Source organism: Archangium minus, from assembly GCF_044360475.1.
Classification (GTDB): Bacteria; Myxococcota; Myxococcia; order Myxococcales; family Myxococcaceae; genus Archangium; species Archangium minus.
Genome location: NZ_CP043494.1, coordinates 3,100,511 through 3,215,853, shown reverse-complemented (window position 1 = coordinate 3,215,853; position 115,343 = coordinate 3,100,511). Strand labels below are relative to the sequence as shown.

The window sequence follows — 115,343 nt, the reverse complement described above, 5'->3', positions numbered from 1 at the left end:
CAGGTAGCCTACGAACGTGAACGATCGGAAAACACGGCGGATCGCCCCCGCAGTCGAGGTCATCCGGCGCCCGGCCGCCACTCCCGGCACCGTTGCGCCGACCCCGACGCCCACGACCCCTGTCACCCCGCGGCCTACGCCGCGGCCTACGCCGACACCCTCGGCGTCCTCGCCCGGCCCCACGGTCAGCGTGACGCCAAGGCCCACGCCGACTCCCTCGGCGCCGGTGACGCCGTCAGCGCCGGTGACGCCGTCGGCGCCGGTGACACCGGCCTCCGTGGCCCCCACGCCCCCGCGACCTAGCCCCTCCCCCGCGGCCCCGCGGCCTATCCCCTCCCCCACCTCGCCACGTCCCGCCCCCTCGGCGGGCCGCGCGCCTGGAGCGGGACCGATGGGCTCGCGTCCCGGCGGTGGATTCGGACGCCCCAGGGCGCCTCGGCCTCCTCCCACGCCCGAGCAGATCCTCGCGCTCGCCACCAAGGAGCACGTGCCGGCGCGCATCGCCAAGGGCGAGCTCGAGGGCAAGATGAAGTGCCGCATCTGGCGCAAGCTGCACGCCGAGGAGGCCAAGCGCTTCGACCAGGTGTACGAACTGATGGGCCAGAACCCGGGCCTGTCGCTCCCCGATGCCTTCGGCGTGCTGCAGAGCGGCCTGACCGTGGCCGAGTTCCTCGCGCGCAAGGAGCGCACCCAGCGCAAGGCCGCCGTGAAGCAGGCCCGCGGCGAGGTGGACGACACCTCGGTGGGCAACTTCATCAATGGGCTGCTGGAGTCGAAGACGGAGCTGGCCATCGTGCTGGGCGAGCGCACCGTGCTCGATACGCTCGCGAGCGTGGAGCCCATCTCCTTCGTGCTCGGCCGCAGCGGCCGGCTGGAGAAGCTCCAGGTCGTCATGCTCACCCGCCGCTCGGATTGGGAGCAGCTCACGCCCCAGCTCGAGCGCGATCAGAAGCTGGCCCAGAAGCCCGCCAATGTCGCGCGTCAGCCGGACAAGCGCCCGTACTCGGACCCACGCCCCTTCCTCGCCCACCAGGGCGAGCGCGTGCGGCTGACGCTGCGCAACGGCATTCAGCTCACCATGCGGCTGCGCGTGGTGGGACGCTTCGACCTCATCGTGGGTGAGGACGGACACGAGGTGTTCGTCCCGCTCCACGCCCTGGTGCGCTTCTCGGCCGAGAACGCCCAGGATGCGGAGATGCCCGGCGACGAGGCCGAGGAAAACGACTAGCCCCCGAGGACCGCCGATGCCCTTCTTCTCCAAAATCATCAAGCCGCTGCTGGCCCTCACCCTGGCGGCCGCGGTGCTGAGCACCGGGCAGGGCTGCTCCAAGGACTCGAAGCCGGCGGAGCCCTCCGCTGCGGCCACCGCCCAACCGGCGAAGCCGGGTGAGCCGCGCACCATCGCGCTCTCCGTCACCGAGAAGGGCTACGAGCCGAGCCCCATCACCCTCAAGCAGGGCGAGCCCGTGAAGCTGGTGCTGACCCGCACCACGGACCACACCTGCGCGACGGAGATCGTCCTCGACGAGTACAACATCAACACCCCGCTGCCCCTCAATCAGCCGGTGGAGGTGACCTTCACCCCCAACAAGACGGGCAAGCTCGTCTACGGCTGCGCCATGGGGAAGATGATCAGCGGCGTGTTCATGGTGGAGTGATTCCACTCCATCCGCCGTCCCGAGGGGGCCGACTCCATCCGTGCGATGGGGTGGCCCCCTTCTCGTATCAACGACTCCACTCCCGAGCGTAGGGTGACGTCTGGACGGGGGACGGAGCCGGACACCAGAGTGACGCCCCCAGCTTCGCGGCCCGGTGACGCGCGAGGTGGAAGGCCGGCCAACCTCCCGGCATCGGCTCCTGGGCGTAGGCGCAGAGCGAGCGGCGGGCCCGCATCGCGAAGGTGCCCTCGAGCTGCTCGCTCTCGGGCCGCTGCGCCAGGTACGCGGCCAGCTCCGGCGCGGCGTCTTCCGAGAGGGCCAGCGTCATGTACTCCGCGTCGAGGACGACGCTCTCCGAGGAGCGCTCGAGGTTGCCGCGCGCGATGAAGGCATCGGGGTTGAGCACGTTCAGCATGGAGAGAAAACCGAGCGCCCCCGCGAAGGCGCCGATGGCGAAGCGCTCCGGACGCCACCACAGCGTCACCACGCGCCACGCGAGGACCCCCGCCAGCGCCACCATGAAGACGTGCGTGTACACGCGCAGCTCCGTGTAGCCGTAGACGGATTCGTAGAGCGCCATGCGCTTCATCGCCGAAGCGAGGATGACCAGCACCAGGCCCACCATCACCGTGCATGCCGCTCGGAAGGCGGTGAGCTGCCCCTGCCCCCGCAGCCGCGTCCAGCGCGCCAACGCCAGACTGAGCCCCAACGTCATCATCGACACCGTGAGCAGCTCGAAGAAGCCGCGCCGGGCGTACTCGGCATAGGTGAGCCCCGCGGGCAGGTGCGCCTCGCCGAACAGGAAGGCGAGCTGGATGGCGGCGAAGCCCAGGAAGAGCAGATCCACAAGGCCCACCAGCGTGAGGCTCTCGGTGAACCCCAGACGGGGCTCGGCCGGGGCTACCTCCGCCTCACCCGCTTCCTTGCCATGGCGCCGCCGCCGCTGTGCATGGGCGAGCAGGCCGAGCACCCCGAAGGCGCTGCCTCCAATGAATACCCCCCGCCCCACCGCCTCCATGAACGTCATGCCCAGGTTCAAGGACAGCACCCGCTCCATGGCGGTGGCGAAGACCGCGTCCGCCGAGACGAGCAGCCCGGTGAAGATGAACAGCACGGGCAGGGCGAGCAGTGCTCCACGCAGCACCGGCATCAGCTTCGGCGCCTGCGCGCGGGCCGAGGACAGGTCTACCTCCGCTCGCACGACGCCCAGCGGGAGAAACACGGTCTGGAAGAAGGTTCCGATTGCGGTGAGCGGATAGCTCCACAGCCCGAGCCGCTCCACACGGCCCGTCGCCCAGAAGTGCGCCACCAGCAGCAGCAGGAAGCCCGAGGCGAGCACGTTCAGCATCGTGAGAAACGGGCTCGCGCGCACGAACACCATCCCGGAGAAGAACAGCAGCGGCACGAGCAGCCACGCGTTGGGGCGGGCCCGCTGCCAACCCTCGCGGCCTCCCACTGCGAGCAGGGCCGACAGGAGGAGCACGACGAACAACGGAAAGGAGAGGCCGAGCGCGGGCCCATCGAAGAGCACCTCGGCGCAAACGCCCAAGCCGAGCGCCGCGAGCAGCGTCGCGCGCGGCCTGCGGAGGCGGGGAACGACGGGTGCGGAGGGAGCATCGACATCCGGGGTTTGAAAGCCAGTGGCGGCGGTCGTCATACGGGACTCCGAGAGCGTGGGCTCGCTCGAGGCTGTGCAAGGTTGCGCCCATCCCAGGTGACGGTGAGGCCCTCCACGCCGAACGGTCGGTTCGCGGCCCCCAGCGGTCGCAACCCGGCTCGACGCTCGGACTCCCCTCCCGCTCTGTCCACCCGCCCGTGGCCGCGCCGCCACGGCTGCGGCTGGTGAACCACACCCCCTCCCCCCGTGAAGTCCACGAGCCACCAGGAGGACTGTTTCCTCGCAGCAGGACCCCGGACGGTCGGTTTCTCGGCATGACGCCCGAAGACGGCTAGGCTGATCCCTCTTCTCCATGGGCAGCGCGGCGGAGCTCTTCACCCGACACGTATTCCTCGACCTCGAGACGACGGGGCTGGACCCGCGCGTCGACGAGGTCATCGAGCTCGGCGCCCTCTTCGTCGAGAACGGTCAGGTGGTGGACCGCTACGTCCACTTCTTCGCGGCCTCGCGCCCCCTGCCCCTCACCATCCGCCGGCTCACGGGCATCGACGACTCCATGCTCGCCGGTCAGCCCCGGCTGGCGCAGAAGGTGCCCGAGCTGCGCCAGAAGCTCGCCGGCTGGACGGTGGTGGCCCACAACGCCTCCTTCGAGAAGGGCTTCCTCCCGGACCTTCTGGGCCCCATCCGGGCCCCCGTGCTCGACTCGTGCGAGCTGATGCACTACCTGCATCCGGAGCTGCCCAGCCACTCGCTCGAGTTCCTGCTGCGCTGGGCCGGCAAGGGCCCCCGCTCACGCCACCGCGCCATGACGGACTGCGAGGCCACCCACGCCGTGCTGCTGCACGCGTTCGAGGGCTGCCTCCGCGAGGGCCGCGCCGATGACCTCGCCGACCTCCTGGAGACGCTCGACCCGCGCGCTGCGCTGCGGCTGGCGCAGATTGAGGCCGGTGAGTCCGGGCTGGAGCTGGAAGGAGACCTCGACCCGGACGCGGCCCCCGTCGTCACGCTGCTCACCGGGTTGTGGAACCTGTGCCGAGCCCGCTCCGCCCCGCTCAAGCTGGAGGCCACGGGATTCCTGCCCGGACGCCCCGAGCGCCAGCGGACCGATGGCTCGAAACCGCCTTCCGAACAGCCCGACGAGAGCACCCCGGTGCTGCCCGTGCGCTCCGAGGAGGTGACGGCACTGCTCGGCCCCGGAGGCGCCCTGGAGCGCGCGCAGGAGGGTTTCGCGGCCCGCCCCGCCCAGCTCGAGATGGCCCAGGCCGTGGCTCGCACCCTGTCCGACGGAGGGCAGCTCGCGGTGGAGGCCGGCACGGGCACCGGCAAGTCGCTCGCGTACCTGGCCCCCGCCGCCCTCTTCGCCGCGCGCAATGGGCGCAAGGTGGGCGTGGCCCCGCATACCAAGACACTGCAGGACCAGCTCATCGAGAAGGACCTGCCGCGCCTGCACCGCGCCACCGGCGGGGCTTTCTCCTACGCGCTCCTCAAGGGCCAGACGAACTACCTCTGCCGCCGCCGCGCACTGGACATCACCCGCGTGGAGCCCGGCATGCGCCACACCGCGCGCGCCCCCCGCGCCTACCTGCGCGCCCTGATGCGCCGCGGTCCGGATGGGGACCTCGACCGGCTGAGCCACTGGTTCCGCGAGCGCTTCCCCGTGCTGCTCGCGCTCGCCCCAGCCGTGCGCTCGGAGGCCGCCACCACGCTCGGCGAACGCTGCCCGTACTTCCACCGCTGCTACTACCACTCGGCGGTGGCCCAGGCGCGCGACGCGGACGTGCTCGTCATCAACCAGTCGCTCGCCTTCGCCTGGCCCGCGCGCTACCCCAAGCTGGAGCACCTCGTCCTCGACGAGGCACACGAGGTGGAGGACGTCGCCACCACCGCGCTCTCCTCGGAGCTGTCAGACCTGGCCTTCAGCCGGCTCACCGAGCGGCTCCACGGGCGCGACGGGCGACGCGGCCTCTTCGCCGAGCTGCGGCGGGCCCTGTTCGCCTCGCGGCGTGCCGAGGCCCGCGTGCTGATGAGCGAGATCGACAGCGCCCTGCTTTCGGTGGGCTCGGCCGCGCGCGGCCTGGGCGAGCGCGTGATGGCCCTGTGCGAGCCGGCCGCGTCAAGTGCCTCCGAGGACGCGGATGAGTCCGCCTACGCGCCGGAGTTACGCATCACCCCCGAGGTCCGGGCCGCTGCCACCTGGGAGCCCGTGCGCGAGGGACTCCTGGAGGTGCGCGAGTGCCTCCAATCCCTGCACAAGCTGCTCACGGTGGGGCTGGCGGAGATCCTCCCAGACCTGGCGGTGAAGATGCCGCCGCTGGAGCGCGAGCTGGCCGGGGGCGTGTCGGAGGTGTTGGAGCTGACCACGCTGGCCTCGGAGCTGTCCGATGAGCCCGCAGAGGGCCGGTGCTACGCGGCCACGGCGGTGCCACGCAAGCAGCGCTGGAGCCTGAGCGCCCAGCCGGTGAATGTGGCGGCCTACGTGTCGCGGGACTTCGCGCAGCACAAGCGCTCGCTGGTGCTGGCCTCGGCCACGCTAAGCACGGGCTCCGAACGGACACCGTACGTGCTCGGGCGATTGGGGTTGGATGGACGCAACGAGGGGATTCCCGCGCCCCGGCTGCTGCGCGCGCCGACGCCCTTCGACTTGCGCAAGCAGGCGCTCGTGGTGCTGGTGATGGATGCGCCGCGCGCGCACGAGGAGGCCTTCATCGACTGGGCCTCGACGCGCGTGTCTGGACTGGCGCAGGTGATGGGTGGGCGCGTGCTGGGCCTGTTCGCCTCCACTCGGCGCATGGAGCGCGTGGCGGACCAGGTGAAGGCGAAGCTGGAGCCGCAGGGCATCGAGGTGATGCGGCAATCGCGCGGGCATGGGCGCTCGCTGGCGGCGCGACAGGAGAAGGACACCGGAACGGTGCTCCTGGGGACGAAGAGCTTCTGGCAGGGCGTGGACATCCCCGGCCGGGGCGTGGGGTGCGTCTTCATCGACAAGCTGCCGCTGGAGCCCGCTAGCCGCCCGCTGGTGGCCGCTCGTGAGGAGCCACTCGCCCGCGGAGGCAACACGCACCTGGGCTTTCTGTATTACCGGCTGCCTCGAGCGCTGCTGCAGCTGCGCCAGGGTGTGGGCCGGCTCATCCGCTCGCACGGGGACCGGGGCGTGGTCGTCATCGCGGACCCCGGTCACCCCAGCTACCGGCAGCTCATCCTGGACGCGCTCACCGGCTACCGCGTGGAGCTGCTCCCCTGGTCCGAGGCCCGCGTGCGCCTCTACTCCGCCATCGAGGAGATGGGGCTCATCCGTAGGGCTTGAGTCAGGTGGAGCCCGGCTTCGTGTCGGATGGAGGCCCGAGTTCCAGCGGAACCCACACGAGTTCCTCGGTGGGCGTCAGGTGCTCTTGCCGAGCAGTCTTCTCCTGGGCCATGGCCGGGATGTCTAGCGCAGTCTCATGGCCTCACGTGTCCCACTCGAACGTGTCCGCGGCCTCCTCGATGATGCGAGGTGCGAGTACCTTGAGCAGCTCCTCGGGCTTCGCTCCCGAGGCCTGCACTTCCACGTCCCCCAGCAGCAGCTGGTCCGGGTAGCTGACGCACACCATCCGCACCAACAGGCCTCCCGATTCCGTGTCGAGAATCTCCGCCTGCACTTTGAAGCCGTGGATGCCGTGCTTGCGCAGCACCCCCTGCGCCGCGGCCTTCTTCTCCTTCGTCGGCGCCAGCAGCGCTCCCACCTGCGTCAGCTTGCGCCGCATCCGCGCTTCCGTGAACTTCACCACCTCCGGCCGCAGCTGCCCCGTCTTGTCCTTCACCCCACCGAAGGACACGTAGAGCCGGGGCGTCTGATCCTTGAGCTCCTGCAGCACCTGAATGGAGGTCTTGATGGCCGCCTGCGCCGCCGCGTCCGTCTCACGCTTGCGTGCCTTCAGGCACTCCAGCCCCGCCAGCTCCTTCAACTTCCCCAGCGCCTGGGCCGAGGCCGCACGGACCTGCTCGCTCGGATCCTTCAATCCCTCGCACAGGGGCTTGAGCGCCTCTGGATCATCCGAGGCACCCAGGCCCTGCGCAGCCTGTGAGCGCATTCGGGGCTCCTGCCCCTGACCAAGCTGTTTGCTCAGGGAGGCGGTCCGGGAGTCCACCTGGGCCAGGACAACCCCTGGCAAGGTCAGCAGCAACAGGGAAAGGAGCGAGAGCGGGCACCGCATGTGGAGATCGCATCCTAGAACCAGGACAGCGAGGAACGCAGCGCACCGTGGGTGTGCGCTATTTCCACCCGAAAGCATCCGCGGCGTTCTCGATAACGCGAGGCGCCAGCGCCACAAGCAGATCCCAGGGCTCCGCGTTCGAGGCTTCCACATCCACGGCCCCCAGGAGCTGTTTGCCCGGGTAGCGCACGCCCATCACCGACAGCTTCAGCGCCCCCTCCGAGGCTCCAGGGCGGATCTCCGCCACCAGCCGGCAACCCTGAATCTTCTGCTTGCCCAGAACCGCCTTCGCCGCCGCTTCGCCCTCCTTCTCCGGCGCGAGCCACGCCCCCGACTGCACCAGCTTGCGCCGCATCCGGGCCTCGGTCGCCTTCACCATCTCCGGCGACAGCGTCCCCGTCATGTCCTTCACCCCCGCGAACATCACGTACACGCGCGGGGGGCGTGCCTTCAGCTCGCGCAGGGAGCGCAGCGCGGACTCCAGCGCCGTCCGGACCTCCGCCTCCGGCTCGTCCTTCCGAGCCTCCAGGCATTCCAGCCCCCCCACCTCTCCCAGCTTCTCCAACCCCCCCGCCGCCGCGGCCCGGACATCCGCGCTCGGGTCCTGGAGCCCAGCACACAAGGGCTCGAGGGCCTCGGGGTCATCCAACTCCCCCAGGGCGCGTGCCGCCTGGACACGGTGGAGGGGCTCAGCCCCCTCCTTCAACCGCCTGCTGAGCGAGGCCGTTTCAGGGTCGGTTTGTGCCAGGACTGTCTCCGGGCAGACGAGCAGGAGGAGGGTGACAAGGTGGGATGGGAAGCGCATGTCAGTAGTCGGATCCTAGCTCGGTCCATAAGAAACGCAGCGCACCCACCACTTGTGGCATATACCCTCACCATGTCCTCTGTCCTGTCCGCCTCCCAGATTCGCGAGGCGTTCCTCAAGTTCTTCGAAGAGCGCGGTCACCGCCGCGTCGCGTCGTCCTCTCTCGTCCCGCAGAACGACCCCACCCTGCTCTTCACCAACGCAGGCATGGTTCAGTTCAAGGACGTCTTCACCGGCCGTGAGAAGCGCGACTACTCGCGCGCCACCACGTCGCAGAAGTGCGTGCGCGCCGGCGGGAAGCACAACGACCTCGACAACGTGGGCTACACCGCTCGGCACCACACGTTCTTCGAGATGCTCGGCAACTTCTCCTTCGGCGACTACTTCAAGGCCGACGCCATCGCGTACGGCTGGGAGTTCGTGACGAAGACACTCGGCCTGTCCAAGGAGCGGCTCGCCGTCACCGTGTTCAACGGCGAGGGTGGCGTCCCCTGGGACGAGGAGGCCTTCGAGCTGTGGGCCAAGCAGGGCGTGCCGCGCGAGCGCATCTACAAGCTCGGCCTCAAGGACAACTTCTGGGCCATGGGCGACACCGGCCCGTGCGGCCCCTGCTCCGAAATCCACTTCCACCAGGGTGACGACATCCCCTGTGCCGAGGTTGCCGCGGGCCGCCCGTGTCAGGGCGTGGCGTGCGACTGTGACCGGTGGCTGGAGATCTGGAACCTCGTGTTCATGCAGTTCGAGCGCAAGGAGAAGGACGCGCCGCTGATTCCGCTGCCCAAGCCGTCCATCGACACGGGCGCGGGCCTCGAGCGCATCGCGTCCGTCGTCCAGGGCAAGCGCTCCAACTACGACACGGACCTCTTCCAGAGCATCATCTCGCGCGTGAGCGAGCTGGTGGGCAAGCCCTACACCCAGGAGGGCGGGGCATCCATGCGCGTGGTGGCGGACCACAGCCGCGCGGCCGCGTTCCTCATCGCCGACGGCGTGCAGCCCTCCAACGAGGGCCGTGGCTACGTCCTGCGCCGCATCATGCGCCGCGCCATCCGTCACGGCTCGCTGCTGGGGCTCGAGGACCTGTTCTTCTTCAAGGTCGTGGACCGCGTCATCGAGCTCATGAGCGACGCCTACCCCGAGCTGCGCGACAGCCGCACCTTCATCCTCGAGGTCTGCAAGCACGAGGAGGAGAGCTTCCGCCGCACGCTCAACCGCGGCATGAAGCTCATCGACGAGGAAGTGGCCCGGATGAAGCAGGCCGGGGAGAAGGTCCTCTCGGGCGAGAAGGTCTGGGAGCTGCACGGCACCTACGGCTTCCCGTGGGATCTCACGGAGATCATCCTCAAGGAGCGTGGCTTCGAGGCCGACATCCCGGGCTACGAGCGGCTCAAGAAGGAGGAGGCCGAAAAGGGCCCGGACGGTCCCATCGGCCCGGACAAGACCATCGCCACGGTGCACCTCAAGCTGCTCGAGCGCCTGGGCCCCACCGAGTTCCTCGGCTACGAGGGCGTGGGCCACGAGGGCGAGGGCTCCGTGCGCGCCATCCTCAACAAGAAGGGCGTCGAGCTGACCGAGGCCACCGCGGGTGACGAGGTGGAGCTGGTGCTGGACCGCACGCCCTTCTACGGCGAGTCCGGCGGTCAGATCGGCGACACCGGCCGCATCGTGGGCCACGGCGGCAAGGCGAAGGCCGAGGTCCAGGACGCGACGCGCCCGGTGTCGGGCCTCATCGTCCACCACGTGAAGGTGACCGAGGGCACCTTCAAGGTCGGTGACATGGTGCAGGCGGGCGTGGACGGCGAGCGGCGCTCGTCCATCCGTGCCAACCATTCGGCCACACACCTGCTGCACAGGGCGCTCAAGATGGTGCTCGGCGAGCACGTCAAGCAGGCCGGCTCCGTGGTGGCGCCCGACTACCTGCGCTTCGACTTCTCGCACTTCTCGCCCCTCTCTCCCGAGCAGGTGGAGCAGGTGGAGGATCTGGTCAACGGCTGGGTGCGCGAGAACACCGAGGCCCAGACGCGCGTGATGAACCTGGAGGACGCGAAGAAGTCCGGCGCCGTCGCCATGTTCGGCGAGAAGTACGGCGAGACGGTGCGCGTCGTCACCGTGCACCCCCAGTCCACCGAGCTGTGCGGCGGCACCCACGTGCGGCGCAGCGGTGACATCGGGCTCTTCAAGATCGTCTCCGAGAGCGGCGTGGCCTCGGGCGTGCGGCGCATCACCGCCGTCACCGGCATCGGCGCCATCCAGTACATGCGCGAGACCGAGCGCGAGCTGAAGAAGGCCGCCGAGCTGCTGAAGACCTCGCCCAAGGATCTGGTCAAGCGCGTGGAAGCCACGCAGCGGCGCGTGAAGGAGCTGGAGAAGAAGATCGAGGAGGTGGCCGTTAAGGCCCAGGCCGGCACCAGCAAGGACCTGCTCGAACAGGCGCGCGAGATCAACGGCATGAAGGTGCTCGCCACGCGGATGGACCCGGCGGACCCGAACGTGTACCGCGGGCTGGCGGATCAGCTGCGTGACCGCCTCAAGTCCGGCGTGGTGCTCATCGGCGGCGAGAAGGACGGCAAGGTCGTCCTCCTGGTCGCGGCCACCAAGGACGTGGTGGCGCGCGGCATCCACGCGGGCAACCTGCTGAAGGAGCTGGCCAAGGAGGTCAACGGCCGCGGCGGTGGCAAGCCGGACCTGGCCCAGGGCGGTGGCGAGGATCCCTCGCGCATCCCCGCCGCCTTCGACAAGCTCTACGAGCTGGTGAAGGGAACGAGCCTCTCATGAGCCTCGACGCCCGTGACTTCGCGGCGCTCCTCTGCTCTGCGGCCCTCCTCGGGGGCTGCAAGAAGGAGGAGCCTGCGCCCACCGAGGACCGCACCCTGGCGAAGCTCCGCCAGGAGGTGGACCGCGTGAACCAGGGAGGTGCGCCCGCCGCCCCTCCCGACGCTCCCGCGGACCCCAACGCGCGACTGGCGGGCCTCGCCGCGGGCCACGAGGCGGAGCAGGCCAGGACGTACACCCTGGCCTCCAAGGAGAGCGTGAAGGTGAACACGCTCTCGCTGAAGCCCACCCATCTGGAGGCCCTGCACTCCCTGAGCGGCAAGGGCAAGGTGTCGCTCACCACCACGGACCTCTTCGTCCGCGTGGAGCTCGAGGCCGAGAACGTCGGCCCTCAGCCCGTGGACCTCTCGCTCTCCGCGGCCCGACTGGTGGACGCGGAGGGCAAGGAGTACCCCATCGCCCGAGATGCACAGACCGTCGGCGGCACGCGCACGCTGGACCACACCTGGCAGCGGGAACAGCGCGAGTCGCTCGTCCTCCTTTTCGAGGCGCCCGCGGAGGCCCTAGCCCCCGGACTGGCGCTCCTGATTCCCACGCCCGGCGGCGCGGACGCTCGCATCCCGCTGCAATGAGGCCCTCCTGGAGGCGTGACGGACGGTGACGGTCGAGCCCAAGCTGCTCCCGCTGCGCATCCGCCTCCCGTACGCGACGGAGGAGGATTTCGTCGAGAAGTACGGCTCCAACGTCGCGCGTGGGGGCCTCTTCATCGCCACGCGTTCGCCCAAACCCGAGGGCACGGGGCTCGCCTTCGAGCTGGTGCTGGCCGATGGCTCGCGGCTGCTGCGCGGCGAGGGGATTGTCGTGAAGGCCCAGACCGAGGGCCCTCGTGCTGGGATGACCGTGCGCTTCGTGCGGCTCGATGCGCATAGCAAGTCGCTCATCGACCGCATCCTGGCGCGCCGGAACGCGGGCACCGATGTCACGTCAGCGGCTCCCAGCGCGCCCCCGCCCGCCGCGGCTGAGCAGGTCCTCGAGCAGCTCCCAGAAGCTCGCCCAGAAGCACCCGCCGAGGTCCCGGAGCCTCGGGTGAGTCAGCCCACCGGTGCTCCACGCGCGGATGCGCCCGGACAGGTGCAGGCTCCGCGCCCGGAGGGCTCGGGACGGAGCGGACGGCCTGTCATCTCCGCGGAGGCACTTCGCAAACAGGCCGCGGCATCGCCACCGCGCCCAGCCGCTCCGAAGCCGGCCGCCTCCAGCACGCCAGTCGTTCCCACCGCGCCCGTGCCGAATCCCGAGAGCGCGCCGAAGCCCGCGGCTCCGGCTCCGGCTCCAACTCGAGCGCAGGCGACAGCGAAACAGGTGCCTCCGGCTGCCCCCAAGCCGGCCCCTGTTGCGCCCGCGCCAAAACCGGCCGCGCCTCCGCGAGCCGCGGCACCGAAGCCCGCCGCAGCGGCCGCGCAGCAGAACCCGCCTACGCCCCAGCCTCCCGAGGTCCCAGCACCCGCCAGTGAGCCGGCTCCCGTGGCCGCGAAACCGGCACGGACCATCACCCCCATCTGGGGCGTTCCCACCTACGTGCTCGACCCCGCGAGCACGTCCACCGCGACGGAGCCCGCCGCCTCCGCGACCCCCGAGGGAGCAGCCTCGACGGTCCCCGCGCGCTCCGCGACCCAGGACTTCATCGCCAGCGCCATCCTGGATCACCTCACCCCCGAGGATCTGGAGCCCTCCGCGCTCCCCACCCCGGAGCCTGAGCCGCCCGCTCCCGTGGCTCCAGCACCGGCGCCCCCCGCTCCGGAGCAGCCGCCCGTCTCCGTGCGTCCAGAGCCTCCCGCGTCCGAGACTCCGGCCTCTCCTGTCGTCGTCCCCGCGGCCCCCGCGGAGCCCCCCACCGCTCCGGCCGCTCGCGAGGTGCCGCCCGTCCCCGAGGAGCCCCGCCGACCCGTCTCGCCCGAGCTCAAGGGCCGTCGGCGCGCCATCCTCGATGTGCCCGTCTCCACGCCCGTCACGGCCGCGCCTCCCGAGGTGGTGCTCGGCATCGACCTCGGCACTTCCCAGGCGCGCGTCGCCGTCCACCACCAGGGCACGCTCCAGCTCCTCTCTGTCGGAGAGTCCCAGTCTCTTCCCTCGCTCCTCGCCGTGGACGCGACGGGCCAGCTCCTCGTGGGCGCAGCCGCCAGGGCCGAGGCCGAGCGCTCTCCGCGCCATGCCATCCACGGACTCCGCCGGTTCCTCGGACTGCGCGCCCGCTCACCCCTGGTGCGCGCGCTCGGCGGTCCCCTTCCCTTCCCCATCACCGCGGGCCCCCACGGCGACGCCAGCATCGCGCTCCACGGCCGCGGCCTCCTCCTCCCCGAGCTCGCCGCCCAGTTGCTGCGCGAGCTCAAGTCCGCCGCCAGCACCTTCCTCGGCCACGAGGCCACGCGGGCCGTCCTCTGTGTCCCCGCCCACTTCGACGATCGCCAGCGCGCCGCCATGCGCGAGGCGGGCACGCTCGCCGGGCTCGACGTCCTGCGCATCCTCAACGCCCCCTCGGCCGCGGCGCTCGCCTTCGGCCATGGGCGGGTGCTCGCCCGTAAGCGCCTGCTCGTGGTGGAGCTCGGTGGCGGCGGCCTCGACGTGTCCGTCGTCCAGCTCACCGGTGACGACCTCGAGGTCATCTCCACGGGAGGAGATCCCACCGTGGGCGGCATGGACTTCGACGCGCGCATCGCCGAGGCACTCGCCAGCGAGCTCCAGTCCCAGGGCCTCCCCCGTCCCGAGCACCCCTCCGACTGGGTTCCTCTGCTGACCGCTGCCGAGGCCGCCAAGGTGGCCCTCAGCGAGCGTGAGGAGGTCTCCTTCCCGCTTCCTGGCGCACCGGCTCCGTTCTCGCTCAACCGCGAGCGCCTGGAGGCCCTCACCGCGGACCTCGTGCAGCGCATCACCCTCGTTGTCCGCCACGTGCTCGAGTCCAGCGCGCTCACGCCGCAGGGGCTCGACGAGGTGCTGCTGCTCGGAGGACAGGGCCGCTCGCCGCTGGTGCGTCGCCGGTTGGAAGAGAGCCTGGGCGTGCCCGTGCGCGCGGATGTGGAGGCCCCACACTCCGCGGCACTGGGTGCGGCGCTGCTGGGCCAGGGCATCCTCGACGCCGCAGCGGGCAAGCCCGGCGCCACCGTCTCCGAGGTGCTCTCCGTCCCCATCGGCGTGGCCGAGCGCGGGGGCACGTTGCGCCGCGTCCTTGAGCGCAACACCCGGCTGCCCGCGGAGAAGACGCTCGTCCTCCCCGTCACGCCCGGGCCGCTCACGCTCGCCCTCTTCCAGGGGCCCTCGCCGGTGGCCGCGGAGAACGAGTACCTCGGCACGCTCTCCTTCACGGTCGAGCGTCCCGGTGAGGCCGAGGTGCACTTCAGCCTCTCGCAGGATGGGACGCTCTCGCTCGCGGCCACCCTGCCCGGCGTGAAGCGCCACGCCGTGACGCTCGCCACGGACATGCCCGAGGATGCGGAGCTGGAGGCCGTCATCGCCCGCTCCCCCTTGGAGGGCGAGCCCGAGTCGCGTCCCGGCGGTCTCCTCTCCGGTCTGCGCAAGCTCTTCGGGCGCCGCTAGCCCCGCCCTCCGAGGGGGCCAGAGAGCCAGCCGAGCGTCTCCCCTCTTCCCAGGAGCGTGCACAACCGCCCGAGCCCGGAGCGGCCCCCGTCCTTCTCATTCCAGACGAATGCCCAGATTTCGACCAGACGACATACCCCAGAGTGAGGGGAGGACGAGATGAAGGTTCGTTCGTGGATGGGTGGTATCGCGCTGGTGGCCTTCTGCACCGCGGGTTCGGCGTTCGCTGCCATCGACGCTACGCGGGTCGGCAACGAGCTCAACTTCAACCAGGAGCAGACGCGGGTAGGCCTCGACGTGCGTCTGGGCATGGGCGGGCTCACCGGTGACGCCGGATCGCGTACGGCGCCGGGCCCGCTGCTCGGCATCACAGCGGGTGCGCAGCCCTGGCGCAACCTCGGCTTCGAGGCGGGTGTCGAAAGCCAGCGCCTCCCCATCAATGACGAAGCCATCCAGGAGGGAGAGGCGCTGTACCGCCACAACCTGGGCGTGCTGGCCAAGGCAGGCCCGCTCGTCATGCAGGAGAGGCTGCGCCCCTACGTGGGAGCAGGCGTCGGCGTGAGCTACGTCAACGTCACCGACGGCGCGGAGGACCGCTACAGTAACGACTTCATCCAGGAGGTACCGATCGCGGCCGGCGTGGACTACCGGTTCACCCCGAGCGTCTTCGCTGGAGCGCGCGCCTCGTACCGGTTCCTCCTGGGAACGGAGTTCGAGGACGCGGTTGACCTGGACGGCGAGACCAGCGGCAACCTGCTCAACTTCGCCCTGACGGTGGGCGGCCGCTTCTAGTCCTTCCGAAACCACCGACGCTCATGAAGCCGAGCCCCGTCGCACCGTCCCTGGCGCGGCGGGGCTCCCTGATGTCCGACCGCCGCCCTCCAGCCCTAGGAGCTCGCCATCGCTTCCGAGATCGCCATCATCCTCCTGCTCGTGCTCGCCAATGGCGTTCTCGCCGGAGCGGAGCTCGCCATCATCTCCGTGCGCAAGACGCGGGTGCGCGAGCTGGTGGAGTCTGGCCGTCGGGGCGCGCGAGCCGTCTCCGCGCTCCGGGATAATCCGGAACGCTTCCTGGCCACGGTGCAGATTGGCATCACGGTGGTGAGCGCCACGGCGGGAGCGTTTGGCGGCGCCTCCCTGGCCCAACCCCTCGCGACCGTCCTCCAGGGGCTCGGGGTGGGAGCGGAGATCGCCTCGCGACTGGCCCTGGCGCTGGTCATCGGAGTCATCTCCTACCTGTCGCTGGTGCTGGGCGAGCTGGTGCCCAAGTCGCTCGCACTTCGGTATTCGGAGGGGTACGCGCTGCTCATCGGCCGCCCCCTCCGGTTCCTGTCCCGGCTGACGCGGCCGGTGGTCTGGCTGCTCACCGCCAGCTCCAACCTGGTGCTGCACTTCTTCAAGGACCGGACCTCCTTCACCGAGTCCCGCATGAGCTCGGAAGAGGTCCAGCAGACGGTGGAGGATGCCTCTCGGAGTGGTGCGGTCCATCCGCGCTCCGGAGACATCGCCTCGCGCGCGCTCGATCTGGCGAGCCTGAGCGTCGCGGACGTGATGGTGCCGCGGCCCAAGGTGGTGGGGCTGCGCAGGCACGCGCCCCTGGAGGAGTTGAAGCAGGTGCTCCAGGAGCGGGGCCACTCCCGTCTCCCCGTCTACGAGGGCACCCTGGACCGGGTGGTGGGGTACGTCGTCGGCACGGACCTGTTGAGCATCGCGCTGGAGCAGGGCACGTTGGACCTGGAGGACGCCCTGCGCCCGGCCTACTTCATCCCCGAGACCACGCGAGCCCTGGACGCGCTCCAGCAGATGCAGGTGCGGCGCACCCCCATGGCCCTCGTGGTGGATGAGCGAGGTGGACTCGCCGGACTCGTCACCCTGGAGGATCTGCTCGAGGAGCTGGTGGGGGAGATCTTCAGCGAGAGCGACGTCCCACCCGACTGCCTGCACCGGGAGCCGGACGGCGCCATCCTCGCGGATGCCACCCTGTCCGTGCGCGAGGTGAACCGGGCACTCGAGCTGGCGCTCCCAGAAGGCGAGGCCTGGGCCACGATCGGAGGGCTCTGTCTGGCGTTGGCAGGGGTCATCCCCGCGCCGGGGACTCGGCTCACCACGGACGACGGGACGGAGCTGGAGGTGGTGGACGCCTCGGCCCGCCGGGTGAAGCAGATTCGCATCCGACCGCCGCCCCGACCCGCCGCGGAGGTCGAGCCCGAGCCTCAACATCCCTCCGTGTAGGATCCGTGGATGTCCCCTCTCCCTCTGGGAGAGGGCTAGGGTGAGGGTATCGGATAAACCCGGGTTGAACACCTTGTCCACACGGTGGGCCACGGGCTGAAGAACGGGCTCGGCTACCCTCACCCCAACCCTCTCCCGAGGGGAGAGGGAGTTAGGCCGCCAGTGCACCCGCCTTCGGAGTCTGCTCGGCGGTGTGTGCCGGCAGGACGACCCGGAAGGTGGTGCCTCGACCCACCACGCTCTCGACGGTGAGCTCGCCCCCATGCGCGACGATGATGCGCTGGCACACCGACAGCCCCAGCCCGCTGCCCACGCCCGCAGGTTTGGTGGTGAAGAACGGACGGAAGATGCGCTCCAAGTTCTCCGCTGGAATGCCACAGCCCGTGTCACTCACCTCCACAGTGACGCGGGCATCCGCACCCGTTCGAGCCAGCAGCTTGATTTCATTGCGCTCCACCTGGCCCGGCGCAATGGCGTGCGCCGCGTTGATGAGCAGGTTGAGAAACACCTGGCACAGACGCGCCGCGTTGCCCCGCACCGGTGGCAGTCCGTCCGACTCCATGACGAGCCGCGCCCGGTAGCGGATCTCATGCGTCGCCATCTTCGAGGCGCTGCGCAGCACCGCTCCCAGGTCCACCGGACCGCTCGCCGAGTCATCCGCGTGGGAGAGCAGCTTCAAGTCCTGCGCGAGCAGCCGTACCCGCTCGGCCCCCTCATGCGCCTCGGCGAGCGCCGCCAGCAGCTCCGCACGCTCCTCGGATGAAGGCGCTCCCTCGAGCCGGCCCAGCTCCTCCCGCGCGAAGCCAAGGTTGCTGAGGATGAACGCAAGCGGGTTGTTGATCTCATGCCCCACGCCCGCCGCGAGCTGGCCCATGGTCACCAGCCGGTCGGCGAAGAGGAGCTGCGCATTGGCCTCCTCCAGTTGGGTGGTGCGCTGGCGCACGGTCTCCTCCAACAGGGCGTTGTAGCGGCGCATCTCTCGCTCCGAGGCCTCTGCCTCCGCTTTGGCCAGCCGCTCCTTCTCCCGCACGGTGTCGCGCAGCTCCGCGGCCATCCTGTTGAAGGCCCTGGCCAGCGTGCTGTACTCGTCCTCGCCCGGCACCAGCAGCTCCGTGGTGAAGTCACCCCGCCCGATGCGCTCGGCCCCTTGTGTCAGCGCCCGCGAGGAGCGCCGCAGGGGGATGATCAACGTGGCCGCGATCAAGAACACGAGCACCAGCGCCACGAGCGGAACAACCACTCCGAGCACCTGGCTGGCACGGAGGGTCAGGAGCCGCCAGCGCTTGTGCTCTGACTGACGGGTGCTGTTCACCTTCCAGGCCTTATCGAGCAGGGGCAGCACCTCCCTCTCGAAAGCATCGAGCGACTCGTGCAGGAGCCGATCCTCTCCGCCCACCGGGAGCTCGCGCAGGCGCGCCGCCATGCGCCGCATCCACCCCAGGTGCGCTCGGTTCAACTCGTCAAGCCGAGCAAGCTCCCCCGGCAGCGCCTCGGGTGCCGCCTGCTGCCGCACCAGCTCGCGGAGGTGCTCGAAGTCCGCCTCGGTGCGCCGCAGCTGTTCGTCGAGCGCCTTCCCGGTGTCCTGCCGCTTCTCACGTGCATCGAGCAGGGCATGGGGCACCTTCATGGAGTCCGCGAGCAGCCCGCCGTAGAGGGCGTTCTGCTCGTGCATGGAGAACATCAACTGCGTGCTCCACAGCCCCCGCGACGCCATGGAGAACAGCACGCCCCCGAGCACCGCGACGAGCCCCACCGCCACCGCCGCGAACAGCAGGATCTTTCCGCGCACCGTCATCGTGATGGCCTCTCGGAAGCAGCTCCGGGAACCCGAAACCCGAACGGCCCATACCCCAGATGGCCGCTCAAGTCATGACGGAATTATTTAGCGCGGCGGTAATCGTTTAAAAACCGTCAAAGCGTGAAATGCCGGAGAAGGGCCTCGGGACGGGGATCTCGCTCCCAGACGTCCAGCACCGCCTGAGCGGGCGAGCGGCCCGAGGCAGCCACGTCGGCGAGCGGCTCGAGCAGGGGCGCATCAGCGGCATCCAACCGCTCCAGGCCACGCCGGGCGATGGCCACCATCTCCCCGGCCAGCCGGTGCAGCTCGTGGTTGCCGAGCCGCCCAGCCAGACCCTGACGGCGCGCGGTGTCGTGGAAGGCCAGGTGCTCCTCGTAGGACAGCTTCGGCAGCAGCCGCTCGCCCTCCTCCATCGCGCTGCGGTCGTACAGCAGCCCGCGCCACAGCGCCGCGAGCGCGCCCGTCATCGGCGCCGACACGCAGTCCGCACCACGCACCTCGACGACCTTCTTCAGCCGCACCTCGGGGAAGAGCGTGGAGAGGTGGTCCGTCCAGTCGCTCATATCGGCGGGGCTGCCCTCGAAGCCCTGCTGAATGAACTGGCGGAAGGTCATCTTCGGGCGGAGGTACTCGCCGCGCCGACGCAGGAAGAGGATGGGCGCGTCCAGGGCCCACTCCACATAAGCGCGGTAGGAGAAGGAGCCGTCAAAGAAGGAGCGCAGGTAGCCACAGCGCGTGGGGTCCACCTCGTCCCATACCCGGCTGCGGAAGGAGAGGTAGCCGGAGGGCTTGCCGTCCACCAGTGGGCTGTTCGCGTAGAGAGCGACCAGCAGCGGGGCCAGGCGCGCCACCAGCACCGTCTTGCGCACACAGTCGGCCTCATTCTCCCAGTCGAGCGACACCTGCCCGGTGGAGGTCATCAACATCATGTTGTGCGCCAGCCGGCCGCGCTCGGGGAGGCTCTGGCGCATGGCGACGTAGCGCGTCTTGGGCATCCACGACATGGCCTGCGGCGTGCCGAAGGGCCGGTAGCCCAGGGCGACCAGCCGTAAACCGAGCGCTCCGGCGGCAGCCTTCACCTCATCCAGGTGGGCCAGGTTCTCGGCGTGGGCCTCGCGCGCGGTGCGCCAGGGGGAGCCGGACAGCTCGAACTGGCCGCCGGGCTCCAGGGAGATGGTGAGCATCCCCTTCTGCAGGGCGATGACGGGAGAGGTCGGCGTCTCCCGGAAGGGGGTGTAGCCGGCCGGAGCCAGCCGCTCGAGCAGCGTGCCAATCCCCGAGGGTCCCTCGTAGGCCACCTGGCTCGCGCCCTGAATCGGGTAGATGAATTTCTCGTGTTCAAGCCCCAGCAGATGTTTGGAACGAGGCTTCTCCGCGGACCGGAAACCGGCCAGGAGCATATCAATGGAGGTGATCGGCTCGGAGGCTGAGCGCTGGAGATCGAGAGACATGGCGGCCCTATATAACGATCGTTGACCGTGCCGCCGTCATTTGCGCATCGTCTCGGGAATGACCCACCCCTCGCCGGTGCCCACCTTCTCTGCCCGGCCCGGTCCGGCGGATTTCTTCCAAGGGCTTGGCCTGCTTGGCCGGGCCTGGAGCCTCATCTTCCGGACGCCGCGGCTGCTGCGCCTCTCCTCCCTGTGTGCGGCCGTTACACTGGTGGCACTCGGAGGCCTCTTCGCCCTGCTCTGGGTGTACACGCCCGGCGTGCTGGGGTGGATGTGGACCCGCCCCGAGGCCTGGTACGGCCAGGCCGTCTGGTACGTGCTCCTGGTGCTGATGTTCCTCGTCCTGTTGGTGGTGGGAGCCAACGTGGTGCTGCCCCTGGTGCTGGCGCCCCTGCAGGATCCCCTGTCCGAGCTCACCGAGGAGCAGTGCGGCGGCTACACCTCTCCCCCCTTCCGGCTCGGCGCCTTCGCCCGAGGCCTGGTCACCAGCGTGGCGCACACCCTGGCGCGCGTCTTCTTCCTCCTGCTGGGACTGGCCGTGCTCTTCCCCCTCAACCTGATCCCCGTCGTGGGAAACACGGCCTGGACGGTGTTGGGCAGTGGATGGACGATGGTCTGGCTGGCGGGAGAACACCTGGCCGCTCCCATGACGCGCCACCTGTACCCTTTCGCGGAGGTGCGCCGGGTGATGCGCCAGCGCTGGCTGCTCTGCCTGGGCTTTGGGGCGGGCGTCTACGTCCTGCTCTGGGTGCCCCTCCTCAACAGCTTCTTCCTTCCGGTCGCTGTGGTCGGCGGCACGCTCCTCTACCGAGGGCTGCTCGCCGTGGGGAACGTGCCCCCACCCCCGGCCGGGAAATAATCCACCCGCCCGGTTGTCTCGCTCGGTGGCCTCGGGCGCGGGAACGCAGCGCGCGTCCGTGGCGTTCTCCAACGTTGCGCTGAGGCGTCCGCTTGAAGCACCAGGGGTCCGTGATTAGGCTTGCCCGGTCGCTCTTGGCCCCGTTCCTCATCGGCAACTGCTGGATTTCGCAGGGCTTTTCACGCATCACCCCCGGGGCCCAAGGGCTCCAACCTGGATGAACCATGCCGCGACTCTTTCGCCGGATCACCGCCGTCGCCGTTCTCCTTGGCGCCTGGGCCCTCGTGGGCAACGACCGGGCACCCTTGCCCCTGACACTGGGCGCGGCGGAGGCCGGCCAGACAAACGCCACTGACTCCAACCGCATCGCCGGCGAGAAGGGCGGCCCGACGCACGACCTCTCTTCCCTGCGCGTCTTCACGAAGGTCATCCTCTACGTGAAGGACAACTACGTCGACCCCAAGCGCGTGAAGCCCAAGGAGATGATGATCTCCGCGCTGGAGTACGTGGAGAAGAGCGTCCCGGACGTGCTCGTGGACGGCAACGCCGAGTCGGGCAAGCTCAACGTCAACGTCAACGGCAAGACGCGCGAGTTCGACATCAGCCACGTCGACTCGCTCTGGAAGATGTCCTTCACGCTCAAGGACGTCTTCGACTTCGTGAACAAGAACATGCGTCCCATGGACGACACCCGCGACATCGAGTACGCGGCCGTCAACGGGATGCTCTCCACGTTGGATCCGCACTCGGTGCTGCTGCGCCCCGAGGTGTACCGGGAGATGAAGCTGTCCACCAAGGGTGAGTTCGGTGGCCTGGGCTTCGTCATCCAGATGCGCGAGGGCAACCTCACCGTCGTGAAGGTGCTGCCCAAGACGCCGGCGGCGCGCGCGGGCATCCAGAAGGACGATCAGATCAAGAAGATTGGCGAGGAGTCCACGGTCAACATGGACCTCAACGAGGCCGTGTCGAAGCTGCGCGGCCCGGTGGACAGCCGCATCAGCATCACCGTGGAGCGCAAGGGCTGGGACAAGCCGCACCCCATGACGCTCAGCCGCGCGATGATCTCCATCGAGAGCGTGCAGTCCAAGCTGCTCGCCGGCAACGTGGGCTACGTCCGGCTGAAGAACTTCCAGGGCAACACCACGAGGGACTTGCAGGCGGCGCTGGCGGACATGCGCCGGCAGACCGAGTCCAAGGGTGGGCTCAAGGGCGTGGTGCTCGACATGCGCGGCAACCCGGGCGGTCTGCTGGAGCAGGCCATCCAGGTGTCGGACACGTTCGTCTCCAACGGCACCATCGTCTCGACGGTGGGCCTGTCGGACAAGCTGCGCGAGGAGAAGCGGGCCCGTGCGGACGAGGGTGAGGACACCTTCCCCATCGCCGTGCTGGTGAACGCGGGCAGCGCCTCGGCGTCGGAGATCGTCGCCGGCGCGCTCAAGAACCTCAACCGCGCGGTCATCATCGGCCGCCAGACGTTCGGCAAGGGCAGCGTGCAGGTGCTCTATGACTTCCCGGACGACAGCGCGCTGAAGCTGACCATCGCCAAGTACCTCACCCCGGGCGACGTCTCCATCCAGGAGGTCGGCATCGTCCCGGACATCGAGCTGATTCCCTCGGCCGTCACCGACGAGCGCGTGCTCGTGTTCGCCCCGCGCAAGACGATTGGCGAGGCGGACCTGGATCAGCACTTCGGCAACCCGAACTCGGACTCGGTGGCCAAGAAGCGCGAGGACGTACTCGGCCGCGAGAAGCCGCTGGAGACGCTGAAGTACCTGAAGATTGACGAGAAGCAGCAGCAGGCCCTCACCAAGAAGCAGGAGGAGGCCGACAAGAACCCCGGGGTCGCCACGAAGGAGGATCCCAAGTCGACCACCAACAAGCACCTCTTGGACGTGGACTCCATCGGCTCGGGCGAGGAGCTGGATGATCAGCTCGACGCGGAGAGCCAGGACGAGGTGAAGGAGGACTTCGAGGTGCTGTTCGCCCGCGACTACGTCCTCCAGGTGCCCTTCACGGACCGCCGGCAGATGCTGCAGAAGGGCAAGGACTTCGTGGAGAAGAAGCGCCGTGACGAGGAGCAGCGCATCAACTCCGCCATCAGCGCGCTCAACGTGGACTGGAGCCCGGGCCCCACGCCCAAGGACGTGAAGCTCGCGGCCACCTTCAGCCCCACCGCCGACCAGCGCATCCCCGCGGGTGAGACGTTCGAGCTGGTGCTCACCGCGGAGAACAAGGGCACCGAGCCGCTCAAGCGCGTGCGCGCCTGGACGGAGAGCGACAACTACTACCTGGACCGCCGCGAGTTCCTCATCGGCAGCCTGGCCCCGGGTGAGAAGAAGACGTGGAAGGTGAAGGTGCGCCTGCCCAAGGATCTCACCTCGCGCCGCGACGACGTGACGGTGAAGTTCCTGGACGACAACGGCGTGCTGCCCACCACCCTGGTGAGCGAGCTGAACTTCACGGAGCTGCCGCGCCCCGCCTTCGCCTTCAACTGGCAGGTGCTCGACGACTGCGAGACGTGCAACCGCGACGGCGTCGCCCAGCGCGGCGAGGACGTCACCGTAGTGCTGGACGTGACGAACACGGGTAAGGGCAAGGCGCTCGACACGTCCGCGCAGATCAAGAATGGGGGCGACGCGAACATCTTCATCGAGAAGGGCCGCTTCAAACTGGGCGAGATCGCCCCGGGCGAGACGAAGACGGCGCGCTTCCAGCTCGAGGTGAAGAAGGGCCTCAAGGACAACACCTTCCCGCTCAAGCTGACCATCTTCGACGAGCCGCTCGAGGAGTTCGCCATGGAGAAGCTGATGCTGCCCGTGTCGGACACCCCGGTGGCGAAGTTCGAACCGAAGAAGGGCCTGGTGAAGGTGGCGGAGAAGGCGGAGCTGTTGACCGCCCCGCAGCAGGACGCCCCGGTGCTCGGGAAGCTGCCGCGCTCGGTGGTGCTCAACACCGATGCGGTCGCCAAGGGCTTCTACCGGGTGGAGCTGGACAGGGACCGGTTCGCCTTCGTGCGCGCCCAGGACGCCCGCGACACGCGCGGCAAGCCCTCCGTCTCGGTCCTCCAGGGGGTGACGTACGTGGCCCGCCGCTCGCCGCCGGAGATCCGGCTCGACGTGGACGCCAGCCAGGGTGGCCTGGTGGCCAATGGTGAGAAGTACACGCTCTCCGGCGAGGTGGATGACGCCCAGGGTCTGCTGGACATGTACGTCCTGGTGAACGACCAGAAGGTCTACTTCCAGGGCGCCAACACCCACGGTAAGAGCGAGCCGCACAAGCTGAAGTTCACCACCGAGTTCACCCTGAAGGAGGGCAACAACGCCGTCCTGGTGGTGGCGCGCGAGAGCACCGACTTCGCCAGCCGTCGCACCCTGGTCATCCGCCGCCGTCCGGCCGAGATGGCCCAGAAGCTGGCGGCGCCGGCCACGACCACCAAGCCGGCCAAGTCGGCGACGCCGTAACAACGAAGTAGCGCGACTGATCGGCTGCCATCCGGGCGGCTTTCGTCGGGGCAACAGGCCCCCTCGGAAGCCGCCCGTTTTATTGACGCTCTCCTCAGACGCACGCTAGCGTCGCTCCGTTTTGGCGCCGTCGCCGGACGTGTGCCTGGGAGGCGGTACTGAGGATGCGGACGTTCAGCCGTTGGATGGCCCTCGCGGTGCTGGTGTGCGGTCCTGCCGCGTACGCGGATCGCAACGACTTCGAAATCACGAAGCTCGGGAACCCCAGTGCGTTCAGGAACTCGACGCAGACCGAGTTCTCGACCAACTTCCAGGAGGAGGCCAACGGGAACTTCCGAGCCTTCGCGCGCACCTTCGCCGCGGTGATGACCTCGGCGAACCTGATGCCCCCGGAGACACTGGGACACGCGGGCTTCGCTCTCAACGCGGAGCTGAGCGTCATCAGCCTGCCCTCCAGCGTGGTCCTGCCCACGGAGCGCGAGCAGACGGGCTCGCTGCTGCTGCCCTCGGTGCACGTGCGCAAGGGCCTGCCCTTCTCACTCGAGCTCGGGGCTCGCGTGGGGTGGATTGACCGCAGCAGCATGTTCGCCACCACGGGCGAGCTGAAGTGGGCCGCCAACGAGGGCTTCACCTGGCTGCCGGACATCGGCGTGCGCCTCCATGTGACGCGCCTGATGGGCAACAGGGACTTCGACCTGACTGCGACCGGCCTGGACCTGGGCGTGGGCAAGCAGTTCCCGCTCGGCGGCATGGTGACGCTCACCCCCTACGGAGGCATCGACTTCACGGGCGTGATGGCGAGCTCGGACACGCTCGACTTCGATCAGGGTCGCCAGCTGAGCGACACGCTCGTTGAGGGCAACCCCTACGCGGGCTTGGACAACACCGGCGTGTACGAGCAGGTGAAGATGGGGCAGAACATCAACACGCGCTTCTACGGCGGCGTGCGCTTCATCGGCGGCGCGCTGCAGCTGGGCGCCGAGTTCTCCCTCAGCAGCCAGGGCAGCATCCCGGTGACGACCACCACCCGGAATCAGGTGGGCAACACGTTGACGGTCACGACTGAAACGAGGGACCGGGCCCTGCCCGCGGTGGTCGCCTTCAGCACCACGCTGGGCCTGGACTTCTAGTCCGTGGATGTCCCCTCTCCCTCTGGGAGAGGGCTAGGGTGAGGGTAACCGAGCCTGTTCTTCAACCCGTGGCCCGCAGTGGGGACAGGGGGTTCAACCCGGGTTCACCCGATACCCTCACCCCGTCCCTCTCCCGAAGGGAGAGGGGAAATGGCCGCGGTTGTGTGAAGGGGCTCAGGCCGCCCTGCCCCGTAGGGCCTCGCGAATAACGCGGGGCTTGTTGGTGATGAGGTAGGAGACGCCCATCTCCTCCATCGCCCGAGCCCTCTCCGGATCATCCACCGTCCACACCGCCACGCGCAGGCCCTGGCGCAACCACTGCCTCATCCGCGCGGGAGTACACTGCTCGTGGTACGGGTGCACCGAGTGGGACGAAACGAGCGGCGTCACCACGTACGCCTGCGGGCCCCAGCGCTTATCCGGATCGATGAGAAAGCCGCGGCGCAGCGAGGGCGCGGCGGCGGCCGTCCGGAAGAGACACAGCGGGTTGAAGCTGGAAATCACCACCCGCTCGGCCAGCCCTCGGCGGGTGACGAGCTCCGCCACCTTCTGGGACAGGCCTCCGTCATCAGCCTGGTCGCACTTGAGCTCGATGTTGATGAGGAAGTGCGCGGGCAGCGCGTCCAGCACCTCCTCCAGCAGGGGGATGCGGGCGGGCGCGAAGCCGAGCCGGCTGCCCACATCCGCCTGCTTCAGCTTCCACCAAGATGTGGTGCGCACCTCCCAGGGCAGGCCGGCGAGCCGCTCCAGCTTCTCGTCATGACACACCACCACCTCGCCGGAACCACACACCATGGCGTCCAGCTCCACGCCATCGGCCCCCTGGGCCACGGCCTCCTGGAAGGCGGCGAGGGTGTTCTCGGGGGCATCGGCGCTGGCGCCTCGGTGAGCGAGCAGGAGCATGCCTCCCACTGTGCAACAGCCCGGCCCCGAGGGCGAGCGTCCCGGAACCTACCGTCCGGGCGTGACAGGCGGCTTGCCTCCCCCCGGGCATTGCTGCACTGTGCGCGGCATGCTGGGACTGCGTACCGGGGAGATCCTGTTCATCGCCTTCATCCTGGTGGTGGTGTTCTCCGCCGCCCGGATGGGCCAACTCGGCAACGCCGTGGGCAAGTTCGTCTACTCGTTCAAGAAGGCCTCCAAGGGTGAGGACCTGGTGGACGCGAAGACCCTGCCCCGCGCCAGGCGTGGCCAGGACGTCTCCGACGCCGAGTACACGGACTCCGGCCCCAAGCGCGGCTAACGCGACTCCCCGGCCAGCAGGCGCGCGGCCTGATCACGCAGCGAGGGGTGCACGGACGCATCCGCGGCCAGCTCTGCCAGGTCGCTCGCGTTGAGCAGAGGAACGATCTTCACCCCCACCTCGGGCGGCAGGTACGGGTTGAACACGAGCGCGCGGCGCACCGCGTGGCGTGAAGACCAGCGCGAGGACTTCCAGATCTCCACCAGCGGCTCCGGCCGAGCGGGACGGCGCGCCGCCATGCGCACGACCAGGGGCTCGGTGAGCCGGGGGTTGAGGAGCGCGTTGCGCACCACCGCGGGGTTACTCACCGTCACCAGCCGCGCGAGCATGTCCGGGTCTCTGGTGAGCCGCGCCTGCTGCTTGAGGTGTCCCAGGGACTGGGTGAGGAGCCGGGCATCCGCCTTGGCTGCGGCGCCCTCGTCGAACTCCTTCTGGGCCGGCGCCGTCTCGAAGAGGTCCGCCACGGACTCCAGCGACTGCACCTCGGCCATGCGACGCATCGAATCCGCGTAGGGGATGCTCGCGGCCTCCTGGCCCAGCGCCGCCACGAAGGCGGAGAGGACGCAGGTGGCCGGCTCCCAGGACTCCCGAGCCAGGAAGATGACCTGGTGCAGGAGCTCGTTGGCGTCGAGCGGATCCCTCCGGGCGAGCTCGCGCGCGGCGGCCTTGCGGACAATCTCCGCGCTACCGCTCAGGGCATGGAGCCGTCGGACGACGGTCTTGGCCTCCTCACGGCTTGGCATTGCCGGCGCGTCCCTCCTGGGCTCCCTCCCTCGCGGCGACGGTGGTCCGCGGCTCGAGCGTCACTTCGAGCCGGAAGTCGGCCAGGTCCGAGGGGTACTCGTAGAACAGGACGACGAAGGGAGCCCGAGTGCCGGGAGCCACCTCCTTGGAGGCGTCATCCAGGCGGGCCCGCATCGCGTCAGCGTCGCTGGCGCTCTGGAGCGAGTAGAGCTCCTCCGGCGTGGGCACAGCCCCCGCGATTCCCTCCGCGGACATCACCTTCTGATCTCCGTCGAACAGCGAGACGCCCACCTTCACGCGAATGGGGGCAGTGCCACGGTTCTCCACCTCGCCTCGGACGAAGAAGACAGCGCGTCCGCCACGGGTCTCGTAGAGACCGTTGGAGAGATCCTTCGCCACCAGGGGCCGCGTGGGCGACACCATCTCCCGCACCTGCGCGGGAGACAGGGCGGACAGCTCCACCCGCCCATCATTGAGCCAGGCACTGCCCACGGCCAGCAGGACGACCAGCAGCACCGCTCCCACCACGAGCTGGGCGGCCACAGCGGCCAGCCGCTGCACCAGACTCGGACCCGCGGGCGGCGGCGCCTTGGGTGCTTCCAGCTTCGGCGCGGGCGGCGGCGCGGCGATCACCGGCGGCGAGGGCGCCGGCATCATCCCCGGGATATCCGGGAGGATCTCCGTGCTCTGAGCACCCGCCCCCGGGAAGTCAGGGAACGGATTGCGCTCCGTGGGCGCGTTCGCCTTGGCGGTAGGAGTCGCCGCGACGGTCTGCGTGGCACCCCAGTCTGGAATGCCCGACGGCATGGACTGCTGTGGCGCACCCCAGTCCGGGATGCCAGACGGGGCGGACTGCTGCGGCGCACCCCAGTCTGGAATGGCCGACGCGGGCGCGGGGCTCGCAGCGGGCGCCGGAGCAGGGGGCTTCGCAGGAGGAGCCTTCGCAGGAGCCGGAGGCAGCGCGGCCACCGGGTCGAACGCGGCGAACGGGTTGTTGTCCTCGAATCCCCCCATCCCACCGGGGCTCGCGGCCGGAGTGGAGACCGGAGCGGGGGCGGGACTCTTCGCGGGAGCCGGAGGCAGTGCCGCCACCGGGTCAAACGAGACGAACGGGTTGTTGCCCTCGAGCCCCTCCATCTCCTCGAAGACCGGAGCCGGAGTCGGAGCCGGAGCGGGCGCGGCGCCTCGGGGCGGCAACGTAGGCGTGGCCTGGAGCGTCGGCGCATTTTCCGGAGGCAGCGAGAACGGATCATTCTCCTCGAACGCCATCGGCGCACCGCGCGGCTGAACGGGAGCAGCGCCTCGGGGCGGCAACGTGGGCGTGGACTGGAGCGTCGGCGCGTCTTCCGGAGGCAGCGAGAACGGATCGTTCTCCTCGAACGCCATCGGCGCACTGACCTGGGGCGCGGGCGCGGGCGCGGGGCTCCTCGCTGGAACCTGCACGGGCGCGGGCGCAGCGCTCTGGGCCGGCTTTGGAGCCGGCGGGGCGCTGCGGGCAGGCACGGACACCGGAACCGGCTTGGGCGCCGGGGCCGGCGGCAACGTGGGCATCGAGCCAGCAAGCGTCGCCTCGCTGTCATCCGAGCCGAACGGGTTGTTCTCGTCGAAGGAGAAGGGCGCGCTGCTCACGGGAGCGGGCGCGGGGCTCTTCGCCGGAACTGGCAGGGGCACGGGCGGGCTCTTCGCCGGAACCTGGAGGGGCGCGGCGCCCTGGGCCGGCTTCGGAGCCAGCGGATGGCTGCGGGCGGGCACTTGCACCGGGGCCGACGGCTGCACTGGACCGACGGCGACCGCCCCTGCGGGCTTGTTGGGGATGGGGGCCTTGGCGGCCAGCTTGAGGGCCTCGGCGGGCGTAGGCGTGCTCTCGCCGATGAACTCCATCAAGGGGTCCAGGTCGATTGTCGCCGGAGTCTTCGGCGGCTCCGTGGAGGAGACCCGGGGAACGCCCGCCGGAAGACCCCCACGCGCAGCGGCGACCCCGGGCGCCGGAGCCTTCCCGGCCGGGGCAGCCCCAGGCCCGGAGGTCCGGGGCACCTCGAGGGGCGTGCCCGAACGAGGGGTGGCCGGGGCGGGCGTGGCGGACGCGACGTCCTCACGCACAACCCGGAAGGTATGCTGACACTTGGTACAGCGGACCTTGACCCCCTTGTCCGTCACCTTCTCGTCGGGGATCTTGAACCGCGTCTGACACCGCTCACACTTGACGATCATTCAGGGCTCGGCCGGTCCGAGAGTATAGGCGCAGAGGGGCACCACCGCGAGCATGCCTCTACTCGGCTTGCCCGCTCCCACCCCCTCTGCTACAGGCTTTCGTCCCGCACCGTGTGCGCAAGCGTCCGGGCGCAGGGGGAGAACCAGACATGAGCGAGCCAGAGCAGGCAGGCGTACCGAGCAAGGAGCCGAAGGTCATCAAGCGGTACACCAACCGCAAGCTCTACGACACCGTCGAGAGCCGATATGTGACCCTCGATGAGATCGCCGCGATGATCAAAGAGGGCGTGGAGGTCCAGATCGTCGACAATCGGACGAAAGAGGATCTGACCTCGGTCACGCTCGCGCAGATCATCTTCGAAGAGGAGAAGAAGCGGAACCGGATGCCCCTCACGGTGCTCCGGGAGATCATCCGCCATCCGGGCGAGTCGCTGACGGACTTCATCCAGAAGGCGGTCACCCCCCGGGTGGCCTCCATCCGGGAAGAGGCCGAGTCACGGCTGGACAAGCTGCTGCGCCGAGAGGACAAGCAGGAGGGCGAGCCCACGCCTGCCGAGCAGCCGGCCGAGCAACAGCCGCCTGAAGAAGCCACCAACGCGGCCGCGGGCCCAGGTGGTGCGGCGGAGCTGCTCAAGGCCAGCCAGCGCGCGCTGGAGGACTGGCAGCGGAAGATTGACGAGCGGGTGAAGCACGTCGTGGAGAACCTGGCGGGCAACCTGCCGGCGCTCGGCCGCGACATGGCGGTGCTGACGCAGCGCCTGGCCGAGCTCGAGAAGAAGCTGGACGAGCTGGAGAAGAAGAGCCCGCAGAATCCGCAGTAGCGCGAGCCCTCCCCTGCCCTCCCTCTCCCCCTGGGAGAGGGCTGGGGTGAGGGTAGCGCGTGCCTCGGAGTGCGCCTACGCCACGCGAGTCGCCTTCTTGCCACGCTTCGCACCCTTCGAGGGCGCGCCGTCGTAGATCTCCTCGGCGATGGCGCCAAGCATCTGCGCCCCCGTGCTCTTCGGGGCGTACTCCCAGATGGTCTTCCCGTGGCTCTGGGCCTCGTCCACCTTGACGTTGTAGCCCAGGGGTGTGGAGGCGAGGGCGTCGGGGAAGTAGGACTTGAGCCGCTCGAGGATGGCGGTGGCCAGCGCGGTGCGCCGGTAGAGCGTGGGCACCACCTTGGTGATGCGCAGCTCGGCACGGCCCTCGGTCTCGGCGACCTGACGAACAGTGTCGGCCACCTCCGCGCAACCATCGAGCGCGAAGTACGTGAGGGCCACGGGCACGACCACCTCGGTGGCGGCCACGAGGATGTTGCGCGTGGTGATGCCCAGGGAGGGAGGGGCATCAAAGACGATGACGTCGAAGCCCGCGGCCTCGGCGGACGCGAGCCGCTCGGCGAGCCGGTGCGCCCGCCGTTCGTCATTCGCCACCACCAGGGGGAAGTCCGCCATCTCCTTGTAGGCAGGCAGGACGGACAAGCCCTCGATGGCCGAGGGCTGCACCACGTCTTCGAGGCGCACGGCCGGTTCGGTGAGCAGGTGGAAGACGTTGCGCGGCAGGGTGCGCACGTCCAGCCCGAGCGACTTGCCCGCATGCCCCTGCGTATCCAAGTCCACCAGGAGCACCTTCAACCCGCGATCTCTCGCGAGCCACGCGGCGGTGTTGACCGCCAGCGTCGTCTTGCAGGTGCCACCCTTCTCATTGATGAAGGCGATGCGCCGCATACACTCCCCTCTACTTCTTCTTGGCCGCCACCAGCGCGTCCACCTTGGACTCCACCGAGGACAGCAGCCGCTCCAGGTCATCCACCTTGTTGCGCAGCTGCTCCAGGTCCGCGGTGGACGGCAGGTTCATGGCGGAGAGCGCCGTGCGCAGCGCGGTGTCCAGGGTCCCCTTCGCGGCCAGCGAGCGCGCCACCAGGTTCTGCACCATCGCCACGAACTTCTCGTTGGACATCAGCTGCTGCGTCAGCTTGCCGACCCGCTCCTCACCGGTCTCGACGAGCTTCTTCACCATCGGGTTGTTCATGATCATGGCAGCGTCCATTCACTCCGCGTGGGGGTTTGGGGGTAAGGAGGATCCGCGGAAAATCCTGGAACAACGTGCGAACTCTGGAAGGACGCGACGCGGCGTGTCAAGTCGTGGCGGCCAGTGAACACTCCGCGTTGACAGGGGGGAGGGGCATCCCTACGGTTCGCGCCTCTCAATGGCCGGCCTGCTCGACAAGAGGTTGTGGATCGTCTCCGGCAAGGGCGGCGTGGGGAAGAGCACCATCGCCGCGGCCTTGGCGTTGCGCTCGGCGCGCGCTGGCAGACGCACTCTGGTGTGTGAGGTGAACACCCAGGAGCGCATCAGCCGCCTACTCGGGCATGAGCCCGTAGGCCCCGAGGTGACGAAACTGGAAGACAATTTGTGGGCGGTGGACGTGCGCCCCCAGGAAGCCATGCGCGAGTACGCGCTCATGGTCCTGCGCTTCGAGACCCTCTACAAGACGGTCTTCGAGAACAAGGTGGTGCGTTACTTCCTGCGCTTCATCCCCTCGCTGCAGGAGCTGGTGCTGCTGGGGAAGATCCTCTACCACGCGCAGGAGAAGCGGCCGGACGGCCAGCCGTTGTGGGACACGATTGTGATGGACGCACCGGCCACGGGCCACGCCATCACCTTCCTGCGGGTGCCGCAGGTGCTGCTGCAGACGGTGCCGCCCGGGCCTATGTCTCGCGAGGCCATGAAGATGCGAGACATCCTGGAGGACCCGGCGGTAACGGCGGCGGTGCTGGTGTCGCTGCCGGAGGAGATGCCGGTGAACGAGACGCTGGAGCTGCACGCAGCGCTGAGAGACCAGGTGCGGGTCCGCACGCACGCGGCGGTGCTCAACGCGGCCTTCCCCGAGCGCTTCACCGAGGATGATTTGGAGGCGCTGGTGGATCAGCCGGAGCTGCTGCGGGTGGCGCGAGCGCACCATGACCGGGCGGCGCAGACGGTGCTGGCGGAGATGAAGCTGGAGCGCAACCTGCACACGGCGGTGCACCAGGTGCCGCGCATCTTCACGAACAACTTCGACCGCACAGCCATTGAGCAGGTGATGGGCCACCTGGAGCCGCTGGTGACAGGGAAGGCGGGAGCATGAACGCGCTCTCCGAGGCCCTGACGAAGAAGCGCGTCCTGGTGTGTGTCGGCTCAGGAGGCGTGGGCAAGACGACCATCTCGGCGACGCTGGCACTGCGCGCGGCGGTGGACGGGCGCAGCAGCCTGGTGTGCACCATCGACCCGGCCAAGCGGCTGGCCAACTCGCTGGGCCTGCACGCGCTGGGCAACGTGGAGGCCGAGGTCCCCGCCTCCGCCCTGGAGCCGCTGGGCGTGAAGCCCCGCGCCCGCCTCCACGCGATGATGCTGGACATGAAGCAGACGTGGGACGACCTCATCGTCAAGCACGCCCCACCGGACAAGCGCGAGAAGATCCTCGCCAACCGCTTCTACCAGTCGCTCTCCAGCGCCCTGGCCGGCAGCCAGGAGTACGTCGCCATGGAGAAGCTGTGGGAGCTGCGCACCAAGCGCGACTACGAGCTCATCGTGCTCGACACGCCGCCCACGGCGCACGCGCTGGACTTCCTCGAGGCGCCCAACCGGGTGCTGGACTTCCTCGACAACGAGGCGGCGAAGAAGCTGCTCACGCCGGCGCTGGCGGCGGGGAAGATCGGCCTGTCGCTCTTCAGCCTGGGCAGCAGCTACGCGGCGAAGGCCATCTCCAAGTTCACCGGCACGGAGACGCTGCAGGAGCTGGCCGGCTTCATGTTGGCCATCGCCCCGATGAACGAGAGCTTCCGGGAGCGAGCGCGCGGCGTGCGCGAGCTGCTGGCGGCGAAGCAAACGGGCTTCGTGCTGGTAACGAGCCCCGGGCGCGAGCGCCTGGACGAGGTGATGCACTTCCACCGGCTGCTGAAGCAGAACGAGATGGAAGTGGTGGCGGTGGTGGTGAACCGGGTGCACCCGATGCCGGGACAGGCGGCGTGGGAAGAGGCGAAGAACCTGATTCCCTCCCGGCGCGCGAAGGTGGAGGAGACGCTGCGGGAGCTGACGGTGCTCGCCGAGCAGGACGCCCGAGGCATCGCCGAGTTGCAGGCCGCGTGTGAAGGGACTCCGCTCATCCAGGTGCCGCGCTTCGAGCTGGACGTGCACGACATCGGCGCGCTGTGGCGCACCGGGCGCTACCTGATGGGTGACGAACTGGTGGCGGCGCTCCCCGCCGCTTGAGGAAGGCCCCTCCGGTGGCGGGGCACTGCCCTCACGAGTCTCGGCACAGCCGGTCCACCCGGTTGAGCAGCGTGGGGATGCGTGAGGCCCCATGCATCCTCCGCACGTGCTCCGCGGCAGTGCTGGCCTCCACCCCCACCGCGGTGACGAACAGCGGACGCTGGCTCTGCCCGCGCAGCACCGGCAGCGCGAGCTGGCTGGAGTGGAACGCCGTCTTGGCCACGCCGATGACCGGCACGCGCCGCCCGAGCGCCTCGTACAGGTGCACGCCGAGCCCGGGCCGCTCCTCGCCCAGCCACACGTACCCGTCGATGACCACCGTCTCCAGCGGCTCCTGGACGGCGGCGAGCACCTTCAACAGGTGAGGAAGCTCGCGGCGGTAGAACTGCCCGGGCTCATAGGGCTCCCCAGGGGGGCCTCGCTCCACCAGGTGCGCGGCCTCGGCGGCGTCGGCCCAGTCCCGGAAGAGCACACAGGCGGCCACGGAGACCTCCGTCCGATAGTCCACGTCCATGCAGGCCAGCATCGTCCGCCTCCTCTCAGTGTCCACCCGTCCGCGCTGGCCCGGTTGCCGGGCAGCGCGCCATGCGGGCGGGAAACACGGGTGAAGGTTAAACTGGGGCCCGCCTGGGAACCCCGGGACAGCCCTCGCTGTCTCCTGGGACTGGAAACAGCGGACGGCCCCTCAGCGGGCCCCTGACGAGATTTGGAGCGGAGGACAGACATGTCGGCCACCTGGCGCAAGTGGGTGTTGGTGGGAGTTGTGGGCCTGGTGGGATGTAAGACGACGGGCTCGGCGGTGCGCGAAGCGCCAGAGAAGCCGAGGCAGGAGGTCCACTTCGATCCGGTGTCGGTGACGGCGGACCTGGAGTTGTCGGAGCTCAACGACGAGGAGCTGTTCGCGGGTGGCACGTCGGCCTTCGCGGCCAACGACTTCGCCCGGGCGGCGCGCTACTTCGGGCGGCTGGTGGACTTCCACCCCCAGAGCAAGCACCGCAACGAGGCGCTCTACAACGCGGGCCTGTCGTACGAGCGTCTGGAGCAGTGGGAGGAGGCGTACCTGCGCTTCTCCGAGCTGGCGGACGCGGAGAAGGGCACGGGGGACGCGCTGGACGCGGCCTTCCGCATGGCCGAGACGCAGTACCACCTGGGGCGCTTCACAGACGCAGCGAAGGTGCTCGGGACGATTGCCGCACGTGAGGACCTGCCGGTGGGCAAGCGCCTGGAGGCCCAGGTGCAGCAGGGCGTGTGCGAGCTGGAGTCCGGACAGCCGGAGAAGGCCGAAGCCACGCTGCGCAAGGTCACCACCACGTACGAAGGGCTCCCGGATAAGGACGAGGTGGAGGACTACTTCCCGGGGCAGGCGCACTTCTTCATCGGGGAGATCTACCGGCTGCACTACGAAGAGGTGAAGCTGGACCCGGAGAAGGGCAGCGACGCGCTGGCCAACGACCTGAACTACAAGGCGGAGCTGCTGCTGTCGGCGCAGGGCAACTACCTGCGCGCCATCCGGGTGGGGAACGGCCACTGGGCGACGGCGGCCGGGTCGCAGATCGGCGCGATGTACGAGAACCTCTACGAGCACCTGGTGAACTCGCCGGCGCCCAAGGAACTGGACGCGGAGGAGGCGCAGATCTACCGCGAGGAGCTGCGCAAGAAGGTCCGGGTGCTGCTGACCAAGTCCATCAACATCTACGAGCGGACGCTGGAGGCGGCTGAGCGCATCGGCTCGCAGAACGCGTTCGTGGCCAAGACGCGCAAGAGCCTGGAGAAGATGAAGGCGCTGTTGCTGGCGGACACGGACGGGGCACCGCTCCCCGCCGAGGCTACCGAGCCCGCCGAGTCCGAGCCGCACACCTGAGCGGAGCGGTCCCCTCTCCCTCTGGGAGAGGGAGCATGCACAACCCGATGACACCGCCTCAGGGAGCGCGCCGCGGCAGCCTCACGGTGAACGTGGTGCCTTCGGCCTCGGTGGAGCGCACCTTCACGGTGCCTCCGTGCGCGCGCACGATGTTGTCCACGATGAACAGTCCCAGGCCGATGCTGCGGCTGGCCCCATCCCCCGCATGAGAGCCCCGCCTCATCGGCTCGAAGAGGTGTGGCAGGAGCTCGGGGGAGATAGGTATGCCCCCGTTGTGCACGCGGAGCAGGACGGCCCCGTCCTCGCCGCGTGTCTCTACCCGGACGGGCGAGCCCTGCGGGCTATAGGCCAGCGCGTTGTTCATCAGGTTGGTGAGCACCTGAGCCAGCCGGTCTCCATCCCACTCCCCCATCCCCTGACCGCTCCTCACCACCTCCACCTCGCGATCAGGATGGGCGAGCCGCACCTCCTCCGCCACCTGTCCGCAGAGGGCGTGGAGGTCGAGCGACCTGCGCTCGATGGGGATACCCCCTCCGAGCCGGACCCGCGTGAAGTCGAGCAGATCGCGGATCATCCGCGTCGCCCGCTCTGTTGATGCCGAAATGCGCGCGAGGCCCTTCGCCTGGCGATCGCTCAAATCCTCCTGCCGCATCAGCGCCGCGACGGACAGGGTGATGGCGTTGAGGGGGTTGCGCAAATCATGGGAGACGATGCCGATGAGCTGCTCGGCGAATTCCGCCCGGTGCTGCGCCTCCGAGTGCCGGCGCTTCCTGTCGGAGATGTCCTGGACGGTGCCAATGAAGCGCACGGCTCGTCCCCCCTCGAAGACAGCACGACCCGTGGAGCGCAACCAGTGCTCGCCCGGGTCCTTGCGCCACAGCGGGCGGAACTCGGAGTCGTAATCACCGCCACTGCCCAGTTGCAGCGCCCGCTGAACGGCGGCGTGCGTGCGCTCACGGTCCTCCGGGTGGATGCCCTCCAGGAAGGTGTCGTACGACACCTCAGCCTCCTGAGTCAGGCCGAAGAGCGCCCTGCACCGCTCGTCCCAGCGCAACACGCCCGTCACCGGATTGAAGTCCCAGGTGCCCAGGTCCGCCGCGCGCACCGCCAGACGCAGCCGATCCTCGCTGGCCCGGAGCGCCTCGCTCGCGGCCTTGCGCGCGGTGATGTCCTGCATCGCCCCCACCATCCGCACCGCCTTGCCGCTCGCGTCCCGCTCGATGAGACCATGGTCGATGACGTAGACGTAGCTGCCGTCCCGGTGAAGGAAGCGGTACTCGTTGCGCCACCGCTGCTCGCCACTGGCAATGGCCGCGTGGATGCCGTGGACGATACGCTCGCGATCCTCGGGATGGATGGCGTCGTACCAACCGGAGATGTGCCCGCTGAGCTCCTCCCGGGCATGTCCGAAGAGCTTCTCCACCGCCCCGCTCCAGGCGACGGTGTCCGTCTGGAGGTTCCAATCCCAAATGACGTCGCTGATGGCCTCGGTCGCCAGCCGATAGAGCGTCTCGGACTTGCGCAGCCGCTCGTTCGTCTGTCGGAGCTGCTGCAGCAGGAGGGCCTTCTCGATGATGCCGGAGAGGTACTCCACCAACGTCTCAAGGTAACGCCTCGCCTGGGGTTCGAAGGGGCGGATCTCCGAAACACCGATGTAGAGCACCCCGAGGAGCTTGCCGTGCGGCCACAACCGAAGACCCAAGAGGGAGCGCAAGCCACTCCGGCGAATGCCCTCGGCCACCGCAGGGCCGGCACTCACCGCGTCCGCCAGGGCCAGGGGCTCCTCGGAGCGGGCCAGCTCGGCCAGGAAAGAGGGAGAGTCCACCGGGACAGGCTCGGTCTCGAACCGCTCGCGCCACCGGCCGGTGTACATGGTGGGGATGAGCAGCTTCCCGCTCGGATCTGCGAGCAGGAGCCCGGCGCCCTCGGCCCGCATGGCCTCCTGGACCACCTCCAACAAGGCGCCCAGCCGCTCGTGGAGGGGGATGGAGCGCTCGCTGTTTCCAATCACCTCGGAGGACAGCGCATCGAGCCGGCGCAGGAAGCGCTTCTCGCGCTGCCGGTCGTCCGCCGTGTAGCCGCTGAAGGTCGCGACCACCTGGTCCATGGCGCCCCGGAGCTCCTCGAAGAGGAGCTGCGTGTCCTCCGGCGAGGGTTGCTCCTGCAGGGGAAGGGCCTCCCAGAGAGCCGAGATGAGACGGCCCATGACGACGTACTCGCCCGTCACCTCCTCCTGGTTGAAGCCCAACCGCACGCGCTGGCTGATATGCGTCTCCTCCAGACGCGTCTTCGTCTTCACGGGATCTCCCCGGTGGCCCTGCCGGGAAATGTTCGCCAGCGTCGAGAGGTACTCGGGGAAAGTGTCGATGAGCTCGTGCTGGGTGAGTCCCCGAGCGGACTCCGTCCGGCTCGCCTCCTCGGCATAGCGCTCAATGAGCTGCTCCCGGTTCCTCTCGATGAATTCGGCGACCGTGGTCATAGGGTGTGGGCGTTCCTCGCCTGACCCGAAGGTGCAGAGGACTCGCGTCCGATGCCAGTACGGCGATGGAGGGGCGTTGTCCTTTCAACGACCTCCCAGGGGCCCCAGCTTCGCCGAAGCCGAGCGCCATGATCCGGGAAGGGGGATAACCCTGACAGGGGCTCAACTCCGCTCATCCGTCTCCAACTCTTCCGGAAGAGGTGCGCTCATGAAAGTCAGCCTTCCTGGGAGTTGAACGACCATGAAGCCCTTCCCGGCGATTTTGACACGCTGCGCGTGCTCTGCCTTCCCACCAACAAGCCACTTGTCCGCGTCTTCTCGTGTCGCGAACTCATGAGCGACCTCGACAGTGAATGACTTGTTAGAAAACTCTTTATAATACCGAATGAAGTCCTCCTCCTGCCTGCTGTCGCGAGTGTAGAGCAACGCGGCTTGAGCCATCTTGGTTGCAGCCCTCTCTTTGGAGTCCTCTGCATACTTCTCGATGACGGAAGAGAGAACACCGATCATCTCATCCAAATCGAACTCTGGAGTATGTGCCATGTTGTCACCAGGCTCGCCGCCTGCTTACAGGGGAGCCAGAACCAGTGCACCGCCAAAAAAGTGCCACTTCAGTCTTGTGCTTCCTGAGCCATTTGATTGCGGCATCCATGGTTGGGAAATGAAACGCCGCCGAAGGGTACCAAGGGGCCAGATCTCACGCACCGACAGCAGATGAGCGCCCTTGTCGGGTGGCGACTACTGGACGTCCCCCCTGGGAAGGAGACGGGCTGAAGGTCTACGATTCCCCAGCCCATGGAGCCCATCTTCACGCCCGAGCAGCTGGCCGAGATCAAGGCCTACCACCTGCCGCTCTACATCCGCAGCGCGGTGAGCCCCTTCATCTACCTGGGCGTGCTGGCCCTCATCCTGGGCGTGCTCGTGCGGCCCTTCTACCGATGGTCCGAGTCCTGGGCGGCCTGGCTGTCCCAGCGGCTCGCGTTCCTGCGGACGGCCCCGGTCAGCCGGGCCTTCGTCAAGGCCATGGACCGACTCTGGGGCGAGCCGGGCTGGGGCGCGGCGATCTTCTTCGCGCTGCTCGTCAATCTCTTCATCGATCTCGTCCACGTCCCGGCGACCATCTACTTCGACTACGTGCTGGAGCACCGCTACGGCATGTCCGCCTATACGCCCCTGCGGTTCGCGCTGGACGAGCTCAAGGGCATCACCCTGCAAGGGTTCGCCACCCTCGCGCTGGTCCTGGGGCTGTACGGGCTGGCTCGCCGAGTGAAGCGCTGGTGGCTGGTGCTGGGTATCCCCTCGGCGCTGCTGCTGCTGGTGTCCTCGGCCCTGGACCCATACCGCAGCCAGGTCTACTTCGAGCAGACCCCCCTGGAGCAGGGGCCCGTGCGCGAGCGCATCACCTCGTTGATGGCCCAGGCAAACATCCCCTTCCAGGACGTGCGGGTGGAGAAGACGTCCGTGGCCAGCAAGCGCATCCAGGCCTACTTCGCGGGCCAGGGCCCCACGCGCACCATCGTGCTCAACGACGTCATCCTCCAGGAGCTCGCACCAGAGGAGCTCCTCGCCGCGGTCGCTCACGAGGCAGGCCATGTCCACGAAGCAAAATGGCCGGGACGCATCGCCTCCTCTGTGGCGCTGGTAGCGCTCCTCTTCGTCATTGACCGGCTGCTGCGGCTGTCCGCCACTCGCGGGTGGTTCGGCACCACGCGCACCGCCGACATCCGCACCCTGCCCCTGCTGTGGCTGCTCTCCTTCTCCGTCTTCTTCCTGAGCAGCCCCCTCTCCGCCGCCTTCTCCCGTGAGCGCGAGCGCGAGGCTGATCGCTATGCCCTCCAGCTCACCCAGGACCCTGACGCCTTCCGCCGCATGCTGGTGAAGGCCGCTCGGGTGAACAAGATGGACCCGGACCCGCCTCGCTGGGTCGTCCTCAAGGGTCACAGCCACCCGCCCATCTCCGAGCGTCTGGCCGCCATTCCCCCCACCCCAGAAAAAAGAGCGCCAGCGGGCGGGTCTCCCTTCCTCACGGAGCCCTCCCACTGACGCTCTCCCGCCGGACCGCCTTCGTCCCCTCCTCCCCTCCGTGGCCCGGCGACTCCCACTCGTGACAGCGGACTACGCCCGCGCCTGAGCCTGCTCCGCCTTCATCTTCTCCGCGGCCACCAGCGCGATGGCCTTCACCAGCGCCTTCGCCCTCCGGCCCGCTGACGTCTCCCCGTTCGGATCCGCCTCCGACGCGTTGGCGATGTCCGTGAAGCCCTGCCGGTTGCCCTGCCGCAGGTACAGCTCGCCGCGGTTCACCAGCGCCACCGGGTTGCTCGGATCGCGCTCCAGCGCCGCGCTGTACTCGGCGATGGCCTCCTCCAACCGCCCCAGCTTCTGGTACACCGTGCCCAACGCGGCCCGGCTCGCGGAGTCCTTCGGGTTTCCCTCCACCAGCCCCTCGAAGAGGATGCGCGCTTCCTCGTAGCGACCCGCCGCCGCCAGGTCACACCCCACCTGCGCGATCGCCTTCGCCTCCGCGAAGGTCATCCCCTCCACCTCCGACCACGTCATCTCCCCGCGCACGAACGCCTTCAGCTTCTCCGTCGTTGCCGTGTCCATGGCTCCTCCCTCGTACTTGATGACCCGTCCCATCTCCGCCTACGCGCTCCGCATGTTGGAGAGGGCCGTCTTCGCCATCTCGTTGAACTTCATGGACAGCGTGCTCATCATCTCGAACATATTCTTCCGCTTCTCGATGAGCTTCTGCAGCCGCAGGTTGATCTTCTCGATGTTGCGGTCCGCGTCCGCGGCCTTCTTCTCGTTGCCCTTCTCGTTCGAGATGCCCGCCTTGGCGTCCTGCGCCGCCGCGAGGTCATCCATCGTCTGGAGGATCTCGTTGTCCAGCTTCTCCGTGAGCGCCATGAGGATGGCTTCGATCTTCTCCTCCAGGCTCATGCTCGGGTCGTTGATGATGCCCCGGACACTCGAGCTGGCCTGACCGCCCGAGGACGACGACGTGCCAGAGGAGCTGCCGGGGCGCACCGAACCCGAGGACGACCCCGACGACGACCCCACGCTCCCGGGCTCCCCGTACTGCGCGTAGTCCGCCTTCACTTTGTTGATCTCTCCCTGCACGTTGTTCAGGGTGATGCGATCGTCGTTCTTGATGTCCTTGAGCACCCCCGCGACACCGCCCTTGAAGCCGCTGAACGAGGTGTCGAGCCGCTCGAAGTAGCCCGGGTTGTCCACCAGGAAGCGGGCCGCCTTGCGCAGCTCGGGAGACACGCGCGAGTCCTCGGAGATGCGCTTCAGGTCCGCCCTCGACAGCGACCCGTCCAGCTTCCCGTCCGTCGCGTCGAGGTAGCGGAAGTTCTGCTCGAGCGTCTGCAACGAATGGAGGTAGTCGTTCATCTTGGGGTCCAGGTGGCTGCCCCCGTTGACGCCACACGACTCGCGCGAGCCGCTCGTCTCCACCGCCGAGGAGCCGTGCCGCGGCTTCGCGTAGCCCTCGCAGGCGCGCTGCTCATCCTTGGGCGCCCTGTACTCGGTGGTGGCCGGCGGATTCTTGGTCAGCTCCTGCGCGAGCCCCATCGCGCCATCGGCCGCCAGCATCACATTGCCCGTCACCGCCCCCACCGCCACCTTGGCCGCGTTGGTGATGGCCGGCGGGAGCCCCAGTGCACTGCCCGCCATGTCGATGAGCGCACCACCCGACAGCAGGTTCGTCACTCCCCCCAGGGCATTGCCCAATCCCTTCAGAAAATCACTCATGGTTTCTCCTTCGTCGTGTTCCGCGCCCGACGAATTGCAGTGGCAGTGCCGACCCCGGCCTGGGCACGACACCAACGAATTCAGCGAGTTAGCCCGAGCACCGAGCGGGCACGGTCCTTCCTCGCGGACGGGACGGTCCACAGCGGGGGATTGCGGTTAGATTCCGCCGCGCATGCGCACCCTGGGCCTCGACGTGGGTACCAAGACAATCGGCGTTGCTGCCTCGGACGCCCTGGGCCTCACCGCCCAGACCGTGACGACCATCCGGCGGACCAGCCTCAAAGCGGACCTCGCCGCACTCGCGGAGCTGGTGCGCGAGTACGAGGCCGAGCGCTTCGTCGTTGGGTTGCCCCTCAACATGGATGGCTCCGAGGGCCCTCGCGCCGAGGCCACTCGCAAGTTCGTGGACGTGCTCACCCAGTCCACGGGCCTCCCCGTGGAGCTATGGGACGAGCGCCTGTCCACCGTGGCCGCCCAGCGCACCCTGCTCGAGGCGGACCTGTCGCGCGCCAAGCGCCGCGAGGTCATCGACCAGATGGCCGCCCAGTTCATCCTCCAGGGGTGGCTCGATGCCCGGCGCCCGCCCTCGGGGGCGTTCGATGACGACGATTACGACCCGGAGCCGTAAGTGAAGAAAGCCCTCCTCGCCCTGCTCGTCCTCGTGGTGCTCGCGGCTGCCGCCGCGGGCGGTTGGTACCTGCGCCGCGAGCAGCGAATCACCGCGTTCGCCGCCACTCCCGTCACCCTGCCCCAGGAAGGCGTCACCGTCAGCGTGCCCACTGGCACCGGTCCGAAGACGCTCTCCCAGATGCTGGCGGACGCGGGCGTCGTCACGGATCCGGAGCTCCTCTACCTCTTCATCCGCCGCGAGAAGGCGGGTCCCAAGCTCAAGGCCGGTGAGTACCTCTTCGAAGGCACCCTCACCCCCGCCCAGGTGGTGGAGCTGCTCGCCTCTGGCAAGGTGAAGGTCTACCGCTTCACCGTCCCCGAGGGCCTGCGCGTGGAGGAGATCCTCCCCATCCTCGCCGGCTCGGAGCTGAAGCTGGAGCAGAAGAAGCTGGAGCAGCTCGTCTCCGACCCGCGCTTCCTGCGCGAGGCCGGCGTGCCCGCCTCCTCCATTGAGGGCTTCCTCTACCCGGACACGTACACCTTCACCCGCAACGCCACGGAGGAGCGAGTGCTCGCACGCATGGTGGAGCGCTCGCTTGAGGAGTACCGGAAGGCAGACGCGCAGCGGAAGTCAGGGGTGAAGCTCTCGCTGCTGGAGACGTTCACGCTGGCCTCCATCGTGGAGAAGGAGACGGGGCAGCCCCAGGAGCGGCCTCGCATCGCGTGTGTCTTCCACAACCGGCTGCGCCAGGGCATCAAGCTGCAGACGGACCCCACGGTCATCTACGCCATGAAGCTGCTGCGCGGGGTGTACTCGAAGAACATCACCAAGAGGGACCTGGAGACGCCGCACCCGTACAACACGTACACCACGGTGGGGTTGCCGCCGGGACCCATCGCCAACCCTGGTGCTGCGGCCATCCAAGCGGCCCTCCATCCGCTGGACTGCGAGGACCTCTTCTTCGTGTCGCGCAACGACGGCACCCATATCTTCTGCCCCACCCTGGAGTGCCACAACGCGGCCGTGGAGAAGTGGCAGGTGGAGTTCTTCCGCGCCAAGCGTCGGCAGCGGGCAGGCGGCGCGAACTAGCCATCCTCCGCACGCCTCGGCCACCGAGGCACCAGGGAGACGCGGTGGCCTCCGTCACCTCTGCGCACGAGAGAGCGCGAGCTGGAGGCATGCTCCCTGTTCGAGCCGGGGTGTCCACTTTTGGAGGGCGGGGGATACATCCCCTTCTTCCACGAGGTGGATCATGGCAACGGCGACACAACAGAAGGCAGGCGTGGAACTCCTGGCAGGCCCTCCGGTGAGGGTGAGCTGGGGTTCCATCTTCGCCGGGGCGGTGACGGCGCTGGGGCTCTGGATATTGCTCTACGCACTCGGCCTGGCGCTGGGCCTGTCCTCCATCAATCCGCAGGACACCGGGAGCGCGAGGTCCTCCGGCATCTTCACTGGCATCTGGAGCATCATCTCTCCGCTCATCGCCCTCTTCGTGGGCGGCGTCGTGGCCGGGCGCGGTTCAGGGGCCCAGACGAAATCGAGCGGAGGCATGCATGGGCTCGTCATGTGGGGGCTCACCACGCTCGTGGGCCTCTGGTTGCTGGGCAACCTGGTCTCCACCCTGGCAGGTGGACTGCTTTCCGTGGGGAAGTCGGCCGTCCAGGCCACTGGGTCAGCGGTGTCGGCAGGCGCCTCTCAGGGTGGAGGCGTGGGTCAGGTGGCGCAGAGCTTCGGACTCGATGCCAATGACGCCCTGCGCCCCATCAACGAGCGCCTGCAAGCCCAAGGCAATCCTCCGGTGACGGCGAGCCAGCTCGAGGCCGCGACTCGAGACGTGGTGCGGACGGCGGTGCAGCAGGGCCGGCTCGACCGGCAGCTCTTGGTGAGCTCCATCGCCGAGAACACGCCCCTGTCGCGCGCGGATGCCGAGGAGGTCGCCAGTCGCGTGGAGACCCAGTTCAAGACCTTCCAGGGCCAGGCGGGTCAGGCAGTCCAGTCCGTGCAGACAGGCGCGCTCAAGGCGGCGGATGTCACCGGCAAGGCGCTCTGGGGTGTCTTCGGCGCCCTCTTCCTGGGGCTCATCTCGGCGATCCTCGGTGGCACGGTGGGCGTGAGCAAACGCCAGCGCATCTACGCGGAGGGCGCGGTGGTGACGAGTCCACCCGAGGGCGGGTTGCCACCTCCGCGTCGCGAGGTGTACCCGTAGGCACCTGCGGCTGGACGTGGGCGCGCTGAACCGAGCGTTGCCCGGATTCTCATGGTTCCGGGCCGAGACCCGGGCCGTGATGCAGCCGGGCATGCTTCACCCCCTTATCTGCCTCCAAGGACGACACGACTCATCGTGACGCATGGATACCGCAGCGTGTCGTCAGGGTGGCGGCACGTCCCGCGGTGCCCCAGTGCCCACCACCCACAGGAGGCAGCCATGTTCCAGCGCAGTCAGTTGAAGGAAGGGATGACGGTCCGCAGCTTCGACGGCGAGAAGCTCGGCAAGGTGTTCGCCCTGGGAGATGATGCGTTCCACATCGAGAAAGGCATCTTCTTCCCGAAGGACTACCTCGTGCGGTACGAGGAGATCTCCGACATTCGCGACGGGGAGATCATCCTCACGCACGGCCGCGAGGGACTCCTCCGTCTATCCGACCAGGACACGTACAGGACGGCCTCCCCCACGGGAGCAATCTCCGGCGTGGGGCTGGGCGCGACCACCGGTCTGGGAACGAGCGCGGTCGCCTCGGACGTAGGACCGAGCACGGTGACCTCGGATCTCCGAGCGGATACGAGCATGAGCGCCGCCAGCACGGAGCGCTCGTGGGAAGGCCGCCGCTCGGACGAAGTGGCCGTCCCCATTCACAAGGAGGAGATGGACGTCAGCAAGCGGGACGTCCAGTCCGGTGAGGTACGCGTCCAGAAGGAGGTCGTCGAGGAGGTGAAGACGGTGAGCGTCCCGGTACGCCGCGAGCGCGTGCGCGTGGAGCGCCGCGACGTCGCCCCGGAGCGGCCCGCCATGAACGCCTCTTTCCAGGACGAGACGGTGGTGGTGCCCCTGCACGCTGAGGAGGTGGAAGTCCACAAGCGCCCCGTGGTGTCGGAGGAGGTCGTCATCCGCAAGGACGAGATCGAGGAGGAGCGCCGGGTGGCAGAGCCGCTGCGCCACGAGGAGGTCGACATCCGCACGTCCGGAGAAGAGGACACGCGCTCGCTCAACCTCAACCCTGATGATCCCACCTTGCGCCGCTCGTGACAGGAACAACCCCAGGCCACTTCCCGGAAACAGGAGGTGGCCTTCCCTTCCAGGCTGTCAGCCGCAGTGGGCCTCGACGGCCTTCAGCAACGCGTCCACCCTGAACGGCTTCTTGAGCACCACCTGCGCTTCAAGCCGAGCGCTCCACTCGAGCACAGTCGTGGCGACGATGACGGGAACGGAGTGGGCAGCCAGCGTCCGACGGAGCTCGTGCATGGCCTGTTCGCCATGCAGCAGCGACGTCCTCAAATCCAGCAGGACGATGCAGGGGTTCTCCAGGGACCGCAGCACCGCCTGGGCCTCCAGACAGTTGGGGGCGACGACAACCGTATAGCCCTCCTCCGTCAACAGCGCATGGATGGCGTCCCGGATGTCCGGGTCGTCCTCGACGATCACGATGGGCTTGGAGAGTGTGGCCATATGGAGCCTGCGGCGTGCCGGGGTAGCCGCACGGTGAAAGTAGTTCCATCACCCTCGTGGGAGTGCACCTCGACGCTCCCGCCGTGGGCTTCAGCAATCTGTTGAACGATGAAGAGGCCCAGCCCCAGGCCCGAGGTCGGGTGCGCATCGCCTTCCACCGCCCGCCGGAAGGGCTCGAAGATGCCCGTCATCAGCTTGCGCGGGATGGGCCGCCCCTCGTTGTGCACCACCACGCTCACGGTGTCGCCCTCGTCCTGGAGGGTGAAGTCCACCGGCGTCTCCGCGGGGCTGTAGTCGAGCGCGTTCTTGCCCAGGTTTCCCACCAGCTGCGCGAGCCGATCCGGGTCCCACTCGCCCAGGAAGTGACCGTCCGCCGCCAGCCGCAGCTCCCTCCCCGGGTGGCTGATCTCCAGCTCCTCCAACACATGGCGGCAGAGGTGACGCAGGTTGGTGGGCCGGGGATGGATGGGGATGCCGCCGCCCAGCCGCCCTCGCGTGAAGTCGAGCAGCTCGCCAATCATCCGCGCCATCCGCTCCCCACTGGTGACGATGCGGCGCACCACCTTCGTATGCGTCGCGGGAATACCCTCCAACCGAAGCAGCGTATTGGCCGAGAGCAGGATGGCGTTGAGCGGGTTGCGCAAATCATGGGAGACGACGCCCAGGAAGCGCTCACGGAACTCCGCCGTCTGGCGCAGCCGCTCCTCCTGCTGCTTGCGCTCGGTGATGTCCATGACGACGCCGCCCACCCCGAGCATCCTCCCGTCCGCCGCGCGCACCGGGAAATAGTCCCCCACCCAGTGGTGGATGACGCCCGGCTCATTGGCCGGCGCGGCGCTGAACTCCTGGCCCCTCGAGGCCTCACCCGTCTCCAAGACTCGCCGCAGGATGGGCTCCAGCGCCGGCCCACTCTCCGGAATCACCTCGTTCACGTGCTTGCCCAGGTGGGCCTCCACGGGGGGGCCGTTGTGGGCGGCCAGCGCCTCGTTGATGCGCACGTAGCGCAACTCTGTGTCGAACAGGGCCAACCCCGCGGGAGCCGCTCCCATCAGCGCGTCCAGCAGCGCCAGCGTCTCCTCTGCCTTCTCCCGCGCGGCGCGCTCGCTGGCGGCGAGCGAGGCCTGCACAATGAGACCCGTGGCTCGGCTCACCATCGCCCGGAACAGGAGCTTGTCCTCGTTGGAGAACTCGAAGGCGGTGCGGCTGCCCATGTGGGCGACGCCGATGACCTCCTCCCCGAACATCAACGGGACTCCGTAGAGCGCACGCGTCCCCCGCGCGCGGATGAGCTCGCTCTTCACCAGCGGCTCCGTCGCCGCCGAGCGCAGCTCTATGGGCCGCTGCTCGGCCGCGATGCGCCCACTGAAGCCCTCCCCCACCCGCAGGCTGAAGCCGGAGGCCACCTCCTCCTCCAACCCCACGGAGGAGCGCACCCGGAGGACGTCCCCCTCACGCAGCAGCAGGGAGACGGAGTCCACCGCCTCGGTGGTCTCCAGCATGACGCGCAGCAGCTTCGGCAGGAAGGTGGTCAGGTCCTCCGTCCCGAGCGCCGCCTCGGAGATGCGATCCAACGCCACCAACGTGCGCTCGCGCGCGCGGGCATAGCGTGAGACGGCCGCGGCCACGGCTTCGTCGAACGTGCGGTTGAAGGACACCACCTCGCGCATCGCTACCGCCATGCTCGCCGCGCCGGCTGCCTCGACGTGCTCGCCATAGAGCTGGAGGATGCAGGCGCGCAGCAGCGCGTACTCCTCCGCGACCTCGTCCAGGTCGAAGCCCGAGTCCAGCCGCTCGAGGGCATGCACCTCGGGCATCTGCTCGAGCGTCTGGTGCTCGCCCGTATGCACGGTCTCCACCACACAGGCGATCCGCTCCAGCAGATCTGGCAGGTGATCGAGGAGCCGGGGCCGCGAGAGCCCCTGGGCATAGGGAAGTCGACGCACCGCCCGCTCCCAATCCTCAAGGAGGCGGGAGCGGTGCTCCCGGATGAAGGCGCCGAGGCGCAATCGCTCTTCTCCCACCCCTTGGGTTTCGTGCTTGACCATCGCGAAGAGTGCAAACGCTCGCCACGCTGTGGATTCAGCGGCCCCTCGCCAACTCCTGCTCCTCGGCACGCAGGGTAGCCAGGGGAGCAGAGGGTGGGCTTCAAGGACGGGTACGGACAATCTCCCGGAGCGTGAGGCGCCGACGCACGGTGTCCACCTCGTACATCGCGAGGTACCCCTCCAAAGAGAGGGAGCGGATGATGAGAGGCTCGGCTTCCTTCTTCGGCAGGGGCGCCGGCGTGGGCGCCCTCAACTGGGCCGCGATGCCGTCCAACGCCTGGCGGATGCGTTGGTAGCTCTCCAACGGCAGGTGCGCCAACTGCTTCCAGGCAGAGGGACTGACTTCCACGCTGTAGGTATTGAGACTCTCGGGGCGCCGCATTCCGGGCTGAGCCATTGCACGTGCCAGGCCAATCCGATCATCTGTCGGTTTCAACACTTACCCGGGCACCCCCCCGGGTGACTGACGTTCCTACAGTCAGGAATCGGAAACATTTACGGACTCCCCCTGGCGCCGAGACCCCGAGGGAGCAGGGGGATGGAACGCGCAGCTCACCCCAGGGTCTGGGCTTCCGGGGTGGGCAATGGCCACCTGTACGGGGGGAGCCTCCTGAGTGTGTCCCATGACGGACGGCCTCCCACGACCCGGAGCTTGCCTGGAGACAGGGGCGGCTCCACGCATGACCTGATGAGGGGATCTCCCCCATGAGCCCGCTGTCCATGCACCCTGGCACCTTCGAGGCTTCTCCCTGGGATGGGCAGGCGTTCTGGGACGCCCCCATTGGCATCGCCTTCTTGGATGAAGGCCTGCGCTACCTGCGCATCAACAAGATGCTGGCCGCCATGAATGGCCTCCCGCCCGAGCTGCACATCGGCAGGTCCATCCAGGAGGTGCTCCCGGCCATTCCCCCGGCAGTGGTGGAGTCGCTCGAGCACGTCCTGGCCACGGGCCAGCCGATCTTCAACTCCGTGCTCACGCGCTGGGCCGCCCCCCGCCCCAGCGAGGCCCAGCACTTCCTCGCCCACTACTACCCTGTGAGGAATGAGGCCGGCGCCCTCATCGCCCTGGGGACTGCCGTCCAGGACATCACCGGGTGGCGGCGCGCCGAGATGGCGCGCGACAGGAGCGAGGCACGTTTCCGCGCGCTGGTGCTGGCCACCGCGCAGGTGGTGTGGACGACGGATGCCCACGGCGAGTTGGTGGAGGAGAGCCCCACCTGGAGGGCCTTCACTGGCCAGACGCCGCAGCAGAGCCTGGGCTCAGGTTGGGTTGACGCCATCCATCCCGAGGATCGCACCCGGGCACGGTCGGCCTGGAGGCAAGCCGTGCACCACCGGGAGCTCTACACGGTGGAGTACCGGTTGAGGAGGCCCGATGGGAGCTACACCCCCACCCTGGCGCGCGGAGCCCCCGTCCACAACGCGGATGGCTCCATCTTGGAGTGGATTGGCACCAACACCGACATCTCCGCCAGTCACCGCGCGAGGGAGGAGCACGCGCGGCTCCTAGGGGAGCTCCAGCAAGCCGTGCGCATCCGGGACGAGTTCCTCACCGTGGCCGCGCACGAGCTGCGCACACCCCTCACCACGCTGGGGCTCCGGCTGCAGTCGCTCGGAAATGACGCTCGGGGCTGGCCGGGGGCCCAGCTCGCCCGCCGGGCACTTGAGCAGCTCGAGGTGATGCGCCGGCAGGTGAAGCGGCTGACGACCCTGGTGAATAGCCTGGTGGATGTGACCCACCTCTCGGAAGGACGGCTCCAGCTGGAGCTGGAGAGCGTGGAGCTGTGCACGGTGGTGCGAGAGATCACCGTTCGGCTCGCGGACGAGGCCGCACGGGCCGGCTGCACCGTGAAGTTGGAGGCGAATTGCGAGGTGCCAGGCCGCTGGGACCGGCTGCGCTTGGAGCAGGCCCTGGTCCACCTGCTGTCCAACGCCCTCAAGTATGGCGCCGGCAGGCCCATCCACATCCACGTCATGAAAGGGGAACAGAAGGCGAGGTTGACGGTGCGTGACGAGGGCATCGGCATCGCGCCGGAGCACCTGCCGCGCGTCTTCGACCGCTTCGAGCGTGGGGTGTCAGAGCGGCACTATGGGGGCTTGGGGCTGGGCCTCTACATGACTCGGCGAAGCATCGAGGCCATGGGCGGCACGGTGAGCGTCGAGAGCAAGCCTGGGGAGGGAGCCCTCTTCACCGTGGAACTGCCGCTGCGGCCCCCCGAGGAGGAAGGGCGGCCGTGAACCTCGAGACGCAACCGCCGGAGCCCTCGTCCCCCTCCCTCGCAGAGCTGCTGGAGGAACGGCACGCGGACATCATCCAGCGCTGGACCGAGCGGTTGCGCCGGGGGCTCGCGCCCGAGGAGCGGACGCGGTGCGAGCTGGAGGACCATATCAGCGACGAGCTGTGGGAAATGACCGCAGTGCTGCGCCAGCACGAGGCCACGGGGGACCGCCCGGTGCCGGAGTGGAACCCCATGACTCGGGCGCATGGGGCCTGGCGCCTGCGCAGGGGCTTCGACGTGCGGGAGCTGATGCGCGAGTACCACGTGCTGCGCGAGTGCATCCTCGACCTGGTGGAGGAGACGAACGTGCGCGTCACCCTGGGGGAGGTGCGCGCGCTGTCGGCCTTCCTCACCACCCGCGTCGCCGAGAGCGTGGTCGAGTACACCCGCCAGCACGACGAGCAGACCCTGCTGGGGGGTGAGGAGCGCTTCCGCCTGCTCGTGGAGGGCGTGGAGGGCGTGGAGGACTATGCCATCTACATTCTCGACCCAGAGGGCCGGGTCATGAGCTGGAACGTGGGCGCCGAGCGCATCAAGGGCTACTCGGCGCAGGAGGTGCTCGGCCAGTCCTTCTCCCGCTTCTACACGCCCGAGGACGTCGCCGCCGGAGTGCCCGACAAGTGCCTCCAGGCCGCGGCCACCCACGGCCATTGCCGGACCGAAGCGTTGCGCATCCACAAGGACGGCCACCGCTTCTGGGCGGACGCTGTCATCACCGCCCTGCGCGACGAGCACGGCGTGCTGCGCGGCTTCTCCGACGTCACCCGTGACATCTCCAAACGCAAGCGCGCCGAGCAGGCCCTGCGCGAGACGACCCAGCGGCTGCAGGCCATCCTGGAGACGGCGGTGGACGGCATCATCACCATCGACGAGCGAGGCCTCATCCAGGACGTCAACCCGGCCACGACGCGCATCTTCGGCTACGCGCCCGAGGAGCTCATCGGCCGCAACGTCAGCACCCTCATGCCCGAGCCCTACCGGTGCGAGCACGACGGCTACATAGACAGCTACATGTGCACAGACGTGCGCAAGGTCATCGGCATCGGGCGCGAGGTGGAGGGCCGGCGTAAGGACGGGAGCGTCTTCCCCCTGGAGCTCTCTATCAGTGAGACGCTCCTGCCCCAGGGCCGACTCTTCACGGGCCTGGTGCGCGACATCACCGCACGCAAGCGCGCCGAGCGCACCCAGGCCTTCTTCATCGAGGTGGGGACGGTGCTGTCCCAGTCGCTCGACGTGCACATGACCCTGAGGCGACTCGCCTCGCTGGCCGTGACGCACCTGTGCGACTACTGCATGGTGGATCTGCTGGGCGAGGACGGGCGGCTGCACCGCCTGGAGATGGCGGCCCGCGCGCCGGAGAAGCAGGTCCTCCTGGAGATCTCACGGCCCTACCCTCCCCTGCTGGGGAGCCACAGCCCCGTGGCCCGCGCCCTGGAGAGCGGCAACGCCGTGGTCATCCCGGAGATCACCCCCGGGTGGCTGGATGCCGCCGCTCGCAACGCGGAGCACCGGGCCAACCTGGAGGCGCTCGGCCCGAAGTCCGTGGCGCTCGTCCCCCTGGTAGCCCGAGGCCGCAAGCTCGGCATCATCAACCTCGCCTGGACGAGTCCCCATACCGGTGACTTCAACGCGGACCTGGAGATAGCCAAGGGGCTGGCAGACCGCGCGGCCGTGGCCATCGACAACGCGCGCCTCTACCAGGAGGCCCAGGAGGCCATCAAAGTCCGCGAGGACGTGGTGGCCATCGTCAGCCATGATCTGCGCAACCCGCTCAACGCCATCACCCTGTCGGCCACTGCCCTGCTCAAGCGCGAGGACGTGGACGAGCGCTCCACGAAGGCAGTGAGCCGCATCTACGCCGCGGCGGAGCGCGCCAGCGGGATGATCTGCGACCTGCTCGACTTCACCCAGGCGCGCGTGAGCGGCATCCCCGTTCAGCCCGCGCCGCTGGACTTCCACGAACACGTCCATCGGGTGGTGGAGGAGGTCCAGCTCGCCTGGCCCGAGCGGCACATCACCTTCCACGCCCACGGCGATGGCCGGGGCGAATGGGACGAGGGGCGCCTGGCCCAGGTCGTCACCAACCTGGTGGGCAACGCCCTGCAGCACAGCCCCGCGGGCACGCCCGTGCGGGTGTCCACCTGGGACGAGGGCCAGGACGTCCGCCTCGAGGTGCACAACGAGGGCGACCCCATCCCCTCCGAGCTGCGGACGATGCTCTTCGAGCCCTACCAGCGAGGACAGGAGGCCGGAGAGGGCCGGGGCAGCCTGGGCCTGGGCCTCTACATCACCCGGCAAATCGTCCTCGGCCATGGTGGCACCCTCGACGTGCAATCCACCGAGGACGAGGGCACCACCTTCACGGTGCGGCTGCCCCGACACCAGGCCTGAGCTACCGGGCGGAGTTCGCCCGCGCGAGCAGCCGCGCGTTGGACACCACCAGGCCGGCCCGGTCAGCCAGCTCCTGCAGGAGCGCCTGCTCCTCCGGGGTGAAGGGCAAGTCCGGCCGCGAGCGGAACACCCCCAGGGTGCCGAGGATCTGCCCCTGCGCGCGCAAGGGGACGATCAGGACGCCGTGCAGGCCGAAGCACTCAACGAAGGGACGCACCTGGGGCTCCAGCGACTCGAGCAACCCTTCCTGGCGAACGCGTGACACCCGCAGCGGCTGGCCGGTGCGCAGCACGCGCAGGGCCGGCCCCTCCTCGCGCTCGTAGGTGCCACGGATCGTCTCCTGGAGGAGCGCGCGTGCCCAAGGATCTGGGTGGTACATGGCGGAGAACGTCACGCCCCCCGAGACCTCGTCACCCAGCAGCAGGGCACAGGCATCCCCGAACGACTCCGACACGCGCCGCACCAGGGCCCGCGCGGACGCCTCCACGTCTCCTCCGGCCTCCGAGAACGTCTTGACCGCGTCGGCCAACAGCCGCATGTGCTCCGCCTGCTCGCGCGCCACCGCGAGCAACCTCGCGCGCTCGAGGGCCTGGGAGCACAGCTGCGCCAGGGCGGTGAGGAAGTTCCGCTCCTCGGGCGAGAAGGGCCGCTTGTCTTGGAAGGACAGCCACAGGCAGCCCAGGCTGTTCCCCTCGACCCGCAGGGGCAGCGCGACGCGGGCCTGGAAGGAGGACAACACGGCGGCCATCTGGGGGTAGTCCGCCAGGAGCTCCTCGGTGGAGGAGAACCAGCGGGCTTCCCCCGTGCGCACCGCGTCGAGCTGAGGCATCCGGTCCTCCGCGGAGAGGTGACGCACGCGGCGGACGAGCTCCTTGGAGTAGCCCACGTCATGGAGCACGCGAAGGGACCCCTCGGGCTCACGCCAATAGACAAGGCCCGCGTGGGTGCCCACCTGCTGGAGCCCCTCGGTGAGGATGGCGCGTGCAACCTCCGCGGGAGTCGCGGCCCGGGACAGCGCCGCCGCCACGGCCTGGAGCCGGGAAGCACGCCCCTGGGCCTCGCGCGCCTCGCGGTACAGCAGCGCGTTGTCCACCGCGAGCCCCGCGCGCCGGGCCAGCTCCTGCGCCAAAGGCAGGTCCTTCTCGCTGAAGCGCCGGCCGCTCTCGGCGTGCACCAGGGAGAGGGCCCCCAGCACCCGTCCGCGCGCCACGAGGGGCAGACACAGCGACGACTTGAACCCCAGCGTCCGGGCCAGGCGGAGGTGGTCCTCGCTCCGGACCAGACGGGGCAGAAGCTCGTCCGACATGTGCTCAATCAGGAGGGGCTCTCCCGTGCGCAGCACCTGGCCAATTCCCCCATGGGAGGTTCGGTCGATGGGCCAGCGGCGGGCGATCTCGAAGGCGAGCTCCGCCTTCTCAGGCTCGCTGTGCACCGCGGCGACCCGCTCCACCGCGCCCGTCTCGGAGAGCAGATCCACCGCCGCCCAGTCGGCCAGCCGCGGCACGACCAGCTCGGCCAACCGCTGCAGGACGGTGCGGTCCTCCAGGGAGGAGAGCAGCTCGCCGGCCTCCGCCATCAACCGAAAGCGGCCCTCGCTCTCGCGCAGCGCATGCTCACGCTCCTCGAGCTTGCGGCGCGCGCGCACCTGTTCCGTCACCTCCACCGCGTGGGTGAGCAGCCACTCCACCTCGCCCTGCTCGTCCCGGAGCGGCTGGTAGACGAGATCGAAGAAGGCCTCCTCCAGGACGCCGTTGCCGTGCCGATCGAGCACGATGAGCATCTCGCGGCCCACGAAGGGCTCGCCGGTGCGCATCGCCTGCCGGAGCGCCTCCATCACCCCCGGCTGCGAGACGACTTCCGGCATCACCTCGCGCAGGGGCCTGCCCAGGGGCACGGAACGGCCCACCACCTTCTGGTAGAGGGGGTTGGCGAACTCGAAGACGAAGTCCGTCCCCCGGGTGATGGCGATGGCCGCCGGCGTCTGCGTCAGGAGGCTCAACAACCGCAGGCGCTCGGACTCGGCCTTCTCGCGCTCCGCCTGGAGCTTGAGCCGCTCGCGGTGCAGGTACAGCTCGACGAACACCTCCACCTTGGCGCGCAGCACCCGCGGGTCGAACGGCTTGAAGAGGAAGTCCACCGCGCCCATGGAGTATCCACGGGTAGTGAAGTGCGCGTCGGCCGTCAGCCCAGAGATGAAGATGATGGGCGTGCGGCACGTCCGCTCCCGCTCGCGCATGAAGCGCGCCACCTCGAAGCCGTCGATGTCCAGCAGGTGCACGTCCAGGAGGACGACGGCGCAGTCCATCTCGAGCAGCAGCCGCAGGGCATCCCCACCCGACGACGCCGTCACCACCCGCTGGCCCAGGGGCGCGAGGAGCGCCTGGATGGCAACGAGCTGGTTGGGACTGTCATCGACGACCAGGATGGTCGCTTGATCCGTGGGGGCTGCCGGCTCGGGAAGCAATGCGGCGGACGTCATGGCCTGGGTGTTCGTGAAGAGTGCTCGTGCTGGAGGATTCCAGAACCCGGCGTCTCGTGTTGTCGCACGAACACACGGGCCCCGGCCATGCCTTCCTCACGGCAACTCCACCAGGAGGCAGCCAAGGGCCAGGTGTCTGTCACCTGGCCAACCGTGAAGGAGGCGCGAGCCCCTCCGCGGCCCTGCATCAGCGGCGCTGATAGACGTGCAGCGGCGCGGTGAAGCCGTCGAGCTCCTGGTACGCCACGCCGTCGAGCGTCAGCGTGCGGCCCTCCAGATTCACCCCGGAGTCCTTCACCAGCGAGCCACCGTCGAAGCGCACGAGGTACTCCGGCTGGGCCTCGCGCAGGTGCTTGCGGAAGGTCTCCCAGCGCACGCGGGCGAGCCGCTCGTCCGGCAGCCCGGAGAAGAAGGCGAGCTGGAGGTCCAGGTAGCCCGGGTCCTGGTCGAGCACGGCAGCGCCTCCCTTGGGAGCGACCTCCTCCTTGAGGAAGCGAGCCACCTGCATCAGCGGCACCGGGTTGGTGGAGGTGGGGCTCACCGGACGGAGGCTGTCACGCATGCCGCCGTCAGCGCGGAAGGTGTAGAGGCCCATGGCCACCGGCACGGCCACCGCCAACACCGAGCACAGCCCGGCCACGGCCTTGCGCGCTCCGGCTCCGCGAATCGCCTCGAGGCCCGGCACCACGAAGGGCAGCAGCAGCACCAGCTGCGTCACCGTGAAGCGCCCCAGGGGCTGGAAGTTCAACAGCACCGAGGCCCGGAAGGTGAAGTACGCCGTGGGCACCACCGCGGCGAGCACCAGCCAGCGCACGTCCGGTTGCTGCCGCCACGAGCGCCACATACCCACCATGCCCAGCAACGCCACACCCGGCGACAGCGTGAGCAGCGCCATCCCGGGCCAGAAGCCCAGGCTCTCCAGCCGGTAGCGCCAGGCGCCGACCCGGGCGATGCCATCCCGCGTCCAGTCCGCGTGGAACTGCTCCACCGCGGTGATGGGGAAGAACGGGTCCCCGTGCGCCATCTCGTTGCCCTGCATCCACAGCAACGGAAAGGGCAAACACAACAAGCCGAAGCTCACGGCGCGGGTGAGGCCGGCCACTCGGTCCTCGCCCCAGAACAACAGCGCCAGGCACAGCAGCGGCATGAACATCCACGCGTCGTAGCGCGTGGCGCACGCCAGGTTGAGCACCAGCCCCGCCCCGAAGAGGGGCCCCAGGCGATTCTCGTCCAGGCCCTCCGCGATAAGCGCGAACACCCACAGCATGAGGAAGAGCGAGAGCGCCTCACTGGCCGCCGTCGTGGACATCTGCAGGTGCATGCCCCAGAACGAGAAGCCCAGGCAGGCCCATACCCCGGCGCGCCAGCCGAAGAGGCGCCGGGTGAGCGCGTAGAGCGGCAACACCGCCAACACACCGAACAACAAGCTCACCAGCCGGCCCGCGAGCGCCTTGTCCGGCACCACCTTCAGCGCCATGCCCACCAGGTAGAGGTGCAGCGGCCCGAACTGGAAGGCTCCATCTCCATAGGAGGTAATGAGGTGCGGCGCACGGGCCCAGCGCTCGGCCAGCTCCGTACGCGCCACGGCGTCCCCGTAGTAGTTCTCGTTGAAGGGCATCAGCAGCAGGCGCGGCAGCAGCGCCGCCGCGAACAGCAGGACCCACAACAACCGGGGGTTGGGCTCCGAGGCCACTTCTGGCACGGCGGAGAGGGCGGGGGTCGCACCGGACGGGCGCGGGGGAGAGGCGGGAGCGGTCGATGCAGACGACATGGGGCCGCGGAGAATACGCAGGCGCCGCCTAAAGCCAAGCAAGCATCCCGAATGGAAGGGTCTTTTCTTACCCTCCCCCCGTTGCCTGGATGACAGGCGAGCGTGTTAGCCTTCGTCCGATCCGTTTTCCGGGTCATCCCAAAAAGGGGGAAATTCTAACAATGCTGCATTCTCGCTCTTTGCGTCACGTCGTGCTCGCGCTCGCCGCCAGCCTGGTGGTGGGCTGCGCCCCAAGCCTGAAGGTGAATGTCCTGCAGCCGGCCCGGGTGAACCTGGGCGCGGCCAAGCAGCTGACGGTGGTCCAGACGGAGGGTCGCAAGGGAGCTCGCGACTACCTCGTCGACGAGCTGGCGCGCCAGGCGCGCGCCGGGGGCTACTTCCAGGTGGCGGACCGCACCGACGAGGGCATCGTCGTGAAGGTGGCTGGCCGCTCCGTGCAGATCATCAACGCGGGCACCGGCCCCGCCCAGACGCAGGATGAGATTGGCATCCGCATCGACGTCAATGACTGGGACGCCGAGAAGAAGACCGAGACCATCCAGGAGAAGGACAGCAAGGGCAGGGTCACCGAGCGCGAAGTGAAATTCTACGAGGCCAAGACGGTGGCGAGCGTCACGGCCTTCAACACCGCGGGCAAGGCGATGCTGGCCGAGCAGGAGTACGAGACGGTGGGCCGGGGCGAGGACAAGGACGAGGCCATCACCAACGCGGGCCGCGCGTTGGTGAGCCAGCTGCTGTACGACATCACGCCCAAGTACGTGACGAAGAGCATCCGCCTGGACGGGGACGACAAGGCGCAGGAGCCCATCATCGACGTGGCGCGTGAGGGCAACGTGCCGCGCGCCATCACGGAGATGGAGGCCTACGTGCAGAGCAACCCGCAGAACGCCGCGGCGCTCTACAACCTGGCCGTGCTGCTGGACGCCACGGGCAAGTACCCCGAGGCGCTGGAGCTGTACACCAAGGCCATCTCCCTGTCCTCCAAGGACTTCTACGTGGACATGAAGGCCGAGTGTGCCAAGCGCCTGGCTGATCAGCAGGCGCTCTCGCAGTAATCCGCCGCCGAGCCGGTGTTTCCGACCGGGCTGTCAACCAGGGCACCAGGTCCTGGGTGGCAGCCCGGTTGTCATTTGGACGCACGGCCTGAGCGCCTCAGCGCTTTTCCGTGGGGATGTGTTACGGACCTGCGGGCAGTGTTCCGAAGAAAGTCATGGACCCGACCCCCCCGAGCTCCCCTGCCGCCAGAGGCTCCCGCCGGTTGCCGTTGCCAGTGCTCGCTGGGCACGTCGCGGCGTGTGTCGCCGTGGTCCTCATCGCGGGCCTCTTCCTCCGCTCGACCCGCCAGCTCTCGCAATCGTCCGGCCGCGTCGCCCACACGCTCGACGTCATCAACGAAGCGGACCAACTGCTGTCCTTCGTGAAGGACGCGGAGACAAGCCAGCGAGGCTTCCAGCTCACGGGGGAGGAAGGCTACCTGGTGCCCTACGAGGAGGCGAGGCTGCGCATCCACCCCTCCCTGGAGCGCCTGCGCACCCTGACCTCGGACAACCCCGACCAGCAGCGGCGCATCGAGCGCATGGAGACGCTCGTCCAGCGGAAGCTCGAGGTCATCGAACGAATCATCACGCTCCAGAAAGAGGGGCAGTCCGCCGCGGCCCTGGAGCTCATACGCAGGGGCGAGGGCCAGCGGATGATGAACGAGCTGCGCGCCCTCGAGCGGGAGTTGCGTGAGGAGGAGCAGCGACTCCTGCGGGAGCGCGGCGCGCGGTTCGCCGAGGCGGCTGGACGCGCCGACATCATCGTGCTGGCGGGCAGTGGCTTCCTGCTTGCCTTCATTGGGTTCGCCTCCGTGTCCTTCATGCGGGACTTCCGCTCGCGGGAGCGCGAGGAGACCGAGCGCGAGGCGCAGCTGGCCGAGCGACAGCGGCTGCGCATCCAGAGCATCCTGGCGCAGCTCCCCGCCGCGGTGGGTGTCTACCGGGCACCGGACCAGGTCTGCGAGCTGGCCAACCCAGGCCTCCAGCGACTTCACGGAGGCCGGCCGCTGATCGGCCGCACGGTGCGGGAGGCCCATCCCGAGCACTCGGGTGATGCCCTCTTCGAGGTCTTCGACAACGTCTTCCGGACGGGACAGCCCTACACGTCCAACGGGAGCCGGTTGATGATGGACCGCAACGGCGACGGTCAGCTCGCCGAGGGCTATTTCAACTTCACCTACCAACCCCTGCTGGATGCGCGGGGCCAGGTGGAGTCCGTGCTCCTCTTCGCGGTGGAGGTGACCGAGCAGGTGCGTGCCCGGCAGGCAGCGGAGGAAGCCCTGGCGTACCGTCAGCGGGCGGAGGCCGCGCTGCGGGAGAGCGAGGCCCACCTGCGCAGGACGTTGAAGGCCGCGGAGGTGGGCGCCTGGGAGGCAGATCGACGCACCCGACACGTGGTGTTGTCGCCCAACATCGAGCCCATGCTCGGCATGGCGCCCAACACCTTCTCCGGCACCATCGAGACCTGTCTGGCGCTCATGCACCCGGAGGATCGCCCCCGCGTGCATCGCTCGATGCAGGAGACGCTGCGGACCCTGAGCGAGTTCCAGCTCGAGTACCGCGTCCTGCGCGTCGACGGCGGCCTGCGCTGGCAGGAGCTGCGGGGGCGGGTCCTGGTCGACGAGGCCGGGCAACCCTCGAAGCTCGCGGGCGTGGTGATGGACATCACCTCCCGCAAGCGCGCCGAGCAGCTGCAACACGAGTCCGAGGAGCGGTTCCGACTGCTCGCAGAGACCCTGCCCCAGCTCATCTGGGGGAGCCGAGCGGACGGCTACACCGAGTACTTCAACCCACGCTGGTACGAGTACACGGGGCAGACACCCGAGCAGGCGATGGGGGATGGCTGGAGCCAGGCGCTCCATCCGGATGACCAGCGACGCGCGCTCGAGGTGTGGCGTCACGCCGTGGCCACGGGGGAGCCCTACGTCATCGAGTACCGCATGAGGCGGGGCGCGGATGGGGCGTACCGCTGGTTCATCACGCGAGGCATGCCGCTGCGCGATGTCGAGGGACGCATCACGCGCTGGTTCGGCACCTGCACGGACATTGATGACCAGAAGCACAGCGCGGAGACCCTGCGCTTCCTGTCCGAGGCGAGCGTGGCCCTGGCCTCCTCCCTGGACCATGCGGCGACGCTCCGGCAAGTGGCCCGCCTCGCCGTGCCGGTCCTAGCCGACTGGTGCCTGGTGGACATGGTGGAGGAGGACGGCCACATTGATCGTGTCGAGGTGGCTCACGCCAATCCCTCCCGAGCTGCGCAGGCGGACCTGGTGCGCTGCTTTCCTCCCATTGTGAACCTCGAGCATCCCTCCGCTCGGGCCATGCGCTCGAACAAGACCATCTACGTGGCGGAGATGACCGACGCGGTGCAGGAGCGCTCGGCCCAGAGCGCCGAACACCTGCGAGTCATCCGGGAGCTGCGGCTGCGCTCCCTGGTGGCCGTGCCGCTCGTGGCGCGAGGACGGACGCTCGGTGTGCTGACGTTCGTCATGACGGCGGACTCTGGCCGACGCTACGAAGAGAGCGATGTGCTGCGCATCGAGGAGCTGGCCCGCCGGGCGGCGACGGCCATCGACAACGCACGGCTCTTCTCCCTGGCCCAGGCGGAGCGCCAGCGCGCCGAGGAGGCCAACCGCCTCAAGGACGACTTCCTGGCCACCGTCAGCCATGAGCTGCGCACGCCCCTCACCGCGATGCTCGGCTGGGTGAAGATGCTGCGCAGCGGGCGGCTCGCCCCCGAAAAGCACGCCAAGGCGCTCGAGACGGTGGACCGCAACGCCCAGGTGCAGGCCCAGCTCATCGAGGATCTGCTGGATGTGAGCCGCATCATCTCCGGCAAGCTGCGCTTGGAGACGCGGCCGGTGCACCTGACGGACGTCGTCCAGGAGGCCATGGAGTCAGTGCGTCCCGCGGCGGACGCGAAGGGCATCCACCTGCTGGCGGAGCTCGACGCCAAGGGAGACCTGGTGACGGGGGATCCGAGCCGGTTGCAGCAGGTGGTGTGGAACCTGCTCTCCAACGCGGTGAAGTTCTCGCCCGGGAACAGCCGCGTCTGGGTGCGGCTGCGGCGCGTGGAGAACTCGGTGGAGGTGATGGTGGAGGACGAGGGACCCGGGATTCCCGCGGACTTCCTGCCGCACATCTTCGAGCGCTTCCGTCAACTGGAGGGAGGTACCACCCGGCGACACGGAGGACTGGGCCTGGGGCTGGCCATCGTCCGTCACCTGGTGGAGCTGCACGGCGGCACGGTGCGCGCCCTGAGCGAGGGACCCGAACGGGGTGCCACCTTTAGCGTCCTCCTGCCCGCCGCCCAGTCCCGCCCGGCCACGCCGGAAGCCGCCCCTCCTCGGAAGCTCCCGGCCGAGCCCGTCCTCGCAGCCCCCCAGCACCCCGCGCTCGTCGAGCGCCGAATCCTCGTGGTGGATGACGAGGACGACAACCGCGAGGTGCTCAAGGTGATGCTGGAAGAGTACGGGGCGCATGTCACCACCGCCGCCTCCGCCGCCGAGGCCCTACGGGCCGTACGCGAGTTGCGGCCCGAGCTGCTCATCTCGGACATCGGGATGCCCGGAGAGGACGGGTACCGGCTCATCTCCCAGGTGCGTGCACTGTCGGCTGAGGAGGGAGGTGGGGTGCCAGCGGTGGCCCTCACCGCCTATGCCCGGGTGGAGGATCGGGCGCGCGCCCTGACGGCCGGCTTCAACATGCACGTGGCCAAGCCCGTGGAGCCCTCCGAGCTACTGACCATCCTCTCCAACCTGGTGACGCTCGCTCCGGCGAGCTAGCAGCACACTTTGGACCCATTGGGAACTGCCCATCGTGCGCCGACATGTAGAGCAAGCGGGTACGCTACCCCACAGTTGACCGTCCAATTTGCGCTCATCCCCTCGTACTGTCGTTCACTGATAACCGAGCAGTAGGAACACCCCTGCTCGAAAACAAAGGCACCCTTATAATGGAGTGTGCCTTTTCACCCCGTGGAGGCGGGGCCCGCCGCACCGGCGACGAGCCCTTCCGACACGAGCTGGCCACGCGGTCCCACCCCGCGGCGGGGTCCCGAAAAGGGCAGGTCGATCGGTCGTGTCGTTCAGGGACCCGTCGTGGGTGGGCTTTGGAATGGCCCCTTACCCCCTCAGGTTCACTTTTTGGCCCTTCCAGGGCGCGAATTCCGCGCTCTCGAAAGGCCCGAGGGAGAAACATGAAGGACGTTGAGATGAAGGGTTCGTGGGTCGCGAAGATCGCCGCGTTGCAGGACGCGAAGACCTACGCGGAGCTCAACTGGGAGGGCTCCTTCGAGGACTACCTCGAGATCGTCCGCAAGAACCCCAAGGTGACCCGCACTGCCTTCCAGAGGATCTACGACATGATCCTCTCCCACGGAAAGACGGAGTACATCGACAACAAGAAGAAGCTCATCCGCTACCACTTCTTCAGTGACGAGAAGTTCGGCGGACGCGATGCCATCTTCGGCCTCGACGTCCCCCTCATGAAGTTGGTGAACGTCTTCAAGTCCGCGGCCCAGGGCTACGGCACCGAGAAGCGCGTCATCCTCCTTCACGGCCCGGTGGGCTCGTCCAAGTCCACCATCGCGCGCCTCCTCAAGAAGGGTCTGGAGGAGTACTCCAAGACTCCCGAGGGGGCCTCCTACACCTTCTCCTGGCTCACCGACAAGAAGGGCACGGATGGCGCAACCGTCCGCGAGAAGATGAAGTGCCCGATGAATGAGGAGCCGCTCAACCTCATCCCCAAGGAGTGGCGCTCCAAGATCTTCGCCGAGCTGTGCCCTCCTGACAGCGGCTACACCATCCCGGATGGCAGCGAGCTGTGCCCCGCCTGCCGCTTCGTCTTCAAGGATCTGATGACGCAGTACAAGGGTGACTTCGGCAAGGTGATGGAGCACGTCCGGGTCAACCGCCTCGTCTTCAGCGAGAAGGACCGCGTCGGCATCGGCACCTTCCAGCCCAAGGACGAGAAGAACCAGGACTCCACCGAGCTCACCGGTGACATCAACTACCGGAAGATCGCCGAGTACGGCTCGGACTCGGACCCGCGCGCCTTCAACTTCGACGGCGAGTTCAACATCGCCAACCGCGGCCTCATCGAGTTCGTCGAGGTGCTCAAGCTCGACGTGGCCTTCCTCTACGATCTCCTCGGGGCTTCGCAGGAGCACAAGATCAAGCCCAAGAAGTTCCCCCAGACGGACATCGACGAGGTCATCATCGGGCACACCAACGAGCCCGAGTACAAGAAGCTCGAGAACAACGAGTTCATGGAGGCCTTGCGTGACCGTACGGTGAAGATTGACATCCCGTACATCACCAAGCTGTCCGAGGAGGTGAAGATCTACGAGAAGGACTTCAACTCCCGCGCCATCAAGGGCAAGCACATCGCCCCGCACACGCTGGAGATGGCCGCCATGTGGGCCGTCCTCACGCGCCTGGAGGAGCCCAAGAAGCACAACCTCTCGCTCTTGCAGAAGCTCAAGCTCTACAACGGCAAGACGCTCCCCAACTTCACCGAGGACAACATCAAGGAGCTGCGCAAGGAGGCCAGCCGCGAGGGCCTCGAGGGCATCAGCGCCCGCTACATCCAGGACAAGATCTCCAACGCCCTGGTGAGCGACAAGGGAGAGGGCTGCATCAACCCCTTCATGGTGCTCAACGAGCTGGAAGCCGGCCTCAAGGGCCACTCGCTCATCAACAGCGAGGACGCCCGCAAGCGCTTCCGCGAGATGCTCACCTCCGTGAAGCAGGAGTACGAGGACATCGTCAAGAACGAGGTCCAGCGCGCCATCAGCGCCGACGAGGACGCTATCGGCAAGCTGTGCGGCAACTACATCGACAACATCAAGGCCTACACCCAGAAGGAGAAGGTCCGCAACAAGTACACCGGCCTCTACGAGGAGCCGGATGAGCGCCTGATGCGGTCGATTGAGGAGAAGATCGACATCCCGGACAGCCGCAAGGACGACTTCCGCCGGGAGATCATGAACTACATCGGCGCGCTGGCCGTGGACGGCAAGAGCTTCAACTACCGGACCAACGAGCGGCTCCACAAGGCGCTCGAGCTCAAGCTGTTCGAGGACCAGAAGGACAGCATCAAGCTCAAGAACCTCGTATCCACCGTGGTGGACAAGGAGACCCAGGAGAAGATCGACCTGGTCAAGGACCGGCTGATGAAGAACTACGGCTACTGCGAGATCTGCTCCACGGACGTGCTGAACTTCGTGGCCAGCATCTTCGCGCGTGGTGACGCCAAGGAGTAAGCCCGAAGGGGGACGACGTGTCACTGCGGATCCACCAAGACCACTCGCGCTTCAAACAGATCGTCCGCGGGAAGATCAAATCCAACCTGCGCAAGTACGTGCAGAAGGGGGAGATGATCGGCAAGAAGGGGAAGGACACCATCGCCATCCCCATCCCGTTCATCGACATTCCCCACTTCAAGTACGGCCACAAGGAACAGGGCGGAGTCGGACAGGGAGATGGAGAGGTGGGTCAGCAGCTCTCCCCGGGCGCCGTACAGCCCGGGGATGGGCACCAGGCCGGCCAGGGAGAGGGTGACCACTCCCTGGAGGTCGACGTCACCCTGGACGAGCTGGCTCAAATCCTCGGCGAGGAGCTCCAGCTCCCCAACATCGAGCGCCGGCACAACGAGAAGATCGTCACGCAGAAGATCAAGTACACCGGCGTCAACACCACCGGTCCCGAGTCCCTGCGTCACTTCAAGCGCACCTACAAACAGGCGCTCAAGCGGCAGATCGCGATGGGGACGTATGACCCCGCGCGGCCCATCATCGTGCCCACCCGCGAGGACCGTCGCTACCGCAGCTACAAGCTGCAGGAGCTGCCGGAGACCAACGCCGTCATCATCTACATGATGGACGTGTCGGGCTCGATGGGTGACGAGCAGAAGGAGATCGTCCGCATCGAGAGCTTCTGGCTCGATACGTGGCTGCGCCACCAGTACAAGGGACTGGAGGCGCGCTACATCATCCATGACGCCGTGGCGCGCGAGGTGGACCGGGATACGTTCTTCCACACCCGCGAGTCCGGCGGCACGATGATCTCCAGCGCCTACAAGCTGTGCCGCGACATCATCAAGGCGGACTACCCGAAGAGCGCGTGGAACATCTACCCGTTCCACTTCTCGGACGGAGACAACTGGAGCGCGGATGACACGCGCCAGTGCATTGAGATGCTCCGTGAGGACATCCTCCCGAGCGTCAACCAGTTCGCCTACGGCCAGGTGGAGAGCCCCTACGGCAGCGGTCAGTTCATCAAGGATCTGCGCGAGGCCATTGGGGATTCCACCAACGTCGCCCTGAGCGAGATCGCCGACAAGGACGCCATCTACGTCTCCATCAAGGATTTCCTCGGCAAGGGTCGCTGAAGAGCGGCCTCACGCCATCTGGAGCTCGCGATGCCCAAGAGCCTCACCCCGCAGTTGAGCAGGCTGAAGGAGGAGATCGAGGGCTACGCCCGTGCCTTCGGTCTCGACTTCTTCGAGACCATCTTCGAGGTCGTCAGCTACGACGAGCTCAACATGGTGGCCTCCTATGGAGGCTTCCCCACGCGCTATCCGCACTGGCGCTGGGGCATGGAGTACGAGCAGCTGTCCAAGGGCTACGAGTACGGGCTCAGCAAGATCTACGAGCTCGTCATCAACAACGACCCCTGCTACGCGTACCTGCTGGAGAGCAACTCGGACGTAGACCAGAAGCTCGTGATGGCGCACGTGTACGGCCACTGCGACTTCTTCAAGAACAACTTCTCCTTCCGCCACACCAACCGCCGGATGATCGACGACATGGCGAACCACGCCACGCGCGTGCGCCGGTGGATCGACAAGATTGGCGTGGAAAAGGTGGAGGACTTCATCGACCGGACGCTGTCGCTGGAGAACCTCATCGACCAGCACGCCCCGCACATCCGTCGCAACCCGGACCCCAAGCGGGCCGAGGACGAGATGAAGTCCAACGAGCGGGTGGAGGGCTTCAAGGTGGACCGCGAGTACATGCGCGGCTTCATCAACCCCTCCGAGTTCCTCGACAGCCAGCGCAAGAAGGTGGAGGACGAGAAGCAGAAGGCCAAGAAGTTCCCCGAGCGTCCCCAGCGCGACGTGCTGCTCTTCCTGTTGGAGAACGCCCCGCTCGAGCCGTGGGAGTCGGACGTCCTCGCCATCATCCGCGACGAGGCCTACTACTTCGCGCCTCAGGGCCAGACGAAGATCATGAACGAGGGGTGGGCCAGCTACTGGCACTCCACCATCATGACGCGGCGGGCGCTGAAGGATGACGAGGTCATCGACTACGCGGACCGGCACTCGGGGACCATGGGGACCCGGCCCGGCGCGCTCAACCCGTACAAGCTGGGCATCGAGCTGTGGCGGGATATCGAGGAGCGCTGGAACAAGGGCCGCTTCGGCAAGGAGTGGGACGAGTGCGACGACCTGCGCGCGCGTCGCTCCTGGGACAAGAGGCTGGGGATGGGCCGCGAGAAGATCTTCGAGGTCCGCAAGCACTACAACGACATCACCTTCATCGACACGTTCCTGACGCCCGAGTTCGCCATCGAGCAGAAGCTGTTCGTCTACGGCTTCAACGAGAAGCGCAACTCGTGGGAGATCCTCGACCGTGAGTTCCGCAAGGTGAAGAACAAGCTGCTGCAAGGGCTCACCAACTTCGGGCAGCCGATCATCGAGGTGGTGGACGGCAACCACGAGAACCGGGGAGAGCTGCTGCTAGCGCACAAGCACGACGGGCAGGACCTGAAACCGGACTACGCGCGCGAGACGCTGCGCAACCTGCAGTCGCTGTGGCGGCGGCCGACGTGCATCATCACGAAGTACGACAACAAGGGCGTGTTGCTGCGCTTCGACGGTCAGAACCACACGGAAAAGAAGATCGACCTCTGAGAACCCCCTCTCCCTCTCCCTCTGGGAGAGGGTCGGGGTGAGGGTATAAAGGTCCCTCTCTTTTCCACCGTGTTACAAAAACTCAGCTCCCATGAAATCACGGAAAGCAGCCAACCAGGCAAGCTCCCGTGAACACGTGGAAATCTTCTGCCGGAAGTTAGGCACAGGTCTGTAGCTCCACTACACTGGGCGAGCCCCCATGAGACTCGCCAGCGCCTTCCTGTGCCTGGGCCTGCTGTTTGCCGCGCCCTTTGCTGAAGCCTCGACCCGTTACATCGTCAAGAACCGCCGCATCGAGCCGAACCAGCCGCTCGCGGTGGCGCTGGAGGAGGCGGGACTGCCGCCGGAGCAGACGACGGCGCTCATCGCCGCGCTCGAGGGCGTGTTCGACTTCCGCAAGTCGCGGGTGGGGGACCAGTTCCGCCTGGTCATCCGCGAGGGTGAGCTGGACTTCTTCGGCTACCGGCAGAGCGCGGTAGACGAGTGGCAGGTGCGCCGGGACGGCGACAAGTACATCGGCAGCAAGCGCGCCATCGAGGTGGAGAAGCAGGTGGCGTTGGTGTCGCTGGAGATCAACAACTCGCTCTACGAGGCGGCGCTGGCGGCGGGCGAGGATCCGATCATCGGCATGGTGCTGGCGGACGTGTTCGCCTGGGACATCGACTTCTACCGGGACGTGCGCAAGGGAGACCGGGCGCGGGCGCTGGTGGAGAAGTTCGTCTCCAAGGGCCGCATCCTGCGCTACGGCGAGGTGCTGGCGGCCACGTACGAGGGCGAGTCGGTGGGCAGCAAGCGCGTCTTCCGCTACGAGCTGCCGGACGGGAAGGCCAGCTTCTTCCAGGAGGACGGGGCGAGCGCGCGCAAGGCCTTCCTGAAGAGCCCGCTGAAGTACGCGCACGTCACCAGCGGCTTTGGCAGCCGCTTCCACCCGGTGCTCCAGTACGTGAAGGCGCACAACGGCGTGGACTACGCGGCGAGCATCGGCACGCCGGTGTGGGCCGTGGCGGATGGCACCGTCACCGTGGCGAACAACACGGGCGCCGGCGGCAACACCGTCTGCCTGCGGCACACCAACGGCTTCGAGACGTGCTACCTGCACCTGTCGAAGTACGGCGCGGGCGTGCGCGTGGGAGCGCGGGTGAGCCAGAAGCAGGTCATCGCCTACTCGGGCAACACCGGCCGCAGCACCGGCCCTCACCTGCACTACGCCCTCAAGCGCGGCGGCCGGTACGTCAACCCGCTCAACCAGAACTTCCCTCGCACGGAGCCGCTGCCCAAGCACCTGATGGCCGACTTCCACGCGAAGATCGCCCCCATGGCCCAGCAGCTCGACGCCGTCTCCGTGGCCGCCGCCGGGGTAGGTGCCCAGCAGTAGCAGCACCCAGCGCACGCCACCCAACCTGAGATGTAGGGTTGCTCCTTACTTTCCCCTCGAATGTAAATGAGGGGAAACAAGAGCGAAGCGCTGCCGGCTGGCCGACCTGTCTGATAGGATGGGATGTTCCCCCGGTCGTACATCCCCCACCCCCACGAACATGTCCGCCATCGCTGACTTCATCGACGTCGCGGAGGAGCTCCGCAAAGGGCTCGTCCGCCTCACTGAGGAATTGCAGCACGGGCTCCCCGAGCGCCTGGCGCGCTTCCCGAGAGATCCGCAGCAACGCCAGGCCATGCAGGAGGAGCAGGCGGCGCTGCTCAAGAGGCGCCTGCCGGAGCTCACCACCTGGCTTGACCGCCACTTCGCCCGGCTCACGGAGCTGGACACCCACCTCACGGAGGAGGAGCGCGAGCGAGCGCTGGAGCACCACCGCTCGGCCGTCCAGCCCTTCTTTCTGCAGAGCCCCTTCGTGCGGCGCGCCGTGGACAAGCCCCTGGGCTACCCCGGGGACTACGTGACGGTGGAGATGATCTTCGGCACCGAGGATCAGGGCGTCTCCACCATGGCCCGGCTGCTCTCCCATTACGCGCTCCACGTGGGGCCCGCGCAGGCCCACCGCGCGCGTCCGCCCTGGGTGATGGGCCACCTGCGCCGGCACGAGCAGGAGCTGGGACGCCCCCTGCGGGTGCTCTCCTTCGCCTGTGGGCCCGAGCACGCGCTGCGTGAGTACACGGCCCTGGGCGGCACGGGCAACTTCGTGCTGTGCGACTTCGATCCCGCGCCCCTCGACTATTGCCGCCGGCAATTCGAGAAGCTCGCGCGCATGCCTCGCGGCGGGGTGCCTCCGCCCGAGCTCCACTTCGTCCAGCTCTCCACCTACCAGCTCATCCGCTACCGGGACTCTCTGGACAAGCTCCGCCTCCCAAGCGGCCCCATGGACGTGGTGGTGGCGGCGGGCATCCTGGACTACCTCAAGGACAACGTCGTCACCCGCTTCCTGGACCTGATGGCGTCAATGCTCGCCCCCGGCGGGCTGCTGCTGCTCACGAACCTGCATGAGCAGAACGACTGGCGCTCCTTCATGGAGTACGTGGGGGACTGGGACGTGCACCACCGCACGCGCCAACACTTCCAGACGCTCTGCGAGGGTCCCAGCGAGCGGAGGATGCGCACGCGAGAGATCAGCACCGACGCGACGGGCACCAACCTCTTCTGGGCCGGTCAGCGCCAGGAGTGAACGGCCGTCAGGCAGGCCCTCAGGACCACTCCAGCAGGTACTCTGCGTGGTTCAACGCGAGGGCCGTGCCCGTGGCCTTCCCGTTGCCACACAGCACCACCAGGACCTCGGTGAGGGCGCCCTCGTGGAAGTACACGGGCTGCATGTCGTCGCGGAAGGTGATGAGCGCCCGCTTGTCCCCCAGGTCCCGGAACTCGCGCGTACCGTAGCTGACCAGGGTGGAGTAGACGGTGTGGACCGTCGACAGGGCCCGCTTGGGCTCCCCTCCCCCGATGAGCTTCATCAACGTGTTGCCCACGTAGGACTTGAAGAAGCCCGTCACCGTGGAGGCCCCGCACGCCCGGAAAACATCCTCAAGGTCGGGGTACTGCGGCTCCAGCACGTCCACGGCCGCGTAGAGCAACCGCAGAAAGTCCGCCGCCGGGTAGGAGAAGAAGTCGACCGGCATCTTGCTCACCCGGAGCTGCTGGAGCATCCGGTCCATGCCCGCGCTGCCCACGCGCTGCTCCACGAGCCCGTACACCGACTTGAAGATAAAGCCGCGTACGGTGTCCTCGGGCCTGCAGATGGCGATCCGTTGAGCCAGATCGTTCTTGTCACTAGGCATGAAAGAACCTTCCGGGTTCCAGGCCGGGGGCAGGACCTGGATACATCCGCTTCCTACCAGACTCCTCGTCCGATCGGCGAAGTCTCTACACCCTCGCTCTCTCCTCGGAAGACGGGCCTCACTCCGGCCCGGAATTCCAGACCTCACCGAGTACCCGGAGCGCCCGCCCGCTGTGGGAGCACACATTTTTTCTTTCGATGCGAGCTGCCCCCCGGTCGGTCTACCCTTGCGGGCCCCGCGCACTGTCAGAACCGAAGGCCGTGCGCATCACGCAACCTGATTTCATCGAACGCAGAGTTCCACGAATGTCCAACCTCGTTCCCGTCGCCAACCCGCCCGCCTCCGCGTCCGACACGCACGACACGGGGCGTGAGCCCAACCGCACCGGGCTGGATCCGCAAAACGTGCGCCGCGGCTTCCTCGAGCACGTGCGCTACTCGCGCGGGAAGAACCCCGAGACGGCCACCGCCCATGACCGCTTCATGGCCCTGGCGCTCGCCGTGAGAGACAGGCTCACGGACCGCTGGGTCCGCACGGCGCGCACCTACTACGAGCAGGACGTCAAGCGCGCCTACTACCTGTCCGCCGAGTACCTGTTGGGTCGCGCGCTGGGCAACAACCTCATCAACATTGGCATGTACGAGGCCGCCGAGCAGGCCATGCGCGAGGTAGGCGTGGACCTGGGCACGCTCGTGGAGATGGAGCCGGACGCGGGCCTGGGCAACGGCGGCCTGGGACGCCTGGCCGCGTGCTTCCTCGACTCGCTGGCCACGCTGGGCTACCCCGGCATGGGCTACGGCATCCGCTACGAGTTCGGCATCTTCACGCAGGACATCGTCGACGGCTACCAGGTGGAGCGCGCCGACGAGTGGCTGAAGTTCGGCAACCCTTGGGAGATCGTCCGGCCGGAGAAGGCGGTGCCGGTGCGCTTCTTCGGACGCGTGGAGCACCACCAGGGCGCGGACGGCCGGCCCGTGGCGCGCTGGGTGGGCGGCAAGACGGTCATCGGAGTGCCCTACGACACGCCCATCGCCGGCTACGGCAACAACACCGTCAACACCCTGCGGCTGTGGCAGGCGCGCGCCAGCGAGGAGTTCGACCTGCTGCTCTTCAACGCCGGTGACTACGAGCGCTCGGTGGTGGAGAAGAACGACTCGGAGGTCATCTCCAAGGTCCTCTACCCCAACGACGCCTTCCAGGCCGGTAAGGAGCTGCGCCTCAAGCAGCAGTACTTCTTCGTGGCCTGCTCCATCGCGGACATCGTCCGGCGCTACCTGAAGACCCATACGGACTTCCGCGACTTCCCCAACAAGGCGGCCATCCAGCTCAACGACACCCACCCGGCCATCGCCGTGGCCGAGCTGATGCGCGTGTTCGTGGACGAGAAGCGCCTGCAGTGGGACGAGGCGTGGGCCATTACCCAGGCCACCTTCGGCTACACCAACCACACGCTGCTGGCCGAGGCCATGGAGAAGTGGCCCGCCACGCTCTTCGAGCGCCTGCTGCCGCGCCACCTGGAAATCATCTACGAAATCAACCACCGCTTCCTGCGGCAGGTGCAGATCCGCTACCCGTTCGACAACGACCGGATGCGGCGGCTGAGCCTGGTGGAGGAGGGCCCGGAGAAGAAGATCCGCATGGCGCACCTGGCGGTGGTGGGCAGCCACAGCGTCAACGGCGTGGCGGAGCTGCACACCAACCTGCTGCGGCGCGACGTGCTCCCGGACTTCGCGGAGATGGCCCCCGAGAAGTTCAACAACAAGACCAACGGCGTGACGCCTCGGCGCTGGCTGGCGTGGAGCAACCCGCGGCTCTCCAAGCTCATCACCAGCCGCATCGGTGAGGGCTGGGTGACAGATCTGGATCAGCTCCAGAAGCTGGCGCCGCACGCGGAGGACCCGGAGTTCCGCAAGGCCTTCGCCCAGGTGAAGAAGCAGAACAAGGAGGACCTCTCGCGCTACCTGAGGGACCTCTGCTGGGTGAACCTGGACCCGAACGCCATCTTCGACGTGCAGATCAAGCGCCTGCACGAGTACAAGCGCCAGCTGCTCAACGCGCTGCACATCGTGTCGCTGTGGATGAAGGCGCGGAGGGATCCGAGCACCATCATCGCCCCGCGCGTGTTCCTCTTCGGCGCGAAGGCGGCCCCGGGCTACCACCTGGCCAAGCTCATCATCCGGCTCGTCAACGGCATCGCCGAGGTGGTCAACAGCGACGCGGGCACCACGGGCCTGCAGGTGCTCTTCGTGCCCAACTACCGGGTGAGCCTCGCCGAGCGCATCATCCCCGCGACGGACGTGTCCGAGCAGATCTCCACCGCGGGCATGGAGGCCTCCGGCACGGGCAACATGAAGTTCATGATGAACGGCGCGCTCACGCTGGGCACGCTGGACGGCGCGAACGTCGAAATCCGCCAGGCGGTGGGTGACGACAACTTCTTCCTCTTCGGCCTCACGGCGGACGAGGTCATCGCCCGCAAGCGCGCCGGCTACCGGCCCCGCGAGGAGTACGAGCGCAACGTGGAGCTGCGCGAGGCGTTGGATCTCATCGCCTCGGGCTTCTTCTCGCCGGAGGACAAGAACCTCTTCAAGCCGCTGGTGGACAGCCTCCTGGAGGAGGACCGCTACCTCGTGCTGGCGGACTTCGCCTCGTACGCGGCGAAGCAGGAAGAGGTGGCGCGCGCCTACAAGGACCAGGAGAAGTGGACGCGCATGGCCATCCTCAACGTGTCGCAGTCGGGCATCTTCTCCTCGGACCGCACCATCAAGCAGTACGCCGAGGAGATCTGGCGCGTGAAGCAGACGCCGGTGGGCACCTGAGCCCCTGACGTCCGGGTGCCCGCGGTGCATGCCGCCGCGGGCGCCCTCCCCTCTTCCGCCGCCTACTCCAGGCGGAAGGCATCCATCGACGCCACCACGTCCCCGCGCACCTCGCCAAAGCTGTCGGAGGGGCCAAAGGCAATGAGCTGGTAGATGGCGCCCGGCGCGGACAGCAGGCGGATTTCGTAGTCGAGCTGCGCGCCATTCACCCTGCCGGTGCCGCGAATGGAGCAGGCGGGCATGCCCTCGAAGATGCGGTAGTCGGGCTCGCTCGGGTCGAAGTCCACCGTGCCCTTGCGGACGTTCTTGATGACGGCGTTCGCGAAGCGCTCCATGCTCACCTGGGTATCCCCGGAGACCTTCTCGCCAATGATGAGCAGGTGGGCCCCGGAGTCGGGATCGACGAGCCAGAGGTCCGCCAGGGGATTGTCGCGGTGCGCGGCCTCCTCCTTGCGTAGGAGCCAGGAAGCGCCGGGCAGGCTCATGTGGAAGGCAAACGCCCTGCCCTGCACCACGTCGCCCTCAATGGGCTCGGCGTCATACGTGCTCGCCGCGAACTTGTTGGCGAACGGAACGTTCCCGGTGTGGAGGGCGTAGAGGCCCACTCCCTCGACCAGCATGCACAAGCCCACCCCCGCGAGCGCCAGGCCCCGGCGCAGCGCGGACGGAGACCCGAGCAGCAACATCAACAGCGTGCCGCTGAAGAAGAACTGGAACACCGCCGCTATCACGTTCTTCTGAACGAGGTGGATGACGGTGAGGATCACCAGCCCCAGCACGACACGCACGGTGGCCAGGCTCCGGTACTTGTCATTGCCTCTCAGCAGAGACACGCCGATGAAGGCGTCGATGATGGCGGGCACGAAGTTCGAGGAGCCCGGGAAGCCGCCACCGACCTGGGGGGCAACCACCTTCTCCACCAGGACGAGCACGGCGTTGAGGAGCAGCACGCCACCCGCGAGCTTCAGCGCCGGATTCGGCTGCGCGTCCTCAGAGGACTCGAGCGCGGGCGTGCTCACCTCCCCGACGTCCGGCGGGAGCACGCTCGGGTATGCGGCGGCAGCGACTGCTGCTGAGTCCGGCATGGGCATGGCCATCTCAGCCGGAGCCACATCAACGGGGCTCTTGCACCGCGGGCACGTCCCCTCGGGACGGCGGCGATGCTTGAGCTGACAAGATGGACAGACAACCCAGTTGGAGTCCAAAGCGTTCCCCCCTCCAGCCCTCCGAGACGAGAGCGAGCGTCGTCTAGCTAGCACGCAAGCACATGGGAACACCAAGCACGGAGGGTGCGCGATTCCGGAGGAGACCGAGGACTCAACCCACGTGGGTACCAGGAAGGCCGAAGTGAAGCCGGATGCGCTCGGCCTCGGAGACGAGTCCCCCTTCCTCCAGCTTGCCCAAGATATAGCGCACGGCCGCGTTCATATCGGCCACAACGACATTCGGCATGGGCAGGGGCTTGAGGTGGTAGATGAGGCTCAGAGACAGACGGATGGGCGCCGAGGTGATGAGGGTGGCGTTGCCGAGCACTCGCTCACGCAGCGAGACCTCGTGCTGGCGGATCCACGCCACCTGCATCTGGCGCTGTGCGGCCGTGAAAAGACCCGCGCGACGCAGGTCGGAGATGCAGACGTAGCGCTCCCCGCGCTCCACATAAGCGGTCAACCGAGCGAGGTACTCGGAGTACTGCTTGTCCGCCAGCACGCCCGTGAGACGGGAGATGAGCAGCGGCCAGAGCGAATCGTCGAAGGTGAAGCTCGCGCTCATGTCACCTCCCCCGAGGGCGTTCCCCGGGCGCGTTGGGGATGACTGTTCGAGAAACATATGGCGCCGACACCGTCCTGCTCTGTGACGCCGTGCCGGCCCTCTCTCGGCTGAGCACGCCCCCACCGACCAGCCAAGCCTTGAGCTAACCGGCCAAAGAGAAGAGGCCACCCCGGTTGCCCGGAGCGGCCTCTCTCAAACCTCAGTCCTTCCAGTGACTACGGCGACTCGGCGGGGCTCGAGGAGTCCTGAGGGTTGCGCACCGCGCGCTGCACGAAATCCTGCGAGTTGTCGTTCGAGTCGAAACCGTTACCACGGTTGGCATCGCTACCACCGGTCGCCATGCTGTCGGAGGTGGAGGAGCTGACCGCCTTGCGCTCGAGGCTGCCACCAGCGGCGGGGTGGGACGGTGCCGCAGTGCCCTCGGGCTGGTTCGCGGTGCCAAACCCCAGCTTGTCCACGGTGTTCGGGTCGTTGAGGTTGCTCGCGACGAGGCCCGGGCCGATGCGCACGTGGCCACCGCCCGTGGTCGATGCCGACGTATCGAAGCCGTAGGTGGCGTCCTTCGCACCCGTGTAGTTGGCGCCTCCCAGCAGGAAGTACTTCTTGGGCTGGATGAAGGTTCCCGTGGGGATCGTGAACGAGCCGGAGTAGGTCGTGCCAGTGGCCGACTTGTACTGCACTGTCCACCCTCCGATGTTCACCGGGCTGTTCGTCGGGTTGTAGAGCTCGATGAACTCGTCCGTCGGGCCAGTGCCGGAAGAACCATTGCCTCCGGAGAACTCGCTGATGACCACGTGGTTGGCCACCACCGGCCGCTCGACGATGTTCACGGTGCCGAAGGTCCCGGTGGCCGGATCCGCAATATCGTCCTGGCCGCAGTACACGTAGGGCGAGGAGGCCCCGGTGAACGGGTCCTTGAAGTAGTACCGGAAGCCGTAGCGGTACGAGCCGGGGGTGGAGATGGTCAGAATGCCCATCATCTCGTCATTGTTGCTGAGCGAGGTCGTGTAGGCCCCGTTGAACGAGATCGGGGCCCAGGTCCAGGTCTCCGCGGAGCTCGTGCCCGAGCCGTAGCCCAGCTCGGCGAACACGTGCGGGTAGCCGTCGTTACCTGACATGTTCCGGCTGGTCGCGCCCGGCTCGAAGAACTGGCTGTAGATCTCCGTCGACGTGCCGACGATGGTGTTCGGGAGCGTCTTCGGGCTCTGGATGTTGCACCAGTCCACGGGCGGGGTGACCGTCATGCCACACGCGGAGTTGGCGGCATTGGGCGTGCCGTAGTCGCCACCCGAGAGCTGCACGTCCGCGTCACACCAGTACCAGGAGTTGCCGTTGGCCCGGGTCCCCACTACGAGCGAGGACAGGCTCATCGCCTTGCCCGGCGTCTGCGGGAAGGACGACGTGTACGTGAACTCCTCCACCGACGTGGCACCGTTGGCGATCTTGAACTGCCCCGAGCCATCCAGGGTGAGGGAGCTGTCGTACTGGTAGTTGGCGGAGACCCCACCGTTGGTGGCTGTGTCCTTGTTCTGCGCCAGGACGAAGGTGCCCTTACGGCCGATCACCACCGGGGTGCTGCCGGTGCCCACCGGGAAGGTGGTCGTGGCGCCAGAAGCGTTCTTGTAGGTGACCAGGACGCCATTGAGGTTGAGCAGGGTGTTGGTGTTGTTGGTCAGCTCGAAGTACTCGGTGGTGCCGGCCGAGGGCGAGTGCATGATCTCGGAGATGCTCAGCTGGTTGGCCGTGGGCTTCTCCGCCGTGTCGCAAGCCGCGTTGAAGCAGACGGCGTTGGTGCCCGTGCAGGCGGTGGTCGTCTGCGACTCCTGGCAGGTGGCGACGTTGTCCACGTCGACGCAGGTCGGCGTGTAGGTGATGCGCGAGACACCGTCCGCCGCGCAGATGGGCGCGGACGGCGTGCAGACGTAGCCGGCGCACGGATCCACATTCGTACTCGTGCTCACCGTGGCGAGGCGCGTGTTGTTGGCGCTGTCATGCACCCTCAGCGCGAAGTAGTAGAGGGTGTTGGGGTTGAGATCGATGACGGTGGCCGACTCGGCCGTCCCCGGCGCCTGGGGCGACCCCACGTCCACCGGCACGGCGGAGTCGAACGACGCTTCATCGATGGGGCTCGTCGCGTAGCGCAGGTCGTAGCTGGAGGCGGTCCCGAGCAGGTCGTCATCACCCACGGCCGTCCAGCCCAGCTCCACCTGGATGCTCGTCTTGCGCACCACGGAGAGCGTCACGGCGCCCGGCGCGACATCGTCCACGAGGGTGAAGGGGTCGCTCGAAACGGAAGCCAACCCGGGGGCCGAGGCCGTCAGCACATAATCCGAGTTCTCCTCGGCGATGGACAGGCCCGAGAAGGTGGCCACGCCGTTCACCGGCGACACGGAGCCCCCTCCCACCAACGTCCCGCCCTTGTTGACGGAGAGCGTCACCGCGGGCTCACCCACGGGCACCACATTGCCGACGTCGTCCTGCAGCAACACCTCCACGCCGAAGAGAGCGCGAACGCGGCTGTTGCTGGGCTGCTTGGAGAAGACGAGCTTGGAGGCGGACGGGACAACGGACCCGACGAACTCGATGGTGGGCTGGGATGACAGCGTCACCGGGCCACCCTCGGCGTCCACGGACACCGTCACCGTCTTCGTCTCCGCCACGGTGGAGGTCAGCGTCGCCGTCGCCAGGCCCTGGTCATTGGTGGGACCCGAGGGCTGCGTCAGCGTGTTGCCAGTGCCGGAGACCGTCACCTTCAACGCGCGGCCCGGCAGCGGCGTGCCGTCCTCCTTGCGCACCGTCACCTTGATGTCGACGGAGTCCGTGCCATTGGCCGGGACCCCCTGCGCCCTACTCACTTCCACGGACGAACGGGCCGCATCCGGCATCTCTCGCGTGGCCGGCGGCGGGGTGGGATCTCCACCACAACTCGATCCACACCCGACGGACAGACCGAGCAACAACACGCTCCACGCGGCCAGGCGCGCGAGCGTGGGGGGGCCATGACTCATGGACATCTCCAAGCTGAGGGAGGACAGCACCCGCCAGCGAGGTGCTCGGCGGGTACGAGTGCTTTCTACCAGATACTCTGTCCCTGTAAAAACTCAGTCTCAGAAGACGAACTCAGGCCCTTGATGTTGCAAGAGATTCACATGCCCATGGCCTGGAGCATCAGGCCGGAGCCGAGCAACGACTGGCCTCCGTCGCACACCATGATGGAGCCGGTGATGTATGAGGCCGCATCCGATGCCAGGAACAGCGCGAGCTGCGCGATGTCCTGCTTCGTGCCGAAGCGCTGGAGCGGCAAGGCCCGGGTGAGCTTCTGGCGGGTGTCGTCGCCCGGGGCGAGCCGGCGCATGCCCTCGGTGTCGTCGATGGGGCCGGGGGTGATGGAGTTCACGCGCACGCCCACCCCACCCCATTCAATAGCGAGGGTACGGGTGATCATGTCCACGCCGGCCTTGGCGGCACAGACGTGGGCCTGCATGGCCATGGGCAGGTAGGCCTGGGGCGCGGAGATGTTGAGCACGCTGGCGCCCGGCTTGCGCAGGTGCTCGAAGGCGGCGCGGCAGGCGTTGAAGGTGCCGAGCACGTCGATCTCCAGCACCGACTTGAAGCCGTTGGAGGACATGCCCAGGGCAGGAGCGGGGAAGTTACCCGCCGCGCCGCACACGAGGATGTCGAGCTCCCCATAGGCGTCGCGCGCCGACAGGATGGCCTTCTCCACGGACTCGTAGTTGCGCACGTCCGCGGGCACGCCCATGGCGGTGCCATGCGCCTGGAGGCCCTTCACAGCAGCCTCCAGCTTCTCCACGTTGCGGCCGTTGATGACGACCTTGGCGCCTGCCTTGACGAAGGCCTCGGCGATACCGAGGTTGATGCCACTGCTGCCGCCGGTGATGAAGGCCACCTTGCCCGCCAGCAGATCATCGCGAAATACACCCTGTGCCATGTGACTCATCTCCCCTGGAAGCGCGGAGGCCGCCGCTCGGCGTATGCCGCGAAGGCCTCGGCGAGGTCATGTGACTGAAGGAAGGCGGAGTTCCACACCGCCACGTAGCGCAGGCCGTCCGCCACGGACTTGTCCGCGCAATACTCCATTACCTGTTTGGCCCCCTGCACCACGAGCGGAGGGTTGTCGGCGATCTTCCGCGCGGTGACGCGCGCCGCGGCCAGCAGCTCCTCGGGGGTGGCGAACACCTGGTTCACCAGTCCCATCTGGAGGGCGCGGTCCGCGTCGATGTCGCCACCGGTATAGGCGAGCTCGCGCGTGTTCCCCTCGCCGATGATGCGAGGCAGCCGCTGCAACGCGCCGAGGTCCGCGGTGATGCCCACGCGCACCTCGCGCAGGGAGAACTTCGCCTCGCGCGAGCAGTAGCGGAAGTCGCACGCGGCGATGAGATCGATACCCCCGCCGATGCACCAGCCGTGCACCGCCGCCAGCACCGGCTTGCGGCAGCGAGCGAGCCCCTCGGTGGAGGCCTGCATGGTGTCGATGAGCTGGAGCAGCTTCGTGCGCTCGAGCGCGAGGTTGCCCTCGCCCGTGAGCAGCGGCCCGAGCGTCTCCATCATGGCCATCAAGTCGAGGCCGTAGGTGAAGTGGGCGCCGTCGCCGCGCAGGAGGACGACGCGCACCGAGTCATCCGCGTCGAGTGCCCGGAGCGCCTGGGGCATCTCGCGCCAGAAGTCCGGCCCGAGCGCGTTGCCCTTGCCGGGACCGGTGAGCACCACCTCGGCGATGCCGTCCGCCTGTTCGATGCGCAGTGACTGGTATGCCGCTGACATTGCGTGCCCTCCTTGGTGAGGGAGGGCACTTGAGCAGAACGCCCAGTCAGCGTCCACGCCCGCGCTCAGCCGAATTCGACGTTGGAACCTCAGCCGCCCAGCGCGTAGTTCTCCAACAACTCGAGCGTGCTGCGCACGGCCGGCTGAGCGTTGAGGATGTAGATCTTCGCCTTACGCGCCCAGGCGATCCGGAGCGGCTCGAACAGGAGCGCATGCACATAGCTCTGTGTGCAGACGGGAATCCCGCCGAAGTCCAGCACGACGGGATCGCGGCGGAACAACCGCGGGATGAGCTTATCCTCCGCGAAACGCTGGGCCTCCACCGTGTCCTCGATTCGGGACTGGCGGACGATGAATCTCTGGGCCCCCGACGGAGGCTCTTCGAAAGCCAGCCATTTATGCACGGCGCGGCGTGGCGTCCTTTCGCGAGCCCGTTCGCGAATCGTCTCGATCATCGCGTCATAGTTCTGCTCGGCCTCGGAGGGCATCTCGAACGCAACGAGCGTTCCAGGGAAACCAATCCCAGGCTCGAGGAAATTCGTCACGCCATGGGGGTCCTCGAACTGCTCGTCCCCTTCGAGGATGAGAGTCGCGCCCCTGGACGCAATCACGAGCCGCCCGCCCACCAGCTTCGTCATCTCCGCAATGAAGAAGAGCCCCATCCCCGCGTTCTGGGCGCTTCCCGTCTCACCCTCATCGAAGGTGCTCGAAACATGAGGCCAGAGGGATCTCGCGAGCGCCTCACGCGGCTCCGTCAGGGACTTGTGCCGAGACATCAGGCTGGCGGGAATGCCAAGGCCCGCGTCCGCGACGGCCACCTGAACAGCGGGGCGGTCCGCATTGCGACCTCCCTGGTTGACCTGCGCACCCACGACACCACCGAGAGGGTCCCGGCTATGCTGCACGACGTTTCGCAGCAACTCGTTGAGAACGTAATAGACCGTTCTCCGCGTATCTTCGAACCGGCTTTCCGTGATGAGCAGCCGGGAGATTCTGTCCGCTAGCGGCTCGGTCGTATCGGAGGTCCGGATCCTCGTGAGCTTGACGGTACGACCAGGCTCTCCGGGTCCACTGGGCGGACGTCCATCGATCAGGTCATCGAACCCCACCGCACGCGCGAACTGACACGACCGCGCAGCCCAATCCGTCCGAACTCGCAAAGGCTCCGACCCTTGCAGACGCCCGAGCGTCGCAAGGGCGACGAGGCCCCACATCTCGACCGGATCGATCGAGCCGAGCTCCACCCCAACTGGATCCGTACCAAGCCAGCGCAGAAAAACCGCCGGGTCGTCCAGTTCGAGGCGAGAAGGAATGATGGCCGGTGTCATAGGGTCCTCTTGAGGTGGCGAGGCTCAGCCGAACTCAACCACCTTCATGCCGAAGAGCCGCTCCACGGACTGGATGAGCTCGTCGCTCACCTGCACCTTGATGGAGGTGTTGCCGATGAGCGCCTCCGCCTCGTTGGAGAACAGCAGGCTCACGGCTACCGGCGTGGCGCCCGCGTACTGCTTGGCGATCTCCGCCAGCTTCGCCATGCGCTCTTCCGTCGCCAGGTCCACCGGCAGCCGCAGCTCCAGCCGCTTGGTGCGCTTCTCCCGCACGGCCTTGAGGCTCTGGATGTCCTCGACGATGAGCTCCGCCACCGGCGTGTCCTCGTCGCGCTGGTTGATCTGCACAGTGCCCGTCACGAGGATGGGGTCATCGCTCTTGAGCAGCGGCTCCCAGTGCTCGAAGCCGGGCTTGGGCCCCTGCTTCGTCCACTTGCCGTCCTTGCCCATCACGTTGCGCGTGCCGTCCTTGCCCGGGAAGCACACCAGCTCGATGGAGCCAGACAGGTCCTCCAGCGTCACCCACGCCATGCGCTTGCCCGTCTTGGTGGGCCGCTCGCGCAGCGCCGCCACGATGCCCGCGATGGTGAGCTTCTCGTCCTTGCGCGCACGCTGCACCGCCGTGATGGGCCGCGCGTAGCGCTTGAGCTCCTTGTCGTACTGGTACAGCGGGTGGCCCGACACGTAGAAGCCGATGGCCTCCTTCTCCAGCGCCAGGCGCTCCTTCTCCGACCACTCCTCCACCTGGACGTAGTCGTCCTTCATCCCGCCGCCGCCCGAGGAGCCACCGCCCAGCATCCCGAAGAGCGAGCTCTGCCCCGCGGCCTTGTCCTTCTGGCTGCTCGAGCCGCGGCTCATCGCACGCTCGATGCTCTCGAAGAGCTGCCGCCGCGGGCGGTTCTCGAAGTCGAAGGCACCCGCCTTCACCAGCGCTTCCAGCACCTTCCGGTTCACCTTCCGCGAGTCCACGCGCTCGCAGAAGTCGAACAGGCTCTTGAAGGGCCCCTCCTTGCGCGCCTCGACGATGGACTCGATGGCGCCCTCGCCCACGCCCTTGATGGCGCCCAGGCCGAAGCGGATCTTCCCGTCCACCGCGCCGAAGGCCATGTCCGACTGGTTCACGTCCGGCGGCAGCACCTGCACGCCCGACTGCCGGGCCTCGCCGATGTGCAGCACCACCTTGTCGGTGTTTTCCTTCTCGCTCGTGAGAAGGGCCGCCATGAACTCGACGCGGTAGTGCGCCTTGAGCCAGGCCGTGTGTAGCGTGACGAGGCCGTAGGCCGCCGAGTGGCTCTTGTTGAAGCCGTACTCGGCGAACTTCTCCATGAGGTCGAAGATCTCGCCGGCCACCTTCAGGTCGACGTTGTTGTTCTTGCAGCCCTCGAGGAAGCCGGCCCGCTCGGCCTGCATGACCTCGGCCTTCTTCTTACCCATCGCGCGGCGCAGCAGGTCCGCGCGGCCCAGGGTGTAGCCTCCCAGCACCTGGGAGATCTGCATCACCTGTTCCTGGTAGACGATAACGCCGTAGGTGTCCTTGAGGACGGGCTCCAGCAGGGGGTGCGGGTACACCACCGGCTCGCGGCCGTGCTTGCGGTTGATGAAGACGTCCACCATGCCCGAGTCGAGCGGACCCGGACGGTAGAGCGCGCCGGCGGCGATGACGTCTTCGAAGCAGGACGGCTTGAGCTTCATCACCATTTCGGTGAAGCCGCTGGACTCCATCTGGAAGACGCCGGCCGTGTCGCCGTCCGCCATCAGCTTCCACACCTCCGGGTCATCCAGCGGAATGTCCTCGCGCTGGATGGGCTTGCCGTTCGGTGGGTTGCGGTTGATGAGGTTGAGCGCGTTCTGGATAACGGTGAGCGTCTTGAGGCCGAGGAAGTCGAACTTCACCAGGCCCGCCGCCTCCACCTCGTCCTTGGCGAACTGGGTGATGAGGGTGTCATCCCCGGGAGGCTGGTAGGTGGGCACGAACTCCCACAGCGGCTTGTCGGCGATCACCACGCCGGCCGCGTGCATGCCGGGCTGGCGGTGCAGGCCCTCCAGCGCGAGCGCGATCTCCAGCACGTCCTTGGTGGTGACGTCCTTGCCATCCACCTGCCCGATGGCGGTGGGCTTCTCCATCATCTCCTTGAGGCGCGGCTCCTGCTCGATGGCGTCCTTGAGGGTGATGCCGAGCACCTCGGGCACCAGCTTGGCGATGCGGTCACCCTCGCTGAAGGGCAGCGCGAAGACGCGGCACACGTCGCGCAGCACGCTCTTGGCCTTGAGCGAGCCGAAGGTGATGATCTGCCCGACGTTGTTCTCCCCGTACTTGCGGCCCACGTACTTGATGACCTCGTCGCGCCGGTCCTGGCAGAAGTCGACGTCGAAGTCGGGCATCGACACGCGCTCGGGGTTGAGGAAGCGCTCGAAGAGGAGGTTGTACGGGAGCGGATCCAGGTCGGTGATGCGCAGGCAGTAGGCCACGAGCGAACCCGCGCCCGAGCCACGGCCCGGTCCCACCGGAATCCCGTTCTGCTTGGCCCAGTTGATGAAGTCCTGAACGATGAGGAAGTAGCCGCTGAACCCCATCTTCTGGATGACGCCGATCTCCAGCTCCAGGCGGGCCTTGTAGGGCTCGCGATCCACGGGCGGCTGGCCGGCGCGGAAGCGCGCCAGGTCGATCTCCTTGAAGCGCTCCTCCAGGTTCTTACGCGCCAGCTCCGCCATGAAGCTGTCCGGCGTGTGGCTGTCGGGCACCTGGAAGGTGGGCAGCATGGGCTTGCCCAGCTTCAGCTCCAGGCTGATCTGCTCCACGATCCGCTGGGTGTTGTGGACGGCCTCGGGCGTGTCCTTGAAGTACTCCAGCATCTCCTGGGGACTGGTGACGTAGAGCTTGTCCGTGGAGTGCTTCATGCGCTTGCCGTCCGCGAGCGTCTTGCCGCTGGCGATGCACATGAGGAGCTCGTGGGCGCGCGCGTCCTCGCGCTTGATGTAGTGCGCGTCCGCGGTGGCGCACAGCGGGATGCTCAGGTCCCGGCTGAGCTGCTTGAGGTTCTCGTTGGCCTTCTCCTGCTCGGGCATCCCGTTGGACTGCACCTCGAGGAAGAAGTGCTCGGGCTCGAAGATGTTCTTGTACTCGAGCGCCGCCTTACGGGCGTGGTCCATGTCCCCGCGGAAGGCCGCGCCCGTCACCTCGCCACCCAGACAGGCGGTGAGCGCGAAGAGCCCCTTGCTGTGGTCCTTCAGGAGCTCCTTGTCGATGCGCGGGTGGTAGTAGAAGCCCTCGCGGTAGGCCATGGACGAGAGGTACTTGAGGTTGTCGTACCCCTCCTTGTTCTTGGCCAGCAGGATGAGGTGGTGGCCCACCTTCTCGGTGCGATCCTTGCGGCCCTTGGGACCGGCGACGTAGGTCTCCATGCCGATGATCGGCTTGATGCCCGCGTCCTTGGCCTTCTTGTAGAAGTCGATGGTGGCGAACATGTTGCCGTGATCAGTCACGGCCACGCTCGTCATCCCCTTCTCCTTCACCGTCTTGATGAGGTCCTTCATCCGGATCGCGCCGTCGAGGAGCGAGTACAGGGAGTGCAGGTGGAGATGGGTAAAAGACATGGCTGGAAGGTAGTCAGGAAGGGGGTCTACGGCATCACATTTGTTCAGGGAGGCGCCGCTCGCCAGTTTCCGGCCGGACGGCGTATCCAGGGCCTGAAAATCGGCCCCAGCGCCTTGTGCCACGCCCTATACGGGCCGTGAAGGAGCCATCAGGTCGGGAATGGGGCACAGGCCCTGCCACCTGGGATGACCTCCAAGGGACCTCCCGTCAGGCCGCCGAGCAGGCGAGCGGGCTGGGTCTCCACGCGGCCAGAGCCCGCCGCGCGGCCTTCACACTTCTTTACCCCAGCACAAAGCCCCCTCAACGGGCCTCTCGCATTCTGTACACCGTCGCCGATTGACGGCGTCCATAAGCAGAACGCGGGGCCCGGAAGGCCCCTGGGAGCATACGCCATGACCACGAAGAACAAGATCCTCCTCGCCGGTTCCGCCGTCCTCGCCTTCGTCCTCCTGACGGGCTTCCGCGGCGGACACTTCGGCGGGGGCCCGCGCGACCCCGAGCGCGTGAAGCAGATGGTGACCTGGAAGCTGGATGACAAGCTGGAGGACCTGAAGGCCACCGACGCCCAGAAGCAGGCCCTCCACGGGCTGAAGGACTCGCTCTTCGAGGACGGCAAGCGCCTCGTCGAGGAGCAGAAGGGCGCGCGGGCGCAGATGGTGGAGCAGTGGGAGTCGCCCAACCCGGACAGCAGGGCCGTGCACGCCCTGGTGGACGCGCGCGTGGACGCCTTCCGCGCCTTCGCCCACAAGCTGGCCGACGCCGCCCTGGAGGCCCACCGCATCCTCACCCCCGAGCAGCGTCAGCAGGTGACGGCCAGGGTTCGTGAGCACATGAACGCTCACTAATAGCCAAGTGCACGCGGAAGCACACATCGTGGTGGGACCGGGGTCCAATTCCGTCCCCGGCCCACCGCCCCCGTGAATACCCTGGCGGAGTGCCACACAACTACCAAGAGTACGCCCGCCGCATCCGCGCCTACGCCGACCTCGCCGAGGTGAACGAGTACGCCCGAGTCGTCGAGGGAGGTGTCGAGTACCCGCTCTTTCGGCTCACCGTGCCCGGGGAGCGTTGGCTGGTGATCACCTCGGGCTTCCACGGCGAGGAGCCCGCCGGTCCCCTCACGTTGTGCCAGTACTTCGAGGACATCGTCACGTACGCCCGTGAACGCCGCGTGGGCCTGCGCGTGTACCCCTGCATCAACCCCTCGGGCTTCGAGGACGGCACCCGCTACAACCGCAGCGGCGAGAAACCCAACAACGACTTCCTGCGCTACGAGACCGCGCCCGGGGTGTGGAAGGGAGAGCTCAACCGCGGCGAGTCCTTCCTCCGCTGGGCGCTCTACGAGGGAGGCCCCAAGGAGACGCGCGCGGTGCGCTCGGACATCGTGCGCTACCCCGCCCCCGACGCGGCGCTCGACATCCACCAGGACAACTACCTGCCGGGCTCCGCCACCTACGCCTATACCTTCGGAGACAAGAGCGCCTACCGGCCCTTCATGGAGGCCGCGTCGGCCTACGCCCGCGTCATGCGCGAGGAGAAGGTGGACGAGGTCAACCGCACCGACCCGGACGGCCTCATCGAGTACAACGACGGGAGCGTCACCGACTACTTCCTGCGCTGCGGGGTGCCCTACGCCACGGCACTGGAGACCACCACGCGAACTCCGCTAGAAGCCAGCCACGCCATCAACCTCATCTGGATTCGCGGCTTCATCGACCTGGCCGCGCGTGGAAGCGGGAGCACGTGATGATTCGCAGACCTCTGGGCAACACCGGCCTCCAAGTGTCCGTCCTGGGATTCGGAGCGGGGCCGGTGGGCAGTCCAGAGCTGTCCGAGGCCGGGGCGGAAGCCCTGCTCCACGGAGTGTTGGACGCGGGCATCAACCTGCTCGACACGGCGCCCAGCTACGGGCAGTCCGAGGAGCGCATCGGCCGCTACCTGCAAGGGCGGCGGCACGAGCTCGTCCTCTCCACCAAGTGCGGCTACGGCGTGCCCGGCGTGGAGGACTGGACGGGCCCCTGCATCACCCAGGGCATTGACCTGGCCCTGGGCCGGCTGCGCACCGACGTCATCGACATCGTGCACTTCCACTCATGCCCGGTGGACGTGCTGGAGCGCCCGGGCGTGGTGGACGCGCTCCGGCGTGCCGTGGAGCAGGGCAAGGTGCGCGTGGCCGCGTACTCGGGGGACAACGCACCCCTGGGGTGGGCGTTGCACTCGGGCGCCTTCGGCTCGGTGCAGACATCCGTCAACGTCTTCGACCAGAAGGTCATCGACTGGGGTCTGCCCGTTGCGAGGGAGAAGGGCATCGGCGTCATCGCCAAGCGGCCCCTGGGCAACGCGCCCTGGCGCTTCGCCGAGCGTCCCAACGCCCATGACATCGCCACGTACTGGGACCGGATGCGCGCCCTGGCGCTGGACACCGAGGGCCTGGACTGGAGCGAGCTGGCCCTGCGCTTCGCCGCCTTCGTGCCGGGCGTGGCCAGCTGCATCGTGGGCACCACGCGCCTGGAGAACCTCCAGCGCAACCTGCGCGCCCTGGAGAAGGGCCCGCTGCCCGACGCCCTGGTGGGCCGCATCCGCGACGCGTTCCACCGCCACGACCAGGGCTGGGACGGGCTCATCTGACGCAGCGATGAACCCGCCTCCGGGAGGCTCCGTCTACTTCTTCGGAGCCGCCTTCTTCTTGCCCTTCGCGTCCGCCGGCTTGCCCTGCTTCTGCAGCTCGATGACGTAGTGGCTGACCGCCCAGCGGTCCTCCTCGGGCATGTTCAAGAAGGGCATCATCGTGCTCCCCGGAATGCCGGTGTTGAGCGTCTGGAAGATGTCCTCCGGCTTGTTGCCCTTCTTGAAGGGCTCGGTCAGGAAGTTGCGCGGCTTGGGCATCAGATACATGCCCGCCGGACCGTTGCCCTCGCCCTTCTCTCCGTGACAGGACTGGCAGTAGGTGGTGTACGCGGTCTTGCCCTTCTCGATCATCGCCGGTGTGGCCTTCGGAGCCTCAGCCGCGACAGCCGAGCCCGTCACCCCAACCGACAGCACCAGTCCCATCCACTTCATACGCATGTGTTCCTCACTGTGAAAACCCCCCAACCCCTCGTGGCCATTGTACCCGGTGGTAGCGTCGGCGCCCCCGCGATGCAAGCCCACCCGGGGCACGGAGGGCAGGAGAGCGGGCTCCCGGCGCGCTCTTGAAGTTGGCCTCATCCTCCGCATCCGGGCTGGTATCGTCCGACGCCTCATGTCTCGCGACACCCGGGTTGACGTCGTCGCCTTCTCCCTCATCGGACTCCTCTTCGTCCTCCACGCCCTGCTCTTCTTCCCGATGCGGGTGGATGACGCCTTCATCCTGATGCGCTACGCGGAGAACCTCGCGGCGGGTCACGGGCCGGTCTTCAACCTGGGCGAGCGCGTGGAGGGCTTCACCAGCCCGGCCATGGTCGTCATCGAGGCGGCCTTCCTCCGCGTCGGAGTGGAGCCGCTACTGGCGGTGAAGCTGTTCGGAATCGCGTGCGGGCTCGTGCTGCTGGGAGCCACCGTGGCCCTCACCCGAGAGCTGAGCGGCTCGCGGGCGGCAGGCTGGATCGCAGGGCTCCTGGTGGCGCTGCACACGGGCGTCGCAGTGGCCTGCGTCAACGGCCTTGAGACGGCCCCCTTCGCCGCCTTCGTCGCGCTCGGGCTCGCCTTCCACGTCCGCGCCCGCTCGCCCCGAGACGAAGGACTGGCGGGGCTGGCGCTCGCCCTGGCCATCCTCTTCCGCCTCGAGGGAGGACTGCCCCTCGCGTTCATCGGTGCGAGCGCCCTGTGGCGGTGGCGTCGCGAGCCCGACCGCTGGCGCCGCTGGCTCGCGCTCGCCCTGCCCACCCTGGTGCTCGTCATGCCAGCCTATGCCCTCAAGGCCGTCTGGTTTGGCTCGCTCACCCCCAACACCCTGCTCGCCAAGGTGCCCCTCGACGCCACGGGTCGCTTTGCCGCCGGCTTCGACTACCTGGCCCAGTACGGCACGGCGAACTACGGCTACCTGGCGCTGCTCGGCCTGTGGGTGCTCGCGTTCAAGGGGGACGTGCGCTTCCGCCTCCTCGCCCTCCTGGGGACTGTGTGGCTCGGGTACATCGCCTCCGTGGGTGGCGACTGGATTCCCCACTTCCGCTTCCTCGTCCCGCTGGTGCCCATCGCCTCCGCGGCGACCGCGACCACCCTCTTCTTGCTCTGGAAGCTACTCGGGGAGCGGATGCGGGAGGGCGCACGGACGGCACGCATGGGGCTCGTGCTCATCATGGCCGCGGCGGTCGTGCCCGCCGCCCTGCTCCAAGTCCAGGGCGTGCTCATGAAGGTGCAGGACGCGACCCGAGCCTCCCTCCTGGCCAGGGAGCCACTCGGCGCATGGCTCACGTCCCTGGTAGGTCCGGGCGCCTCGGTGGCGATGCTCGATGTGGGAGCCGTCTCCTACCGCTCCGGGCTGCGCGTCATCGACACGGGAGGCCTGACGGATGCGCGGGTGGCACGCATCCTCCATCACAGCAACGGGAGGTACCAGAGCAACCTCTTCTTCCCGGACAACGCAGGCGCCCGGGAGATCGCCCAGGTGGTGCTCGCCGACCGGCCCTCCTTCGTCGTGCTGCTGCTCAACGGAGAGTTGCCCAGGCTCATCGAGGGACGGGCCCAGTTCGAGGGCAGGCCCATGAAACTGAACGCGGCCTACCAACAGGACCGGGCCATCCTGACGACCCCGAGCTTCAGCCAGGAGTACGAGTACCTCTGCAGCATCCCCGCGGACACCAGCGCCGCCGGCTGGTCCTGGGAGTACAACGTCTTCGCCCGGAAGGGGCTCTCGCTCGCCCGGCGTCCCCAGCGCGACGCCCAGGGCACCACGCGCTGCTTCTGAGCCCCCACTGCGGCACGGACTCACTGGCAGGAGTCCGTCTCCAGCTTCACCCGAACGGTCTCCGTCCAGAACGGAGAGAGCAGGTCCAAGGGCGGCCGGCACTTCCAGTAGGGACCGTTCCTCATGCACGTCAGGGCGCACGGCCCCAGCGGCACGAGCCCGCACAGGATCGCGTCGTCGCAGATCCGCTTCTCGAAGAGCAGGGGCAACCCTAGCAGGCCACAGGACTGGGGCAGCAGGGTCTCCCAACACACGTACACGTTGAACGCGGGCAGGATCCCCAGCAGGGGCGTGGTGGAGGAGAACAGGTCGCCGAAGACGGTCGACTCCTCGAGGGGGAACTGCGAGTCATAATCCTTGTTCCGCGCGACAGCGGAGTGGGGTCCCTCGAGGAGGATGGGAACGGAGGACCCGTAGTAATTCAGCCGCTGGACCAGGCACGCCGTCACATACCGGCGGCCCGAGGTGTCCAGCACATTGCCGGCCCACGAGGGGGCGAGCCCCCACCACCCCGTGTAGAACTCGCCCGTCACGGGATCCCTCACGGATTGCTCCCGGGTGAGGGCACACTGGACGGCCGAGCGGAGGACGTGCCGGCAGGACTCGGAGACCTGGCTCAAGGGGATGCTCGGCAGGAACCCCGCGCCCTGATCGAGGGCGGCGTCTCCCAGGGTCCTGAGCGCCTGTTGGGTCCCCGCGGCCCAGAAGCACGAGGGGCGAATGCCGTTCATTCCCTTGGGCGGGTCGCGATCATCGTCCATCTTCGATGGGCCGACGACGGGTGCGAGCAGCTCCCCCTGCTCGAGCTCCTCCTCGGTACTCCCGCATCCAACAAGGCCGACCATGAGGACGAGGATAGACAGAACATACGTACGCGACATTTGCATGGCACCCCCCGGATTTGATGCAATGAATGACAACAGACTGTATGTCTTTTCTTATCGGCTGGAGCCTTTGGCCTCGCGCAAGAGGCGCTGGCACTCCCGGGCCTGGAACGGGCTCTGCTGATTCGCCGCCTCGCAGGTCAGCTCGGCGCGCATCGCGTCCACCTCGGTCACCTTCCACATCGCGGCCCGCGCCTCCTGCAGGGCCGGCTTCGGGTCCCGCCCCTCGCGCCGCTCGTTCTCGGCCTGGAGGAGGTGGACCAGGACCAACTCCTTGAGAAGCCGGAGGTTCTCCGGCGAGTCTCTGGCGACGGCGTGGATCTCCTCGACGGCGGCCGTCAACAACGAGCGGGCATCCCGGCCGAGCACAAAGTCGTGGTGGGCACGGAGTCGGTGCGCGCGTGCCTTCCACAGTGCCACGACCGAGGGGCTGGAGCCCGTCCGCTCGAGCCAGGCCAGCGCGTGGGAAAACGCCTGAAGCGCCTCTGGCGCCTCGCGCTCTCGGACGATCTCCGCTTCGAGCCGAATCTTCGCGGCCTCCAGCAAGCCGCCCACCGGGAGCAGCGTGCGCACGCGCTGCCGCAGCTCCTCCAGCGTCAACCCGGAGAGTCCGATGAACTCGCGACCCGGCGCGGCGGAGCGGACTTCCTGTTCCACCCAGGACCACGCATCCAGCTCCCGCTGACTGGAGCCGAGGACGAGGACGACATGGCGGGTGTCTGGGAGGAGCTGTAGGGCCAACTTCACGGTGGCCGGTATGTCGAGATCCGCCCAGTTGCCCCGCAGGTAGGGACTCTTGGGCACGGCCTCCGCCAGGAAGTCGTCGTTGAGGATGCAGAGGAGCGGCACCTCTGGCCACAGCTCCTGCTGGAGCTTGAGCAGGAAGGGGGTGGCATCCGCGAACACGACGAGGGCGTCGGGCCGCCGGGAGCGGTACTTGGCGACATAGAAGTCACGTAGCGCGCGCTCGTACTCGGGGCTGCTGAACCAGGCCATGTCCAGGTACTCGATGTTGACGGTGACGGGCGCCCGCCACTCGCGCTGCACCGTCTGCCGGAAGTTCCGGGAGAAGCCCGCGGTCGCCGGCACCGTGTCGTCCTCCGGCACGAAGAGCAGCACCGTCTTCGCCCGCTCCTCCGCGAGCGATGGGGCCGCCAGCAGCAGGAGCAGGAGTCCCAGGACACGCATCACGGATTGCATGATAGCCGCCGCAGCGGCTTCACTGCGGCGCATGCAGAGCCATTCCCCGCCCGGCCCCCCCTCCCGCTCTCGCGCGCTCCTGGTGGCGTGCGTGCTCCTCACCCTGGTGTTGGGATTGGGCTCGCGGTCCGCGGTGGCCCGACAGGTGCTGCCGCGCTTCCTCACCGACTACGCGGGCGACACACTCTGGGCCACTCTCGTCTACCTGGGACTCCTCTTGCTCTGGCCCCGGCTCTCCGTGCGACGCGCCGCGGCGAGCGCCCTGGGCTTCTCCGTGCTCATCGAGCTCAGCCAGCTCTTCCACCCGCCCTGGCTCGATGCGCTCCGGGCCCACCCCCTCGTTGCCCTGGTGCTGGGCCGTGGGTTCCTCGTGTCCGATCTCTTCTGCTACGCGGTGGGCGTGGCGCTCGGTGTGGCGCTCGACGCCGGGCTCTCGCGTGTCTCAGCGCGCGGTGCCCACCACGCGTGACCACATCGTCAGCAGGTTGCGGACCACCGGCCCCTCGGGCACCTCGGCCACGGGCGGCACGTCCACCTGGATGCCCTGCGGTGCGAGCCGTGTGAAGGGATTGGCCGCGTCCTGCGTCTTGAGCGGCACCGAGGGATCCGCCGGACGGAAGCCGAACGCCAGCGCGCGCTCCTGCACCGGACGACTGCGCAGATACGTGAGGAATTTGCGCGCCGCGTCCTTCTGCTCCGGCGTCACCCAGTCGGCCTGAACCAGCGCCGCCGGGTGGTCGCTCCACAGCGTGAGCGCCGGGTAGTACACCTTCAGGTTGCCCCACCGGCCCTGCGCGTTGGCGAGCTGGGAAATCGCCAGGTTCTCGTAGACGACCGCCACGTCGTACTTCGACGGGCCGAAGCGCACCATGTCCGTCATGAAGGTGCCCGTGGACGTCTCGAAGCGGGTGACGCCCTTCTCCAGCTCCTTCACCCACGTCTGGTACTCGGGCTTGAGCAGGTCTCCCACCGTCAGGCCCGAGCGCTTGCCGTAGAACTCCAGCGTGGCCAGCAGCATCGCCTGCAGGCCCGAGTTGGAGCGCGTGGGATCCGTATGGCCCAGCTTCACGAAGCCCCACTCCGACTTGCCGCCGATGGCCGGCCAGCCCTGGTCGCTCGCCACCGCCTTGTGGATGGCCTTCCACGACACCACGCCACCGGAGACCTTCTGCAGCACCTCGGCCCGGTCCTCCCACACCACGAACACCAGCGGCGTAATCACCAGCGGTTGCGGCGCGTCGTCACCGCTGGTGGCGAAGAGCTGCCCGCGCTGCGGATCCGTCGACCAGTCCGACTCCAGCATGCGCAGCACGGCGCTGTCGGCCGGGCTCCACACCGTGGGCTTCTCCTTGCCATCCAACATGGCCTGGGCCGACTCCAGCGAGCCCTTGCCCACCAGCTTCACGCGAATGGACGGGTTCTCCTGCTGGAAGCCCGCCACCGCGGACTCCACCCACTCCTTCTTCTCCGTGCTGTAGAGGAAGGAGATCTCCGTCACCGGCCCGGAGGCTCGAGTCTGTGAGGGAGCGGCCTCCGCCCCGCCCTGCTGCCGCGCCTTGTCCCCGTTCGAGGACGTGATGAAGAGCACCGCGCCGACCGCGACGAGGAACCCCAGGATGATGAAGACCTTGGGCTTCATGATGCGACTCGAACCTCCTTAAGAGATTGCAGGGTGTCCTCGAAGGCTTGGATCTCACCGTTCATGCGGCCGAGCTCCTGATTGAGGTCCCCGTACATGCTGTCCGTGGCCTGTGCGTCCAGCGCGCGCAGGCGCATCACCTTGGCGGGAAGTCCCTGGAAGGTGGCCGCGATGCGCGAGAGGTTGGCCAACACCCGCTCGTGCGCCGCATGAATGTCCCGCAGCGCCGCCAGGTGCTCTTCACGAGCCTTGCGCGCGCTCTGGTACTGCTCCCGGGCCTCCGCGTCCCGCGCCTCCCGGGTCTGCTCTTCCAACAGGCGCAGCTGATCGCGCACCTCGCCCATGTCCACCGTGCGCAGGTAGCGGGAGAGCTCCTCGCCACGCTGCACCAGCCGCACCGCGCGCCCCTCCAGCTCGCTCAGGGATGACAGTGCGAGCTCCAGGTGAGACAGCACCCCGCGGGGTGCGTCCGCCAGCGTGCGCGTCAGCTCCTCGCGCGCCTGGTGGATGGCCCGCACCGAGTCGCGCACCCTCGGATCCTCCAACTTCCCCGGGGCGGGCAGCTTGCGCTCTTCCTCGGAGCGGCCGGAGAGGGTCTCCTTCCAGAAGCCGGGCGACACCACATCCCAGGCCACCAGCGCGACATAGGCCACCGCGCCCAATGCGGCCACGGCCCAGGAGCGCAGGCCCGCCGCAAGCAGCGCCGACACACCCGCCACCACCAGGTTGAGCGTGCTCCCTGCCGAGCGCGCCAGCACCTTCGGAAGGTAGCTCACCAACGTCGACTCACCCCGCTCGGCCATGTCCGCTCCTCCCCTCTCCCGTCATCCCGCGCCTCAGAAGAAGGACGCCATGTCTCGGTACACCTGGACGATGTCCTCCACGCTGCCCTTGGCGCTGGAGCCCTTCGCCGCCTCAGCGATGCGCTCGAGCACCTTGCTCTCGGCGCCCTGGCCATAGGCGATGGTGAAGATGCGCACCGGGTTCTCCTCGCTCGAGGCGTTCAGGCCCTTCTCCAGGTCCCCCAGCGTGAGGGTGCTGTGCTCGTCCTTGCCGTCCGTCATCACCACCACAGCGTGGATTTTTCCCGGCTCCTTCAGCGCCCGCTCCCGCGCGATCTTGTAAGCGGCCTGCGTGGCCGAATAGAGGGCCGTGCCCCCATTGGCGATGATGTTGTCGACGCGGCCGAGCAGCTCCGCGCGGCCCTTGCCGAGCTCGACCGGCCCCATCGGCGGGTACACGTTGTTGTCGAAGAGGACGAGTGTCACCTCATCCCGGTCCGACAGCGACTCCAGGAAGCGCTTCGCCCCCACCTTGGCCTCGGCCAGCGGGCGGCCCGACATGCTGCCGGACTTGTCGAAGACAAAGGTGACGTCCGTGGGCTTCTTCGTCTCGCGCCACACGGCCAGAAGCTTCTCCAGCACGTCCGCGCCGGGCACCTCCAGCAGCGTCTGTGGCTGCTTGGGATCCGCACCGTGGGCCGCGTCCACCGGCGCCGCGATGGCCACCGCGGGGTCCGCCGGACGGAAGCCCAGCGCCAGCGCGCGCTCCTGCGCCGGCCGCGCCTTGAGGAAGGCCATGAAGGTCTGCGCCGCCTCGCGCTCTTCGGCTCCCACCCAGTCCGCGTCGAGCACCGCGTACGGATGATCCGACCAGAAGGTGCCCTCCACCGGGTAGATGGACACCAACGGGAACGGTGCGTCCGTCTGCTTGCCGTAGGACTCGATGACCAGGTTCTCGTACAGCACCGCCGCCGACAGGTAGCCCGGGCCCCGCTGCAGCATCTTGTCCGAGAAGAAGCCGGTGGACTTGCCGTAGTGCACCACCGTGCCCTCAATCTCCGTCAGCAGCGCCTGGGTCTTCTTGCCCTCCACGTCCGCCACCGTCAGCCCGCGCGTCTTGCCTGAGCCCGCGTAGGCCTCGGCCAGCACCGACAGCAGGCCCGAGTTGGAGGAGTCCGGGTGGGTGTGGCCCAGCTTGAAGCGGCCCCACTCGGGGTGCCCATACGCGCCCCAGCCCCGCTTGTCCGCCGCCACCTTCATGAGGTCCGCCCAGCCAATGGACTTACCCGGCCAGCCCAGCGCCTCCGCCATGGGCTTCCACATGGCGATGACGATGGGTGAGAGCAGCAGCGGCTCGCCCTCGCCCACCACCGGCGTCGTCTTGCCCTTGGACGTCATCCACGCGCTGTTGAGCAGCGGCAGGTACGCGCTGGAGGCCGGGCTGTACACGTGCGCCCGGAGCTTGCCGGAGACGATGTCCTGCACCGCCTCGCCCGAGCCCATCGCCTGGCCCTCCACCCGGATGGGCCGGCCCGACTTCGTCTTCGCCCCGCTCCGCTCGAAGGCCCGCGCCTGCTCCTCGAACCAGCTCTTCTTCTCGCTGCCGTAGGCCACCGTCAGCACCACGGGCCGCCCGCCGCTCGCCGCCTGGGGCTTGCGCGCGGCCTCCGGTGGATGAGAAGTCCCCTGGCTGGATTCCTTGCAGGCGGCTAGCAGCATCACCACCGCGAGCACTCCCCACCGCAGCTTCCACATCCTGACGGTCCTCCCCTCGGGCACCTTCGCCACGACTGTGTGACGCAGCGCCGCCGCCCCCTCAACCGTCCACGACTCAACTCACCTGCTTCTTGCACGCGCGTGACGGGGTCGTCACACAGGAAACCTGTTTATTCGGACTTTTCATTTCACCCTGTTTTATTTTGAGGTCACACATGTTCGACCGGGACAGACAGGTTCGATAGAGTCCGCCGCCATGAATTTCATGAGCCGGAAGCTGTGGATGATTGGAGGCCTGGGTCTGGCGCTGGGTGGGTGTGCCACGAAGGTGGCGCCGGTGCAGTACAACCTGGGGCTGGCGCGCGCGGAGTACCGCGACTACGCGAAGGCACGGGCCAACATCTGTAATGAGGAACCCCGCGTCGTGACGGACGAGCTGGGTTCGATGAACAAGCTGCTGACGGAATTCCTGTCCTCCACGGAGCAGGTGAAGAATCCGAAGTCGGTGGACCATGCCCGAGCCCTGGAGACGCTGAAGGAAGCGGAGGGCTCGCTGGGCAAGGTGCTGGACGTGTACCAGGCCAACCTGGGAGCGGTGCGCAAGTGCGACTTCGCGAAGTCCGGGGCCATCGCGGAGCTGGCGCAGCAGGGGACGGGGCTGCTGGAGCAGTCGCGGGAGCGGATGACGGAGTCCTCCCAGCTGATCGCGGTGAAGCACGCCCAGCAAAAGTGGTTGGAGGAGGCGCCCCAGCGTGAGCAGACGGCGCGCCAGACGTGGTGCGCGAAGAATCCCGAGGTGGGCAGCACGGACCTGTACTACGCGCGCAAGTTCGCCGACGGCCGGACCGAGTGGCTCTTCTGCGATGGCCACATCGTCCAGTCCGGTCCCAAGGGAGGCGAGCCCACCCTGGTCTCGCCCGACGGCCTCAGCGCGAAGGACCGCCGCAAGGTGAAGCCGCCGCGCTACATCGAGGCCGCGAACGGCTACCCGGCGGAGGAGATGGACAAGCAGCCCACGAGCGCCGCGGAGCCGTCGGCTCCCGCCCACAGCTCGAGCGCGGGCGGGAACTAAGAGAGAGCGCGCGACCTCACGCGCTGAGACGAGACAGGCGCTCGGCGAGGCGCGTGTCTCCCCCCGCCTCCAGGGAGCGCAGCCACGCCGGCAGCGAGCTGCCTCCCGCCACCAGGTGCCCTTCGAGGTGGGGACGCAGCGCGCTCCAGCGCCGATCCCACCCTTCCCCAGAGCCACTCCGAGGCCGCGCCTCCAGCAACGCTCCGATGCGCAGCGCCAGCTCGGGCTCGCCCAGCGCCTCGGCCTGACGGGCCAGCAGGCCGGTGGCGGCCTGGGCCGGCGCACCCGCGGGGGCACGCTTCCACTGCTCCAGCGTCCGGAGAAAGGCCGAGGCATCCAGCTCGGACAGCAGCTCCATGGCCACCCACAGCGGCAGCCGCGGCTCGCCCCGGGGGGCCACCACCTTCGCCATCAAGGACGTGAACACCGGGCCCAGGGCGGCGTGGCTGGAGGGATCCGTTCCCCCCAACGCCCGGAGCGCGCGCCGGGCTTCGCGGGCCTGCTGCGCCACCTTCCAGCTCCGCCCTCCCAGGAGAGAGTCGAGCCGGGTGAGGGACTCCACGGCCGCCGCCACCTGCTCGGCGGAGGGCGTGCCGCCACGCACCCGGGGAGGCAACGAGAGCTTCGGAGACGCCGCGGCCGCGCCCTTCGCGCCCTTGGGGGCCGGGGCCGATGACGACTCGGCGGAGACCTCGTGGTAGCCCTCGCGCAGCTTCTCGGCCACCTTGCGCTCGTACTCGCGCCGGGCCCCTGCCTCATCGGCGAACGCCTTCTCCTTGCGCTGCCCGTCGGTGCCCAGTCGCCCGTACACCACAATGAAGGTGTTGCCCTGGACGTCGGCCATCCAGAACTTCGCGCTGGTGCCCTCGACGAACTCAAACCTGCGCATGATGCGGACCCTCCCCTACCGGGTGTGCGGATGTCCGGCAGACGCTACTACGGGCGGCGGTGACGCTCCCACCTCAGACGTGAATGAGCCCCACCTTCCCGGACCGGACGCTAGTCTGGCGCGCATGATTCGTTCAGCGACCCCCGCGGATATCCCCGCCATCGCCCGGCTCATCCGGGCCCTGGCCGAGTACGAGAAGCTCTCCCATGAGGTCGTCCTCCGAGAGGAGGACCTGCACCAGCACCTCTTTGGCGCTCGGCCCTACGCCGAGGTCGTCCTCGCCGAGGACGGCGGACAGGTGGTGGGCTTCGCCCTCTTCTTCCACAACTACTCCACCTTCCTGTCCAAGCCGGGCATCTACCTGGAGGACCTCTTCGTGCTGCCCGAGCACCGGGGCCATGGGCACGGAAAGAAGCTGCTGTCACACCTGGCGAAGCTCGCCGTGGAGCGGGGCTGCGGACGCTTCGAGTGGTCCGTGCTCGACTGGAACACGCCCTCCATCGAGTTCTACAAGTCCTTCGGCGCGGTGCCGATGAACGACTGGACTGTCTTCCGCGTCACAGGGGACGCGCTGCAGCGACTCGCTCGGGCCACGTGAGCCGAGCCTGGCCGCCCTCCTGGCGACCTCTCGACAAAGCCTCGCCGTGCGTTGATTCAGGAATCTGCGCAACGAGCATTCTCGCTTCCCCGGGGGCATGACATCCTGCGGGGCAGCGAGGCTGCATGGGGTCCTTCGATGACAAAGAGCGCCGGACGGTCGTGACCGACGAACGCCGTACGGTCGTGACCGACGAGCGCCGCACGGTCGCCCTCCCCGCGGGTGACGCGGCAGGACCTCAGGCCCAGACCCCACCTGATGAGACACCTACGATCGGCCGAGGCACGCCGCTGGACCGGTACGTGGTGCTCGATCCGCTGGGCCAGGGCGGCATGGGCATGGTGTACGCCGCCTACGACTCGGTGCTGGACCGGAAGGTGGCGCTGAAGCTGCTGCCGCGCGCTGACTCCGTCGAGGGACCCGAGGTGACGTCAGGGCGGGCCCGGCTGCTGCGCGAGGCCCAGGCCATGGCGCGGCTGTCCCACCCCAACGTGGTGGCCGTCTATGACGTGTACCAACACGGCACCCAGGTCTTCATGGCCATGGAGCTGGTGGAGGGTCAGACGCTGCTGCAGTGGCAGCGAGAGCGGCCACGGAGCTGGAGGGAGATTCTCACGGCCTTCCTGGCTGCGGGCCGGGGCCTGGCCGCCGCACACGCCGCTGGGCTCGTGCACCGCGACTTCAAGCCCACCAACGTCCTGGTGGGGAAGGACGGCCGCGTCCGGGTCACGGACTTCGGCCTGGCGCGTCCACACAATGCCCCCGTGGAGCTCGGCTCCGAGGACGGGGCGCCGTCCGCGGACACCAGCCCGGTCAAGTCCCACAGCCTGCTGGAGCTGGAGCTGACCCAGCGGGGCGCGGTGCTGGGCACGCCGGCCTACATGGCACCGGAGCAGTTCCGCGGCGCCGTCGCGGATGCACGCACGGATCAGTTCTCCTTCGCCGTGTCGCTGTGGGAGGCGCTCTACGGCGAGCGCCCCTTCGAGGGCAGCTCCCCCAGTGAGCGCCGGGAGAACGTGCTGGCCGGGCGCATCAAGCCCCCGCCGCCCTACTCCAAGGTGCCGCCCTGGGTGAACCGCGCCCTGCTGCGCGCCCTCAACACCGCACCGGAGGCGCGCTACCCCTCGCTGGACGCGCTGCTGGCCACCCTGGAGCGCGACCCGGCCAAGGTGCGTCGCCGCTGGCTGACCGCGGTGGCCCTGGTCCTTCTCGTCACCGCCTCGGCCTTGCTGACCTGGTCCTCCTGGCGGCAGCGGCGCGCCCTCCTGTGCACCGGGAGCCAGGAGAGCCTGAAGGCGGTCTGGGGCCCACCCCGTCAGGCCGCCATCGAGAAGGCCTTCCTCGCCACCGGCCTGTCCTATGCGCGCGATACCTGGGCACGCGTGCATGGAGCGCTCGACACGTACACCCGGACGTGGACGGACATGCACCAGGACACCTGCGAGGCCACGCGCCTCCGGGGCGAGCAGTCCGAGGCCGTCATGTCCCTGCGCATGGCCTGCCTGGAGAGCCGCCGTCAGGAGCTGGCTGCCCTCACCGAGGTCTTCGCCGACGCCGACGCCACCGTGGTGGAGAAGGCCCTCTCCGCCACCAGCGCCCTGCGCTCCCTCCGGGGCTGCGCGGACGTAGAGGCCTTGATGGCCGAGGTGAAGCCGCCCGAGGACATCTTCGTGCGGGGGTCCGTGGACGTCGCGCGCGGCCAGCTCGCCCGCGTCAAGGCGCTCACCGAGGCCGGCAAGTACAAGGACGCCCTGGCGCTAGCCTCGGAGGTGGAACAACGGACGGCGACACTCGGCTACGAGCCCATTCACGCCGAGTCCCTCTTCATGAAGGCCTGGACGCAGATCATCTCCGGGGATGGCCAGGGAGTCCCTCCGCTGCTGATGCAGGCGCTGTGGCAGGCGCACGCCGCTCGACACGACACCCTCGTGGCCGCGGCCGCCGTGCGGCTGATGGGCTACTACAGCAACCGCGGGCCCCAGGAGGAAGCCGATCGCTGGGAGCACTTCGCGGAGGCTTCGCTGGATCGAATGGGAGAGCGCGGCGAGCTGCGCGCCATCTTCTTCAACAACCGGGGCCTGGCATTCTACCACCAGGGCAAGTTCGCCGAGGCCTACGAGGCCTTCGACAGGGCCTTCGCCCTGGCGGAGCAGACCCTCGGACCCGCGAACGCGATGACGCTGCGCTACGCCAGCAACTCCCTGGCCGCGCTGGACAACCTGGACCGTGTCGACGAGTCCCTGCGAGCACTCGAGACGCTCGTCCGGCTGGGTGAGAACAACCTCGGACCCGGCCATCCGTTCCTCACCCAGCCCCTGGCGAACCTGGCGAACATGTACGCCCTCCAGGGGCGCAACGCCGAGGCGCGTCGCCTGCTCGACCGGGTGCGGGAGATCGGCCAGCAGGCATACAGGAGCGACTCGGAGGAATGGGCCCACTTCCACATCGCCTATGGAGACCTGGAGGCCGCGGAGGGCCATGATGCCGCGGCGCTCGAGCACTACGACGAGGCCGTGCGCCGATTCCGGGAGCTGATGGGCCCGGAGAGCCCATACCTGATGCAGGCGCTCGTGAACGTGGCGGAGGCTCAGACGTCACTGGAGCGGCTGTCCGAGGCACAACGGACCTTCCAGCAGGTGGTGGAGCTGGCGAAGAAGGACCCCAAGCAGCACGAGCACGTGTACACCAAGGCCCTGGTGGGGCTCGCGGATCTGCACGATGTGAAAGGCCAGCACGAGAAGGCGCTCCGGCTGCGCCAGCAAGCGCTGGAGCTGCGCGAGCGGAACCTGGGCCCCGCGCACCTCACCACGGCGATGATGCGCGTGAGCATTGGCGCCAGCTACCTCGAGCTGGGGCAGCCCGCCCGCGCGCTGGCCATCTTCGAGAAGGAGCAGCCCCTCTTCGAGAAGACGATGGGAGTGGATTCACCCGTCGGCGTGCTGCCCCAGGAGGGCAAGGGCGAGGCGTTGCAGCGGCTGGGACGGGCCACCGAGGCCATCCCTGTCCTCGAGCGCGTGCTGCGAGTCGTCGAGAGCCGTCCGGTGCGTCCGGCCTACCGGGCCTCCGCGCAGTTCGCCATGGCGCGAGCCCTGTGGGACGCCGGACAGCAACCGGAACGCGCCCTGAAGCTTGCCCACTCAGCGCGGGCCACCTTCTCCCGCGCCCCCATCCTCCACGCCAAGGCCCTGGCCGAGCTGGAGGCCCTGCTGAAGCGGCACGCTCCGAAGGCAGCCACTCCCAGCTCCATGGCGCAACCCGCGCCTCCGTGAGTCGGGCGGTAAGCCGTTACAGCTCGCGGACGAGGTCTCTCCCCGCGAGGACCGCCCCCACGATGAGCAGCAGGCCCATGCCCTGCACCACCCAGGTCAGCGCGGAGCGTGGGAGGCGGTTCTCGTAGCGTTTGAGCAACCCGACGAGCAGCAACTCCCAGCAGGCCACTCCCGCGCCAGCGGCGGCACCGAAGGGAAGCGCGAGCACCTCGGAGAAGGCGAAGAGCTGCCTTGAGTAGAGGGACGCGACGGCAGCGCTCCACGTGGCCAGCAGGGTGGGATTGAGCGCGGAGATGGTGAAGCCGAGCAGGAAGCCCATGAGGGAACGCTCCTCTCCGGGCTTCACCTCGTCCTCGGGCTTCCACCGGAGGAAGTACACCCCGAGCAGAGTCAGCACGAGCGCGCTCAACGCGTGCGAGAGGGGGAGGATGGCAGGACGGTTCGCGAGGAACGTCGTGAAGCCCCAGAAGGCCACAGCGGCGTAGAGCGCCTCAGCCAATGCGGCCCCCAGACCCACACGAAGGGCCGCGCCGAAGCGCTTCTGCACGCACAGGGACAACACCATCACAGCGATCGGACCGGTCAGCGGAATGGAGCCGATGAACCCGAACGCGAACGCCACGAGACAGGTGATGAGTGTGCTCACCCTGCCCCCCGCGGAGACGGTGCTGCTGGGATACGCCTCTTCATGGAGGACACCGATACACCAGGCGGACGTGGGCGACCACCACCCGGGAACCAACAGATGAGGCCTGAGTGCCTCCCTGGTCTCCGCCACAGCCCCCAGGGGTGAGGTGGGGTGGCATCATGCGGGTACCATGATAGCCAGACCGCTGGACCTGATGGGCCTGACGGCCTTGTCTCCGGAGGAAGTGAAGGCGCTTCGTCGCCGCCCGCTCCTGGCGCTCGATGCCCGCCAATGTCAGCGCATGAGCGTGGTGGATCTCTTCGAAGCGGGGCCCCTCCTGCTGACCCTCACCCAGGCGTCGAGCGAGCCGGACGCCCAGCTCATCCACAAGGCCCTGTTCGGTGGACGGCCACTTCCGGCACCGGCGACCGGCTACTCCGTGCTGGAGGCGCGTGAGGTCGCGGCGCTGGCACCGCGGCTCGCGGCACTGTCCCCCCGAAAGTGGGGGCGACAGCTCGAGGAATGGATGGCCCAGCAGTCCAGCCCAAAGTTCGATGAAGTTCCGTTCGAGCTCGCGGTGGAGTGCGTACAGGATTGTGTCCGCTACTTCCGGGAGCACGCGCGGAAGGGCAACGCCCTCCTGCAATGGAATGCGAAGTGGAAGGGTGGGCCCCTCTACCGGCCGGATGCGGTGCTAGCCGTCATCACCGGAGGCACACCACGCCGGATGAAGGCACTCATCCAGGCATTCGACCGGTATGTGCGGCGTAAGGGCCTGTTGGATGAGCAGCGACAGCTCACTCCCAACGAGGCCCTCTCCGCCCTCCTGGGCTCGAAACGACGGCGCAAGTACCTCGAGTTGGACTCCGAGATCATTCCCTGGCTCCGGCCCCACGTGGAGCCGGTCGCATAGGGAGATGGCTCAGGAGCGCCCGAGCGCGGACAGCAACTGGCGCGAGGCCTGGGTGAGATCCGAGGAGAGCTCAAGCAAGCCGCCCCCCATCAGGTACATCACCTCGTCGCCGTAGCAGGCCTTCATCGCCTCGAGGTTCGACAGCCGCATGCCCCCGCCCGGCGTGGGGCAACAGGGACGCAGCGGACCCATGGGGGCGAGGCAGGCGCTGGCGATCTGCTGGCACTCCTCCTGGGAGAAACCGAACCGGCCGCCGAAGTTGGGATAGATGCTGGCATCGACGCCCGCCAGACGCTGCAGCAGTCCGAACAGGACTCCATGGGCGTGACCCGCGCTCGGGCTGACCACGTGCGAGCCCAGCCAGGTCGGATGGGACAGCAAGGGCAGCGCGATGCTGTCGTCATCGGCGATGGCGCGCAGCGTGTCAAAGCCCACCAGGCCGGGACCGAGCAGCAGGGCCCGAGCGCCCGCCTCCTTCGCGAAGCGCACCCGGCGCTCGAGCTGACGGAAGTCCGAGGTGACGTTGGCCGCGTACACGGCGCGCCGGCCCGTCTCGCGATTGGCTCGCTCCACGGCAGCGGCACAGGCGGCCACCCGGGCCTCGAAGGGCGCCCAGGGCTGGTTGGTCAGGCCATGGTCGTCCTTGATGATGTCGATGCCCCCGAGCGCGAGCTGATAGGCCATCTCGGCCAGCGCCTCGGGAGACAGCCCCATGGGCTTGAGGGCCGTCTGTACGAGCGGCCCGGTGGGTACGCCCAGGAAGTCGCGCAGCCCCTTCATCCCGAAGCGGGGACCGCGGAACTGACGCAGGAACGACTCGGGCAACTGGACGTCCAGCACCCGCACGCCCGGCTGCAGCGAGCTGTTGCCGAACAGGAGGTTGAGGAACTGGGTGAGCTCGCCGCCCGCCGCCTCCACGAGGTAGCTGAGGGTGACCTCGTGGACTCCCGGAGCGCGCTCGGAGATGTGCTCGATGTGCCCCACCACCTCGTCGCGGATGAAGCCACGCGGCACCAGCCGCTCGGGCAACTCCACGGTCTGCTCGAGCGCGATGGCGAGGGCTCTCGCTTGAATCTCCGACGCCGGAGCGGTGACACCGTAGGTGACGCGGATGCGCTCGGAGCCCATCACAGTGCCTCCGCCTTGGACGTCGAGTGCACTGCCTCCAGCCGCACGGCGAGGAGCTCGTCCTGGGTGATGCCCAGCGCCTGGCCGGCCAGCCTCTCCGCGGCGCGCACCAACGCCATCGCATCCAGGCCGTACTTCGCCATGAGGTAGGGCTTGCTGGCGCCGTGAGCGAAGGTGTCATTCAACCCCAGACGAACCAGCGGCCGGCCGACTCCCGCATCCGCCATGATCTCCGCGAGGATGCTCCCCAGTCCGCCCACGGTGGTGTGGTTCTCCAGGGAGATGACCCCCAGGCGCACGGACGCGAGGTGGTCCAGGAACTGCTCGCGGTTGAAGGGCTTGAGGGTGCCCACGTGCAGGTGGCGCACGGACAGGCCCTTCGCCTCGAGGGCCGCGGTGGCGCGCATTGCCTCCTCGGTGGTGATGCCGGCGGTGACGATGAGCACGTCCCGCCCCTCGCGCACGCAGCGGATGTCGTTGAAGCGAAACGGAGTGGAGAACAGCCGGGGAACCTGGCCGCGCAGCACGCGCACGTACACCGGGCCGTCGACGGCGTCGGCCACCGGCAGCACCGTCTCCACCTCCGTGGCATCTCCGGTCTCCAGCAGCGTCATGTTCGGAATGGCGCGCAGGATGGCGATGTCATCGATGGCCTGGTGGGTGACGCCGCCCGGCGTGGTGATGCCGGGCAGGAAGCCCATGAGGCGCACCTTGCGGTTGGGATAGGCAATGGAGTTGATGAGCTGATCCAACGGCCGGCGATAGAGGAACACGCCGAACGTGTGGATGAAGGGGCGAAACCCCTCCATGGCCAGACCGGCCGCGAAGGACAGCATGTTCTGCTCGGCCATGCCGCAGGACAGGAACTGCTGCGGGTACTGGTCGCGGAACTTGTCTACCTCGCAGCTGGAGGTCAGGTCCGCGGACAGGCAGAGCACTTCCGGGCGCTTCGAGGCGTAGGCGATGAAGGCCTTCGCGTAGGGCTTCTCGACGAGCTCCATGACTCAGGGCTCCGGGTTGGGAATGCCGAGCTGGGCGGCGACGCTGCGAGCGAGCTCGCGCCTCTCCTCGGACGATTGGAAGCGAACGTAGTGCAGGCGTGGGAAGCGCTTCTTCAGCGCGTCGTCCATGCCCTGATAGGGGCTGGTGCGCATGAGCGTGACGACGGGCCGGTCCTCCGCTCGACGGGACAGGGCTGTGCGCATGGCGGCAAGGTCATGGCCGTCCACCTCGACGGCATCGGCACCAAAGGCCCGGAGCCGGGCAACCCAGTCGCCCATATAGCCGACCGTGCTCATGGCGCCGTCGCACTGCTGGGCGTTGACGTCGATGACCACCGACACGTTGGAGATGCGGTGGAAGGCCATGTTGGCGAAGCACTCCCAGGTCTGCCCCTCCTGCAGCTCGCCATCGGACAGGTAGACCCAGACGCGGCCGGGCTCGCCGCGCCGCTGCCGAGCCCAAGCCACACCGGAGGCCATGGACAGGCCCTGGGCCAGACTGCCAGTGGTGACCTCGAAGCCGGGGCTGTGCTCGGCGCCAATCATCTCCACGCTGGAGCCGTCCCGGTTGAAGTGCTCGAGCCCCTCGGGAGCCATGCGGCCCGCCTCGATGAGCGCGGCGTAGACCACCAGGGCGTAGTGGGCCGGGGAGATGAAGAAGCGGTCGTACTCCGGAGACTGCGGGCCGTGGTAGCCGGCGCCGGTGAAGCTGTCCGGATTGTGGGGACCGGGCACTCCCGGGAAGGGACGTGGAATGGCCGGAGCGGTGCTCGGACCGAGGCGGAGAACCTCGTTGTAGAGCAGGGCCAGGGACTCCGCCGCCGAGCACGCCTGGGACAGGTATCCCCCGTTGTGGCGGATGGTGTGCTCGAAGACGCGCCGTCGGATGCCATCGGCGATGGCTTGAGTGCTTCTCGTCATGGGACCGAGCGCACACTAACACCGATGGTTCCAACACCGGGAGGACGGAGAATACCGCCCTCCCGGGGCCCCTCGGCGAGGGCAACGGCGACTACAGCTCGTCCAGGTCGTAGTACTCGGCCGACGCGTTGTCGTGGTTGCTGACGCCGCCCACCGCGAGCACCGTGCCGTTGTTGAGCAGGGTCGCCGTGTGACGGTAGCGGTCCACGTTCATGGCCGCCGTGACGCTCCACTTGCCCGTCGCCGGGTCATACAGCTCGGAGGCCGTCATGATGCCCGTGAGCGGGTGGTAGCCACCGGCCACCAGCACGCGGCCATCCGGCAGCATGTTGGCGGTGTGCCACTTACGCGGGTCCTTCATGCTGCCCGTGGTCGTCCAGGTGTTGGACGCCGGGTCATACAGCTCCGCCGTGGAGCTCAGCGCCACGTCGATGCCCGCACCGCCCGCCACCAGCACCTTGCCGTTGTTCAGCAGGGTCGCCGTGTGCGAAGCGCGGCTCACGCCCATGCTCGCCGCGCTCGTCCACGTCCCGGTCGCCGGGTCGTAGATTTCCGCGGAGTTGATGAGGGCGTCGGAGGCGTCGCTGCCGCCCGTCACCAGCACCTTGCCGTTGGGCAGCAGGGTCATGGTGTGGAAGGCACGCGCCGTCTTCATGCTGCCGGTGTACGTCCAGGAGCCCGTGGCCGGGTCATACAGCTCGGCCGAGGCGAACACCGCGCCGTCGTACTCGGTGATGCGACCACCGGCCACCAGCACCTTGCCGCTGGGCAGCAGCACCGCCGAGTGGTGGAAGCGCTGCTGGTTCAGCTTACCGGCCGGCCGCCACTTGCCGACCGCGGGGACATACAGCTCCGCCGTGGCGTCGGTGATGGGGCACGAGCCGCCACCGGTGATGAGCACGCGACCATCCTGCAGCTTGGTGGCCGTGTGACCGCGGTGCGCGCCCAGGGTGTTACCCGTGGCGGACCAGGTCTTGGTCTCCGAGTTGTACAGCTCCGAGGTGGTGTTGAAACCACCGGCCACCAGCACCCGGCCGTCGTCCAGCAGGGTCGCGGTGTGGAGCATGCGCGGCAGGGCCATGCTGCCCGTCAGAATCCAGCCGCCGTGCCGATCCTCGCACACGCCGCCGGGGCCCGGAATCACGATGACGGTACGGGTGGCGGTGCCCACGTGGCCCGCCGCGTCCTTCACCGTGTAGGTGAGCGTGTAGGTGCCCGCGACCTTCGTGTTGACGGTACCCGTGACGGTAATCGCGGCGCTCAGGTCACCGGAGCAGGCGTCGGTGGCGGTCGCGCCCGCCTCGACGTAGGTGCTGCCGCACGTGACGGTCAGCGAGGGGTAGCCCGCCAGCGACACGACCGGAGCCTGGGTGTCGCTCACCGTCACCTGGCTGGTGCAGGTGGAGGTGTTGCCAGCGGAGTCCTTGCCCGTGTGCGTGACAGGGGTGGTGCCCAGCGGGAAGCGGCCAGCGCCGGGGTTGCTGGAGTACGTCGCGTCGCTGCAGTTGTCATCGCCGTACGCCTGGCCCGGGTTCACGTTCGCACCGCCCGCGACGCACTCGGCCGACACGTTGGCCGGGCAGGTGATGGTCGGAGCCGTGGTGTCAACGACGGTCACGTTCGCCGTGCAGGAAGACTGCAGGCCCGTCGAGTCGGAGCAGGTGAGCGTCGCCGTGGTGGTGCCCAGGCCGAAGTTGCTCGGCGACTGGTCGCAGCCCGTCAGGTCGCCGTCCGGGTCATACGAGCCGTTGTCGATGTTGATGCGGCTACCGGAGACGGTGCAGACGAGGCTGTCGGCCGACACGGTGACGTCCTTGCACTTCGCCACCGGAGGACGGGGAACGGAGACGGACTTGCAGGAAGCGCTGCAGGTACCCGAGCCGTTGGAGGCACCGGTGTCGCACTCCTCACCGGGGTCGAGCTTGCCGTCACCGCACCAGTGCAGGCGGCACACAGACGAGCAGGCCGTGCCCGGCACGCCGTTGCTGGCGCCCGTGTCACACTCCTCGGGGTACTGCACCACGCCGTCGCCGCAGCGCACGGGGATGGCACCACGCGCCAGGACGTAGGGCACGCCGTGAGAGCCGTCCGCGAAGTCCTGGGAGCCCGGCAGGCGCGCACCGTAGGTCGGGTCACGCGCGATGACGAGCGGGGTGAAGTTGGCGGCCGGATAGGAATCGAAGGCCTCGTGGACCGAGCAGCCCCAATCAGAGAGCATGCCGTCCGTGAGGCCATTGAGGGCCGCGTGGGAGGCCACGATGTGAGCATCGTTGTAGCAACCCACGCCCGTCACGGTGAAGGAACCGAACGGCTCGAGTACCGGCACCGCCGTCTTGGGTACGGTCTCATGGTAGTAGCAGCTCAGGTTGATATAGGCGCCCGTCTTGCCTTCCTGAGCGGCGGCAAACCCAACGGCGTTCTGAGTGACCTGATCCTTCGCGTGGTACACGGGGTCGGTCCCCATGACGATGACGTTGCCGTCGACCACCGGGCCCCAGACGTGGCGGTTCTGCTCAGCCACGGAGATCAGGCTCACGCTGGTGCTGCACGTGGGATCTCCCAGGATGATGGCGCGATAGCTGGCGAAGTCCGCTGAGCTCTTCGCGGCCCAGTCCGCATCAGAGACAACCTCCACCGTGTAGCCCAGACTCGCGGCGGCCTGCGCTTCGATGCTGTACTCGCCATCGGTGACCGTGCCGGCCAGGATGAGGACCTTGTTGGTGCTGCCCAGTCCCTGCGGGCGCGTACTCACAACCTTGGGCGCCACCGCCGACTCGGGCGCCTGACGCGTGGTGTCCGTATCCGACGGCAGCGCACTGCTGCCGCAGGCCGCGAGCAACAGCACACTCAGGACCATGAGCATCCGGTCGCGGATGCCGCTCCAACTCTTCGAGTGATCATCAAACAGCATGGAATCCCCTACCCTCGTGGCGCAGAGGCGAAGCGCTCCGCTCGGGCGGCGCTTTTACACCAGGTGCTCGAGAAGCAGACCCGTGCAGGGGTGAGCGCGAGCGCCACCAAGGGCACGCACGCTCCGCCTGAGTTCACGAAATCGTTTGAGTTTTTCGAGGGAGGGCCCGGCCGCGCACTCGGGGACCGGCCGGGCGACACCTGAGCGACATCTTGTTCCGCACCGAACACATGCCCAGGTTCCGGGAGTGATGAAGACCTCGCAACTGATCCCGGCCTGGATGCTGTACCTGCTCGCACCGATGGTAGCGCTGGCGCAGAGCGAGCCCATTCAGAGCGTGCGCGAGGACTCGCACGTCACCCGCAGTCCGATGCTCTGGTACTGGCTGGCAGTGCTCGTGGTGGCGGCGGCTGTCTTCGCCTTCGTCTCGCTCCGCCTGTCCAAGCGCAGGCAGCCGCCCCATCGTCCGAGCATGCCCTGAAGTAGCTCAGGGAGTGGCCGCGGCGGCCTTGGCCTGTCCCTGCTTCCCCGAGGGGAGATCCGGAATCAGGAGGATTTCGATGCGCCGGTTGCGGGCGCGGCCCTTGGGCGTGGCGTTGCTGGCCACGGGCTTCGTATCGCCATGGCCGGCAGCCACGAGTCGGGCCGGCGGGACACTCGCCTTCTCCCCGAGGAACCGCACCACGTTCACCGCGCGGGCCACGGACAGCTCCCAGTTCGTCGGGTAGGTGGCCGCGAGCCGCTGCGAGGGCGGCGCATCGTCCGTGTGGCCCGACACGAGGATGGAGCGGTTCTCCACCTTGGAGAGCACCGCGCCCAGCCGGGCCAGCACCTCCGAGCCTCGCGCCGAAAGGCTCGCCTCACCGGAGTCGAAGAGGATCTTGTCCACCAGGTCCACCTGGATGCGGCCCTCGGCCTGGGACAGGCGGATCTCCCCTTCGGAGATCTCCGCCTTCAGCTTCTGCTCAATGTCCTCGTAGGTGGCCTTGAGGCGCGCGAGCTCGGCCTCCTTCTCCTGCACCGCCTGCTGGAGCTGCTCGCGCTCGGTGGACAGCCGGGTGCGCTCGTCCTCGAGCGCCGTGAGCTTCTGGTCCTTCGCCGCGAGCTGCTCCGAGAGCTTCTCCTCCAGCGCCTTGCGCGCCTGCTCCGTGGACACCGTCAGCGCCCGAGCGTCCGCGGCCGCCTTCTCCGCCGCCTCCGCGCGCGCCTTCTGCGCCGAATACGCCCCGTATCCGAAATAGCCCGTGGCACCCGCAACCAGCAGCACCACCGCCGTCACCAGCCACGGAAGCCAGGACTTCGACCCCTGCGCTTCCCGGGGGGCCATTCCCTTCGAGTACACCGTCTTGTCGTCTGATTCTCCAGCCATGGCTCGGACGGTAGAGGCGCCGCCCAGGTGACTTCAAGGCGGTGCAGGTGAGCGCAGGTATCCGGAGGTGCAACGTTCCACTCGCGGCGGAGCGGCAGCCGCTCGACGCCGCGCGTTACGGCCGAGGGCGCGCGGTCTCAGGCCAGGGGGCCGCTCGCCGTGCGCAGGGCCTCGATGAGCTCACGCGCCGACACCGGGTGGCCCTGCCCTTCCGGCGTGAAGAAGATGCCCACGGGCATCCCCTCTTCCTCGAGCTGGGGCAGCACGTTGTCCATCAACTCCTGCAGCGTGATGGCGCGCGGCTGGAAGCCGGACCACAGGCGCGTGGCGCACATGGCGGCGAACTCGGGCGCGGGCCACAGCGGCAACACGTCCCGCCCGCTGTCGTCGAGCGCGAGCGCCCACCCCTCACCATCGAGTCCCCATACCTCACCGGACTCCACCACGCGTTGGAGGAAGTACGAATAGCGCCGGGCAGCGGGCAACCGCAGCACGGACTGTATGCGCTCCTGGCTCTGTTCACGTTCCATGCGTCCTCCCAGTGCTCGAAGGATTCCAGACCGGTCCGACAAGGGCCGCGTCACCGGCGAGCTGTCCGGCGAGCGAGACCACCTCCTCGGCACAACCCCAGGAGAGTGTCACGCCCGCCCCGCCATGTCCGTAGTTGTGGAGGACGTGACGTCCTCCCACCTGCTCCAGCTCGAGGCGCACAGAGGGCCGCCCGGGCCGCAGCCCCACCCGGTGCTGCAGCACGTGGATACGGGTGCCCGCGGGGAGCAGCCGCGCCGCGCGCGCGAGGATGGCCTCGGCCTGCGCCGGATCCGGCTCCAGGGACCAGCTCCCCTCCACGGCCGTGCCTCCGAGGATGCAGTCCTGGAAGCGGGGAATGAGGTAGGTCATGCCACGAGCCTCGTCCTGCTCGTCGAAGAGGAAGCGCTCCAACGGGAGCGGTGCGACACGAAGCACCTCGCCCCGGATGGGGAAGAGCGACGCGTCCCCCAGGAGCTCACGAGACCCCAGGCCGGTGCAGTTGAGCACCAGCGGGGCCACCTCCCACGCCTCGTCCAGCGAGCGCACCTCGCGCTGGTGCACGGAGCCGCCGAGCCGGCGGAAGCGGGCCAGCAGGTACGGGAGGTAGCGAGACATGTCGATGACAGGAGCCTCGAACACGTAGCCATCCACGAAGCCCGGGAGCAGCTCGGCCGGAGTGGCGCGACGGAAGCCAGGGACGCACGGCTTCCACCACGGGTCCGGGGCGGGACGAAGCAGGAGCTCCGTTCCGAGGACACACCGGACGCCGGTGTCGGGCTCCGAGGCGAGCGCGCACAGCACCTCAAAGGTGCGCCCGGCCCAGGCGGAGACGCGCTCCTGGGGGAAGGCCCGGTACGGGTACCACACGGCCGCCGCGATATCGGACGTGGTGTGCGGGGGCAGCTCGCGCGCCCAAATCTCCACCGAGTGACCGGCTTCAAGCAGCCGGACACCGCAGGACAGGCCAGAGACTCCACAGCCAAGGATGACGACGCGCATAGGGGGACAGGCGACGAATCCCTGTTCTATCGCGGATGGGGCCCGGGAAGTGAATGCCCCCCCACTGGCTTCCTGAACGAAGGGGTGCGGATATCTTCCTGACACGATGCTTCCACCCATCAGCCTGCTGACGGATTTCGGCCTGACGGATACTTATGTGGGCCAAATGAAGGCGGCGATCCTCCGGGTCGCCCCAGGAGCGGTCCTCGTGGACCTCACGCATGAGGTGCCCGCCCAAGACGTGAGAGGGGGTGCCTTCCTGCTGTGGAGCGCGGTGGAGGCCTTCCCCGAGGGCTCGCTTCACCTGGCGGTCGTGGACCCAGGCGTGGGCTCGACACGGCGAGCCGTGGCGGCGAGGACCCGCCGGGGAGACGTGCTGGTAGGACCGGACAATGGACTGCTGGTGCCGGCCATCGAGCAGCTCGGGGGACTGGCCGAGGCGGTCGAGCTCACCGCGCCAGAATACCGGGGACCCAAGCAGTCGAGGACCTTTCATGGACGGGACGTGTTCGCACCAGCGGTAGGACACCTGGCGGCGGGCGTGGAGATAAAGAAACTCGGCCCTGCCCTGCACCACCTGGAGAGGCCCTTCTCATTCCCACCACCGGAAGAGGAGAACGGATGGCCGGTGGGCGAGGTGCTCCACGTGGACACCTACGGCAACCTCATCACCAACCTGCCGGGAGCGGTCCTACCGGCGCGCTTTCGGGTGCATATAGGGACCACAGTCATCCCGAACGCACCGCACGCACATTACCAAGTCGTTGCATCCGGAGAACTGCTGTCCCTGGTGGGGAGTGCGGGGCTGCTAGAGGTCTCCGTGAGAGATGGCAACGCGGCCAAGGTACTCGGGGTAGGACGGGGAGCAAGAGTCCACATCGAACCAGGCTGAGCCCCCACTCCCTCTCCCTCTGGGCAGGGCGGGCGCATCTAATTCTCGGGAAAGCCAGCCAGCAGGACACGTAGCAAATAGTCGGTGTCCCACCCAGCCTTCTTGCGCCGGGTAGGGACACCGGCCTTGAGTGTCTTCTCACGTCGCAGCAGCGTGAGGGCAATGCGGCTGAGCACGGCGAAATTCTGCGCCCCATTGAAGTGGCGGATGGTGCGCGAGTCCTCGCCCATGCACACGTCCAGGCACCAGTGCAGCCCATTCTCCACGCCCCAGTGGCCGCGGATGAGGCCGGTGAGCTTGCGAGCCTGGGGTGGCAGGCTGCTGAGGTAGTAGTGCCACTCCTGGCTCACCTTGCCCTTGAGCGTGCGCTCGCGCCGCAGCAGCACGGCAGTGCGCAGCCGGGGCCACTTGTGTGCGCTGGGCGGTAGGTCTTCTGGCCGCAGGGCCACTGCCCAGGCTGTACGCACCTCGCGTCGGCCATGTCCCTTGCTCACGCTGCGGCTGTGAGTGTCCACCCCAGAGTGGCTCGCCTCGGGGTTGGCACGCACCGGGGCGAACATGTCCTTGACGTGGGAGTACAACGGCCCGCGGTTGCCCTTGAGGTGCAGCACGTAGTCAGCTCCCGCGTGCACCACGGCCTGGGCCACCTTGGCCGTGCACCCGTTGGCGTCCACCGTCACCACTGCCCCTTGCAGTTGCAATTGCGCCAGCAACTCGGGGATGGCCGCCACCTCTCCGGGTGCTCCCGCTACGGCCTGCTGCGCCAACAGCAGCCGCTGCTCGCTGGCCCATACGTGCACCAGATGCAGCGGCGAGCCCGCCAGGGTCTTGCTCAGTGCGCCTCGCACACTCTTACCGTCTACCGCCACTACCTGGCCGCGCACCTCCCTGGCCAGTGCCTGCATCCACCGGCGCATGCAGGCCTCGAATGCCTGGGGGTGTAGTGCGCACAGCACCCGGCGGAAGGTGTCCGCGCACGGCACTCCATGTGGCATGTCCAGGAAGCTGGCCAACCACTGCGCTCGCGACCTGGCAAATTGTGCCAGTCCCTCCCACCCGTCAGCTCCAGCAATCACCGCGCACAGCGCCATCACCAGCACGTTGCTGAGCGCATGGCGCTTGGTGCGCGCCACTCGGGGGTCCTTCAGCCCCCCGAAGTGCTCGAGAATGAGTTGAACCACAACCTGCCCACCCTGCCCGCCCTGCCCCTGTGACTCCATAAGTGGGCCCAGCCTATGGAAGTCCTCTGACCTCCTGCGTGAGCCCACTGCCAACCCGCTGATTTGACTGGCGCTTTAGATGCGCCCGCCCTGCCCTCTGGGAGAGGGTCGGGGTGAGGGTATTGACTTCCCACTCGAGTCCCCGTGCCTACCTTCCGAGCAGGAGAACCCATCCATGGGCACGAAGAGCACGCAGAGCAAGGAGAGCCCAGAGCGGCCGAAGCGAAAGGCACCGGGCTGGGGCAAAGCGCGAATCTACACGGTAGGCCACTCCACGCGCTCGGCGGAGGAGTTGGTGGAGCTGCTGCAGGCCCACGGCATCCAGACGCTCGTAGACATCCGCACGGTGCCGCGCTCGCGAACGAACCCCCAATTCAACCAAGACACCCTGCCCCGGACGCTCGCGAGAGCGGACATCCGGTACGTGCACCTGCCGAGGCTCGGAGGGCTGCGACGCGCGAGCAAGGACTCACCCAACACGGGGTGGCGCAACGCCAGCTTCCGCGGCTACGCGGACTACATGCAAACGGACGAGTTCGCGCGAGGGCTCGAGGAGTTACGGGAGCTCACGCCGGACGGGCCACTGGCCCTCATGTGCGCGGAGGCGGTGCGCTGGCGCTGCCACCGCTCACTCGTAGCGGACGCACTGTACGCGCGGGGAGTGGAGGCGCTGCACATCACCAGCCGCACCCGCGCCGAGCCCCACAAGCTCACGCCCTTCGCGGTGCTGCACGGCAAGCAGGTGCTCTACCCAGCCACGCAAGAACAGACCCAGACCCGCTCGAAGCAGGCCGAGCTGGACCTGGGCCTCTGAAGGCTCCGGGAGCATCAAACCAACCCGGAGCCCCCGTGGGTTGTCTAAGCCTGGGCCGTCTCAGTGGCCGCCGGTACCGGAGCCCGAGCGAGTACCGGCCCCCGAGCCCGTTCCGGTTGTCCCGGTCCCCGTACCACCGGTCCCCGAGCCCGCCCCGGTACCTGTACCCGTTCCGGCCTCCGAGCCCGTGGCTCCCGTTCCGGTTCCAGCGCCTCCCGTACCTGCATCCGAGCCCGTCACCGAGCCCGCGCCAGTGCCCGTACCTGAGGTGCCCTGATCGCC

The 115,343-nt window shown here is 68.1% G+C and carries 88 protein-coding genes (1 of these 88 cut by a window edge); 43 read left to right on the top strand and 45 right to left on the bottom strand.

Going from position 1 to position 115,343, the window contains the following annotated elements; all coding sequences use genetic code 11:
• Positions 1-391: 391 nt before the first annotated feature.
• The gene (locus tag F0U60_RS13145; RefSeq protein ID WP_395818809.1) at positions 392-1,228 is read left to right on the top strand and encodes a hypothetical protein; all 837 of its coding nucleotides are present in this window, start codon (positions 392-394) and stop codon (positions 1,226-1,228) included.
• A gap of 16 nt (positions 1,229-1,244) precedes the next feature.
• Positions 1,245-1,658: a cupredoxin domain-containing protein gene (locus tag F0U60_RS13140; RefSeq protein WP_395818806.1), complete on the top strand. Its 414-nt coding sequence runs from the start codon at positions 1,245-1,247 to the stop codon at positions 1,656-1,658.
• A 67-nt stretch (positions 1,659-1,725) separates the two neighbouring features.
• Here F0U60_RS13140 and F0U60_RS13135 read toward each other — a convergent pair whose 3' ends face one another.
• The gene (locus F0U60_RS13135; RefSeq protein WP_395818803.1) at positions 1,726-3,315 is read right to left on the bottom strand and encodes a DUF4153 domain-containing protein; all 1,590 of its coding nucleotides are present in this window, start codon (positions 3,313-3,315) and stop codon (positions 1,726-1,728) included.
• A gap of 313 nt (positions 3,316-3,628) precedes the next feature.
• Between F0U60_RS13135 and F0U60_RS13130 the strand changes: the two genes are divergently transcribed.
• Positions 3,629-6,580, top strand: coding sequence for a helicase C-terminal domain-containing protein (locus F0U60_RS13130; RefSeq protein ID WP_395818800.1), 2,952 nt, complete (start codon positions 3,629-3,631; stop codon positions 6,578-6,580).
• A gap of 142 nt (positions 6,581-6,722) precedes the next feature.
• Here F0U60_RS13130 and F0U60_RS13125 read toward each other — a convergent pair whose 3' ends face one another.
• Together F0U60_RS13125 and F0U60_RS13120 are read right to left on the bottom strand one after the other, a co-directional pair.
• Positions 6,723-7,469 carry a HEAT repeat domain-containing protein gene (locus F0U60_RS13125; RefSeq protein WP_395818797.1) on the bottom strand — a complete coding sequence of 249 codons (747 nt, stop codon included), beginning with the start codon at positions 7,467-7,469 and terminating at the stop codon, positions 6,723-6,725.
• 58 nt (positions 7,470-7,527) lie between these two features.
• The gene (locus F0U60_RS13120) at positions 7,528-8,274 is read right to left on the bottom strand and encodes a HEAT repeat domain-containing protein (protein WP_395818794.1); all 747 of its coding nucleotides are present in this window, start codon (positions 8,272-8,274) and stop codon (positions 7,528-7,530) included.
• A 72-nt stretch (positions 8,275-8,346) separates the two neighbouring features.
• On the opposite strand from F0U60_RS13120, the gene alaS reads away from it, so the two are divergent.
• From alaS to F0U60_RS13095, 5 genes are all read left to right on the top strand, one after another.
• Positions 8,347-11,046: an alanine--tRNA ligase gene (gene alaS, locus F0U60_RS13115; RefSeq protein WP_395818791.1), complete on the top strand. Its 2,700-nt coding sequence runs from the start codon at positions 8,347-8,349 to the stop codon at positions 11,044-11,046.
• A complete protein-coding gene (locus tag F0U60_RS13110; RefSeq protein ID WP_395818788.1) occupies positions 11,043-11,675 on the top strand; it encodes a hypothetical protein in 633 nt (210 codons plus the stop codon). Before alaS ends, F0U60_RS13110 begins: the two co-directional genes overlap by 4 nt.
• Positions 11,676-11,700: 25 nt before the next feature.
• A complete protein-coding gene (locus tag F0U60_RS13105; protein WP_395818785.1) occupies positions 11,701-14,631 on the top strand; it encodes a TIGR02266 family protein in 2,931 nt (976 codons plus the stop codon).
• Positions 14,632-14,790: 159 nt separating this feature from the next.
• Positions 14,791-15,423 (top strand): outer membrane protein, encoded by a 633-nt coding sequence (locus F0U60_RS13100; RefSeq protein WP_395818782.1) that lies wholly within the window; start codon positions 14,791-14,793, stop codon positions 15,421-15,423.
• 135 nt (positions 15,424-15,558) lie between these two features.
• The gene (locus F0U60_RS13095; RefSeq protein WP_395825222.1) at positions 15,559-16,863 is read left to right on the top strand and encodes a hemolysin family protein; all 1,305 of its coding nucleotides are present in this window, start codon (positions 15,559-15,561) and stop codon (positions 16,861-16,863) included.
• Positions 16,864-17,014: 151 nt separating this feature from the next.
• Here the strand turns inward: F0U60_RS13095 and F0U60_RS13090 are convergent, their stop codons facing one another.
• A complete protein-coding gene (locus F0U60_RS13090; RefSeq protein ID WP_395818779.1) occupies positions 17,015-18,658 on the bottom strand; it encodes an ATP-binding protein in 1,644 nt (547 codons plus the stop codon).
• Positions 18,659-18,774: 116 nt separating this feature from the next.
• Positions 18,775-20,112, bottom strand: coding sequence for a glutamate--cysteine ligase (locus tag F0U60_RS13085; protein ID WP_395818777.1), 1,338 nt, complete (start codon positions 20,110-20,112; stop codon positions 18,775-18,777).
• Positions 20,113-20,170: 58 nt separating this feature from the next.
• Here F0U60_RS13085 and F0U60_RS13080 point away from each other — a divergent pair, with 58 nt between their 5' ends.
• The 3 genes from F0U60_RS13080 (at position 20,171) to F0U60_RS13070 (ending at position 25,562) form a co-directional block, all read left to right on the top strand.
• Positions 20,171-20,971, top strand: coding sequence for an EI24 domain-containing protein (locus F0U60_RS13080; protein WP_395818774.1), 801 nt, complete (start codon positions 20,171-20,173; stop codon positions 20,969-20,971).
• A gap of 224 nt (positions 20,972-21,195) precedes the next feature.
• A complete protein-coding gene (locus F0U60_RS13075; RefSeq protein ID WP_395818771.1) occupies positions 21,196-24,432 on the top strand; it encodes an MXAN_5808 family serine peptidase in 3,237 nt (1,078 codons plus the stop codon).
• Positions 24,433-24,596: 164 nt separating this feature from the next.
• Entirely contained in the window at positions 24,597-25,562 is a 966-nt protein-coding gene (locus F0U60_RS13070; protein ID WP_395818768.1) for a hypothetical protein, read from the top strand.
• A gap of 174 nt (positions 25,563-25,736) precedes the next feature.
• Here F0U60_RS13070 and F0U60_RS13065 read toward each other — a convergent pair whose 3' ends face one another.
• A complete protein-coding gene (locus F0U60_RS13065) occupies positions 25,737-26,465 on the bottom strand; it encodes a glycerophosphodiester phosphodiesterase (RefSeq protein ID WP_395818765.1) in 729 nt (242 codons plus the stop codon).
• On the opposite strand from F0U60_RS13065, the gene F0U60_RS13060 reads away from it, so the two are divergent.
• The gene (locus tag F0U60_RS13060) at positions 26,464-26,805 is read left to right on the top strand and encodes a twin-arginine translocase TatA/TatE family subunit (protein ID WP_395818762.1); all 342 of its coding nucleotides are present in this window, start codon (positions 26,464-26,466) and stop codon (positions 26,803-26,805) included. The two genes, F0U60_RS13065 and F0U60_RS13060, sit on opposite strands and share 2 nt — an antisense overlap.
• Here F0U60_RS13060 and F0U60_RS13055 read toward each other — a convergent pair.
• Together F0U60_RS13055 and F0U60_RS13050 are read right to left on the bottom strand one after the other, a co-directional pair.
• On the bottom strand, positions 26,802-27,548 hold the full coding sequence (locus tag F0U60_RS13055; protein ID WP_395818760.1) for a hypothetical protein: 747 nt from the start codon (positions 27,546-27,548) through the stop codon (positions 26,802-26,804). The genes F0U60_RS13060 and F0U60_RS13055 overlap by 4 nt on opposite strands.
• Complete coding sequence (locus F0U60_RS13050) at positions 27,535-29,760, bottom strand: zinc-ribbon domain-containing protein (protein ID WP_395818757.1); 2,226 nt, start codon at positions 29,758-29,760, stop codon at positions 27,535-27,537. The genes F0U60_RS13055 and F0U60_RS13050 overlap by 14 nt, the downstream gene beginning before the upstream one ends.
• Before the next feature lie 149 nt (positions 29,761-29,909).
• Between F0U60_RS13050 and F0U60_RS13045 the strand changes: the two genes are divergently transcribed.
• A complete protein-coding gene (locus F0U60_RS13045; protein WP_395818755.1) occupies positions 29,910-30,581 on the top strand; it encodes a polyhydroxyalkanoate synthesis regulator DNA-binding domain-containing protein in 672 nt (223 codons plus the stop codon).
• 75 nt (positions 30,582-30,656) lie between these two features.
• Here F0U60_RS13045 and F0U60_RS13040 read toward each other — a convergent pair whose 3' ends face one another.
• Positions 30,657-31,469: a ParA family protein gene (locus tag F0U60_RS13040; protein ID WP_395818752.1), complete on the bottom strand. Its 813-nt coding sequence runs from the start codon at positions 31,467-31,469 to the stop codon at positions 30,657-30,659.
• 10 nt (positions 31,470-31,479) lie between these two features.
• Positions 31,480-31,779, bottom strand: a complete 300-nt coding sequence (locus F0U60_RS13035) for a hypothetical protein (protein WP_395818750.1) — start codon at positions 31,777-31,779, stop codon at positions 31,480-31,482.
• Positions 31,780-31,951: 172 nt separating this feature from the next.
• Between F0U60_RS13035 and F0U60_RS13030 the strand changes: the two genes are divergently transcribed.
• Together F0U60_RS13030 and F0U60_RS13025 are read left to right on the top strand one after the other, a co-directional pair.
• Entirely contained in the window at positions 31,952-32,872 is a 921-nt protein-coding gene (locus F0U60_RS13030; protein ID WP_395818747.1) for an ArsA family ATPase, read from the top strand.
• Complete coding sequence (locus F0U60_RS13025; protein ID WP_395818745.1) at positions 32,869-33,996, top strand: ArsA family ATPase; 1,128 nt, start codon at positions 32,869-32,871, stop codon at positions 33,994-33,996. Before F0U60_RS13030 ends, F0U60_RS13025 begins: the two co-directional genes overlap by 4 nt.
• A 31-nt stretch (positions 33,997-34,027) precedes the next feature.
• Here F0U60_RS13025 and F0U60_RS13020 read toward each other — a convergent pair whose 3' ends face one another.
• Positions 34,028-34,522 carry an endonuclease V gene (locus tag F0U60_RS13020; RefSeq protein ID WP_395818742.1) on the bottom strand — a complete coding sequence of 165 codons (495 nt, stop codon included), beginning with the start codon at positions 34,520-34,522 and terminating at the stop codon, positions 34,028-34,030.
• 198 nt (positions 34,523-34,720) lie between these two features.
• Between F0U60_RS13020 and F0U60_RS13015 the strand changes: the two genes are divergently transcribed.
• Positions 34,721-35,857, top strand: coding sequence for a tol-pal system YbgF family protein (locus tag F0U60_RS13015; protein WP_395818739.1), 1,137 nt, complete (start codon positions 34,721-34,723; stop codon positions 35,855-35,857).
• A gap of 58 nt (positions 35,858-35,915) precedes the next feature.
• On the opposite strand, the gene F0U60_RS13010 is transcribed toward F0U60_RS13015, so the two are convergent.
• A complete protein-coding gene (locus tag F0U60_RS13010; RefSeq protein WP_395818736.1) occupies positions 35,916-38,336 on the bottom strand; it encodes a PAS domain-containing protein in 2,421 nt (806 codons plus the stop codon).
• Between the two features lie 162 nt (positions 38,337-38,498).
• Complete coding sequence (locus F0U60_RS13005) at positions 38,499-38,879, bottom strand: hypothetical protein (RefSeq protein ID WP_395818733.1); 381 nt, start codon at positions 38,877-38,879, stop codon at positions 38,499-38,501.
• A gap of 240 nt (positions 38,880-39,119) precedes the next feature.
• Here F0U60_RS13005 and F0U60_RS13000 point away from each other — a divergent pair, with 240 nt between their 5' ends.
• Positions 39,120-40,379, top strand: a complete 1,260-nt coding sequence (locus F0U60_RS13000; RefSeq protein WP_395825219.1) for a M48 family metalloprotease — start codon at positions 39,120-39,122, stop codon at positions 40,377-40,379.
• A gap of 72 nt (positions 40,380-40,451) precedes the next feature.
• On the opposite strand, the gene F0U60_RS12995 is transcribed toward F0U60_RS13000, so the two are convergent.
• Positions 40,452-40,973: a tetratricopeptide repeat protein gene (locus F0U60_RS12995; protein ID WP_395818730.1), complete on the bottom strand. Its 522-nt coding sequence runs from the start codon at positions 40,971-40,973 to the stop codon at positions 40,452-40,454.
• Positions 40,974-40,979: 6 nt separating this feature from the next.
• Complete coding sequence (locus F0U60_RS12990) at positions 40,980-42,092, bottom strand: hypothetical protein (RefSeq protein WP_395818727.1); 1,113 nt, start codon at positions 42,090-42,092, stop codon at positions 40,980-40,982.
• 172 nt (positions 42,093-42,264) lie between these two features.
• On the opposite strand from F0U60_RS12990, the gene ruvX reads away from it, so the two are divergent.
• The 4 genes from ruvX to F0U60_RS12970 all read left to right on the top strand — a co-directional run bounded on the left by ruvX (position 42,265) and on the right by F0U60_RS12970 (position 45,946).
• Positions 42,265-42,720, top strand: coding sequence for a Holliday junction resolvase RuvX (ruvX, locus tag F0U60_RS12985; RefSeq protein ID WP_395818725.1), 456 nt, complete (start codon positions 42,265-42,267; stop codon positions 42,718-42,720).
• Positions 42,721-43,791, top strand: coding sequence for an endolytic transglycosylase MltG (mltG, locus tag F0U60_RS12980; protein WP_395818722.1), 1,071 nt, complete (start codon positions 42,721-42,723; stop codon positions 43,789-43,791).
• A 163-nt stretch (positions 43,792-43,954) separates the two neighbouring features.
• Complete coding sequence (locus tag F0U60_RS12975; protein WP_395818720.1) at positions 43,955-44,908, top strand: hypothetical protein; 954 nt, start codon at positions 43,955-43,957, stop codon at positions 44,906-44,908.
• 219 nt (positions 44,909-45,127) lie between these two features.
• Positions 45,128-45,946 carry a YsnF/AvaK domain-containing protein gene (locus F0U60_RS12970; RefSeq protein WP_395818718.1) on the top strand — a complete coding sequence of 273 codons (819 nt, stop codon included), beginning with the start codon at positions 45,128-45,130 and terminating at the stop codon, positions 45,944-45,946.
• A 57-nt stretch (positions 45,947-46,003) separates the two neighbouring features.
• Here F0U60_RS12970 and F0U60_RS12965 read toward each other — a convergent pair whose 3' ends face one another.
• From F0U60_RS12965 to F0U60_RS12955, 3 genes are all read right to left on the bottom strand, one after another.
• Positions 46,004-46,366: a response regulator gene (locus tag F0U60_RS12965; RefSeq protein WP_395818715.1), complete on the bottom strand. Its 363-nt coding sequence runs from the start codon at positions 46,364-46,366 to the stop codon at positions 46,004-46,006.
• On the bottom strand, positions 46,339-48,411 hold the full coding sequence (locus F0U60_RS12960) for an ATP-binding protein (protein ID WP_395818712.1): 2,073 nt from the start codon (positions 48,409-48,411) through the stop codon (positions 46,339-46,341). Before F0U60_RS12960 ends, F0U60_RS12965 begins: the two co-directional genes overlap by 28 nt.
• Positions 48,412-48,511: 100 nt before the next feature.
• A complete protein-coding gene (locus tag F0U60_RS12955; RefSeq protein WP_395818708.1) occupies positions 48,512-48,808 on the bottom strand; it encodes a type II toxin-antitoxin system RelE/ParE family toxin in 297 nt (98 codons plus the stop codon).
• A gap of 308 nt (positions 48,809-49,116) precedes the next feature.
• Between F0U60_RS12955 and F0U60_RS12950 the strand changes: the two genes are divergently transcribed.
• A complete protein-coding gene (locus tag F0U60_RS12950) occupies positions 49,117-50,649 on the top strand; it encodes an ATP-binding protein (RefSeq protein ID WP_395818706.1) in 1,533 nt (510 codons plus the stop codon).
• Positions 50,646-53,081: a PAS domain S-box protein gene (locus tag F0U60_RS12945; protein ID WP_395818702.1), complete on the top strand. Its 2,436-nt coding sequence runs from the start codon at positions 50,646-50,648 to the stop codon at positions 53,079-53,081. The genes F0U60_RS12950 and F0U60_RS12945 overlap by 4 nt, the downstream gene beginning before the upstream one ends.
• 1 nt (position 53,082) lies before the next feature.
• Here the strand turns inward: F0U60_RS12945 and F0U60_RS12940 are convergent, their stop codons facing one another.
• Together F0U60_RS12940 and F0U60_RS12935 are read right to left on the bottom strand one after the other, a co-directional pair.
• Positions 53,083-55,560 carry a GAF domain-containing protein gene (locus tag F0U60_RS12940; protein WP_395818700.1) on the bottom strand — a complete coding sequence of 826 codons (2,478 nt, stop codon included), beginning with the start codon at positions 55,558-55,560 and terminating at the stop codon, positions 53,083-53,085.
• 187 nt (positions 55,561-55,747) lie between these two features.
• Positions 55,748-57,331 (bottom strand): ArnT family glycosyltransferase, encoded by a 1,584-nt coding sequence (locus F0U60_RS12935; RefSeq protein ID WP_395818697.1) that lies wholly within the window; start codon positions 57,329-57,331, stop codon positions 55,748-55,750.
• A 161-nt stretch (positions 57,332-57,492) separates the two neighbouring features.
• Here F0U60_RS12935 and F0U60_RS12930 point away from each other — a divergent pair, with 161 nt between their 5' ends.
• The 7 genes from F0U60_RS12930 to F0U60_RS12900 all read left to right on the top strand — a co-directional run bounded on the left by F0U60_RS12930 (position 57,493) and on the right by F0U60_RS12900 (position 69,899).
• Entirely contained in the window at positions 57,493-58,386 is an 894-nt protein-coding gene (locus F0U60_RS12930) for a tetratricopeptide repeat protein (RefSeq protein WP_395818694.1), read from the top strand.
• Between the two features lie 155 nt (positions 58,387-58,541).
• Complete coding sequence (locus tag F0U60_RS12925) at positions 58,542-62,153, top strand: PAS domain-containing protein (RefSeq protein WP_395818691.1); 3,612 nt, start codon at positions 58,542-58,544, stop codon at positions 62,151-62,153.
• Positions 62,154-62,566: 413 nt separating this feature from the next.
• Positions 62,567-64,633, top strand: a complete 2,067-nt coding sequence (locus F0U60_RS12920; protein ID WP_395818688.1) for a PrkA family serine protein kinase — start codon at positions 62,567-62,569, stop codon at positions 64,631-64,633.
• A gap of 17 nt (positions 64,634-64,650) precedes the next feature.
• Positions 64,651-65,760 carry a DUF444 family protein gene (locus tag F0U60_RS12915; RefSeq protein WP_395818685.1) on the top strand — a complete coding sequence of 370 codons (1,110 nt, stop codon included), beginning with the start codon at positions 64,651-64,653 and terminating at the stop codon, positions 65,758-65,760.
• A gap of 30 nt (positions 65,761-65,790) precedes the next feature.
• A complete protein-coding gene (locus F0U60_RS12910) occupies positions 65,791-67,284 on the top strand; it encodes a SpoVR family protein (protein ID WP_395818683.1) in 1,494 nt (497 codons plus the stop codon).
• Positions 67,285-67,483: 199 nt separating this feature from the next.
• Positions 67,484-68,659, top strand: coding sequence for a M23 family metallopeptidase (locus tag F0U60_RS12905; protein WP_395818680.1), 1,176 nt, complete (start codon positions 67,484-67,486; stop codon positions 68,657-68,659).
• A 160-nt stretch (positions 68,660-68,819) separates the two neighbouring features.
• Positions 68,820-69,899 carry a class I SAM-dependent methyltransferase gene (locus tag F0U60_RS12900; RefSeq protein WP_395818677.1) on the top strand — a complete coding sequence of 360 codons (1,080 nt, stop codon included), beginning with the start codon at positions 68,820-68,822 and terminating at the stop codon, positions 69,897-69,899.
• 19 nt (positions 69,900-69,918) lie between these two features.
• On the opposite strand, the gene F0U60_RS12895 is transcribed toward F0U60_RS12900, so the two are convergent.
• Positions 69,919-70,506 (bottom strand): TIGR02265 family protein, encoded by a 588-nt coding sequence (locus F0U60_RS12895; protein WP_395818675.1) that lies wholly within the window; start codon positions 70,504-70,506, stop codon positions 69,919-69,921.
• A 305-nt stretch (positions 70,507-70,811) separates the two neighbouring features.
• On the opposite strand from F0U60_RS12895, the gene F0U60_RS12890 reads away from it, so the two are divergent.
• Positions 70,812-73,325, top strand: coding sequence for a glycogen/starch/alpha-glucan phosphorylase (locus tag F0U60_RS12890; protein WP_395818672.1), 2,514 nt, complete (start codon positions 70,812-70,814; stop codon positions 73,323-73,325).
• 62 nt (positions 73,326-73,387) lie between these two features.
• Here the strand turns inward: F0U60_RS12890 and F0U60_RS12885 are convergent, their stop codons facing one another.
• The 7 genes from F0U60_RS12885 to dnaE form a co-directional block, all read right to left on the bottom strand.
• Positions 73,388-74,437 carry a hypothetical protein gene (locus tag F0U60_RS12885; protein WP_395818669.1) on the bottom strand — a complete coding sequence of 350 codons (1,050 nt, stop codon included), beginning with the start codon at positions 74,435-74,437 and terminating at the stop codon, positions 73,388-73,390.
• A gap of 205 nt (positions 74,438-74,642) precedes the next feature.
• Entirely contained in the window at positions 74,643-75,095 is a 453-nt protein-coding gene (locus F0U60_RS12880; RefSeq protein ID WP_395818667.1) for a hypothetical protein, read from the bottom strand.
• A 215-nt stretch (positions 75,096-75,310) separates the two neighbouring features.
• Positions 75,311-78,103, bottom strand: coding sequence for a lamin tail domain-containing protein (locus F0U60_RS12875; RefSeq protein WP_395818665.1), 2,793 nt, complete (start codon positions 78,101-78,103; stop codon positions 75,311-75,313).
• 137 nt (positions 78,104-78,240) lie between these two features.
• A complete protein-coding gene (locus tag F0U60_RS12870) occupies positions 78,241-79,044 on the bottom strand; it encodes an SDR family oxidoreductase (RefSeq protein WP_395818662.1) in 804 nt (267 codons plus the stop codon).
• 5 nt (positions 79,045-79,049) lie between these two features.
• Positions 79,050-79,877 (bottom strand): crotonase/enoyl-CoA hydratase family protein, encoded by an 828-nt coding sequence (locus tag F0U60_RS12865; protein WP_395818659.1) that lies wholly within the window; start codon positions 79,875-79,877, stop codon positions 79,050-79,052.
• Positions 79,878-79,966: 89 nt separating this feature from the next.
• The gene (locus F0U60_RS12860) at positions 79,967-81,205 is read right to left on the bottom strand and encodes an ATP-binding protein (RefSeq protein WP_395818656.1); all 1,239 of its coding nucleotides are present in this window, start codon (positions 81,203-81,205) and stop codon (positions 79,967-79,969) included.
• Positions 81,206-81,229: 24 nt separating this feature from the next.
• A complete protein-coding gene (gene dnaE / locus F0U60_RS12855; RefSeq protein ID WP_395818654.1) occupies positions 81,230-84,799 on the bottom strand; it encodes a DNA polymerase III subunit alpha in 3,570 nt (1,189 codons plus the stop codon).
• Positions 84,800-85,192: 393 nt separating this feature from the next.
• Here dnaE and F0U60_RS12850 point away from each other — a divergent pair, with 393 nt between their 5' ends.
• The 3 genes from F0U60_RS12850 to F0U60_RS12840 all read left to right on the top strand — a co-directional run bounded on the left by F0U60_RS12850 (position 85,193) and on the right by F0U60_RS12840 (position 87,428).
• Complete coding sequence (locus F0U60_RS12850) at positions 85,193-85,645, top strand: Spy/CpxP family protein refolding chaperone (protein WP_395818651.1); 453 nt, start codon at positions 85,193-85,195, stop codon at positions 85,643-85,645.
• A gap of 89 nt (positions 85,646-85,734) precedes the next feature.
• Positions 85,735-86,547 (top strand): hypothetical protein, encoded by an 813-nt coding sequence (locus F0U60_RS12845; RefSeq protein WP_395818648.1) that lies wholly within the window; start codon positions 85,735-85,737, stop codon positions 86,545-86,547.
• A complete protein-coding gene (locus F0U60_RS12840) occupies positions 86,547-87,428 on the top strand; it encodes an aldo/keto reductase (protein ID WP_395818645.1) in 882 nt (293 codons plus the stop codon). The genes F0U60_RS12845 and F0U60_RS12840 overlap by 1 nt, the downstream gene beginning before the upstream one ends.
• Positions 87,429-87,461: 33 nt before the next feature.
• Here F0U60_RS12840 and F0U60_RS12835 read toward each other — a convergent pair whose 3' ends face one another.
• A complete protein-coding gene (locus F0U60_RS12835; RefSeq protein WP_395818643.1) occupies positions 87,462-87,866 on the bottom strand; it encodes a c-type cytochrome in 405 nt (134 codons plus the stop codon).
• A gap of 175 nt (positions 87,867-88,041) precedes the next feature.
• On the opposite strand from F0U60_RS12835, the gene F0U60_RS12830 reads away from it, so the two are divergent.
• Positions 88,042-89,685 carry a hypothetical protein gene (locus tag F0U60_RS12830; RefSeq protein WP_395818640.1) on the top strand — a complete coding sequence of 548 codons (1,644 nt, stop codon included), beginning with the start codon at positions 88,042-88,044 and terminating at the stop codon, positions 89,683-89,685.
• A 20-nt stretch (positions 89,686-89,705) separates the two neighbouring features.
• Here F0U60_RS12830 and F0U60_RS12825 read toward each other — a convergent pair whose 3' ends face one another.
• Positions 89,706-90,572, bottom strand: a complete 867-nt coding sequence (locus tag F0U60_RS12825; RefSeq protein WP_395818638.1) for a hypothetical protein — start codon at positions 90,570-90,572, stop codon at positions 89,706-89,708.
• Positions 90,573-90,623: 51 nt separating this feature from the next.
• Positions 90,624-91,769 carry a hypothetical protein gene (locus F0U60_RS12820; protein ID WP_395818636.1) on the bottom strand — a complete coding sequence of 382 codons (1,146 nt, stop codon included), beginning with the start codon at positions 91,767-91,769 and terminating at the stop codon, positions 90,624-90,626.
• A 91-nt stretch (positions 91,770-91,860) separates the two neighbouring features.
• Here F0U60_RS12820 and F0U60_RS12815 point away from each other — a divergent pair, with 91 nt between their 5' ends.
• Positions 91,861-92,238, top strand: a complete 378-nt coding sequence (locus F0U60_RS12815; RefSeq protein ID WP_395818633.1) for a DUF2809 domain-containing protein — start codon at positions 91,861-91,863, stop codon at positions 92,236-92,238.
• On the opposite strand, the gene F0U60_RS12810 is transcribed toward F0U60_RS12815, so the two are convergent.
• The 3 genes from F0U60_RS12810 to F0U60_RS12800 are packed head-to-tail and all read right to left on the bottom strand — an operon-like array spanning position 92,212 to position 95,945.
• Entirely contained in the window at positions 92,212-93,408 is a 1,197-nt protein-coding gene (locus F0U60_RS12810) for a substrate-binding domain-containing protein (protein ID WP_395818630.1), read from the bottom strand. The two genes, F0U60_RS12815 and F0U60_RS12810, sit on opposite strands and share 27 nt — an antisense overlap.
• Entirely contained in the window at positions 93,405-94,211 is an 807-nt protein-coding gene (locus F0U60_RS12805; protein WP_395818628.1) for a hypothetical protein, read from the bottom strand. Before F0U60_RS12805 ends, F0U60_RS12810 begins: the two co-directional genes overlap by 4 nt.
• A 33-nt stretch (positions 94,212-94,244) precedes the next feature.
• Positions 94,245-95,945, bottom strand: a complete 1,701-nt coding sequence (locus F0U60_RS12800; RefSeq protein WP_395818625.1) for an extracellular solute-binding protein — start codon at positions 95,943-95,945, stop codon at positions 94,245-94,247.
• 217 nt (positions 95,946-96,162) lie between these two features.
• Here F0U60_RS12800 and F0U60_RS12795 point away from each other — a divergent pair, with 217 nt between their 5' ends.
• Positions 96,163-96,978 carry a hypothetical protein gene (locus F0U60_RS12795; protein WP_395818622.1) on the top strand — a complete coding sequence of 272 codons (816 nt, stop codon included), beginning with the start codon at positions 96,163-96,165 and terminating at the stop codon, positions 96,976-96,978.
• Positions 96,979-96,994: 16 nt separating this feature from the next.
• Here F0U60_RS12795 and F0U60_RS12790 read toward each other — a convergent pair whose 3' ends face one another.
• The gene (locus tag F0U60_RS12790) at positions 96,995-97,867 is read right to left on the bottom strand and encodes a WGR domain-containing protein (protein ID WP_395818619.1); all 873 of its coding nucleotides are present in this window, start codon (positions 97,865-97,867) and stop codon (positions 96,995-96,997) included.
• A gap of 124 nt (positions 97,868-97,991) precedes the next feature.
• Between F0U60_RS12790 and F0U60_RS12785 the strand changes: the two genes are divergently transcribed.
• Positions 97,992-98,465, top strand: coding sequence for a GNAT family N-acetyltransferase (locus F0U60_RS12785; RefSeq protein WP_395818615.1), 474 nt, complete (start codon positions 97,992-97,994; stop codon positions 98,463-98,465).
• A 161-nt stretch (positions 98,466-98,626) separates the two neighbouring features.
• Complete coding sequence (locus tag F0U60_RS12780; RefSeq protein ID WP_395818612.1) at positions 98,627-101,734, top strand: tetratricopeptide repeat protein; 3,108 nt, start codon at positions 98,627-98,629, stop codon at positions 101,732-101,734.
• A gap of 16 nt (positions 101,735-101,750) precedes the next feature.
• Here the strand turns inward: F0U60_RS12780 and F0U60_RS12775 are convergent, their stop codons facing one another.
• Entirely contained in the window at positions 101,751-102,380 is a 630-nt protein-coding gene (locus F0U60_RS12775) for a LysE family transporter (protein ID WP_395818609.1), read from the bottom strand.
• 172 nt (positions 102,381-102,552) lie between these two features.
• Here F0U60_RS12775 and F0U60_RS12770 point away from each other — a divergent pair, with 172 nt between their 5' ends.
• Complete coding sequence (locus F0U60_RS12770) at positions 102,553-103,275, top strand: hypothetical protein (RefSeq protein WP_395818606.1); 723 nt, start codon at positions 102,553-102,555, stop codon at positions 103,273-103,275.
• A 9-nt stretch (positions 103,276-103,284) separates the two neighbouring features.
• On the opposite strand, the gene F0U60_RS12765 is transcribed toward F0U60_RS12770, so the two are convergent.
• The 4 genes from F0U60_RS12765 to F0U60_RS12750 all read right to left on the bottom strand — a co-directional run bounded on the left by F0U60_RS12765 (position 103,285) and on the right by F0U60_RS12750 (position 109,236).
• Positions 103,285-104,403, bottom strand: a complete 1,119-nt coding sequence (locus F0U60_RS12765; RefSeq protein WP_395818603.1) for a RuBisCO large subunit C-terminal-like domain-containing protein — start codon at positions 104,401-104,403, stop codon at positions 103,285-103,287.
• Positions 104,403-105,404: a transketolase family protein gene (locus F0U60_RS12760; protein WP_395818600.1), complete on the bottom strand. Its 1,002-nt coding sequence runs from the start codon at positions 105,402-105,404 to the stop codon at positions 104,403-104,405. The genes F0U60_RS12765 and F0U60_RS12760 overlap by 1 nt, the downstream gene beginning before the upstream one ends.
• 3 nt (positions 105,405-105,407) lie before the next feature.
• Positions 105,408-106,325: a hypothetical protein gene (locus F0U60_RS12755; protein ID WP_395818597.1), complete on the bottom strand. Its 918-nt coding sequence runs from the start codon at positions 106,323-106,325 to the stop codon at positions 105,408-105,410.
• A gap of 91 nt (positions 106,326-106,416) precedes the next feature.
• Positions 106,417-109,236: a kelch repeat-containing protein gene (locus tag F0U60_RS12750; protein ID WP_395818593.1), complete on the bottom strand. Its 2,820-nt coding sequence runs from the start codon at positions 109,234-109,236 to the stop codon at positions 106,417-106,419.
• 250 nt (positions 109,237-109,486) lie between these two features.
• Here F0U60_RS12750 and F0U60_RS12745 point away from each other — a divergent pair, with 250 nt between their 5' ends.
• Entirely contained in the window at positions 109,487-109,717 is a 231-nt protein-coding gene (locus F0U60_RS12745; RefSeq protein ID WP_395818591.1) for a hypothetical protein, read from the top strand.
• 6 nt (positions 109,718-109,723) lie between these two features.
• Here F0U60_RS12745 and F0U60_RS12740 read toward each other — a convergent pair whose 3' ends face one another.
• The 3 genes from F0U60_RS12740 to F0U60_RS12730 all read right to left on the bottom strand — a co-directional run bounded on the left by F0U60_RS12740 (position 109,724) and on the right by F0U60_RS12730 (position 112,135).
• Positions 109,724-110,605: an OmpA family protein gene (locus F0U60_RS12740; RefSeq protein ID WP_395818588.1), complete on the bottom strand. Its 882-nt coding sequence runs from the start codon at positions 110,603-110,605 to the stop codon at positions 109,724-109,726.
• Positions 110,606-110,742: 137 nt separating this feature from the next.
• The gene (locus tag F0U60_RS12735) at positions 110,743-111,135 is read right to left on the bottom strand and encodes a DUF2750 domain-containing protein (protein WP_395818586.1); all 393 of its coding nucleotides are present in this window, start codon (positions 111,133-111,135) and stop codon (positions 110,743-110,745) included.
• Positions 111,125-112,135: an FAD-dependent oxidoreductase gene (locus F0U60_RS12730; protein ID WP_395818583.1), complete on the bottom strand. Its 1,011-nt coding sequence runs from the start codon at positions 112,133-112,135 to the stop codon at positions 111,125-111,127. The genes F0U60_RS12735 and F0U60_RS12730 overlap by 11 nt, the downstream gene beginning before the upstream one ends.
• Before the next feature lie 106 nt (positions 112,136-112,241).
• Between F0U60_RS12730 and F0U60_RS12725 the strand changes: the two genes are divergently transcribed.
• Positions 112,242-113,027, top strand: coding sequence for an S-adenosyl-l-methionine hydroxide adenosyltransferase family protein (locus tag F0U60_RS12725; RefSeq protein ID WP_395818580.1), 786 nt, complete (start codon positions 112,242-112,244; stop codon positions 113,025-113,027).
• A 38-nt stretch (positions 113,028-113,065) separates the two neighbouring features.
• Here the strand turns inward: F0U60_RS12725 and F0U60_RS12720 are convergent, their stop codons facing one another.
• Positions 113,066-114,208 carry an ISAs1 family transposase gene (locus F0U60_RS12720; protein ID WP_395809119.1) on the bottom strand — a complete coding sequence of 381 codons (1,143 nt, stop codon included), beginning with the start codon at positions 114,206-114,208 and terminating at the stop codon, positions 113,066-113,068.
• 214 nt (positions 114,209-114,422) lie between these two features.
• Here F0U60_RS12720 and F0U60_RS12715 point away from each other — a divergent pair, with 214 nt between their 5' ends.
• A complete protein-coding gene (locus F0U60_RS12715; protein ID WP_395818578.1) occupies positions 114,423-115,061 on the top strand; it encodes a DUF488 family protein in 639 nt (212 codons plus the stop codon).
• Positions 115,062-115,121: 60 nt separating this feature from the next.
• On the opposite strand, the gene F0U60_RS12710 is transcribed toward F0U60_RS12715, so the two are convergent.
• Positions 115,122-115,343: the 3' end of a hypothetical protein gene (locus tag F0U60_RS12710; protein ID WP_395818575.1), read on the bottom strand. The gene runs 282 nt beyond the window's last position; 222 of the gene's 504 nt are visible here — the last part of the coding sequence; the start codon falls outside the window, past its right edge; the stop codon is at positions 115,122-115,124.

Bases quoted from the DNA above. Each gene is read 5' to 3' on its own strand.
- F0U60_RS13145 (WP_395818809.1), top strand. From the start codon at position 392: ATGGGCTCGCGTCCCGGCGGTGGATTCGGACGCCCCAGGGCGCCTCGG.
- F0U60_RS13140 (WP_395818806.1), top strand. From the start codon at position 1,245: ATGCCCTTCTTCTCCAAAATCATCAAGCCGCTGCTGGCCCTCACCCTG.
- F0U60_RS13135 (WP_395818803.1), bottom strand. From the start codon at position 3,315: ATGACGACCGCCGCCACTGGCTTTCAAACCCCGGATGTCGATGCTCCC.
- F0U60_RS13130 (WP_395818800.1), top strand. From the start codon at position 3,629: ATGGGCAGCGCGGCGGAGCTCTTCACCCGACACGTATTCCTCGACCTC.
- F0U60_RS13125 (WP_395818797.1), bottom strand. From the start codon at position 7,469: ATGCGGTGCCCGCTCTCGCTCCTTTCCCTGTTGCTGCTGACCTTGCCA.
- F0U60_RS13120 (WP_395818794.1), bottom strand. From the start codon at position 8,274: ATGCGCTTCCCATCCCACCTTGTCACCCTCCTCCTGCTCGTCTGCCCG.
- alaS (WP_395818791.1), top strand. From the start codon at position 8,347: ATGTCCTCTGTCCTGTCCGCCTCCCAGATTCGCGAGGCGTTCCTCAAG.
- F0U60_RS13110 (WP_395818788.1), top strand. From the start codon at position 11,043: ATGAGCCTCGACGCCCGTGACTTCGCGGCGCTCCTCTGCTCTGCGGCC.
- F0U60_RS13100 (WP_395818782.1), top strand. From the start codon at position 14,791: ATGAAGGTTCGTTCGTGGATGGGTGGTATCGCGCTGGTGGCCTTCTGC.
- F0U60_RS13090 (WP_395818779.1), bottom strand. From the start codon at position 18,658: ATGACGGTGCGCGGAAAGATCCTGCTGTTCGCGGCGGTGGCGGTGGGG.
- F0U60_RS13085 (WP_395818777.1), bottom strand. From the start codon at position 20,112: ATGTCTCTCGATCTCCAGCGCTCAGCCTCCGAGCCGATCACCTCCATT.
- F0U60_RS13080 (WP_395818774.1), top strand. From the start codon at position 20,171: ATGACCCACCCCTCGCCGGTGCCCACCTTCTCTGCCCGGCCCGGTCCG.
- F0U60_RS13075 (WP_395818771.1), top strand. From the start codon at position 21,196: ATGCCGCGACTCTTTCGCCGGATCACCGCCGTCGCCGTTCTCCTTGGC.
- F0U60_RS13070 (WP_395818768.1), top strand. From the start codon at position 24,597: ATGCGGACGTTCAGCCGTTGGATGGCCCTCGCGGTGCTGGTGTGCGGT.
- F0U60_RS13060 (WP_395818762.1), top strand. From the start codon at position 26,464: ATGCCTCCCACTGTGCAACAGCCCGGCCCCGAGGGCGAGCGTCCCGGA.
- F0U60_RS13065 (WP_395818765.1), bottom strand. From the start codon at position 26,465: ATGCTCCTGCTCGCTCACCGAGGCGCCAGCGCCGATGCCCCCGAGAAC.
- F0U60_RS13055 (WP_395818760.1), bottom strand. From the start codon at position 27,548: ATGCCAAGCCGTGAGGAGGCCAAGACCGTCGTCCGACGGCTCCATGCC.
- F0U60_RS13050 (WP_395818757.1), bottom strand. From the start codon at position 29,760: ATGATCGTCAAGTGTGAGCGGTGTCAGACGCGGTTCAAGATCCCCGAC.
- F0U60_RS13045 (WP_395818755.1), top strand. From the start codon at position 29,910: ATGAGCGAGCCAGAGCAGGCAGGCGTACCGAGCAAGGAGCCGAAGGTC.
- F0U60_RS13040 (WP_395818752.1), bottom strand. From the start codon at position 31,469: ATGCGGCGCATCGCCTTCATCAATGAGAAGGGTGGCACCTGCAAGACG.
- F0U60_RS13035 (WP_395818750.1), bottom strand. From the start codon at position 31,779: ATGATCATGAACAACCCGATGGTGAAGAAGCTCGTCGAGACCGGTGAG.
- F0U60_RS13030 (WP_395818747.1), top strand. From the start codon at position 31,952: ATGGCCGGCCTGCTCGACAAGAGGTTGTGGATCGTCTCCGGCAAGGGC.
- F0U60_RS13025 (WP_395818745.1), top strand. From the start codon at position 32,869: ATGAACGCGCTCTCCGAGGCCCTGACGAAGAAGCGCGTCCTGGTGTGT.
- F0U60_RS13020 (WP_395818742.1), bottom strand. From the start codon at position 34,522: ATGCTGGCCTGCATGGACGTGGACTATCGGACGGAGGTCTCCGTGGCC.
- F0U60_RS13015 (WP_395818739.1), top strand. From the start codon at position 34,721: ATGTCGGCCACCTGGCGCAAGTGGGTGTTGGTGGGAGTTGTGGGCCTG.
- F0U60_RS13010 (WP_395818736.1), bottom strand. From the start codon at position 38,336: ATGACCACGGTCGCCGAATTCATCGAGAGGAACCGGGAGCAGCTCATT.
- F0U60_RS13005 (WP_395818733.1), bottom strand. From the start codon at position 38,879: ATGGCACATACTCCAGAGTTCGATTTGGATGAGATGATCGGTGTTCTC.
- F0U60_RS12995 (WP_395818730.1), bottom strand. From the start codon at position 40,973: ATGGGACGGGTCATCAAGTACGAGGGAGGAGCCATGGACACGGCAACG.
- F0U60_RS12990 (WP_395818727.1), bottom strand. From the start codon at position 42,092: ATGAGTGATTTTCTGAAGGGATTGGGCAATGCCCTGGGGGGAGTGACG.
- ruvX (WP_395818725.1), top strand. From the start codon at position 42,265: ATGCGCACCCTGGGCCTCGACGTGGGTACCAAGACAATCGGCGTTGCT.
- F0U60_RS12975 (WP_395818720.1), top strand. From the start codon at position 43,955: ATGGCAACGGCGACACAACAGAAGGCAGGCGTGGAACTCCTGGCAGGC.
- F0U60_RS12970 (WP_395818718.1), top strand. From the start codon at position 45,128: ATGTTCCAGCGCAGTCAGTTGAAGGAAGGGATGACGGTCCGCAGCTTC.
- F0U60_RS12965 (WP_395818715.1), bottom strand. From the start codon at position 46,366: ATGGCCACACTCTCCAAGCCCATCGTGATCGTCGAGGACGACCCGGAC.
- F0U60_RS12960 (WP_395818712.1), bottom strand. From the start codon at position 48,411: ATGGTCAAGCACGAAACCCAAGGGGTGGGAGAAGAGCGATTGCGCCTC.
- F0U60_RS12955 (WP_395818708.1), bottom strand. From the start codon at position 48,808: ATGGCTCAGCCCGGAATGCGGCGCCCCGAGAGTCTCAATACCTACAGC.
- F0U60_RS12950 (WP_395818706.1), top strand. From the start codon at position 49,117: ATGAGCCCGCTGTCCATGCACCCTGGCACCTTCGAGGCTTCTCCCTGG.
- F0U60_RS12940 (WP_395818700.1), bottom strand. From the start codon at position 55,560: ATGACGTCCGCCGCATTGCTTCCCGAGCCGGCAGCCCCCACGGATCAA.
- F0U60_RS12935 (WP_395818697.1), bottom strand. From the start codon at position 57,331: ATGTCGTCTGCATCGACCGCTCCCGCCTCTCCCCCGCGCCCGTCCGGT.
- F0U60_RS12930 (WP_395818694.1), top strand. From the start codon at position 57,493: ATGCTGCATTCTCGCTCTTTGCGTCACGTCGTGCTCGCGCTCGCCGCC.
- F0U60_RS12925 (WP_395818691.1), top strand. From the start codon at position 58,542: ATGGACCCGACCCCCCCGAGCTCCCCTGCCGCCAGAGGCTCCCGCCGG.
- F0U60_RS12920 (WP_395818688.1), top strand. From the start codon at position 62,567: ATGAAGGACGTTGAGATGAAGGGTTCGTGGGTCGCGAAGATCGCCGCG.
- F0U60_RS12910 (WP_395818683.1), top strand. From the start codon at position 65,791: ATGCCCAAGAGCCTCACCCCGCAGTTGAGCAGGCTGAAGGAGGAGATC.
- F0U60_RS12905 (WP_395818680.1), top strand. From the start codon at position 67,484: ATGAGACTCGCCAGCGCCTTCCTGTGCCTGGGCCTGCTGTTTGCCGCG.
- F0U60_RS12900 (WP_395818677.1), top strand. From the start codon at position 68,820: ATGTCCGCCATCGCTGACTTCATCGACGTCGCGGAGGAGCTCCGCAAA.
- F0U60_RS12895 (WP_395818675.1), bottom strand. From the start codon at position 70,506: ATGCCTAGTGACAAGAACGATCTGGCTCAACGGATCGCCATCTGCAGG.
- F0U60_RS12890 (WP_395818672.1), top strand. From the start codon at position 70,812: ATGTCCAACCTCGTTCCCGTCGCCAACCCGCCCGCCTCCGCGTCCGAC.
- F0U60_RS12880 (WP_395818667.1), bottom strand. From the start codon at position 75,095: ATGAGCGCGAGCTTCACCTTCGACGATTCGCTCTGGCCGCTGCTCATC.
- F0U60_RS12875 (WP_395818665.1), bottom strand. From the start codon at position 78,103: ATGAGTCATGGCCCCCCCACGCTCGCGCGCCTGGCCGCGTGGAGCGTG.
- F0U60_RS12870 (WP_395818662.1), bottom strand. From the start codon at position 79,044: ATGGCACAGGGTGTATTTCGCGATGATCTGCTGGCGGGCAAGGTGGCC.
- F0U60_RS12865 (WP_395818659.1), bottom strand. From the start codon at position 79,877: ATGTCAGCGGCATACCAGTCACTGCGCATCGAACAGGCGGACGGCATC.
- F0U60_RS12860 (WP_395818656.1), bottom strand. From the start codon at position 81,205: ATGACACCGGCCATCATTCCTTCTCGCCTCGAACTGGACGACCCGGCG.
- dnaE (WP_395818654.1), bottom strand. From the start codon at position 84,799: ATGTCTTTTACCCATCTCCACCTGCACTCCCTGTACTCGCTCCTCGAC.
- F0U60_RS12850 (WP_395818651.1), top strand. From the start codon at position 85,193: ATGACCACGAAGAACAAGATCCTCCTCGCCGGTTCCGCCGTCCTCGCC.
- F0U60_RS12840 (WP_395818645.1), top strand. From the start codon at position 86,547: ATGATTCGCAGACCTCTGGGCAACACCGGCCTCCAAGTGTCCGTCCTG.
- F0U60_RS12835 (WP_395818643.1), bottom strand. From the start codon at position 87,866: ATGCGTATGAAGTGGATGGGACTGGTGCTGTCGGTTGGGGTGACGGGC.
- F0U60_RS12830 (WP_395818640.1), top strand. From the start codon at position 88,042: ATGTCTCGCGACACCCGGGTTGACGTCGTCGCCTTCTCCCTCATCGGA.
- F0U60_RS12825 (WP_395818638.1), bottom strand. From the start codon at position 90,572: ATGCAAATGTCGCGTACGTATGTTCTGTCTATCCTCGTCCTCATGGTC.
- F0U60_RS12820 (WP_395818636.1), bottom strand. From the start codon at position 91,769: ATGCAATCCGTGATGCGTGTCCTGGGACTCCTGCTCCTGCTGCTGGCG.
- F0U60_RS12810 (WP_395818630.1), bottom strand. From the start codon at position 93,408: ATGAAGCCCAAGGTCTTCATCATCCTGGGGTTCCTCGTCGCGGTCGGC.
- F0U60_RS12805 (WP_395818628.1), bottom strand. From the start codon at position 94,211: ATGGCCGAGCGGGGTGAGTCGACGTTGGTGAGCTACCTTCCGAAGGTG.
- F0U60_RS12800 (WP_395818625.1), bottom strand. From the start codon at position 95,945: ATGTGGAAGCTGCGGTGGGGAGTGCTCGCGGTGGTGATGCTGCTAGCC.
- F0U60_RS12795 (WP_395818622.1), top strand. From the start codon at position 96,163: ATGAATTTCATGAGCCGGAAGCTGTGGATGATTGGAGGCCTGGGTCTG.
- F0U60_RS12790 (WP_395818619.1), bottom strand. From the start codon at position 97,867: ATGCGCAGGTTTGAGTTCGTCGAGGGCACCAGCGCGAAGTTCTGGATG.
- F0U60_RS12785 (WP_395818615.1), top strand. From the start codon at position 97,992: ATGATTCGTTCAGCGACCCCCGCGGATATCCCCGCCATCGCCCGGCTC.
- F0U60_RS12770 (WP_395818606.1), top strand. From the start codon at position 102,553: ATGATAGCCAGACCGCTGGACCTGATGGGCCTGACGGCCTTGTCTCCG.
- F0U60_RS12765 (WP_395818603.1), bottom strand. From the start codon at position 104,403: ATGGGCTCCGAGCGCATCCGCGTCACCTACGGTGTCACCGCTCCGGCG.
- F0U60_RS12760 (WP_395818600.1), bottom strand. From the start codon at position 105,404: ATGGAGCTCGTCGAGAAGCCCTACGCGAAGGCCTTCATCGCCTACGCC.
- F0U60_RS12755 (WP_395818597.1), bottom strand. From the start codon at position 106,325: ATGACGAGAAGCACTCAAGCCATCGCCGATGGCATCCGACGGCGCGTC.
- F0U60_RS12750 (WP_395818593.1), bottom strand. From the start codon at position 109,236: ATGCTGTTTGATGATCACTCGAAGAGTTGGAGCGGCATCCGCGACCGG.
- F0U60_RS12745 (WP_395818591.1), top strand. From the start codon at position 109,487: ATGAAGACCTCGCAACTGATCCCGGCCTGGATGCTGTACCTGCTCGCA.
- F0U60_RS12740 (WP_395818588.1), bottom strand. From the start codon at position 110,605: ATGGCTGGAGAATCAGACGACAAGACGGTGTACTCGAAGGGAATGGCC.
- F0U60_RS12735 (WP_395818586.1), bottom strand. From the start codon at position 111,135: ATGGAACGTGAACAGAGCCAGGAGCGCATACAGTCCGTGCTGCGGTTG.
- F0U60_RS12730 (WP_395818583.1), bottom strand. From the start codon at position 112,135: ATGCGCGTCGTCATCCTTGGCTGTGGAGTCTCTGGCCTGTCCTGCGGT.
- F0U60_RS12725 (WP_395818580.1), top strand. From the start codon at position 112,242: ATGCTTCCACCCATCAGCCTGCTGACGGATTTCGGCCTGACGGATACT.
- F0U60_RS12715 (WP_395818578.1), top strand. From the start codon at position 114,423: ATGGGCACGAAGAGCACGCAGAGCAAGGAGAGCCCAGAGCGGCCGAAG.